The sequence below is a fragment of the Shewanella sp. DAU305 genome, from assembly GCF_026802235.1.
GTDB classification, from domain to species: domain Bacteria; phylum Pseudomonadota; class Gammaproteobacteria; order Enterobacterales; family Shewanellaceae; genus Shewanella; species Shewanella baltica.
In genome coordinates this window covers 4,380,752-4,496,094 of sequence record NZ_CP113808.1, presented here as the reverse complement: position 1 = coordinate 4,496,094, position 115,343 = coordinate 4,380,752, and the positions used below count along the sequence as shown (strand labels likewise).

Sequence of the window (115,343 nt, the reverse complement as noted above, 5' to 3'; positions counted from 1 at the left end):
GCGATTTATTTATTTTCACCAATAAACGTCTGATCTTAATTGATAAGCAGGGGCTTACTGGCAAGAAGGTTACTTACCATTCCATACCGTATAAATCCATTACCCATTTTGAAGTGGAAACCACAGGCCATTTTGATATGGATGCCGAGCTCAAAATCTGGATCTCAGGCCAGAGTGAGCCTTTAGTAAAAGAGCTTAAACGTGGCACGGATGTTGTCGGTATTCAAAAGACCATCGCCACTTTTGCACTTTAGTTTTTAGTCTTGCGACTAGATTTCCATTACTTCTATCGAGCTGGCGATTAAGGTAAGTAAGACAAATAAGGTAAGCCAAGTTAAATCAGGGCTTACCGGATTATCTATACTCACCCTTCATACCTATTGGTACTGAAATTATCCATATCAATTTGATTAATTTAATAATATCGCACTCGTGCTGGTGGTATGCTCTATCGGCTCTCCTGCCATAGTGTAGGTTTCGGAGAGTTTGAGCTTACCTTGCTCGTCGTATTGATTGTGGATACCGACCCAGAATTGTTCTTCTCCTTGGATCTGTAAATTACCTTCTTCGGCAATGTGGCTATTGGGATGATAGCGCTTCATTGAATAAAGCTTACTTTCGTCGTCAAATTTTAAGTGGTAAGACAATATCGGCTCTTTGGCGTCGACATCCGCTGCGGCTTGTGTTTGTGCTTGTTTCGCTGTGGTATCGCCATTGAGTCTGTGATACTTGTTGCGGGACAAATATGCGCTATTGCTGCTATGGCTAGCACTGTGTTCACTGTTGTCTGAACGCTGGTTTAGCCCGTCATTTTCCCAATCAGCACGATCATAATCAAAGTCATCGCTCTCGTCTTCGCTTTCATCATAGTCACTGATGTCGCAATTATCATAGCCATAATTACGGGGCTCTGCGTTATCCCATTCTGCTTCGTCATCTTCTTGAGTCGATAGAGGCTGATTAACATCAAAGTAGTGACGACTTTCTATAAGTTGGCCTTCTTCATCTAGCCAGACTTCACGATACACTTGTCCTTGGGGCGTAAAACGCTGCCAATGGCCGATATCGAGGTAACGGCCATCGATAATTTGGATTGTGCCAGTTTCTAAGATTAAACCTTGAGGTGATAAGGATTTAGAGCTAAATAAATCCCCTTGCGTACGGGTGAGTAACCAGCGAATGGCGCCATCTTCATAGTATTCTATGCGAGTGTCGGCAATACCGTCTTGATAGTATTCCCTTTGATTATTCTCAAGATGATAGCCGCAGCGGGTATTCGAGTGGCTCTGATAGGATTCGAGGATCCCCTTTTTGTTATAAAAGCTGGATTCTCTGAGGTAGCCTTGGCCGTCGCGCACTTCATACTCAGAGATAGTGCGAATGGTGCCATCTTGGTAAAACCAGCGGGCTGTACCGTCACGGTTGCCTTGGGTGTGCGGTAAATACATTTGAATTTGCTGGTTTTCGTAGTATTCGATAAAGGGCGCTACCGAGAGATTATTTTGGTATTGGCCTTCGCCCGAAAGCACGCCGCTTTTGTAATAGCTTTTAAACAGACCTTCTCTGAGTCCCTTTTCAAGGTAGATCTCAAGGGCGAGTTGGCCATTGTCATGGTACCAATAAGCTGTACCTTGTTCTTTGCCATTCTCGAAGGGAATTTTCTCTTCGAGCTGACCATTGGCATACCATTTTTCTCGGTCGCCGTGGGCAATACCGTTATTGAAGTTGAGTTGTTTGGCGAGCTTGCCATTTGGATGCCACTCTTTACGCTCCCCTTCAATCAAACCTTCAGGATTGAACTGCTCTCGCCATGCGATATGACCGCTTTCGTAGAAGGTTTCGACGCTTTTACCCATGTCATTAATGAAGATAGTTTGCTTGATCAAGCCATTGGTGTGAAACCAAAACTCTTGCACTATATGGCCATGCTCATGAGTAATTTCGGCTTGTAGGGCGCCACATTCGTAGTACATATACTCAATGCCGTGGATTTTATTCGCCACCATAGGGCGGTTAAGCCATAAATTCCCCGATTCGTAGAAACGCGCCAAGTTGTTGATATAGTTGCCACTGCGGTCGAGTTCGGCGGTTTCTCTTATTTTGCCATTCGTATGATAACGGGTGACATACATGCCATTCGCGTGGCGATCTTCACTTTGCGTTTTCTTGCCCTCATGGTCGTACCATGTTTGTTTGCCGAGTTGTAGGTCATTAACAAAGTGGCCTTCAAAAAGCAGTGTCCCTAGGGCGTCGAATTGGCGCGAAATCCCATTACGCTCGCCAAAGTAATTTGAATCGACGGCTTGGGTGAGTCCTGGGCTTTGGGTGATAATTCTCAGCATACCCGCGCCGTCTTCAGCAGTGAGTTGATGGTAAGTGCGATGCAGTTGGCCTGTTAAACTGGCGTAATCTTGAATGTCACCTTGTACTATATTGTCTGCATCGAGCGTAAAGTGGCTTATCAATAAAGCCTCTAGATTATTAAGTTCAACCTGCCACAACTCTTTTACTAAGTCGCTCTTTTTGGGGATGATACTGCAGACTTTGTCTTTGCCGAGCCAAAAGTGTTGCTCGGGAAAAGGGGATTGATTGCCGATTTCGAGGCGGTCGAATTCGGTTTGGTGAAAGTCACAGCATTCATTGGCATTTTCCCAGCCTAAGAGTTCTATGACTTGGGGCGTATCGTAGTGATAGAGAGTTAAGCTGTGGTTGGCATTTTCTTCACAAGCGGTCGCGTCTGCCTTTGTCGCATGGATTTTTAAGCTGAAGTGACGCTGGAATAGCGGCGCAGTGACAAACGGCTCCTGCGTTTGCTTTTGTTCTTGGCTGGGTGCTTGTGGTTCAGTTTGAAGATGAATGTCTTTTGGATCGCGGCTAGTTTGGCTTGAGGGAAATAATTTGGCTTTTAATGCGCGAAACAACGACATTGGGGGAGATCTCCATATCCATATGTAAAACAATAAGCTTATCTGATGGATACTCATGGCCCTTGAGTATTTCAGTGCGCATATCATAGCGGTTAATGGTTTCGTTTCTCAATGTTTGATTGTTAAAAATACAGTTTAATCAGCAGAGAGAGCGAATAAAAGCAGAGGAATAAACACAAAATGCTTGATAACTTTTTTGCAAAATTACCCACTGATTTATCGGCGGAAGTGTTTGAAAAACTGGCGGGTAATGACATTGTGACCATAGAGCGCATCGTTTCTAATGGGCAATATACCCAAGCTACCTGAAGATACGAGTTTCAGAGCGCTTAGGGTGCTTCAATTCAAGGCGCATCAATGACAGAATGTCGGCCACCTTCTGAATTGATGCAACACGGAAGTGGAGTGCCCTAAGCGCTCCGTCCCGGCGGGTTTTAACGCACTTTATGCCGTGTTGGCTATTTTTAACTTAGTCCACTAGGTCTGCAAATAGCCGCCTTGCCTAAAGTGCGTTAAATTCCCGCTGAATCCTGCATCTTCAGGTGGTTTGGGTATCTACCCGATGCTCAATGGTACGATCAAACTCAACATGAATGGGTGATGTTACTTAAAGGGGAGGCGACGCTTGAATTTGAACAAGATGAACCCGTTACGCTAACCCCTGGTGATTACTTAACGATTGTGCCCCATCAAAAACACCGCGTTGCTTCGACTTCTAACAGCTCAGAAACCCTATGGCTCGCGGTATTTTACGATTGATGAGGGCAGTCGCGTTAACACCGCCGACTAACGATTCTGCCATAGCCAACTGGGCGTATTGAGCAAGTCTTGGCCTTGGATCTGCGTTTGGCCTAAGGTTTTGTCTAAGGCCAAGGTATTGCAGTGTTCAAATTGGCTTAAGGCATTGATAAGCCGATTGGCGTGGGACACCACCCACAGCTGACACTCCTCTGATACCTTAGCAATTAAGCGTGCCAGCGCAGGCAATAAATCTGGATGCAGACTGGTTTCTGGCTCGTTTAACACCATAAGTTCTGGCGGTCTTGGGGTCAGTAGGGCGGCGATTAACAGCAAATAACGCAAGGTGCCGTCCGACAATTCACTGGCATTGAGTGGCCTTAATAAACCATGTTGATGAAATGCGAGCACTAAAATGCCGCCCGCTTGAGGCTCGATTCGAACCTTAGCACCGGGAAATGCATCGCTCACCGCATGATCGAAAGCCGATTTATCGCCTATCTCAAAAATGGTTTGAATTGCCGAGGCTAAATCACGGCCATCGTGGTGCAATACCGGCGTAGCCGTGCCTAATTGTGGTCGCCGTGCAGGGGCTTCGGCATCGGTTCTGAAGTGATCGTAAAAGCGCCACGCGCGGATACTGTCGCGAAGCTTGAGCACTTCTGGGCAGCGCTCGGGATCGGCAAGCTCGGTAAAAATACTGTCGCCAGTTTGCAGGTGGGCGCCTAAGATTATCCAGCCTTTTCCATCAGCACTGCGGCTTTTCACCATTGGACCACGGCGCTCGACTAACACTGTAGAGGGGCGATACTTAGGTCCGTTCCAAATGGCTTCGCGCTTGATTTGTGGATCTAAGCCAAACAGCGTAGTGGCGTCGGGTTCAGGTAAACCGAGTTCAATAAGATAGCTAAAGTCCTCGCCGCCAAAGCCGAGCTTTAAGCGTTTTGGCGCTTGCCTGACGGTGGCCTCAATGGCTGTGTCACCCGCTAACATGCTTTTGGTGAAATTTTCTGGCCCCGCCCAAAAGCTGGAGTCGAGTCCGCCTTCTTGGGCTAATGCGTTGACGACACCGCCTTGCGCCGTTTGTGCCAGTAAACGTAGCGCCTTGTATAGATTCGATTTACCACTGCCATTTGCCCCTGTGATCAAATTCAGTTGCCCTAGGGGCAAGACGATTTCACGCAGAGAGCGATAATTGAAAATGGCGAGTGTGGTCAGCATAGAATATCCAAGACTGAAACGAGCAGATAAGCCCGTAAATTTTTCGACAACGTAAATTAAATAGGGCGATAAAACAATGCTATTTACAGTAGTACTTTATTGAGCACGCGTTGCCAGTTGCCACCCATAAAGCGGTCGCGGTCGGTGGCTTTAAAGCGCGCCTTGGCTAAGGCATCGTCGATACGGCTCATGCGATCGATATGATTTAGCTCGGGGATCACGACATGCCTTGGCTCTGCATCAAAACCTAGCACGCCTTTTGCTCTCAGGCTGTACCACCATTCTTGATATTCTTTAATGCCTTTGGCGTTGTCATTACCGAGTGCCAGTAGGTTTTCTTGGCCACGCAGCGGGAAGTCGTTGGCAATTGCCACACTATCCACACCGCCGACACGCGACACATATTCCAGTTGGCGAATATAGTCATCGATCGTGGGCACTGCATTATTGGTGAGCCAGAAGCTCATCATAAATACGCCGAATACGCCGCCGCTATCGCCGATGGCGCGGATCACTTCATCGGGTGAACAACGGGCATGGTTAACTATGCCGCGCGCTGCACCGTGACTCTGCACTATGGGAGACTTCGTGATCTTAGCGACATCTAAAGCGGTTTGGGCGCTGGAGTGACTCACATCGACCAAGATATTGGCATGATTGAGTTTGGCTATAAGTTCGCGTCCATGGGTGGTGAGCGGCTTGTTGAGTCCGCCATTGGCATCACTGTCTAAGGCGCCGCCGGCGAAGGTGTTGCCATAGTGGTGGGTGAGCTGTAATACGCGCAGCCCTTGTTGATGGAATTCATCCACCTGTGCCCACTGATTAGCTTCACTGTCTTCTTCGACACAATCTGCGCCTTGGATTTGAAAGAACACCGCAGTGCGTTGGCTGTCGCGGGCACGTTGAATATCGCGTCCCCTCAGGCCTTGCAGTAAAATATCGGGATGTTCGTTCACCCTTTTAGCGGCCTGCTTAATGCTTTCCATGCAAGCTTTATAGGTGCGTTTGTAGTTTTGAGTGCCATCGGCTTGTTCTATGGTCTCAATCGCCGAAATATCGCATATATAAGCGTCGAGTTTAGAGGCTGTTACATCACTTAAGTCATCGGGAAGGAAGGATAAACCATCGACATATATCCGCCTTGGTTTGGCGGCAAAGCTTGGCATACTGGCGAGTGGACTTAATAGTGTTGCTGCGCCAAGACCTTTAAGAAGAGTACGACGGTGGTGATTGACTGCCTTGATGGGCATGCTCGGTTCCTATCAATAACTCAAATGTAACTTCTTTATACCTTTTTAGGGCGTAGAAGTCTTTGATTAAATCCCTTTTTTGGCCTTTTTCCCCGAGCTGGAGTTGTGATGATTTGTTATTGCCAAGCGGTTTCAATTATCGCTGGTCGCAGTAAATGAAAACCCTTGGCCTGTGGCTATCGTGAAGCTATAGAGTGGCTTCAAGCATGGCTTTTACGAGAGAGTTAAGGCCGTTGGTGCGTGATGGGCTGAGCTGACCTTCTAGGCCCAATTGTTTGAAGTAAGCTGTAGGATCAAATGCTTGGATCTCCGCGCGACTTTTGCCATGGCAGGCGCCAAGCAATAATCCGATCAATCCCTTAACAATGCGGGCATCGCTGTCGGCTAAATAATAGTGCTTGCCAGCCTGTTCGAGGTGATAAATCCACGCATCACTTTCACAACCTTTTACCTGAGCGGCTTCGACGCGAAGTTCTGGGCTTAAACTCGGTAAGTCTTTGCCTAGCAACATAATTTGGCGATATCTTTCCTGCCAGTTAGGTGCCTTGGTAAAACGCGCTAGCAAGGTCTCGGCATCTTGCACTGAATAGTGAAAATCGGCCTCGCTTGGCATAGGCATAGTCGAATCTGTCATAGGGCTAAATCCTGTCTCACTTATTGAGCGTAACTTATCTTGAGCGCATGAGTCGCGTGGTTCAGTCGTTAAATACTGGATCACAGCAGCAAGTCTTTTACCGAGGCCAACGCGGCAATAAAGCGGTCGATATCGTCTTTATTGGTGTAGATACCGATAGAGGCGCGGCAACAGCCCTTAAGATTCAGACTCTGCATTAATGGCATGGCGCAGTGATGGCCGCAGCGCACGGCAATCCCTTGTTGGTCCAGCAAAATGCCCACATCTTGATGATGTTCATCGGCAAGATTAAAGGCGACGACGCCAATATTGTCATCAAAAGCGCCGTATAAATGCACTTCACCGAGCGCGCGCAATTGGCTTTGTAAATAGTTAACTAATTCAGCTTCATAAGCTTGAACCTGCGGTGTGAGCTCGGTTTGTAAAAATGTAATGGCCGCGCCCAAACCTATGACTTCGGCAATTGGCGGCGTGCCCGCTTCTAAGCGATTCGGTAGGCTGCCAAATTCTGTCGCTTCAAAACTCACGCGTTTAATCATCTCACCGCCAGTTAATAGTGGCGCGAGATTATCTAACACGTCGAAATGGCCGTAAAGCACGCCAACGCCAGTGGGACCATACATTTTATGCCCCGAGAAAACGTAAAAATCACAATCAATTTCAGTCACATCCAGCGTTAAGTGCGCCACTGCCTGCGCACCATCAACTAAGGTTATTGCACCTTGGGCTTTTGCTAACTGAACTAACTGAGCCACGGGATTGACTGTGCCTAGGGCGTTGGAAACATGGCAAAGCGCGACGATTTTTGGCTTTAACTCGAGCAAGGTTTTATAGGCGCTGACATCTAAGCGGCAAGCTTGATCGAGAGGGATTGGCTTAATCACAGCGCCCGTGCGTTTTGCCAGCTCCTGCCAAGGTACGATATTGGCGTGGTGGGCGGCGGCGTCGATTAATATCACATCACCAGCGTTGACGTGTGCAGTGAGTCCAAAGGCGACTAAGTTGATTGATTCTGTGGTGCCGTGGGTAAAGATGATTTCTTCGCGGCGTTCGGCCTTTAAAAATAGCTGCAGTTGATCGCGCACTTTTTCATAACTTAAGGTCGATCGCGCCGATAACTGGTGCGCCGCGCGGTGTACATTAGCATTGTCGTTAGCGTAAAACTGCGCCATGGCATCTAACACCATTTGCGGTTTCTGGCTGGTGGCTGCGGTGTCGAGATAACACAAGGGATAGCCATCAAGCAGTTGATTTAACGCTGGGAATTGTGACCTAATTTTAGCATTGCGCTGCTCTGCTTCTAATGAACAAAGAACCGCTGTGGCATCAGGAGAGGCACTTGCCGAAGGATGTGAGGTAACAGTATTCGTCGCTGTGTGAGTCACAGTATTTGGCGTAGGCGATGCAGGTTGAGTCATAGATGAGGCTAAAGGCAATGAAAAAGGCCAAGGGATCTTCTGTGATCTGCCATGTTAATGCAAGTTTTAGCGGTTTGTTGAGGCGTTGACATTGGAAGGCGGTATTGAGCGTCTAATTTCACCAACGTTTGTTCAAACTTCTGCCCTCTGGTATTTCGCGCGCCTTAAACGGGTTTTGACTTTCTAACGTATCATCGAGCTTAGCTATAATGCGATTTTTCTAATGTTTAAGTTTTTCTTTTAAATTCAGCTAATACTTTACGCTCAATTCAACCACCCAAAGTGAAAACTGCGACTATTCTCAATGGGACGTCCTTTGATATCGGTGTTTGTTGGAGACCCGTTTTATGGTGCAGTTTTTAAAAGATTTACGGATTAAACATAAGATGATCGCCCTCGTTGGGGTGATGTTAGTACTGATCCTGATTTTGTCTGGTTTTAGTCTGCTGAAGATGCAGCGAGTTTCTGAGGAAATCCAAGGCATTGCAAAGGAAAATATTCCATTAGTGAGATTATCAACCGACGTCACTATTAAGCAGCTCGAAAGCTCAGTCATTTTAGAAAAAGCGTTTCGTGCGGCGGACATTGAAGCCGCATCGAGTCAGCCCATTTTAGCGGCGTTTATTGCGGATGTTATTCAGCATAAAGAAGACATTAATAAGGAGTTACTCTCGACTCAGTCTATGCTCAATGTGGCATTAAAAGAGGCTAAAAATCCGCTATTACATGAAAAAACGCAGCAGTTAAATCAAGATATTGGCACGATTATTCAACGTTTTGGTGACTATGAAGCTTTACTTGCTACTGTCATCACAGGTATCCAGCAAAAAGAAGAACCAGCCGCTTTAGCTAAGCGGGTTGAATCCTTAGAGGTTGCGCAAAACGAGTTTAATACTGAGCTAAGTCAGTTCGTTGAGCGGTTAGAGCAAATGACTCAAACCGCGGTTTCTGTGACTGAGGACGAAGAGCTTAGGGCGATTTATGGCTTAACGATTATTTCTATCGTGTCTTTAGTCATAGGCTTATTGATTGGCATCGCTTGCAGTCAATACATGGTCAAATCTATCAATCGGTTACGTAATTCTGCCGCTAAGATGGAACAGGGTAACTTTAACCAAGAGCTGCGCGTCGATTCTAAGGATGAACTGGGCGAACTTACCGTCAGTATGAATCAAATGGCGTGGACCTTAAGTAAAACCGTCGGCCAAGTGATTGCTCGAAGTGAAGAAATTGCCTCTATGGTGACTGAGCTTAATGCGGTTGCCGAAAATAATCGTGAGGCCATGTTGAGGCAGCAGGATAATACCGATCAAGTCGCCGCCTCTATGACCCAAATGGCGGCAACGATCACTGAAGTGGCGAGCAGTGCTGAAACCGCTTCGTACTCAGCGGGACAAGCCGAGCATAAAGTGAAAGAAAGTTGCGAGGTTGTCGATGCGAGCGAAAAAATTTCCAAACAGTTAGTCGCCAGCGCCCAGTATTCGAATCAACTTATTCAACAGGTTCAAGCGAGTACCGGAAAAATCCTCAACTTTGTCTCTGTAGTCGATGCGATAGCGGGGCAGACGAACTTGTTGGCCTTGAATGCATCGATTGAAGCGGCGCGGGCGGGAGATCAAGGACGTGGGTTTGCTGTGGTCGCCGAAGAAGTGCGGGCGCTGGCAACTCGTAGCCAAACCGCCACGCAGGAGATCAGCGATCTTATCCAAACACTCGTGAAAGATGCTAAGTCCTCAGTCGAATCCTTCGCCAATAATGATAAGCAAATCAGTGAATCGTCACTGCTCGTTAATCAAGCCAAGCAGCACCTATTTGAGATTTTAGATGCCTTAACTGAACTGACTCAGGCCAATGCTCAGGTCGCGACCGCAAGCGAGGAGCAAGCCGTCACCGCTGAGGATATCAGTGAGCGTATTAATGAGATTCGAGATTCAGGGGAATTGGTACTTGGCAGCGCCAATGAAACTGCAAAAGCCAGTGAGTCACTGTCTCAGCAGGCCAATTCACTAAGGGAAACCATGCAGCAGTTCAAGGTGCGCGCTGTTTAATTGAAAAATAAAAGCGAAGTCTAGGACTTCGCTTTGGGCTTAATTTATTGTCTTTTACAACTCCAGTTTTTTAGAAGTTATAGGTGACACCTAACATAAAGTTGCGTCCCATCAGTGGGGCGTAATCTTTGAGTAACGAGGTGTGTGGCCGCGCGTCTTGGTCGAGTAGATTTGTGCCTTTGACATAGAACAGCATGTCACCCGCAGAAGTATATAAACGGTAGGTGATGGCGGCATTCACTAGCGCATAGCCTGCTGTTTCGGTTTCATTTTCGGCGGTATCCGTTTGTTTAGCATAGCCAATTGCGCCGACTTCAGCGTGCCATTGTTGTTGGTCAAAGTTTAAGGTCGAACCGATACGCATGGGCGAAATAAGTGGTAAGTTACCACCATCGATCAACTTGCCGCGGGTGTAATCGCTGAACATATCCAATGACCAAGTATCGTTGAACGGGATACTGGCTTGGGCCTCGAGGGAATAAAGCTCTGCATCGCCTTGGGTGTATTGGTAAACCGGTAAATCACCTTCAGCATCGCCGTTGACTATATCAGAGGCGATTAAACCCGTATTTTTCTCGTAATAGAAATTATTGACTCGGTTGTAGGCCATGCTCAATGAGCCTGTCCACGCACCCTCTAATTTGCGCAGGGTTAAGTCGATATTATTGGCGACCTCTTTATCGTTATTGCCACTGTTAGTGATGATTTGACCATTTTCAACGCTGAACTGCGAACCAAGCTCAAAGCTTTGGGTGGCATCGTGGGGACCATAGCTGTAAAGCTCTTCGGCGGTGGCCGAACGTTGGGCGCGGGTGAGCGACAGTCCCAAGTTATAGGCGGGATCGAAGTCCCACACCATACCCGCCGATACGGTGAGATCATTATCGACTAAGTCTTCGGCTTGATAGGTTTGTTCGCCATTTAGCGTGTCTAGCGTCATGCTGTCTGGCGCTAAGCGGTAATGCTCTAAGCGGCCGCCAAGCTCGAAGCGAAAATCTCCGACCTTACGTTCTTGCACGATAAAGGCGGCTAAGGTATCGGTTTTGCTGTCTGGTGTCAGCGCTTCTTCGCCTTCAACGGCAAAATCACGGTGTACAGCATGCAGCCCCATAGTGCCTTGCCACTCACCCCAAGGACGATTGTTAAGGCTTAAGCGCGCTTCACTTTGCTTGTTAAAGAAAGTCGTGCCGGCAACCCCATCTTCTTCCTCAGCATGTTGATAATCGGTATAGCCAGCATCAAAACGCAGTTTACTGAAGCCAGCAAATGGATCTAACAAACCACTGTGCAGCTGCCATGCGGTTTTCTTTAAATCTATGGTGATATCGGGCGCATCGGCTTCGCCGCGGCCGGGAATACCGTAATTCGATTCAGTGCGCGCGCCGGATATGCTGACAAATCCCGTGTCACCCGTATAGCCAACACCTGCGGCATAGTCGTCGAGTTTTTGGTTACTGTTCGCCAGTTTTCCATGGGTTTCGGGCAGATTGGCAATGGCATTTCCCGGAATATCGACATCGTCGGTAATGCGATGGGTGCCATCTACATGCCAATTGAACTGACCATTGCCACCATCGATATCCCCGTTAAAGGTGCGGCCATTGCTGGCCGTGTCGTAGCGAGTGCCAAATTGTCCCGATAACTCATCGACTGGGCTCTCGTGGTAGCGTTTATCCACCACATTGACCACGCCGCCAATGGCGCCGTTCCCGTAAAGCAATGTGCCTGGGCCGCGCAGGATCTCAATTTGCTGCGCCGAGGCGGCTTCTGCTGTTACCGCGTGATCGGCCGATACCGTCGATGCATCACCAACAGACAGGCCATTTTCAAGCACTTGTACTCGAGGACCGCCCATGCCGCGAATGATGGGGCGACTCGCCCCCGCGCCAAAGTGGGAGGCTTGAACGCCGGGCAGTTTTTCTAAGGTGTCACCTAGCGTCGGCTCGATATTGAGCTTGAGTTGATCTTCGGTCAGTACACTAATTGGCGTCGTGCTTTCGAGCGCAGAGCGGGCGAGCGGCGATGCGGTCACGACAATGTTTTCCATCGCCGTTTTCGTCAGTGAAATATCCTGCGTCATGGCGCCAGTGGTTATCTGCAAATCCCTGTCAACATGCTTAAACTCGGCATCGCTAATGTGGAGATGGATATGGCTATTGTCGGCGACAGTTAACAGATACTGGCCCTGAGGATTTGTGCTTGTGCTCGTCCCACCGTCGATGCTGACAAGGGCGCCAGCGATAGGTGCGCCTTGCAGATCGGTCACTTGACCTTGTAATTGAGCGGCCATAACCGGTGAACACACGCCAGCCACTGCTAGCGCTATTGAAGATAGTGCAAGTTTCATTGTGCCTTTCCTTTAGATAAGCAAAAAATAGATTTTTAAATGATTGAATTTGCTTAAAACAGTAAGGGCGGTGCACGCACGTTGAAGTGACGTAACCAAGGTAAACTCGGTTGTTGGTAAGGTTTCTGCGGGATGCTTTCAGCTTGCTGCAATCCCATCGGCGGCATAAGCACAGACGATGGACCTGCATTTTGCTCATGACCAAAATCGCACAGGAAACAGTGGGCATGCTCATGTTCCAAACTGTGTTCAGCAGAATGCGACAGCGCAACCGATTGGATGACAATCAGCCACACGCCGAGCAGTAGCCAAAGCCACTTTCTGTGAGTTGGGGAACTTGAGTGAGTCATTATTCTTCTATGGGTCAGAGTTATCTTAGCGCCGCACCAGTCGTCGATCGCGAGATACAGTTGATCCTAATTTGTGACCCGACCCTACTTGAATTGTCCGTCTTGGGTCTAGTTAACTTTTGTTAACCAAGAATACTTAATCGGTTTCGATGATGGGATGATTTAAGCTATTAACTTGTTTTTATTATTTATTTTAATCATGTCAATTTATGTGGATTGACGAAGATGAAGGTTTTAAGACCCTAGTTACATCCTCAATCGATTCAGCTGATAAGCGTATTGGGCGCGAAGTTTCCCCTCGCTTAGGTTCACTTCCTTGCGCTTTGCTGACTGTACTTGCTATCTGACGATATTATCGTCGCAAAAATGTCACTGCTTGTGCAGTGGCGGATAAAAAGACTAGGGCGTGTTGACGTTTCGAGATTGAATTTTGTTCGCTCTGGCAAGCTCGTGATCGCGAAACGAGGAGTGAAGTGTAGTTATTCTACTCAAATGACGAGTGACAAAGAGCAAGAGCTTGCCAGACGAACCCTTCGGGCAGCGTTTGGCTGGCATTTCTGCCGCGTTATCGCCCGTTTATGTAGAATAACTACACCACACGGGCTTTGCCTTGCATAAAAGCCAGCCAAATCGCTGCAAAAACAACCCTGAAACGTCAACACACCCTAACAAACTGTTGTAATATGTAGCGCTAAATAACGACTAGAAATGTGGATTAAATGGGCATGCGTATTCTTTGGTTTTTTGTGTTAACGCTCAGCATTCTTCCCGGTACCGCTGCGGCATCGGATATTGCTAGCAGTGTCAATGGAGGTTCAAATCGCCTTGCCGACGGCGGTGATTTTGAACTGGGTATGAGTGTTTACGGGGTCAACCAAATTGATGTTCGGCAAACCGATTCCGGCGCTGCGCAATTGTCGCTGTTGGTCAGTGGCATGTATCAGTACAAAGGCATGTTTGTTGAGATGATCCACCAATCTCAGGATGGGGTTAATCTTGGGGTGAATCTTTGGAGTTCAGAGGATTGGTCCTTTGATCTGTTATTGGCGAATTTACAAGGTTCATGGTCACGTCCAGATGTGGACCCCAGCACACTCGATGAAGCTGGCCGCAATGCTTATCTACTATCGGAAGATTCGCTCTATATTGGCGCAGGTTTTCGTGCCACGCGTTACTGGGGCGATAACTACGTTTTCCAGTACAGATTAGTATCTGATTATTATGATGATCAGGGTATTCAGAGTTCCGCCAGATTGGGTAAGTCCTGGCAGGTACGTAATTGGAACTTTCACGTTTTGGGAAGCGTAGGCTACTCATCAGCCACCTTGAATCGTTATCTTTTTGGTGTCAGCAAAGAAGAAGCAACTGAACTCTTTCCCGAATATCACCCGAGCAGTTCTTTTAGCTACTGTAGTGGTCAAGTAAAATTGGCCACGGTTTTAGAGTCATTCCAATATAAACGTTCTGACTCATTTGGCGTTAACCCACCATTATATTGATGGGGTCTGGTCTCACTGTAATATCCAGTGATGTAATTTGTGATCTCTTTATCTGCTTCTGTAAAATTCCCATAACCACTGGCGGGTATCCACTCAGATTTCAAACTTCTAAAGAAACGCTCCATTGGGGCGTTATCCCAACAATTCCCGCGGCGACTCATACTTTGCTCAATTTGAAGACGCCATATTAATTGTCTGAATTTCAAGCTTGTGTAATGCGAACCTTGATCGCTGTGATATATCACATTCTCAGGCTTACCCCTTAACTCAAATGCCATTTTCAAAGCTTTACAGGTCAGCGCACTATCTGGTGATAATGACAAGGCCCATCCAACAGGTTTGCGGGAAAATAAGTCAAGAACAACGGCTAGATAGGCCCAGCGATTACCGACCCAAACATACGTCACGTCGCCACACCACACTTGATCTGGTTGAGTTACTGCAAACTGTCGATTAAGCGTATTGGGGATTGCAACATGCTCTTGTGTCGCTTTCCGATAAGAATGCTTAGGCTGCTGACAGCTTAATAACCTAAGCTTTTTCATTAGATTACGGGCTCGATAACGACTGAGACCAATCCCTTTGTTAGTCACTAATTGCGCTATCGTTCGCGCACCGGCAGAGCCATGACTAATACGATGTGCGGCCTTCACTTCACTGCATAAAATAGTAAAGTCTGCATCAATATGTTCTTTTCTTTTTAGCCAATACTTATAGCTACTTCGATGCACTTTGAATGCATTACAAATTGTGAGAATAGAGTGGCTCTGCTTGAGTGCGCTGATTAGCGTAAATTGTTCATCGAGTCTGACATCAAGAGAGCGGTAGCCTTTTTTAGGATGAGATTGTGCTCCTCAAGACGAGCTATTTGCTTCTTCAGCTCACGGATTTCAATTTGTTCAGGGGTAATCGGAGATGCTTTTGGTGTGCCACCCTGGCGTTCTAGTTTTAACTGTCTCACCCATTTATCCATAGTGGACTTACCTACGTTCATCGCCTTTGCAGCTTCGATGATGCTATGGTTTTTATCGAGGACTAATTGGGCTGCTTCAAGTTTGAATTCAGCACTAAATGTTTTTCTGGTTGTCGATCTCATGTGTTCACCTAAAGTCATCTACGAGGTAATAATATCACCTCTATTTAGGTGGCCAAAATTAGTGTGCCACTACATACGGCATGGAGCTCGGTGTTGCCTATCCGCTGAGTGAGAGTTTTGTGTTTCGGGCCATGTATCGCTTCAATGTATTATCCCAAGAAGTGACCGATAGTCCCTTTAATCAAGCCGGATATGCATCGTTTTTTAATGCCTCTATCAGCTATGTGTTTTAGGGGCGTGGGCATGAAGCGATTTTATTTATGGTTAGTGTTACTGAACGCGCCTTTTTTTGCTTGGGGTCAGGACGATTCGGTGATTTTTACTGCGACTCCAGAGCGCTGCATTGCGCTCCATAAAGGGCAAACTTGCTATCAAGATGTGTTGTTTCGATGGCAAACACCGACGAGCGGCGAGTATTGCCTCATACTGACTGACCGCCAGCACCAGCTAATCTGCTGGAGCGGCAAAGCCATGCAAGAATACCAATATAGTTTTGAAGGCGATAAAACGGCGACCTTTAGTCTGATCCGTAATGATGATGTGCAACCACTGGCGCAGGTCAAAGTGGTGGTGACTTGGGTTTATAAGGCCCCTAAACAGAGTCAGTCAGGTTGGAGGTTATTCTAATATGTCAGTTGAAAAGCACATCTTAGTGGTCGAAGACGATATCTCGCTGGCAGAGTGGATCAGTGACTATTTACTGGACCACGGTTACGAAGTCACGGTTGCCAGCCAAGGCGATTTTGCCTTAGAGATGATCGCCGAAGAGATACCTGACTTAGTGCTACTCGACGTGATGTTACCCGTTAAGAATGGTTTCGATGTCTGTAAGGAAGCGAGGGCATTTTATGCTGGGCCTATTCTATTTATGACGGCTTGTGTTGAGGATGGGGATGAGATCCGCGGATTAGATGTCGGGGCAGATGATTACCTGACTAAGCCGATCCGGCCACAGGTGTTGTTAGCGCGGATAAAAGCCCTGTTACGCCGCGTGGGTGATGAGGAGCAAAAACAGCAATTAGTATTTGATTCGCTGGTACTCAATGCGACGGCAAAATCGGTCACTATCGATAAACAGCCGCTGGATTTGAATGCCAATGAGTTCGATGTGTTGTGGCTGCTGGCATTGAAGGCGGGCACGATAGTGAGTCGTAATGAACTGGTGGCTCAGCTTCGAGGCATTGAATACGATGGCCTAGATCGTTCAGTTGATATTCGCATATCGCGTTTACGCAAGAAATTGCAGGAAGCGTTAAGCCAGCCCTATAAAGTGAAAACCATCCGTGGCAAGGGATACCTTTTTTGCCGCGACGAGGGTGAGCAAGCTTTATGAAGAAGTTGATGACTTCTCTGGTGTTGGTGGTGCTGGTGGCCATTGCGAGCCTAGGCTGGTCGATAAGCGAGTTTGCCAGTCTGCTAGATCATGATAATGACACGCAAACCCCAGCCACTCATCTCGCCGCATTAAAACTACTGGGCGGCACACTGGCGCAAACGCTCGATAACGATAGCGTTAACAATCAAAGTTTTATCGCAAACTGGAACCAGCTAAATTCAGAGCAATTGTCTTTAGCGAGTGAAGCCGATTTCGTCTTACCCTCAGCCCTAAAAACCGCGTTTTATGCCGGGGAATCACTCCTGCTGGAGTCCGATGACGGCATCTCCTTACATTATTTACTGCCAAAAACGGGGCAGGTATTGAACATTAACACCGATATCGTCACGCCCACCGATGTCAGCTTTGACTTGAATAAGCTGTATACCATGCTTTTTTATGGCGGCGTGGTGCTGATTTTGTTGGTGTGGGTGTCGCCCTTGATCCGTCAACTGGTTAATCTCAGTAAGGCGACCCAAGCGTTTGGTATGGGGGAGTTGCAGCAGAGAATTCCTGTTAGAAAAACGTCGTACATAGGCACTATTGAAAGCGAATTCAACCGCATGGCTGATCGTATTCAGCAATTGATCGATGACAACAAACTGCTCAGTCGGGCTGTTTCTCACGATTTAAAAACCCCGATCGCACGGCTAAGATTTGGCATTGAGGCGCTGGAAGAAACCCAAAGCGAACAGCTTAGAGTGAAGTATTTCCAGCGCTTGAACCGCGATCTAGACACGATGGAAGACTTGGTGATGACGCTGCTGAGTTATGCCCGCCTCGATGAAGCGAATATCCAGCCCGATTGGCAGTCGATTGAACTCAATGCTTGGCTACTCGAAAAGTATCAAGGTCAAGTGTACCCCGATTTTTCGGTTGAACTGGTTTCCTATCCCACAGCGCTCAAGATCAAGACAGACCCTAAGTACTTATCAATGCAGGTGAATAATTTGCTTAATAATGCGCTGCGTTTTGGTAAGGCAAAGATTCGGCTGACGTTGGCAGTCGAGGAGGGCGCGACCTGGTTACACGTTGACGATGACGGTCCAGGCATAGATGAACTGGAGTCTGCGCAGGTGATTAAGCCTTTTGTGCGTGGTCAGCACAGTCGTGGAAATTCCGGTCATGGCATGGGATTGGCGATTGTCGACAGAATCGGTTGTTGGATGAATGCCCCATTACGTATTGGACGCTCCCCTGAGCTCGGTGGCGCTCGCATGTCACTAAAATTCAAGGCTGAAATTTAACGCTGAGTTTAAGGCTGAAGTTTCGGACTGGAGATTTATACCGGAATTTAAGGCTGAATTTTAAAGCGGAGTTTAAGGCAAGAGTTTAAGACTGGGTTTTAACGTTGGAGGGCAGAGTTGTTTTCATCGGGTGCGTAACGCTGCATAAACATCAGAAAAGGCGAGCAATGTCACGATGTAGCGATAAAACAGCACCAGCCTAGGAGCTAGGCTGGTGCACGTTTGATTCGCAATTAACCTTTCACATCGACATTGTTAAGTATGTAATCCGTGTCGTAGATACGTGAGTTCGTATTTTCTGGTTTGCTATGTAAACCTGTGACTTCGACCATGACAGAAGTTTCTTGATTCATCGTCGAACTCCCCCACAAAATATCGTTACTGCTGTTCTTTCCTACCCCAAATTGGCCCACTGCGTCACGATCGGTTTGTTCGCGAGTGAAAGTGAAGTAGCTATAACCAGCCTGTTTGCATAACTCAGCCGATTTACGCATGACGTACTTTCGGGCCAATGCGCGGTCAGTGTTGGTATTGCCAACAAAGCTAATCTGCCAGCTATCGGGTGCAATCTGTGCGGTTTCAAAGCCTTTACCGAAAGACCAAAATTGTTTTTCGGTATCGTATGAAGTGGCGCAAGCTGAAAGCATCAGGGCTAATCCAGCACATAAAAACGTTTTTTTGATCGATGTCATGGTCTTGTCTCGTCAGGTTAGTTAGAAGCTATAGCTCACGCCAAGAGTAGTAACCCACTGGTTGCTACTGTCGATTAGCGGAGAGTCAGCCATGTTGGCAGCTATGTGCGAGTAACCAGTGGCTTGAGTAATGTCTAAATGCTTAGTGACTGGAATAACCAAAGCGTAACCTAGCTTATATGCGAAGGTGCCGTCGGCTTGATAAGCAGGGCGCTGCGCCGTTGCTTCAGATGACGTCACACCAGTGTAGTAGTTTGCGAAGTCTTTACTGAAATAGTGCACACCCGCATAAGGCACCAGATCCCCAAAGCCCAGATTTATTGGATGGTAGTAGGTGATATCTGCTTGAAAACCATCATAAACATTTGTCACATCGTGTTGGAATTTGGTTGATAACGTGCCTGTGCCTAAATGAATGTCGGCGTTTAAACCCAGATCGCCACTGAATTTGCGATCCTTCATGCCCGTTAAAATATCGGCGTCATTGGCATCAAAGCCTGGATTGGCAACCACAAAAATGCTGAAGTTAACGGCACTGTCGTTGGTGCCTAAAAAGCGGTAGTTGATACCGGACAGATCGGCGTTGAAGTCCTCTCCGTGGTAGCCGCCATTGAGGTAGATACCTGTCTGGTGATCTTGACCCTTATAAAACTGACTGCCAGTAGCAACACCTGCGCCAGCAAAGAACTGATCTTGATGACTATAGATATTACCGTTACGAATGTAGGTATTGCTTTCAGCAAGCGCGTGGCTCGACATCAAAACACTTGTGATTACAAAGCAAAGTTTTTTCATTTTTTGATCCTTAAGACATCTGTCTAGTGACTGTGGCGCCACTATATTTCAGTTCTTAACAGGACTCTGTATCCGAATGTAACCTGAAGCATTTTGCCGGAGGACCGTCGAAGGGTATCGGGCTGAGTATGCTGCTGCGAGTTTAACGAGGGTAATACGATAGCTTTGTGCTTGGTCAGTGTAAGAGAGTTTGGGGTAGAGGGTTTGCCGTTAACCTAAAGCGAGGTGCGACAAGGAGGCGGTATTTAGAATGGGAAAGTGGCGTTGAGCTGAATGAAATCAATAGCATCAGGTGTATTAGCCTGATGCTATTGGTAATTCAAACGATTCGCCGGCTAAGCCTAGGGGCTAAGATTCCTATGGTTAGGCTAAGGGCAAGGTAATCTGAATTTATCGGACAGTTCGTTTAATCGCACTAATAACTCAGGCGATAGTGTGACTTTCAGGCTGTCGATGTTTTCTTTCAGTTGATACAAGTCGGTGGCGCCTATGATATTGGAGCCGACAAACTGACGTGAGTTAACAAAGGCTAACGCCATTTGCGCTGGCGTGAGTTTGAACTCGTGGGCTAAATCGACGTAGGCTTGCGTGGCCTCCAGTGCCATTTGCGAACCTGTGTAACGGGCGAAACGCTTAAACAAGGTCAGGCGTGCACCTTCAGGCCATTGGTCGTTGCAGTATTTGCCGGTTAAGGCGCCAAAGGCCAGTGGTGAGTAAGCAAGCAGCGGCAGGTTTTCGCGGTGGCTGATTTCGCTCATGCCGACTTCGAAGCTGCGATTGAGCAAGTTATAAGGGTTTTGCACACTCACAATACGCGGCAGACCATGTTTTTCGGCGAGTTGCAGGTACTTCATCAAGCCCCAAGGTGTTTCGTTCGACACACCGATATAGCGCACTTTACCTTGGCGAATGACTTCGGCGAGGGCTTCAAGGGTTTCGAGGATCGGGGTTTGATGTTCTTGATCCTGTTGATCGTAAAACAGTTCACCAAAGAAGTTGGTATTTCGGTCGGGCCAATGGATTTGATAAAGATCGATAGTGTCGATTTGGAGGCGTGCTAAGGAGGCATCGACCGCTTGGTGGATATTGTTCCAGTCCAGCGCCATATTCTTGCGAATATAATCACTCTTACCACCCGGTGCGGCAATTTTAGTGGCAATCACTAGGTCATCACGGTTGCCGTGTGCCTTGATATATTGCCCCAGAATACGCTCGGTTTCCCCTTGGGTTTCGGGCTTAGGTGGGACGGGATACATTTCCGCCGTATCGATAAAGTTGATGCCATTTCCTATGGCGTAGTCCAGCTGCGCAAATGCTTCGGCTTGGGTATTTTGTTCGCCCCAAGTCATAGTGCCCAAACAGATTTTGCTGACCTCGAGATTAGAATGCGGTATGCGTCTGTATTCCATCTATTTCTCCTACGAAAACTCTCTTAGTTTGAGGCTACCAAGCTTTTGCTGTAAAGCAAAGGTTAAACCATAGGTTGAAATGTTAGTGCGCTAAAAATAGCCAGCCCGCTAAACGGTATTGCGCCCTGTTGAGGCATGCCATTGGTTGAAGTTTGTTCTCTGAGTCGCGCTTTTAACGGTTTTATCGCTTTGCTGCACTGTGATGGGGATTTTGGCTTATTTTTGTAAACCTTAGGTATGACTAAATCAGTAATAACGTATTTATGAATAAATTGTTATAAAACTACATTTATAGATCGCTGCGAGTTTGGAAGTGAACCTATGTCACAAAACGGCGTAAATTTACGTATCTAACTTACGAATTTGCGGCGGAATGTGACGCCAATATCGGAAACTGGGTTAACAAATCTCTACCCTGAATTTATCTAAAAATTTTTCATGGTTGATATTTGTGATGGCAGATTTTTCAAACCAAATTGTAACGATCAAAAAAGGCCTCGACTTGCCGATTGCTGGCGAGCCGCGACAGGTCATTGAACTCGGTGCTAAGCCATCCCAAGTGGCTGTTCTGGGTGAAGAATTCGTTGGGCTTAAGCCGACGATGTTGGTCGAAGAGGGTGATTGGGTTCAAAAGGGCCAAGCCCTGTTTGAAGACAAAAAAACACCGGGCGTGTTATTCACTGCACCCGCTAGTGGCCAAGTCGTGGCGATTAACCGCGGCGAGCGCCGAATTCTACAATCGGTTGTCATTCGTTGTGATGACGGCGAAAACCGCGATGGACAGATTTCCTTCGAAATCCATCAAGACATCGCCGCTTTAGCAAGGTCAACCGTTCAGGCGCAATTAGTGAAAAGCGGTCTATGGACTGCACTGCGTACGCGGCCTTTCTCGCGCGTGCCTGCGCTCGATAGCACGCCCGCAGGGATTTTTGTTACCGCAATTGATACTAATCCACTGGCCGCCGATCCGCGTTTAATCATCGCCGAGCAAACCGAAGCTTTTAAAGCTGGCTTGCTGGTGTTGAGCCGCTTAACCGAAGGTAAGGTTTACCTGTGTCAGGATAAGGGCGAAGCGATTGTGAAAGAAGCATTACCACAACTTGAGGTGCGCCGATTTGACGGTGTTCATCCAGCTGGTTTAGTCGGCACTCATATTCACTTTACTTTACCTGTGAGTTTAGAGCGTCAGGTATGGCATATCGGCTATCAAGACGTGATTGCCTACGGCAAGTTATTCCAAACCGGTGAGTTATATACCGACCGCATCGTCGCCTTAGGTGGCCCGAGCGTGCTAAATCCGCGTTTACTGCGCACTCAGTTGGGCGCCGAGTTAAGTCCCTTAGTCAGTGATGACATCAAACCCGGCCAAAACCGCGTGGTATCGGGCTCTGTGTTATCTGGCCATACGGCGGTTGGTGTGCATGACTTTTTAGGTAGATTCCACAACCAAGTGTCAGTGCTGAGCGAAGATGCGCAGCACCATGTACTTTCTTGGGTACGGGGTGGCTCGGATAAATTCTCTATTACCCGCGCAGTGACATCACGTTTGTTTGGTGCCACTAAGCTGTTCGAATTCACTACCCATCAGGGCGGTTCAGCCCGCGCCATGATGGCCTTTGGTCAGCTAGATCGCGTGATGCCACTGGATATTTTACCCACCTTGCTCGTTCGAGACTTAGTGGTGCGTGATACCGATGAGGCGCAGGCCTTAGGTGCATTGGAGTTAGATGAAGAAGATCTGGCACTGTGTACTTTTGTGTGTCCCGGCAAATATGACTTTGGTAAAGAATTACGTGCCTGTCTAGATGTTATCGAGAGGGAAGGTTAATGACTAAGCAAGTTAAAAAACCTGATTTACAGCAAGCTACTGATTTACAGGAAGAATACTACGCAACGGGTAAGTCGATGAAGGGCTTTTTGCGTTCACTCGTCATTGCCAGTGGCCACAGCACTAAGGGTAAAGTGCATGTGCGTGACGCGATTGACGTGAAACGTACCATGACGCTAGTCGGTTTGTGTTTACTGCCCGCCATTTTATTCGGTCTATATAACATTGGCCTACAGGCACAACTTGCGCTTGCGGGCGACTTATCGACCCCAGATATTTGGAAGTTAGAAATCTTTAATACCCTGTTTGGCGGCCTTAGCCAAGACACTGGGATATTAGGTTTATTCCTCTATGGCCTTAGTTTTTATCTGCCGATTTACCTGACAGCGCTGCTCACCAGTTTGTTCTGGGAAGTGGTATTTGCGAGGGTTCGCGGCCAAGAGTTGCACGAAGGTTTCTTCGTGACGGCGCTGCTGTTTACCTTAATCTTGCCAGTATCGACCCCGCTATGGCTGGTGGCCATGGGGATTTCCTTCGGTGTGGTTGTGGCTAAAGAGCTGTTTGGCGGCATGGGATATAACTTCCTTAACCCTGCGCTGGCGGGCTTGGCTTTTATCTACTTCGCCTATCCCTCTGAAGTTGCAACCATTAAACAGCTGGTTGCCGTTGATGGTTTCTCTGGTGCGACTGCACTGGCACAAACCGCAGCGGGCAAGCTGAGCTTTGCCGATTACTCTTGGTTTAGCGCCTTTAGCGACCCTAATTGGTGGAACAACTTTTTTGGCTTCACCGTGGGCGCAATTGGTGAAACCAGCACCTTAGCGATTTTAATCGGCGGTTCATTACTGCTGATCAGCCGCTTAGCCGACTGGCGCATTGTGCTCGGTGTGCTGCTGGGCATGATTGCGACTGCAACGCTGTGTAATTACATCGGTTCTAGCAGCAATGACATGATGGCAATGCCGTGGACTTGGCATCTAGTCACTGGCGGTTTTGCATTGGCGATGATGTTTATGGCCACCGATCCTGTGACCACTTCCTACACTCGCCAAGGCAAGTTTGCCTACGGTGCCTTGATTGGTTTTATGACAGTGCTTATCCGTGTCGCTAACCCCAAAATGCCTGAGGGCGTGATGTTAGCCATTCTGTTCGCTAACCTTTGGGCGCCGCTGTTCGATTATCTGGTGGCCCGCGCCAACATCAAACGGAGATTAAAACGTCATGGTCTTTAAGAAAGATACTGTGGTGGGGACCATGATCTTCACCATCACGCTCTGCCTCCTGTGCTCGTTTATGATCACAGGCACAGCAGGCATATTGAAAGAACGTAAAGTCGCCAAAAAACGTGACGAAGTGAAGCGTTATGTGTTGATGGCAGCCGATGTGAACTTAGGTCAGGAATCTGATTTTAGAGAGATTTTCGCTAAATCGGTTAAGCCATTATTGATCAACCTAGACACAGGTAAGGTGGACTCAGACGCTAACGTGCTCGATTTCGATGAGCGTATGGCGGCGATTAATCCTGAGACCTCTAGCGCCCCTAAAAAGGACATCGCCAAGATTAAAACCCGTGCTAACGATGCCCGCGTATTTAAAGTGCTCGATGCCAACGGCAAGTTAGACAGTGTGGTTGTGCCTTTCTACGGTAAAGGTCTGTGGTCGATGATCTACGGCTATGTGGCGGTTGAACCCGATTTCAACACCATTAAAGGGCTAGTGGTGTACGAGCACGGTGAAACCCCAGGTATCGGTGACTTTGTGACGGATCCCCATTGGTTATCGCTGTGGAAGGGTAAGCAATTATTTGATGAAAAAGGCAAATTTGCTATGCGCCTCGTTAAAGGCGGCGCTAAAGAAGGCGATGTCCACGGTGTCGATGCTGTGAGTGGCGCGACCATGACAGGCCGCGGCGTGCAGCGCGCAATGGAGTTTTGGTTTGGGGTTGAGGGTTTTCAAACCTTCTTCAACCAGCTGAAAGCGTCGGCCGCGCAGGGTGAATTGCAAGGTGAGTTGGGAGAGGCAAAATGAGCAACACTTTATCCATGCGTGACATGTTAACGGGGCCAGTGTTTGCCAATAACCCCGTCGCGATGCAAGTGCTGGGCGTATGTTCGGCGCTGGCGGTCAGTAACTCAATGCAAACCGCTGTGGTGATGACGCTCGCAGTGACCTTTGTGTTGGTGTTTTCCAACCTAATTATATCTGCCATCCGTAACTTTATCCCGACCAGTGTGCGCATTATCGCGCAGATGACGGTTATCGCCTCCTTGGTGATTATCGTCGACATGGTACTGCAGGATGTGGCTTATGAGTTATCTAAGCAACTTTCTGTATTCGTTGGGTTAATTATTACTAACTGTATCATCATGGGCCGCGCAGAAGCCTTCGCCATGAAGTATCCACCGCATTTAGCTGTGGTCGATGCGCTCGGTAATGCGACAGGTTATGGCTTGATTTTGATCAGCGTTGCCTTTGTACGCGAGCTGTTAGGGACAGGTAATTTATTCGGTCATAGCGTGTTCACCACCATTGAAAACGGCGGCTGGTACTTGCCAAACGAGATGTTCAAGTTACCACCTAGCGCCTTCTTCCTGATTGGTGTGTTGATCTGGACTATCAATGTGATCCAGCGGAAACGGGGTTAAGGAGCAGATATGGAACACTATATAAATCTATTTTTGCAGGCCACTTTTATCGACAACATGGCGCTGTCGTTCTTCTTGGGCATGTGTACTTTCTTGGCCGTGTCTAAAAAGGTGTCAACCGCCTTTGGTCTAGGTGTCGCTGTGATTGTGGTGATGACCTTAGCCGTGCCGTTAAACCAGATCATTTACGTCAAAGTGCTCGCACCTGGCGCACTGTCTTGGGCGGGATTACCCGGTATCGATTTAAGTTACCTGCAACTGATCACTTTCATTGGTGTGATTGCGGCGTTAGTGCAAATCCTTGAAATGTTTTTGGATAAGTACATTCCTAGCCTGTATGACTCCCTTGGGATCTTCTTACCTTTGCTCACAGTGAACTGCGCGATTTTTGCAGGGGTGATCTTTATGGCGAACCGTGATTACAACTTCGGTGAGTCAGTGGTGTTTGCGATGGGCTCGGGTCTTGGTTGGGCGGTGGCGATTGTACTGCTGGCGGGACTGCGCGAAAGAATGAAATTCAACGCGATTCCCGAAGGCTTACAAGGTATTGGTATCACCTTTATTACTACAGGCTTGATGGCGCTGGGCTTTATGTCTTTCTCAGGGATCTCGCTGTAACGCTACAGTAGGCGAGCCAAGAATTGAGAAAGTGAAACCAGATTCTTTTTAGAAAAGAGCTAGAAAAGGGTAATACGATGGAAATGGCAATTGGCATAGGCATGTTCACGCTAGTGGTCTGTCTATTGGTGATAGTGATTCTAATCGCCAAAAAGCAATTAGTGGCTACGGGTGAAGTGACAATCAGCATCAACGAAGATGCCGAAAAAAGCATTCAAGTTGCCGCGGGTGACAAGTTACTCGGCGCTTTGGCGAGTCAGAGTATTTTTATTCCGTCAGCCTGTGGTGGTGGCGGAACCTGCGGTCAGTGCCGAGTGAAAATCAAAGCGGGCGGCGGTGACATTCTGCCGACTGAAATGGGCCATATCACCAAGAAAGAGGCTAAAGAAGGGTGTCGTCTCGCCTGCCAAGTCTCAGTGAAAACCGATATGGAACTTGAGCTCGACGAAGAAATCTTTGGGGTGAAGAAGTGGCAATGTCTGGTGATCTCTAACGATAACAAGGCGACTTTTATCAAGGAGTTATTGCTTGAGTTACCCGCAGGTGAAGATGTTCGCTTTAAAGCGGGGGGTTATATTCAAATTGAAGCGCCAGCCCATGTGGTGAAATACGCTGACTTTGATATTCCTGAAAAATACCGTGGCGATTGGGACAAATACGGCCTGTTTGATATAGTCTCGACCGTCAACGAAGAAGTGTTGCGCGCTTACTCTATGGCCAACTATCCCGATGAAAAGGGTCGCATTATGCTGAACGTGCGGATTGCGACGCCGCCATCGGCCAATGTGCCAGCGGGTAAGATGTCATCTTACATCTTCAACCTGAAAGCGGGCGATACAGTGACGATTTCTGGGCCATTCGGTGAGTTCTTTGTGAAGGAAACCGATGCGGAAATGGTGTTTATCGGCGGCGGTGCGGGCATGGCACCTATGCGTTCACACATTTTCGATCAGCTTAAGAGTAAGAAAACCACACGTAAAATGAGCTTCTGGTACGGCGCACGTTCGACCCGTGAAGTGTTTTACCAAGCGGATTTCGATGCACTAGCGGCCGAGAATGACAACTTCGTTTGGCATGTGGCGTTATCTGAGCCATTGCCTGAGGATAATTGGACTGGCTACACTGGCTTTATTCATAATGTGATTTATGAGAATTATCTTAAAAATCATAAGGCACCAGAAGATTGCGAGTACTACATGTGTGGTCCTCCAATCATGAACTCTTCAGTGATTAAGATGCTCGAAAGCCTAGGCGTTGAGCCAGAAAACATCCTACTAGATGACTTTGGCGATTAGCCATTAAACTTAAGCTAGAGCTTAATCAGAGTTTCAATCAGCGGTTAAAGCTTGAAACTCATAACTCGCGTTAAGGCAACTTAACGCGAGTTTTGTTTTTGAGGGGCTTGGAGTATTAGAGGAGGAAAGCCTTAAATCGAACGCAAGTCGCTTTAGGATTAAAGTTAGCTAGGACTACTGAGCTATTTCGTACATTTCAGATTAATATTTGTATGGGGTAAAGTTTGTCATGAGCGCTGCCGAACGGGTTGAATGGTTAGGCATCTATGATCTCTACATGATGGTCCAATTGAGAAAACCTGCTCCACCATTTTTTACTCTTCCAGCAAATGTTTCTGCACAGGATTCCTGCGGTGATTCAAAACCAATCTCTTGCCCACTGCTATCCATTATTTGCATTCCGCATCCAAGTGCTCCGTCATCAACGGCAAATTGAACGCTATATTTCTCACCTGAGCGTGGGACGAACGAGGCTGTAAAGCTGCATTGACGATTCTGTGCCATCCGAGCTTCACCATACAAGATCGCAAATGTCATCTGCGATTCAGCCGCGACTCTTATCGGCCCTAGCTTCTCGATGGCATTCGTAAATTGCTTTGATTCAATTGATAATCCGAGTTGAGAAGGTGCGCAGTTTATGTCTTGGTACGCGAACACTTCGTATCCCTGTATCGTGGTGTTCTTCGATTCTGAACGAAGATCCAGCATCATCGTCGCAAATGGTGCTCCAATAGGAACGCTATATGTTGAAGCGCATCCGACGACAAATACTGAAGCAATGGCTAAAAAAAGAGACTTCAAATTAACTCCTTAAGAGATCTAATGCCCAAATGAATTTAAAATCGAGCCACTATAAAACAATAACATAAAGCTCTTTCGCTTGGACTTCAATCTACAGTGTCTAAGGTCGACTTAAAGGGAGTCATGATCAGTGGCTGAATGGTGCAGAAAATAGAGCTAATTTGTACAAAAATAGCGTATTTAGGACATGTTAATACTATCCATTATGTAAATGGGTATTGGTAGGGGTGATTACACAGGAGTTCTGGCTGTTGATGTAAAGTACTGACAGTTTGGAGCAAACCGTAAAACTGCGAATCTAGAACGGTCCGGCGCAGGCATCAATTCTGTGATGACTTGTGTGAATTAAGTATTTAGATTAGTGGTAAGAAAATCTTCGATACCTACAATCATTTGCTCCACGTCAGCTTTTGAGAATTCGCTTGGCTTGCCATGTGCTGCACTGTTTCTGATACCTGCAAATGATGTGATTTTTTTTTGTACGATTGAATTATACACTCCTGATTTAGTAAGATCGGCGTTCATTTTGTCCATTTTCCCATGTGCGATATTTTCTCTGCTACATAGTTCTCTGAGACTTGTTTCAAGAACTACGCCAGCAATGATGGCAGCCGGCGCTGAATAACCAGCGCTTAATAACTCTCGGGCTTGTTCTAGCTCTGTTTCAAAAACCTCCGCTTGAACGATTGACTTATATGAAGATAAATAGCCTCCTAAAAAATCTTCTTTTAATGCCAAGAAAACTGCTCTGGTATATTTAAAAGAAGAAAAATTCCCGGAAAAACTTGAGTTATTTTCTGCATTTTGAAATTCTTTATAGTGTTCTGATTTATCTCCACACACCTTAATAATTAGGTTTTTAACTTTTACTCGCCACTCTAAAAACTTTTCAGAGTCTACATCTTCACTAGGGCTCATCATTTCATAATGTGTTTTCTTGACAGTTTTAGCCAATTCAATCATTTGGTTATCTAACTCTTCAAATCGTTTTACTATTAATTTATTCACGATAATGCCCGTTTTTTGAAATTATAGCGCCTTGCTCATCGTAAAATGAGGGACGCAGCGAGTAAATTTACAAGTGCCGCAACTTGTTAAATTACTTCTAGATATCGACTTATTTCACCACAAAAATTATTGTATGTTAAATTAAATGATCTATTTTTATTATAGAGTAGTTTTTAGAGTTAAATTTATAATTACCTTCTGGATTTTTCTCAGTTAACTTTTAGCCTCTAATGATATAGAACATAACTTGCAAGGATAGACACTCATTTACTAAGTTTCTTTATACTAAGGTTTAAAAGTTGCGTTTTCGTTAGATTTTACTTTATTAACGCCTCTTAACTAAATGGTGCTAATTAGGCTGACAGAAGATTACCAAAAGTGCTTTATAAGTGCGGTTTCAATGTCGATATCGACTCTAAAGTACTGAAAAAAGCCCCGACGGCATCGACTAAAGCTTCGGTTAGTTCAGGATAATCATCTTCGAATATCTTGTTGATATCCTCGATAGCTGCATCGATTTATTCCTGAATGCCTTCCTCGATTTTAGCTTTGTATTCTATTTATTCAGCTCTAGCAGCATAGGCATTTCGCAGGCGTCGTGGCCTGTGTTACCTAGGGGGGCCGACAGATGTACAAAGCCTAATTTCTCATAGAGTTTTACGGCTTCATTTAACGCGGCTGTGGTTTCTAAATAGCAGCTTTGATAACCCGTTTCGCGGGCGAAATCGAGTGCCATTAGTGCTACGCGTGTTGCGAGTCCTTTGCCGCGGATTTCAGGCATAAAGTACATTTTCTGCAGTTCACAAACACCCTCATTGTTGGCTAACGGCGCAATGCCGGCGCCGCCTAGAATGCGCCCCTCTAATTCAATAATCCAATAGTTGGCGCCCGCTTGGGAGTAAATCTGGCTGAGGCAATCTAAGATCGGGTCGGCCACGCTATAACCTTTATCTGCGGTTAAGCCGTATTCGGCCGAGACATCGCGGATGACTTTGGCAATCGCGGCATCATCTTGGGCTGTGGCTTGGCGAATGTGACAGCCACTTTGGTGTTTGGCGTTATGTACGGCTTGGTTATATAACATGAGTGCCTCTTCAATTTGTGAGGTTTGTGCCGGAGTCAGTTGGGCTAAGATCTCTTGAAATAATTGATTTTGTTGAGTATCTAATTTCAGGAGTAACTTCTTCCCCGCGGGCGTGAGTTGTACTAATAAACAGCGACTGTCCCGTGGGTGTATTTGACTCTGGGCAAGATTTTTATCAATCAGATGCTTAATGGCTCGGCTCGCATTGGACTTATCTATGCTGAGTTTGCAGGCCAGCTCTTTGATGGTCAGCGGCAGCTTGCCTATCTCAAACAAGGCGTGGGCTTGCACTGGCGAGAGGGGCAAATCTCCAAAGGCGGCGTTGAGCATGCCTAAATTCCTCACTAGATAGCGAGATAAGTGCCTGAGTTGGGCGGATGAGCCTGACTCCGCCGTTTGCTTAGCGTGAATTACAGGCTTAACTGGATCTGGAGTCGATGGTGCGTCTGTTTGAGCCATAGTCGAATGGGTTTGGTTGCATATCACAACTAAGTTAGCGGGCTTCAACTGCGCTTGCAACATGTTACTAACAAGTTTGTGCGTAAATATTGGGATTTAATAGCGGCGCCATAGCGAGAATAATCGCTTGGGTGTAATTACTTTCACGGGTCGCGTGGCCGTGGGTGAGCAAACCTATGGCACCGCCTTTTTGTTTGATATTGACAGTATTGAACAATCTATCCATAACATGCCCGAGTTCTTCACCTGCTTCTAATGCCCGATAAACCTGCATTGGCAGAGGCAAAATTGCGCTGCGGCCAATGGCAAGTTGGTCTTTATGCCCAATGGCGATATAGGCGAATGTGGCAGGGCCAAAGTCGAAACAATCGACACCGCCTTCCATCGCAAAATAGTAGTCGGCTTGAGTATCTTGTTGATCCTGTTGTTGACAGTAGTGCACCCGATTAATCGCCCCTTGGCGAGTGTCTTTATCTGTCATTGGCTGCGCCGCAACACCTGAAGGTGCATCCATACCGCTGGCGTCTATAATGCTTTCGGGGAACAGTTGTGCCATCGCTTTGGTTGCCGCGTTGATTTTTACTGGGTTTTTAGAACCCACTTTTATCTTGATAATTTTTTGTTGCATATAAGTTGTTTATTTCAGCTTTTAATGTGGACGCTCGTTTGAATCATTGCTTAAATGGTCTGAGGTGTCTAAGCGTTTGGGTTTTCTATTCTGCCACAGTCGTCGGCGAAGCTCAGTAAAAAGCCAACAGTAGGGGAGGCAATAGCCAGCCTTAGGGACTAGGAAGCGACATATGACTATTGCTCCTTCAGTAATGTAGGCTGGGATAAGCAGTAAGGCTATGTCATTGAAGGAACCAAAACCAAGAGATAATAATAATGAAATTCAACAAACTCGTGATCGCTATGGGGATGGCCTGCGGTGTAATACTCGCCGGCTGTAACGATAGCGAAGATAGCACTACGCCCACCGAACCCGAAACTCAACTGCAAGCTTTTGCTCCCAACGGTTTACTCAAAGCCAATATTCGCCGCACCACCTACGGCGTGCCACATATCCAAGCCGATAACTTAGAAAGCTTAGGTTTTGGTAGTGGTTATGCGCAGGCACAGGACAATTTATGTGTGTTAGCCGATGGCTTTATTAAGGCTAACTCGCAGCGTTCCATGTACTTTGGCCCCCATGCGTCGATTGACTTCACTACGGGCCAACCCACAGCGGAAGATAACGGCAACTTGATCTCTGACTTTGCCTACAAAGCGTTAAAGATCAGAGCGCAAGCCGAAGAGAAATGGCCACAGTTTAGTGAAAACTCTCGGGCGCTGATCCAAGGTTTTACCTCTGGTTATAACCAATATCTTGCCGATGTCGAAGCGGGTAAACAAACGGCAGAACCTTTCTGTGGCGGTCAACCTTGGGTCAAACCTATAGTGCCAGAGGATGTGGTGACTTATCTGTTTTCAATCGCTTTGTTACCGGGCGCAGCTAACTTTCTCGATTTGATTTTTTACGCAAACCCGGGAGATGCGCAGGAATATATGCCGCGTATCGTAGGGCCTGCGCCCAGCCAAGACCAAACCGCATTTGTGGCCGATATGCAGTCTAAGTTGATTGCCCGCGCGGCCCGCATCACCACGCCAGAGACCAATCCCCGAGGATTAGGCTCTAATGGTTGGGGTTTAGGTAAAGATAAAACCGAAAACGGTAAAGGCATGGTGCTCGGCAATCCGCATTTCCCACACACGGGTAACCTGCGTTTTTGGCAATCCCATATTACGATCCCTGGGCATTTAGACATGATGGGCGGCTCGCTTGTGGGTATGCCAGGGCCGATTAATATCGGTTTTAACAAAGATTTAGCGTGGACTCATACCTTCTCAACCGCCGAACATTTTGTGATGTATAACTTAGAGTTAGTCTCGGGCGATCGGATGCAATATCTGTTCGATGGTAAACCTATGCCGATCACCAAAGAGACGGTATCGATTCTGGTGAATGCTGGTCCTGCCGGCATGTTAGTGGCCGAGAAGGATATTTACACCACGGCAAAAGGCCCTATGGTTGAAGCGCCACCTGCTTTAGCACCTTTTGGTTGGGATGATGGCAGCGCCTTTATGATCCAAGACGCCAACATGGGCAATATGGACCCCGTTGACCATTGGTTAGCGATGGACATGGCGACCAATAAAGAAGAGTTCCAACAGGCCTTCAAGGATTACGACGGCGTTATCTTCAATAACACTATGTACGCCGATAAAGAGGGCAATGCTTTCTACATCGACGACTCGACAGTCCCAGGATTGTCTGAATCGGCAGTGGTGTTGTTAAAAACCTCGCCAGACATTAAAGCGGCTAAGGCGCAGGCCGGATTTACGATTTTACCCGGCAACACATCGCTGTTTAGTTTCGATGGCCCAACACCCTATGCCCGCGCGCCAAAGCTTGAGCGTACTGACTTTGTGCAAAACTCCAATGACTCATTCTGGTCGACTAACTTGAATGAACCGCTGACTTATTTCTCGCCCATGTATGGACCAGAAGCAGGGCAATTGTCGCTGCGAACGCGTATGGGCTTGAGCTTAATGCAGGATGCGGCTGGGGCAGATGGCAAGTTTAGCTTGGAAGAACTCGAAGCGGCGGTGTTGTCTAATCGCAGTTATCTTGCTGAGTTAGTGCTGCCTGATTTGATTGCCCAGTGTGATGCCCAAGGCAGCACGCCTGTTGTGGTGTCGGCGAGTTTATCTAAGGATGTCACTTCGGCGTGCACGGCGTTAAAAGCGTGGAATGGTAAGCAAGATAACGACAGCAAAGGCGGTGCTTTACTGCGTGAGTTTGCCCACCAATTCAGCCAAACGACCATGTTGACCCAAGGATTCGATCCCGCCAATGCGGCAACGACACCTAAAACCTTGACCACAGATGGCAGCGCCTTAGTGGCTTTAGCCCACAGCGCACTGAATCTTGAGGCAGCAGGTTTTGCCTTAGATGCGCCATTGGGTGAGGTGCAATTCGTGGAGAAATCGCTGCCGGACGGTACGCCAAGCGGGTCGCGTTTACCTTGGCCGGGTAGCCACAATGCCGAGGGTGGATTCAACGTGTTCTCGACCAGTCTGTCGGGTGACGACACTTTAATCCCGCAGCACAAGTACGCACCTGTGATGGACGTGGTTACTGGTAAGGCGATGAGTTCTGGCTTAACGGCGAAGGGATACCAAGTGCGTTATGGGTCGAGTTGGATGATGGCAGTGAACTTTACTGACGAAGGGCCAGTGGCGCGGGGAATTTTAACTTACTCTGAGTCGAGTAATATCCTAACGCCAGCGTTTGCCGATCAAAGTATCTTGTACTCAAGCGAGAAAAGTTTCCGTCCGTTATTGTTCAAAGAGGCTGATATAGCGCCAGCCGTGGTGTCGACCACTGAGCTTATACTACAGAAACCTTAAGTCTGATTTTGCGCTAATCGTTAACGGCTCACTCCGGCGTTGGTTCCGCAGTGAGCCGTTTTTTATGGCGTTTGCGACTGATAGCGATTTGTAAAAATTTAACATTAGCGGATGTGATCTTGATCGACTTTAGCTGTCAATATGCAGCATTGGATCTCGTTTCATGGGTTTTTGTGATCTAGATCCAATTCGGTGTTTTTCTCGGCGCTTATGCTATGTCACTGGCTTTGGTTTGAGGTGAAAATATTGTGTCTTTAAGCGGTTTTTTATGTGTGTTTTTTGATGCTGCATTGAAAACTTATTACATTAAATCAGCGATCTAGATCTCAATATCAGTTTATTATGAAATTCCCTTACATAAAGCCGAGTCAGATCAACTTTTATGGGCTTTTTTTGGTTATCCTTACGACGAATTTATTATGCTAGTCACACCGTAAGGTAACTTTTATATGCAAAAAGATGCGACCAGTGTTCTTGGAACACCTCAAAGCACACAGAATCTAGATTCAACGAAACACTTACCTTGGACTCGCCAAGATACGACTTGGATGTTGAGTTTATTTGGCACAGCCGTTGGCGCTGGAATTTTATTTTTACCCATCAATGCGGGCATGGGCGGCTTTTGGCCTCTCGTACTCATGGCAGTGATCATCGGTCCTATGACCTATCTTGCCCACCGCGGTTTATCTCGTTTTGTTTGTTCATCAAGCATTCCCGGCAGCGACATCACCCAAGTAGTAGAAGAACATTTTGGTGTGGGTGCGGGTAAAGCCATTACCATACTGTATTTCTTCGCCATCTATCCGATTGTATTAATTTACGGTGTGGGTATTACCAACACAGTCGATAGCTTTATCGTCAATCAGTTGGGCATGGCATCGCCCCCACGCTTTATTTTATCGGGTGTATTGATCCTCGGTATGATGGCTGTGATGGTTGCGGGTGAGAAATTCATGCTGAAAGTGACACAATTGCTGGTATATCCGCTGGTGGGTATTTTGGCCTTTATGTCGTTCTACCTGATCCCAGAATGGAAAATGGATGCCTTACAAGTGGTGCCAGAAGCGGGCGCATTTTTAGGCACAGTGTGGTTGACGATCCCAGTATTGGTGTTCGCCTTTAACCATTCTCCTGCGATTTCACAGTTTTCAGTGTCACTGAAACGTGACCACGGCGCCAATGCTTCTCGTAAAGCTGACGTGATTTTACGTAACACTTCGATGATGTTAGTGGGCTTTGTGATGTTGTTTGTGTTCTCTTGTGTGCTGTCGTTATCGCCAGCCCAATTGGCAGAAGCGAAAGCGCAGAACTTACCGATCCTGTCTTACTTAGCTAACGTGCATTCAAGTGGTTTTGTGAGCTACTTTGGTCCGTTAATCGCCTTTATCGCGATTGTGTCCTCTTTCTTCGGCCATTACATGGGCGCGACAGAAGGCATGAAAGGCGTAATCGTTAAGCAGTTACGCTCAAGCGGCAAATCAGTCACGGATGCTAAGATCAACAAGTTCATCCTAGGCTTTATGTTTGTCACTATCTGGGCTGTAGCTGTGATCAACCCAAGTATCTTAGGCATGATTGAAGCCTTAGGTGGCCCAATTATCGCGGCTATCCTGTACTTGATGCCTATGTATGCCGTGTATAAAGTGCCAGCGTTAAAAGCCTATCGTGGCCGTATCAGCAATATCTTCGTGATCATTGCAGGTTTACTGGCGATGACGGCGATTCTGTTTGGTTTCTTCCGTTAAGTTTTGCGAGTGCAGTGAAGCTTAACGAGGAGTTAGCGTTAGGTTTTTAATCTGAATCGTGACTCGTAAAAAAAGGATCGTGCCATTGGCCCGATCCTTTTTTATTGCGAATAAGATATTGGATAGCTTATTTTTCTTCGTACATTAAGTAGTAACTCTGCTTCATCCCTAAGGCTTGATAGGTCTGCTGGGCGGCGAGGTTTTCTTGCTCAACATATAAACGGAAGCTGGCAGCGCCACCATTGGCTTCGGCCAGTTGTTTGACTTCACTGTAGAGCTTGCCATAAATGCCTTGGCGACGATTTTGCGGGCGAATATACACACTCTGGATCCAGTAATAATCCTTGGCGCGCCAATCGCTCCATTCAAATGTCACCATAAGCGAGCCGACTATTTCTCCTTCAATTTCGGCGACGAGGTAAAACCCTTTTTGTGGACTTTCAAGTAGCGTGCCCACGCCGCGGGTTAGTGTTGCTTCATCTAAGGCTAAGCCTTCGGTTTCTTGGGCCATCGCCTGATTAAATTGGACTAAGGCACTGAGGTCCTGAGCCTTAGCTTTACGGATCAACATACAACAACTCCTAGGCGGTTATTGAGTAATACCGCTCTTGTTTAGTGAACAACCATTTTGTGGCTCACTTTAGCATGGAACATTGTGGGATAACGAGTTCGACAGTCGCGGTTTTGGCGGAGTGAGCTTAATTGATACTGCGGATTTTTGTACGACTAAAGTCTTGTCTGCTAGGCTTATCTCTAGTGCCCTTTTTCTGAACTAAGTGAGTCTATGATGGGATTCGTTAAGTCGACACGCCGCTATAAACTTAAGGTGTTGCCCGTTGTTGATCTGATTGCTGATGAGCAAATAAACCATCGGCTGCATTTTATCTTAACTTTGTTGAGTTTTGGTTTGTGGGGACTCGTTTGGTGGTGGTTGATCCTAAAAGCCAAGGGTAAATCGGACTTTATTTTCAGTGGTTTTGATGACGATTACTGGAGTTATTTGATTGAACGTGAGCAACCGCCAGCAGCGCTTTATCGTCAGCAAATTGCGCCAAATAAAGTCACAGAATATTTTGATGCTTAAGCAGAAAAACTAACATTTCAGCGGCCAATTTAACAAAGTTAGTTTGGTTAATGTTACTGATTTTAAGACAGTTTAGCTCAACGTGACCCAGATCATCCCTCTATGAAAACCCCTCTGCTAGACTCGGCGATTGCCTCATGTAGACTGAGAAACTAGCGCGCTAGTTTTGGTCTTTGCCCCATCATAGTTTCGAATTCAAGGTTATGAATATGACAAAACCTAAGTCGTCGGCATTAGGCCGTGTTTGGTCTCGCTGGATGTCAGTGCCGCTGTGGCTGCAAATTGTTATTGGTATGGTGCTAGGCATTATTGTCGGCGTTATTTTTGGTGAGCAAGCCACTTGCTTAAAACCGCTTGGCACCTTGTTTGTTAATGCCATAAAGATGCTGATCGTGCCATTGGTGTTTTGCTCGCTGATCGTGGGCGTCACGTCGATGCAAGACACCGGCAAGATGGGGCGTATCGGCTTTAAATCCTTTGGGTTTTATCTGTTTACCACGGCTATCGCGATCAGTATCGGCCTGCTTGTTGGTTATGTATTGCAGCCCGGCGCAGGCTTAGGATTAACGCTGGCAGAAGGCGCGACTCAAACCGCCAAAGCTGTGCCTTCATTAGTCGATACCTTGGTTGATATAGTGCCGACAAATCCGATTGCGGCCATGGCAAGCGGACAAATTTTGCAAGTCATCGTATTTGCCATCGCCTTAGGTATCGCATTAGTGCTGATTGGCGATCACGGTAAACCTGCGATTAAAGTGTTCGAAAGCCTCGCCGAAGCCATGTATAAACTGGCCGATATGGTGATGAAACTCGCACCCTACGGCGTCTTTGGGCTAATGGCTTGGGTGGCGGGAGAGTATGGTATTGATATGCTTTGGCCCCTGATCAAAGTCATCATAGCCGTATACCTTGGCTGTATTATCCACGTGCTGGGTTTCTATAGTTTTTTGCTGCGCGGATTTGCGAAGTTAAGTCCGCTGCAGTTTTTTAAAGGCATTAGCAACGCCATGTTAGTGGCGTTTACCACGTCTAGCTCTGCGGGCACGCTCCCTGCAAGCATGAAGTGCGCGAGTGAAAACCTAGGCGTTCATAAGAAGATTTCTAGCTTCGTGTTACCGCTGGGCACTACCATCAATATGGACGGCACTGCGTTATACCAAGGCGTTACTGTACTGTTTGTGGCGCAGGCGTTTGGCATCGACCTGACTGTCGTCGATTATCTCACCATTATTTTAACCGCGACTTTGGCTTCTATCGGCACTGCGGGTGTTCCCGGTGCGGGTTTAGTGATGCTGACGTTAGTGCTGACAACTGTAGGGCTGCCTTTAGAAGGGGTGGCATTGATAGCGGGGATTGACCGTATTTTAGATATGGTGCGCACTGTGGTGAACGTCTCCGGTGACTTAGTGGCGACAACTGTGATTGCCAAGTCTGAAGATGAGCTGGATATGGCGCATTACAATGCCGACATGGAGCAAAGTGCCGTGCTAGCCGAGCAGAATATCGCCCTTGAAACGGCAGCGGAGAATAGCGCCAAAGTCTAGTTGGCTTCAGTTGCTGGCTGTGAAACTAAAAAACCGCCAATGGCGGTTTTTTTATGCGGACAAATTTTCTTTGTTGAAGCTTACTACACTGGGTTTATTGCACTGTGCTTACTTCAGTTCGCTTACTTCAGTTGGCTCAAGATCAGCACTGGCTTGTCGTCGCTGTTGAGTAGCGTCAGGCGACCTTGCACTAGCTTAGCTTTAGCCACTAATGGCATTGTTTGCATCACTTTGTGCTCTTGTTGCATTAGCGCATCGACACAGGCTTTCATTGTGCTACCGGCAGGAGATAGCTTAAGCTCTTGGCCTTGCTGAGTATATTGACCGAAAAAGTTATTACAGCTGTTGTTGCCGTGTAATTTGCCTTCGGCCTCAAAGGTGATTTGCGCTGGGCTGTAATCGATAGTCGGTTGGCCTTGAACCATCTCAATGTGCCAGCTGCCCTCTAATGGAATGGTCTCATTTTGGGCGACATCGGTACTTTGGCAGGCGGTGAGTCCCAACAGTAGCGCACCTAAGATGAATGTTTGTTTTAACATCGTTACGGTTCCTTTTTCCATGGTTATGGCCATAGTGTGACAAGTTTTGCTCAAGATCTAAAGAGGTTTATATGACGGACTCATTTAAAAGTACTATGAATTTGTTGAAGTTTTTACATTGGTTAGGTGTATTGATGCTAGTTTGTGGACTTGGGTTCTATATGTTGACGCAATGGAGTCTAGAGATAAGCGGCATGTTACTGATCTCAAGCCTGATTGGCTTAGGGTTGGTTCTAATGTCACCCTATCCCGTAGTGCTGTTTATCCAGTGGGCGAAGCGCCAAGATGAGCAATCTAAGTGATTTCTTGCTGCGTAATTAAACCCAAACCTCGTTAACTCGCCACTTCGTTAAATCTAAGCTCGGTTAACCTATCGCTTCGTTAAATCACTGCTTCATTAACTTAAAGCGCCGCCGAATCTGCGGCGGAATTATCGTATAAGCTTGAGTCTATGGCGGGCTTAACTGGTGTATCTTCAACCTCAGGCTTTGGTGGTTGCATTGAATCGAGTTTGCCCCGCGCGAGTTCCATCATGGGCGCGAGTTTTGCGCTGGATTCTGGAGTGAAGAAACTGTAACTCGCATCGAGTTTAAGCTGGTGGTTTTGTTGTTCTAACTGTTTTTCTACCCGCTTCATAATATGCTGAATATCCCGCTCACCATCGACAAAGGCCAGTACCACAAATTGAGTGGTGTTGTAGTGGGCGGCTACGTCGGCGGTCCTTATCGTATCTTGGATCAATTTGCCTAACAGCCTGTGGTGATTATCTTCGAGGGGGATGGGCGTGTTATCTGGGCTCAGTAATTCAAAGAAGATGATGCCTGCATGGGCACCAAAGCGGCGGCCTAAATTGAGCTGTCTTGGCGCCATCATCAAAAAACCATAATGATTGAGCATGCCGGTTTCTTGGTCGCGCATCGAAAGGGATTCAATGCGATGGTTCTGGCACAGCAGAGATAATTCCTGTTGCAGCAATATCTGAAACGGTTCGAGCATAGCGGCATTGGCTAGCGGCTCTGCCATATGTGGGTTGAGTACGCACAGGGCGCCAAATTGGCTGCCATCGGGCCAAGCGATTGGGCGCGAGAGAATGTGCTGAATGCCATCAAAATCCCGTGGTAAATCATCCAACATAAAGCTGCCGAGGTTTTGATATAAACCGTCGGGTTGGCTGTTTTGTATCTGTTGAAAAAGTTCGAGTTCTGCGGGGTACAAAGTACCCGCAGTAAATTGTGGTGTTTCAGTGATTGCACTGACAATGATCTCAAATCCGGCGCTGGTCTTTTGGAATATAAAAACCGTGTTAGCGTTGTAATAGCTGTTGATTAGCTCACATTGGTGCATCCAGCGAGTGAGATTCACTTGCTGATTGTCGCTATCAAGTAAACTCAGGTTGGGATTGATGGTCTCGGGCAACATACAAACGCCTAACTAGGGCTAGATATCCATTAAGTTTGGGAAATAAAAGGGGATTTAGCAAATCAAGGCACTAAATAGCACCTTGTTCTAGCTGTGCCTACTAAGCCAACCGAGTATACTGATGGCCTTAAATTGGGCCTAAAGCCAACATTATGCTGTGAGAACACTGTGAAGATTAGATTAGCCTTACCCCAAGATGTTGATTTATTAGCGATGCTAGAGCAAAAACATCTCAATGACGAACTAGCTTCCGCCAATATGGGACTGCAAGGGCAAGCTTTTTCCCACAGTGAACTGAGCGAATTAGTGCATCATCATTGGGTCGTGGTGGCGCAGGTTGAGCAGCAGATCGTCGGTTATGTGATTGCTGGCCGGTGGGGATTTTTCGAACATTGGCCTATTTATCGCACTTTGTTGAATCGTTTGCCGCAACTCGATTGGGATGGACCTAAATTAACTAAGACCAATTCATGCCAATACGGGCCGATTTGGGTGCAGCAAGCCTACCGTGGACAAGGGATTTTTGAGGCATTAGTCAGTGAAATTCGTCGCCAAGTTGCCCCGCATTTTAGCTATATGTTGACCTTTATCGCCGAAGATAATGAACGTTCCTTTGCCGCCCACTCGGGAAAAGCGCACATGCAGGTAGTGGATTTTTTTACTGTGTCGGCGCGGGATTACTATTTAATGGCGGCAACGACCCAAGCTTAGTTGTTCGATGATAGAAATTAAGGATTCAATCTCTACTGTGTAAATAACCCGAGTTCAGGTTAAATAACGGAGATAAATACATGAATGTACAATTTGTTGAGTCACTATTAACGGCCTATGCCGAAGTCAATTTATCGGCTTGGGACAACTTGAGATTGGTCCTATCTGAGTGCGCTCACCATGAATGTGAGGCGAGGGGATTTGAAGTCGAGTTTGTTTCCGATTCAGGACAAGCGCAGCATTATTGGGTACAAGTGGGGAATATTTGGCTCGATTGTGGCCGAACCAATGCCTATTCGGCGACGATAACGCAACTGAGCGATGCGCAAGTCAGCCGCGCGAATACAAAAAAGGCGCTGGAGTGCGCCATTTTATCTCAAGAGCAGATTGGTCTACTGTGCATGCAAAACGCCCATTTCGACCATTGCTAAGTGCGCTTATTCAGTCAGTTTCTCAATCGCTTTTTTGATCAATACTTCTTCATCAGAAAGATGCGCTGAGGGGTAGTGGTGACTGTGCCTATGATCTCAAACCCTTGTTTTTCATAAAACACAGGGGCTTGAATCGATAAGGTATCCACTTGAGCTACCAAGCAACCCCGTTGTTTCGCCTCTGCTTCAGCAAGCGCCATCAGTTTATGCCCAAGCCCTGTGCCTCTGGTTTGGTCATCAACCCAGACCACATTGATTAAGAAGTTTTTATAGATAGTCCGTCCACCCACACCACCAATCAACTTGCCATTTTCATCACGTGCTATGACAGTCAAAGGCACTGATTTCTCAGGCCCTAATAGCCCAGCATTAAATTGCCTAACGCCGTCTACCAGCGCATCCACAATCGCGTTATTTTCTTCATGAATAACTTCAAATTTCACTTAAATTTCTTCCTTAAAAATGGATTTTTTGCTTTTAAATCATATAGCAACTATCAGTAAACTCAATGTTGAACAGAAATGTGGTGGAAAGTAGTGTCGGGGGAACTGTCACTTTAGTTGTTAGCAGTTTAGCGTTTGCTGATATCCACTCACACAGGCTTGTCAGTCCTTGGATGCTCGACCGCCCCGTCCATGGGGCGGACGGTCGTCTCGCTATCACCATGGCTCACTTTTTTGGTATTAACGGAACCTGTGGATTGAAAAGATTACACAACATACTTTTGGACAGAAATGTGTTGGAAAGTAGTGTTTTGGGAGCAGTAATTTCAGTTGTTAGAAGTTTAGCGTTTACGAATATCCACTTGCACAGGCTTACCATGGCATTCGCTCGTCGACTCGCAGCCAGTCCATCCGTGGATGCTCGACCGCCCCGTCCATGGGGCGGACGGTCGTCTCGCCAATCACCATTGCTCACCTTTTGGGCACTAGTGTAACCAGTCTGTATGAAGGAGATACCCAGCAAGCTTTTGGACAAAACCTTGTTAGATAATTCACTCTTATGAGCCAGATTCGGATTAGCTATTCTATTAGCAATGCTTCGTTTGGCTACAAACTAATCAATAAACGATAAAACCAGTCGGAATAGGCATAACAGGGACATGAATCAGTTCTCTAGAGATTTGATTCATCTAAAGGGAAAAAACCGCCCCAGAATAGCCGCAAACAGGGCAATAGGACGAGGTTTAGCGGCTGACGTGAATCAGTCTGGTGTAGAGTGATTCACTGGCTCATTTTTGGACATTTTCGTGCTAGCCTAGATCGCGCTGAGGCGGCGATATGTAACACCTTACCTTTATTATAATTTAAAATTATCATTTTTATAAATATCGATAATTTTAATTGCTAATGATTAAGCCATATATTCCATTCCATCGAAACGATAGTTACAAAAAGAAATGTATTGGAGCACATTATGAAAATGAATCACGTAGGTATTATGGTTGGTGATATGGACAAAGCGGTTGAATTCTATACTAAAGCGCTAGGTCTTCGTATTGTAATGAACAAGACTAAAGTGATTGAAGAACGAGAATCTGCGATTGGCCGTATGTGCATTGCGGTATTCGGTGAAGGTTTTAAAGGCTTTAACATCGCTCACTTGGTAACAACAGATGGTATCGGCGTTGAACTGTTTGAGATGAAAGATCGTCAAGAACGTCATGAAGTAGACTTCGCTCGCCTAGGTATCTTCCACTTCTGCTTACAGCTACCTAAAGAGCAGTTTGATACAGCAATCAAACGTGTTGAAGAGTATGGCGGTAAAGTTCGGATGGACATCATGCGTTACCATCCAGAAAACGAGCTAAAACAAGCACAAATGGTTTATCTGGAAGACCCGTTTGGCAACCTGTTTGAGTTCTACTCACATTCTTACGAAGACACTTACGCTTCAGACTATGAATAAGTAAATACGTAAAACAAAAGGTTGGCTCTGATGCCAACCTTTTTGTATTCATTCCTAGGTCAGATATAAGATCAAAAAGCTAATAGCTTCTGAATAGTAGTTCTTAACTTACATCAACCAATATCAAAAGAGTTCTCGATAACTTTAATGATCTGTTCATAACGCCTAGCAAGTGGTGAATTAAGTTTGCTAACCAAGTACACAGGCTCCTGTATCTCTGCGGTAATATTGAATATTTTTAGCTGTTCTTTGGCTGCGAACAGGTTGACGCACCATCGAGGAACCACCGTAAAACCGATACCCTTAGCTATAGGAACCAATATTTGATGCACTTGGTTAATGTAGCTTTGTGTCGAAACATTCTCTAAATCGACCAAACTAAGTAAATCATTGTGGGCTTGATTAACATAAGTTTGGAAATAGTGAGCCAAATCTGGATGACGAACTACTCCCAACTCCATTAACAATTCATTTATAGATAAGTTTTCGTCTGCGGAAAGTGGCAGCACAAGAGCAAGACACTCCGCACCAATAATACGGCTCGCAAAATATTTAGGATTGGGTTCTTTTGTCACTAAACCTATATCCAATTTTCCCTGTAGTACTTGCTCAAATATACGTTGGTTTGGTGTTGCTTCTAACTCAATGGATAAGTCTGGATAACTCGTTTGCAAAGAAAGTAATTCTGAATAAATCAACCAGGCGAAAGTTCCCGAACAGCCAATAGTACAGCGACCTCGGAAAGGTTCGTCGTGTGCCAAATTCTGTAATAGTTCAGACTCTTCTTCAAAATGTTTGACAGCATAATCGTAAACTTTACGCCCATAGATTGTTAACTCAAACTTTTTGTTAAATCTCTTTATTAGAGGATAACCGCATGCAGCTTCTAGTTTATTTATGTGCTGGCTTACCCCAGGTTGCGTCATGTGGAGCAATTCGGCCGTTTTGGTGAAGTGTCCAACATCGACCAATGTTTTAAAAGTGTTAAGCCAAATAGGATTGAGCATAGTTAGAAACCAATAATTATTAATAAATACATTTTCAATAATCATTAATTATACTGAAAATCACCCTTTGTGTCCCTATCGCTCAGAGAGAACCACAAACTCATGACGAACTTCAACCAGAGAGAGTCAAATAGGTTAATGAAAAGATTTAGAGATTAGATTACAAAACGGCTAATAATTTTATAAAGGCTGACTTTTACGGATAACTTGAGGTAGGGCAAATACGCACTAGCAGTATGAGTTAGGGGTTCTACTCTAACCAAGAATAGGGCAAAGATTTGTTAGCCCAAAGCTCATGAAAAATGATCGCGTTCGCGCGTGAACCAGACTAGGTAAGTCTGATTCACTGTAACTATTTTTGCAATTCCTCATGGTCAGGTCTTTCTTTTGGGTACCCATTACTTTAAGTATCTCAAATGATCAGATAACAAAGGGCTGTTCTTCGAGCCGTGGCGCACTTAGGGGCAAATAGCTTTTTTAGCTGAACGAACAGCGATAGGGTTAGTAAGGATTGGCATTGTTGCAACAGTGACCGTTGGCGGCATGGATGCCGTCGTCGAGCCTATAGGGATGATGAGATGGACACCTCTTGTAAAGTAGGCGTCATTAACGCCATATTGAATCTGCAAGCTCAATATCAACAAAGGTGTCCACTATGAAAATTACTCTAATTGGTATCGATTTGGCAAAAAATGTTCTCCAGGTTTGTGGTGTTAATCAAGCAGGGAAAGCGGTATTTAATCGCACAATTAAACGCACCCAACTATTAAAAACGCTTGTGCAATATCCCGAGGCTGTCATTGCTATGGAAGCCTGTAGTGGCTCAAATTATTGGGGCAGAGAACTTATCTCTCAGGGTTTTGAGGTCAGATTAATTCCACCACAACATGTGAAACCATTCGTGAAAGGGAATAAAAATGACCGCAATGATGCTTTTGCTATATGTGAAGCGGCTCAACGTCCTAACATCATTTTTGTTAAACCAAGATCTTTAGAGCAGGTCGATGTGATCATTAGCCATCGGATCCGAGAGCGCCGTATTAGGGTCAGAACGGCATTAACTAATCAGATCCGTGGTTTATTAAGTGAATATGGCATCGTTATCCCTAAAGGTCGTGATCCACTTAACCTAGCACTTCCTGAGTTACTCGAAGATGCAAGTAACTCGCTTACCACTATCGCTCGTCGTTACATTAGGGAATTGCTCGATGAGCTTTATGCCATAAATGCTTCGATTAAGTCATTAGAAAAAGATATTCGGATACAAGCAAGAAATCATCCAGATACCAAACGGTTAACCGCAATACGAGGTGTCGCTGAGATTATTGCCACAGCAGCGGTATCCTTTGCTGGTGATGGCTCCAGTTATCAAAATGGTCGACATTTTTCTGCAAATTTAGGGCTCGTTCCAAAAGAGTTTTCAAGTGGTGGAAAACAGAAATTAGGTGGCATAACCAAGCGTGGTAACAGCTATCTAAGGCGTCAGTTAATTCAAGGTGCATGGTCTGTCATACGCTACGCAACAAACAACGATGATAGGCTGTCTGTATGGGCGAGAAATATCATTGAACGAAGAGGCAAGCAAAAAGCAGCTGTGGCAGTTGCAAATAAACTGGCGAGGATAATTTGGGCGATGCTCTACTATAAAACAGAGTACAGAGCCTGTTAACTAAATGAAGCAATAACATACCCTAAAAAACCGAACACAATTAATGAAGTAACAGGTAATACCGGCCTTTGCAAATGCTGAGAGAGTATAAGGAGTTATAACTCCGAAGGGACGATAAGCAGCAAAGGCGCGGTTCTCATTAAGGCCAGAGAACAAAGATTCTCACAAACAGGTCGGATATACGTACGCAGTATTACTTTCTGTTACTCATAAAGTGGTTGATCTGTTCGAGGTGTCCATATATATATTTACGGCGAGTCACTGGGGAAACAATGACAATTCATGCTGCATAACTGACGATAAAGTTATCTTGCTTTGGGGTAATAGCTTTTTAGCTGAACGAACAGCTAGAGGGTTGGGGAGGATTGGCATTGTTGCACCTGTGGCCTTCTAAAACAGGATGTTTTAGTTGAGCCCTCAGGGACGCTTTTTGTTAAACAAAGAGGTGGTGAGTCACAGGGAAAACGATAATGAATGATGCACAACTGGCGATACAATGATTTTGCTTTGGGGAACCCAAATTTCAGGCATAAAAAAACCGCTGGGTAGCGGTTTTTATATTTTGCAATATTAACGGGTTTTAATCGAAACCGATTATAGACCCGCGTCAGCGCGCAGTGCTTCAGCTTTGTCTGTTGCTTCCCAAGGGAATTCGTTACGACCAAAGTGGCCATAAGCGGCAGTCGCTTGATAAATCGGACGTGCTAAATCGAGCATGGCCGTTAAACCGTATGGACGCAGTTCGAAGTGTTGACGTACTAACTTGATCAGCAAATCTTCAGACACTTTACCCGTACCGAAGGTTTCGATGCTGATAGAAGTCGGCTCTGCTACACCAATAGCGTAAGACACTTGGATTTCACAGCGATCAGCAAGACCTGCTGCAACGATGTTTTTTGCCACATAACGGGCAGCGTATGCCGCGCTACGGTCAACTTTTGATGGATCTTTACCAGAGAATGCGCCACCACCATGACGGGCCATGCCGCCATAGGTATCAACGATGATCTTACGACCGGTTAAGCCGCAATCGCCTACTGGACCACCGATAACAAAACGGCCAGTTGGGTTGATAAAGAACTTAGTGTCTTTGTTTAGCCATTGAGCTGGTAATACTGGCTTGATGATGGTTTCCATCACGCCTTCAATTAAGTCGGCTTGTGATACGTCATCTCTGTGCTGAGTTGACAATACGACGGCATCAATACCCACAATTTTGCCATCATCATAGGCAAATGTGACTTGGCTTTTCGCATCTGGGCGTAACCAAGGCAGGGTGCCGTTTTTACGCACTTCAGACTGACGCTTCACTAATGCGTGGGCATAAGTGATAGGCGCTGGCATGAGGACGTCGGTTTCGTTGTTGGCATAGCCAAACATTAACCCTTGGTCGCCTGCACCTTGCTCAGCAGGGTCAGCACGGTCTACACCTTGGTTGATATCAGGTGATTGCTTACCAATGGCGTTTAATACCGCGCACGAGTCTGCATCAAAACCCATATCTGAGTGGGTATAACCAATTTCACGCACCGTTTTACGGGTGATTTCTTCGATATCAACCCAAGCAGAAGTCGTGACTTCGCCACCGACTAATACCATGCCAGTTTTGACATAAGTTTCACACGCCACGCGTGCTTTTGGATCTTGAGCCAGAATTGCATCTAGCACAGCATCAGAAATCTGATCTGCAATCTTATCGGGATGACCTTCTGAGACCGACTCAGAAGTAAACAAGTGCTTTGCCATAGTAGGAAAATCTCGTCGTTAGCATTCAAACGTGTAGAAGCATCTACATCTAGACGGCTATTTTAGTTTAAATCCGATTGCCGATCACCCCCAGTGAGAAAAAATCCTCTCAGATTGTGACCTGAAAACGACTATGCTCAGTCTTGAAATGGTTATTTTACTTATATTTCATAGTATTAAGTTTACTATGTTTTTGAGAAATTTATTTCTCTATTACAAGTGATCCTTGCGAGGCCCACTCAAGTAAACGCCAGTAAAGTGACTAGCTTGTTTCTACGAGTTTACGATTCGGCCATCTTTTGCTGAGTGAATGATAATTTTAGTTTGCGTCACACTGGCATGTAGGGGAAAATATGCATCCAAATTGCCCGCTAGACCCCACAAACAAGCAGGAGAGAGCATGTCTTCCCGTAAAGTACTCGCAAACGCAATCCGTGCGTTAAGTATGGATGCAGTTCAAAAAGCAAATTCAGGCCATCCCGGCGCCCCAATGGGTATGGCAGATATTGCTGAAGTGCTGTGGAATGATTTCCTTAAGCACAACCCGACCAATCCTAAATGGGTAGATAGAGACCGTTTCGTCCTTTCTAACGGTCACGGTTCAATGCTGATCTACTCTTTACTTCACCTGACAGGTTATGAATTACCCATCGAAGAACTGAAACAGTTCCGTCAATTGCATTCAAAAACCCCGGGTCACCCAGAATACGGTTACACCCCAGGTGTTGAAACCACAACGGGTCCACTCGGCGCGGGCATCAGCAATGCAGTCGGTATGGCGATTGCTGAAAAAACCTTAGCGGCACAGTTTAACCGTGATGGTCACGATATCGTTGATCACTACACTTACTGCTTCGTCGGCGACGGCTGTTTGATGGAAGGTATTTCCCACGAAGCCTGTTCATTAGCCGGTACTTTAGGTCTAGGCAAACTGGTCGCATTTTGGGATGACAACGGTATTTCTATCGATGGCCATGTTGAAGGCTGGTTCACCGATGATACGCCAAAGCGTTTTGAAGCTTACGGCTGGCATGTGATTGCCGGTGTTGACGGTCACGATAGCGCGGCAATCCGTGCTGCTATCGAAGCGGCGAAAGCGGTGACCGATAAACCAACCATGATTTGCTGCAAAACCATTATCGGTTTTGGCTCACCCAACAAATCTGGCAGCCACGATTGCCACGGCGCGCCATTAGGCGATGCGGAAATCGCAGCAGCCCGTGAATTCCTTGGCTGGCCATATGCACCATTTGAAATCCCTGCTGACGTTTATGCCGGTTGGGATGCCAAAGAAGCCGGTGCTGCCCGTGAAGCTGCATGGAACGAGAAGTTTGCGGCTTACAGCGCAGCTTACCCAGAACTGGCTGCTGAATACGATCGCCGTGTACTGAAAGGTGAATTACCTGCTGATTTCGAAGAGAAAGCGCAGGCATTCGTGCAAGCATCACAGGACAAAGCCGAAGGTATTGCGAGCCGTAAAGCCTCACAAAATGCCATCGGTGCTTTCGGTGCTATGTTACCTGAACTGTTAGGCGGCTCTGCTGACTTAGCGGGTTCTAACTTGACACTGTGGTCAGGTTCTAAAGGTATTCAAGACGATCCAGCTGGTAACTACATTTACTACGGCGTGCGTGAATTCGGCATGAGCGGCATTATGAACGGTGCTTCGTTACATGGTGGTTTCATCAACTACGGCGCAACTTTCATGATGTTCATGGAATACGCACGTAACGCAGTCCGCATGTCGGCGCTGATGGGCATTCAAAACATCTTCGTTTATACCCATGACTCTATCGGTCAAGGTGAAGATGGTCCAACGCATCAGCCAGTTGAGCAATTAGCTAACCTGCGTATGACGCCAAATATGGCTGTATGGCGCCCATGTGATGCGGCAGAAACGGCGGTTTCTTGGAAAGCTGCGATTCAACGTCGCAATGCGCCAACGTCACTGATTTTCAGCCGTCAAAACCTCAAAGCCCAAGCGCGTACCGCTGAGCAATTAGCCAACGTGGCTAAAGGTGCTTATGTACTGCAAGACTGTGCGGGTACACCAGAACTGATCCTGATCGCAACCGGTAGCGAAGTACAATTGGCGATGGATTCAGCAGCTGCATTAACTGAGCAAGGTAAACAAGTTCGCGTAGTCTCTATGCCATCGACAACTGAGTTCGATAAGCAAGATGCAGCGTATAAAGAATCGGTATTACCACGCGCTGTGACTAAACGTGTGGCTATCGAAGCGGCGCATACCGATTTCTGGTACAAGTACGTCGGTTTTGAAGGCACTGTTGTTGGCATGACCACTTTTGGTGAGTCAGCGCCGGGTAACGTGCTATTGAATCACTTCGGTTTCACCGTTGAAAATGTGCTGAATGCTGCAAAATCATTGGGCTAATCGCTCAAGGGATTAGATTCAATACAAAAGGTTAAACTTTTTAAGTGTTAATCTGTATAATGCGGCCTGCAATCTTTTGCAGGCCGTTTTTGTATTTAGAGGAAATTGAGACCTCAATGATCCGAGTCGCTATCAATGGTTATGGCCGTATCGGCCGCTCTATTCTTCGTGCTTTGTACGAGTCTGGAAAACGGCAGCAAATGCAGATTGTCGCGATTAATGAATTAGCTAAACCTGAAGCCATTATTCATCTGACCCAGTACGACACCACCCACGGTCGGTTTGCGCACAAAGTGAAACTCGTCGATGATCACATGCTGATTGGCGACGATGCGATAAAAATTCTCCACGAGCCCGATCCCACAAAACTCCCTTGGCACGAGATGGACATAGACATTGTCTATGAGGCCACAGGTGTATTACTCGATCGTCAAAGCTGCGAAGCCCATATTCATGCTGGCGCTAAACAAGTGCTGATAAGCCATCCATCCTCAGCCGATGTCGATGGCACGATTGTCTATGGGGTGAACCACGATTTACTCCGCGCCGAACACACAGTCGTTTCCAACGCTTCTTGTACGACTAACTGTATCGTACCTGTGATCGACGTGCTCGACCGCCACTTCGGCGTTAAAAGCGGTGCCATTACCACTATCCATTCGGCAATGAACGATCAGCAAGTGATTGATGCTTATCATGATGACTTACGTCGTACCCGCGCCGCCGGCCAATCGATTATCCCTGTAGACACTAAGCTTGCCCGCGGTATTGAGCGGATTTTGCCGCACATGAAAGATAAGTTTGAGGCGATTTCGGTGCGCGTGCCCACCATCAACGTGACCGCGATCGATTTGTCTGTGACGCTTGAGAAAACCGTCGATATTGCCACTGTAAACCAGGTGCTGGAATCGGCCGCCAATGGGCGATTTAACGGCATTTTGGGTTATACTGATGAGCCCTTGGTTTCATGTGATTTCAACCATGATCCGCGCTCCAGTATTGTTGACGGTACTCAGACCCGTGTCAGCGCCGGTCAGTTGGTGAAGCTGTTGTTGTGGTGCGATAACGAGTGGGGTTTTGCCAATCGTATGTTAGATACGAGTTTGGCGATGATCGCAGCCAAGCGAGGCTGATAAAAAGTAGATTATTCACCGGTGGGTCACTCAGTTATATGCCAATTCGACGGGATGTCGAGCGCCTAGCGGCAGTAAACTGATACCGGCCATGTGTGAAACCAGTTTGTTTTTTGATTATAAAAGGAAGCGTTACTATGGCAATTATCAATATGTCAGATTTGGATCTACAAGGTAAGCGCGTGCTTATCCGTGAAGATCTCAATGTGCCTGTCAGCAACGGCGTCGTCACCAGTGATGCACGTCTGCGCGCCTCTCTACCGACTATCGAGTTGGCCCTTACTAAAGGCGCCGCTGTGATGGTGATGTCGCACTTAGGTCGTCCGACCGAAGGTGAATACAATCCCGAATATTCTATGCAACCTGTGGTTGACTACTTGGCTAAAGCCTTGTCGTGCCCTGTACGTTTAGCGACGGATTATTTAGACGGCGTCGACGTTGCCGTCGGTGAAGTAGTGGTATTCGAAAACGTGCGTTTCAACGTAGGCGAAGGCAAGAACAACGAAGCGCTGTCGCAAAAAATGGCGGCATTGTGTGATGTCTATGTTATGGACGCCTTTGGTACTGCACATCGCGCCCAAGCATCGACCCACGGCGTTGGCATGTTTGCCCCCATCGCCTGTGCCGGTCCATTACTGGCGCAAGAATTAGATGCCTTAGGCAAGGCATTAGATAATCCTGCGCGTCCTATGGTGGCGATTGTCGGTGGCTCTAAAGTGTCAACTAAGCTGACCGTGCTAGAAAGCCTTTCAGGTATCGTTGATCAGTTAGTGGTTGGCGGCGGTATTGCCAATACTTTCATCGCGGCGGCGGGTTACAATGTCGGTAAATCACTGTATGAAGCGGATTTGATCGACGAAGCTAAACGTTTAGTGGCCAATGCTAAGAGTCGTGGCGCCGATATTCCAGTGCCGACTGATGTGGTCGTGGCAGGCGAGTTTAGCCCAACGGCTGCGGCAACTTTAAAATCAGTTAGCGAAGTCGCTGATGGCGAAATGATTTTTGATATTGGTCCTGATAGCGCTGAAGCTCTAGCTAAAATCATCGAATCTGCTGGCACTATCGTGTGGAACGGCCCTGTGGGCGTGTTCGAATTCGACCAATTTGGTGAAGGTACTAAGCGTATCGCCCAAGCGATTGCCGATTCAAAAGCCTTCTCTATCGCAGGCGGTGGTGACACTTTGGCTGCGGTTGATAAGTACGGTATTGCCGATAAAGTGTCTTACATTTCGACTGGCGGCGGCGCTTTCCTCGAGTTCCTCGAAGGTAAAGAGTTACCGGCTGTGGCTATGTTAGAAAAGCGCGGCGCTTAATTATTAAGTTTTAAAATACGCGGCGCATAAGACGCCGCGATAAGCTCTGATAACATCAAAGCTTGATAATAAATAAAAGAATTATAAAAAAACCGCCCGTGTTTATTTTAGATATTTATTTCAGGTACTTGTTTAAGGTATCTATCTGAATACGGGTATAAAAATCCATCCAAACGATAGTGACCTCGGTGACCAAGCGTTGCAGAATGTGACAGTCACCCTATTATTGGAGTTAAAAAATGGCGTTAATTTCCCTACGACAACTACTCGACCACGCGGCAGAACATGGATACGGTGTGCCTGCGTTCAACGTTAACAACTTAGAGCAGATGCGTGCCATCATGCAGGCCGCTGAAGCAACAGACAGCCCTGTTATTGTGCAAGCTTCTGCTGGCGCGCGTAAATATGCTCGCCCACAGTTCTTAAAATATTTGATGGCAGCGGCTCTTGAGCAGTACCCAGATATTCCTGTGTGTATTCACCAAGACCACGGTACCGATCCTGATATCTGTCAGCGTTCTATCCAATTAGGCATGTCATCAGTGATGATGGATGGCTCTTTGATGGCTGACGGTAAAACCCCTGCATCTTATGACTACAACGTCGATGTCACTCGTCGCACAGTGGCATTTGCCCATGCGTGTGGCGTGTCAGTTGAAGGCGAAATCGGCTGTTTAGGCAGTTTAGAAACTGGCCAAGCAGGCGAAGAAGACGGTATTGGTGCAGTGGGTACATTAAGCATGGATCAAATGCTGACAACCCCTGATGAAGCGGCGCGTTTCGTTGCTGATACCCATGTTGATGCACTTGCCATCGCTATCGGTACTAGCCACGGTGCTTACAAGTTCAGCCGTAAACCTACGGGCGATGTACTGCGTATCGACCGCATCAAAGAAATTCATGCGCGTATTCCTAATACTCACTTAGTGATGCACGGTTCATCTTCAGTGCCACAAGAATGGTTACAGATCATCAACCAATACGGTGGTCAGATCCCAGAAACCTACGGCGTGCCATTAGAAGAAATCGTTGAAGGTATCAAGCACGGTGTGCGTAAGGTGAATATCGATACTGACTTACGTTTAGCATCAACAGGTGCGGTACGTAAGTTCTTAGCGGAACACCCAAGTGAATTTGACCCACGTAAATTCTTGAAAGCGTCAATGGAAGCCATGGCAGACATCTGTACTGTTCGCTACGAAGCTTTCGGTTGTGCTGGTCAAGCATCTAAGATTAAACCATTGTCTTTACAAGCAATGTATAAAGCGTATCAGTCTGGCGCCTTAGATCCTAAGATCAACATGTAAGCGTTATCGTTAAGACAAAAACCCGCTGATGCGGGTTTTTTTATGGATGAAATAGCGGTCGTTTTCATTTTTTAAGCGCAAATGTTAATATTGCGCGGATTTTCAGGGGAAAAAACTAACCCATATTAATATGTGCTTATTCAGCTTCGCTGGGACGAACAGATATTTATAGGGATTGGATTTAACGGAACAGGAACGATTAAATATGAAAAAAGTACTGACCGCAGCACTATTAATGACTGCACCTTTTATGGCGACAGCAGGGGCCGATTTTGTAAAAGGCGACAAGACATTCGCTGGTGAAGCTGAGTTAGGTGCCACCTTAACCACAGGTAACACTGAAACCTCATCATTTAAGGGACGTTTAAATCTTAAGCATGAGCTTGGCGATTGGGAAAATCAGTACTTACTAGAAGGTTTATACAAAGAAGATACCGGTTCTGTCACCGCGAAACGTTATTTAGCAGGCGCACAGGGTAACTACAAGATGACAGACCGTAGCTACCTATTTGCGAATGCCAGTTATGAAGTCGACCCGTTTACCGGTTATGACTACACCCTATCTGGCGCAGCGGGTTATGGTCATAGACTGTATGACACCAGCAAGACCTTTTTAGATGTTGAAGTGGGTCCCGGTTATATCTATCAACGTCTCGATACTGAGCAAGCGCTTATCGAAGGTTATGACACCAACGACAGCGTTGTTGCCCACGGCGTGATCAACTTCGAAACTGAAATCACTGAGACCTCTAAATTCCAACAGCGTTTCGTTGCCGATTACGGTGACAAGTTAGATGCCCGTTCTGAAACCTCATTAACGGCAAATATTATCGGCGCATTGGCGATGAAGTTTGCCATTATTGTGCGTTACAACAGCGAGCCGCTGGATGATAAGAAAAGCACAGATACCGAAACCAATATGACCTTGTTATATGCTTTCTAATGCTGTGACACTGATTTAAAACAAAAAAGCACCTTCGAGGTGCTTTTTTATTGGCTGTTTTTGGACTAAGTTGAATATACGTTAAGTTTTTCTTTATTAGTAACATCTGTAGTTATACAAAAATTAATGTTTTAAATGCCTTTGGTTATAGGGTAATGCATAGAAAGTTGCGTTTTATCAACATTTGCTATGCCGAAGCTATGGTAATTTTCGACTAATTTCCTACGTAGAGATGAACTTTAATGAAATTACAGCGGTTGTTTAAAGGCAGTGGAATGGCGTTGTGGAGTCTATTCTGCGTTGCAATATTGAGCGGATTCTCACCTGCAGCATGGGCTATGACAGAAGGGGCAGAACGGCTTAATTTAACCGCCGCGAGCGTGGGTTATGTTGCTGTCTGTGTGTTTGTGCTGGCTTATGTACTTGTGATGGCCGAGGAGACATTACATTTACGCAAGTCGAAACCTGTGCTCGTTGCGGCAGGGATCATCTGGGGCATGATAGGTTTTGTCTATATGCAAAACGGCATGTCCGAAGTGTCGGAAGCGGCATTCAAGCAAAACTTGCTCGAATACGCCGAGCTACTGCTCTTCTTGCTGGTGGCGATGACCTATATCAATGCCATGGAAGAACGTAATCTGTTCGATGCGATCCGCGGCTGGCTAGTGGGCCGTGGTTTTAGCCTGCGAACCGTATTTTGGTTAACGGGCTTTATGGCGTTTTTCATCTCGCCAGTAGCCGATAACTTAACCACTGCTTTACTGATGTGCGCTGTGGTGATGAAGGTTGGGGCAGGGCAACGCAAGTTTATTACCCTTGCCTGTATCAACATTGTCGTTGCCGCCAACGCGGGTGGCGCGTTCAGCCCCTTTGGTGACATCACGACCTTAATGGTATGGCAAAAGGGCCTAGTGCACTTTGGCGATTTCTTTAATCTGTTCATTCCCGCCCTCGTTAACTTTGCCTTACCCGCCGCCATTATGAGTGTGTTCATCCCGCATTTTGTGCCTGAGCCTGAAAAAGAGCATGTGTACACTAAGCCCGGTGCTAAGCGTATTGTAGGGCTGTTTTTACTTACCATTGCTACGGCAGTGTGTGCCCATTCCTTCTTAGGTATGCCGCCTGTATTGGGCATGATGACGGGATTAGGCTTCCTGCAATTCTTTGGTTTTTACCTGCGTAAAACCTTCAATCGTTCTGTTGCCCGCGAACGTGAAAAGGCGGAATTAAGACAAGACAAATTACGCCTGCAGCAACTTGGCAGTGTGGTGCCATTTGATGTGTTCAGCCGCATTTCCCGCGCTGAGTGGGATACTTTGCTGTTCTTTTATGGCGTAGTGTTATGCGTCGGCGGCCTAGGTTTTATGGGATATTTGAGCTTAGTGTCTGAGGCCATGTACTCGCACTGGGATGTCACCTATGCCAACGTTGCCGTGGGTTTACTCTCGTCTGTGATTGATAATATTCCTGTGATGTTTGCGGTATTGACCATGAATCCCGATATGGCATTGGGACAGTGGTTATTAGTTACCCTGACAGCGGGTGTGGGCGGCAGTTTGCTCTCGATTGGGAGTGCGGCAGGAGTTGCCCTAATGGGGCAAGCGCGCGGTATTTACACCTTTGGGGCACATCTGCGGTGGACGCCTGTGATAGCTTTAGGTTATGTGGCGAGCATTTTAGTGCACATGTGGTTAAACGCCGCGATGTTCTAACACTGCGTTAGCTTGATTATCGTTTATCGAGACAGGCTTGCGGCTTGTCTCACGAAAATTAACTATTTGCTGGCTTGGGTTAGCAAGATCACATTAATCATTGGTTGGCTTGCATAGACTTAACTCCGTGTTTTTATGGAGTTGAGTTAATGTGTATGCAATTGGGAGACTGCAGGTTTGATCGAGAACGAGGCATGCTAATTGACTTGTCTCGCGATGAATCTTGGCATCTTTCTCAGGCCGAGTTACAAGTGCTCACGTTATTGCTTGAACACCAAGGTCAGTTAGTTTCAAAGCACATGCTAAAAACGGGAGATGGACAAGGTCCGCCATTAACCGATGCCTCTGTGTCCCGCGCCATATCCACGCTCCGCTCCTTTCTTGGCCCTCAGCACGAGGGCTTGATCGAAACCGTTAAAGGCCAAGGTTATTTGTTGCGGCCATCAAACGGCAGCGAATATCGAGGCGTCAATTACCTCAGACTACACACTGTGCCTTTGTGGAGTGCCTTAGTGTTATTTGGGGTGATGTTAGCGTTTTCGGTGTTTTATCTGAAACACACAGATCACAGCAAGCCGACCCAAGCCTTGATGACGTCGATACTGTCGTTAGCCTCGGGTCAGCAAGTACGCTTGAACTTATATGCCGACTCCAGTGCGAGTAACACCTTACTGTTCGAAATGGGCGAGCGCTTAAGTGCGGGCCTCATTGCCTGTGGCAAGAGCGATTGGGCGGATGTTTATGCGTCTTTATCCCATGACAAACAAGTGCTTAATATGACGTTTCGCGGTGAAAAACTCGACCAGTCAGTGCTCCGCAATATTAGTATCAGCGATTTTTCTCGCCCCAAAGCATTCATCGACTCTGCCTGGCTACGCGAGGTGGATATCTGTGGCTAAATGGCTTAAGTGGACCATCAATATTGTTATTTTGTCGGCCTTGATTGCGGCTTGCGGGGTGATTTATAAACAGTCGGCAACGAGCCGGACCATGATGTTGAGTTGCAGTTCAGAACTGTTTGATCGCCATTCGAGTGTGAATCCAAGTGTCAGCGCCAGTGTTGGTATTGCCAGCAGCGACAATAAATTTTACCTGCTTGTGGATGTATTGATTGCCGCCGACAAAGCGCAAATTAACTACCGTTACTTTAATTTTGATGGCACCAGTGCGGGCCATATTTCGATGCGTGGCAAGGTCGACAGTATTGAGGCTAATAGCATGACCTATAAGGTGGCGGTGGAGGCGAAAACTGAATCGGAAATGGAAAAGCAAAAAAATTGGCCAGAACACATGAAATATCTATCTAACATCAGCAGTTTACCGTTTCGCGATTCTGGGGTGAATAATTTCAGTATTGAAGTGTTAGATATGGATGACACTAAGGATTATGCCGTAGTGTTATTCCAACCCAGCAATACGATTTGTGGATGCCGAATCGTAAATAGTCGAATTTAATCAGTGAATTTGAGTTTATTTCAGTTAAGATTAGTGCTCATTGATTTATGTCTACTGCGATGAGTCTCTGTGAGGGCTCATGAAAAGGGTGTTGTGTCTAAGATACGTGTAAAGCAAGAAGAATCCCTGTCGATTAAGTTCAGCCACCAGATGGAAAAGGGCGATAATCGTCAGCTTGATCTCTATTTCTTTTTACCAAAGGAAATGGGCATAGGCTCGCACACGCTCAATGAAGAAGAGTACTACTACAGCGCGATTGTTGGCCGTCGTTCTTACTATTCAGAAGGCTTGCACTTACCTTTGGTACAGGGCCGCTTTGCCAGTTTAAATCGCCGCACCGTTGAAGAATTCAGATTGTACTTGAATCTGTTCGCCTATCAGTTTGCCGTTGCAGTCGAAAACGACGTTAAAGAACTCAATCAAATCACAGATGTAACCCATTTCTATTTTGCCCTCGACGAATTACGCGAACAAGTTGGCCAGTTGCTGAAAAAGTTTCGCCGTAACGAACCGGGCGATCCTAAATGGAAATCCTACTTCGAAAATGCCGACAACTACCTGTCTTGGTTCTGCGAGCAGCAGTTACTAAAAGTGCTCGCCCATGCTACAAGAACCAGTGATTTCAACGATATCCAAGAACGGGTACTAACACTGTGTCGCAATGAGTGCGCCTATCGGGATGAGCATAACTACAACTCGGCGCAAACTAAGCAAGATCCTAACCGCATCTCAAACAAGATGTTGTTGTTACGACGTTTAATCCAACAAGGTGTGGTACTCAAAGAAGAGTTAAAACCCTTAGGGATTGGCCTTAAAAAGTTCACGACGGGACTGGCGACGGCGTTAGTGATGTTGGTGGTGTCGGCGTTGATTATTCAAGCGCAGGGCGCCTTTAGCGGCTTTACCATTGCCTTAGTGCTAACCTTGGCGGTGATTTACGGCTTCAGGGAAATCTTTAAGGATGATGTGCGTAATGCCATGTGGCGTTTTATTCAGCGGGGCAGGCCACGCTGGAGCCGGATTTTGCGCGATACCACTAGTCAGGCGGTGATTGCTAAGCAGTTAGTATGGCTTGAGTTTATGCGCCAGCAAGATCTGCCCGATAAAGTCAGCGAAATTCTAAAGCACAGGCATAGCCAAAATAAGGTCGATGCGGAAATCCTGCACTATAAAATTGCCACTAAGGTGAATCAGAGCGAGTTCCAAGCGGGATACTCCACCATTCAAGAGCAAGTTAACTTTAGTTTAGTGCCCTTTGCCCGCTACTTAGAGCGGGGTAAGGCGAAGATTTATAAGGAAGTTGAAGGTAAAATCAGCCACGAATCGGTTGAGCGGCGCTATCAAGTTAACTTGATTTTAGTGCTACGCGATGGCCGCGAAGCCCCGCAGTATATTCGCTACAAAATCACCATGAACCGCTCGACGATTATTGAGATTACCCAGAGCCAATTGCCCGATTCGGTCAACATGCCCGAATCTACGATTGATGACGAGTAAAGGCCTGACCGATATTTTGATCGTTATTCTGTTTCGCCCGTTTTAGGGCGACTTCGGCATTATTCAGATACTGCTCAAGTGTCTGGCCTTCTTGATAACCCGCAATCCCGATACTGATCCCTTCACCTAAGCCATTGCCATTGAGCTTTTCCATCATATTGAGGGCAAAGTTGTGTGCATGGGTCGCATCTGTGTCAGGTAACATCACAATCAGTTTCCCGAGTTGCCAATGCAAAATCTGATAATTGGCAGGGATTTCAAGCAATAATTGAACTTCGACTTCCTGCTGGCGGTTTGCCAGCTGGTCGATGTCACTCATGTGGCTCAGCAAACCTTCGGGGTTGATATCCATTAGCAGTAAGCTTGAACTCAGGCGGCTTGGCGGTGGTAGCGAGTTAAAGTAACGCTCTAAATCAACTAAGCTCAGCAGAATCGTGCTGCGATGGGGCACAAGGCTGCGTTTCTCTGTGCCTCGGCCGCGTTCGGCGGCTTGTTCTAAGGTACAGACGATATAATCAATCTCACCATCGGCGGCCACATGGCCCTTCAAGGTGGCCTGTAAACAATTGGAGTGCGCCTGTTTAGGTGAGCACAGAATTTGCCCCTGCCACTGACCTTGCATGGCAATTTGAGCGCTAATTCTTTGCCATTGATTACCTAAATCGTTGGCGAGCAGCGAGGCTAAATCTTGATTTAAATCGCCATTGAGTTGCATTAGCGCATCAAATACGGGGTTGATTTTAATCAGTTTACCATTGGCATCTGTCAGCGCTGTTGCCACTGTGCTATCGCATAAAAGCTCACTGAGAAATGCTTGTTCTTTACTGCTGACTAATTCACTGATGTCTTCAAGGGTGATTAATAGATGTGGTGAACCTCGGCTCGCCCTTGGCGCTTGGCGGATATGTACCCGCAGCGTTGGGCCATTGATACTTTCTAGGCTGATTTCACCAGACCATTGACCGGTTTTATGCACTTGCTCCATCAGCTCGGCATAGGTTCTGTCATCGAGGCATAAGGTGCGTTGTAGGCTGCGGTCCGTGAGTTCATCGAGTGGCACTAAGGTCGCTTCTGCCGCCTTGGTGTTGGCGCTGATCACTCTGGCGTTTTCGTTGACCATCATAAAGCCTATATCACTGTTAAATAAGCCATTGGCGACATCGATACTGTATTGGCGTGAACGCTGTTGTAAGCGATACATGTGGCTGAGTAGCACAACCCAAGCGGCGAGTACGGTTAAGATTAGCGATGCCACTATGACAATGTTTTGCCACTGGGAAAAACGTGCGGCTATGTCGGAGTTACGCACATAGGAGAGTAAAAAGTATTCTCTGCGGGTTTCTGGCTGGGCGGTAAGCTCGATCTTAAGGTAAACAAAGGTGGCTTCTTCACCGTGGAATTGACCAAAATTACTCATGGACATATCACGCCACAGAGCGGGATAACTTTGTCTTAAACTTGCCCCTAAGGTTTCTGGCATATTGCTTAACGGGGCGAGATCGCTCGCGCCAGCATAGAGTAATCCCTGCGTGTCGAGCACTAACATAGGCGATTTGTTACTCGAAAAAGCCGGCTTGATGGCTTCGAGCATTTGCACCATAGAGTTGTATGTCACCAGATAACCCATAGAACTCTGATCGGGCTTTTCGAGCCAAGCCATTTGATACATATAGGGTTCTAGCATGCCTTCAATCGGAACAAACTCCAGTGGTGAGGTGTAAACCTCTTTACCGCCCATATTACGACTCGCGCCAAGCAAGGTCTGCGGTAAGGCATCTTTACTGAAATTAGAAGGGGTAGAGAACTTATAATTGCCTTGGGGATCGTACAGCGCAATGCCGAGCAGTTCAGGAATATGCTTCACCAGATCTAGCCAAGCTTCCTGTAATTTGAGTTGCTGCTTGGCGGTCGGATTGCTCAAGTACTGCTTTAGCAGCTCACCATTGGCAAAAATTTGGGTGCGAAATTGCTGGAAAGACACTTTATCTGTGATCAGTGTGCCTATAGTTTGCAGTTCACTGTATCTCTGCGTCGCCCATTCTTCCTGTAGACGTCGCTCACCTAAAGTAATGATTAAGTTGGTTAAAATGATCATGCCAATCACCAGCATAGAGAGCTGGCTTGCAACGGCTAATAAGCGTTGATGCGACCAATGGATCCCTTGAGTTAAAGAGAGCAGCGGCGCTAGGGGATACGTGCTTGGGTTATTCTTCAGCATGAACCGATTATGAGTGGGTGATCTGTTAATTTCGCTATGTTAACACGAAAGAATTGTTACGACAGTGCCAAGTTACTAAGCAAGATTTCCTTAGTAAAGTTAAGACAGGTTTACATCTCTACTCATTCGCTCAATGGCGAGTTATTGCGGCTCAGTGCTTCAGTCTATTTTGGCCGTATTGGAATGGTGTTTAGCCTAAAGCGCCTAATACACGATGCTTAAATTCACAGCCGTAGGACTCCACTTGTTCACGGCAAATATCAATATCGACGCCCGCTAATCCTTCGATGGCGGAGACTTGCACCGTTTCAATATAGTGTGGCGCCAAGGCGATAAAGGCATGCACGGCGGCGTAGGAACCGGCGAGTTTTGGGCGGCAATGTTCAATATAGGCGGCTTCATTATCCGCATTGAGTGAAATCGATAAGCTATCAACGCAGTCGGCAAGCTCTGGTAGAATATTGCGTCTATGGACCAGATTGCCTAAACCATCGGTATTAATCCGGACTCGTCCGCCCCTGCGTTTGATCTCTTTTGCCACAGTGAGTAGCGTTGGAAGATTTAAAGTTGGCTCGCCATAACCGCAAAACACGTATTCTTCGAAGTCTTTAACATCGCCAAGCAGAGGGATAATTTCCTCTGGCTTAGGTTGGTGGCACAGGGCGAGTTGGTATTCGTGGATTTGTTTACTGCCATTATGTTTTGGGCAGAAAGCGCAGCGCAGGGTGCAGCGACCTGTGATATTGAGGTAGCGACTGCGGCGAATATCATAGACTAGCGTTTCGGTTGCACAGGTCTCATTCGTGCAAACTTCATCTGTGATGTGACCGTTCGCTAGGGTTTCAGTGGTGACAACGTGCGGGTTATCAATGTGTTGCTTATGCAGATGCTCAGACATAATGATAGGTTCATTCTAACGATAACTGACGACTTGAGCACAGTGTAGCGAAAGCTCAATGGCATAACTGTCAGCTAGATCGCAACTTGAAAGCTCAAACTCACTCGCACCTTAGTGAACATGACTGCGGTGCTGGGTTGGAGTTGAATGAACACAGGCAATAAAAAAGAGAGCCTAAGCTCTCTTTTTAAGGTCCAACACATTGATTAACTGCCTATCGCTAACAGCCTATAAATAGTCTTTCTTATAGTCAGTCGTGACAGCTTGCTCAAAGTCTGGGGACTTAACGTCCTCATCATTGGTTTTTTTAGGCTGCCACCACCAGTTGAAGAAGCGGCTGCTAGAGCGGCTAACATCGTCGAGTATGATGTACAGCAGCGGCACTAAGATCAGCGTCACTACAGTCGAGAACAGGATACCAAAGGCGAGGGACGTCGCCATAGGGATCACAATTTGCGCCTGCAAACTGCGCTCGAGAATAATAGGCACTAAGCCGACAAAGGTGGTGAGTGACGTGAGGATGATCGCCCTAAAGCGATAACAGCCCGAATCCACTGCCGCTTGTCTGACCGATAGGCCTTGCTCCCGCGCACGGTTAACAAAGTCGACCAAAATCAAAGAGTCGTTCACCACCACACCCGCGAGTGCCACTATGCCGCAGAGACTTAACACGCTCATCGCGAGTCCCTGAATCAAGTGACCGAACAGTGCGCCGATAATCCCGAAAGGGATCACCGACATGATGATCAACGGCTGACTGTAGGATTTTAGTGGGATTGCCATCAGTGCATAAATGGTAAACAGCGCAAAGAAGAAACCTTGCATCAAACCGACCATAGCATTCTGTTCATCCAAACTGCCGCCATCTAACGCGGTTTGGATTTTAGGATACTTGGCCTGTAATTGTGGCAGGTAATCTTTTTGGATTTCCTGTACCACTTTTGAAGGTTCAACTATGTTTTTGTTGGCATTTGCCGTGATGGTGATCGCCCGCTTACCGTCAACACGGGTAATTGAGGCATAGGATTCGCCTTTCTCAATTTGTGCCACGGTCGAGAAGGGAACCGAGGTGCCCGTTGGCGTGCGGATCAGCATGTTTTCCAGATAGCCCACAGTGCGGCGCTGCTCTAATGGATAGCGCACCATTACCTTGATTTCTTCTTTATTACGTAAAATACGTTGGGCTTCATAACCATAGAAACCGTAACGCACTTGGCGGGCTAAATCGGAAAGGGTCAGGCCAAGGGCTTCAGCCTCTGGACGTATCTTTAGGCGAATTTCATGGCTACCCGAGGAGAAGTTGTCGGCAATATCGTACACGCCTTCGTAGCTGGCGAGTTTTTGCTTCAACTCTTTAGAGGCTGCGGATAGTTCATCGAGATCGCTTGAGGTCAACCTGAAGGAAATATCGCCACCGGCATCATTGGTGCTCGCGTTAAAGCTGAGTTTTTTGACCGATAAAAGCTCGGGCAATTGTTCACGCCACGCGGCAGCAATCGTCACACCGTCGACTTCGCGGTCTTCGCCTTTCGTCAGTTCGGCAAAAATAAAGGCAGAGGTGCGGGAGCTCATATTGATAAAGCTGTGCTTAACCACTTGATAGCCGTTATCTTTCTCCATTTTGTCGTTCATCTTGTACAGGGCTTCTTCTATGCTCTGCACCACTTTCAAAGTGTTCTCTTCCGAGCTGCCTTCGTCCATCTCCAGCTGAACTTGAATGAAGTCCGATGGAATGTCTGGGAAGAATACCCAACGCACTTTGCCACTGGCGACTAAGGCAATGGAGAGGATCAACACACCGATAAAGGCCGCGACCACGTTGTATCTTTGCTTGATACAGCGCTCGAGGAAGTTGCGATAACTGTGGTGAATAAAGTGCTGCACTCTGTCGTTAAAGTTGGCTTTGAGGCGACCAAAGAATCCCCTTGGCGCACCGGGCTTTTTAAACTTCATGTGCGCTAAATGCGCCGGCAGGATGAACTTAGATTCGACCAGCGAGAAGGCCAAACAGAGGATGACTACCATGCCGATGGATTTCCAGATAATCCCCATAGGGCCAGAAACCATCAACATGGGAATAAAGGCCGCAATCGTGGTTAATACCCCGAAGGTCGCGGGCATTGCCACTTTTTGCGCGCCGCGGATCACATTGTCAACCGAATGACCGTGGCGTTCGACTTCTGTGTAGGCGCTCTCGCCGATGACAATCGCATCGTCCACCACTATCCCGAGCACTAAGATAAAGGCGAACAGGGTTAACATGTTGATCGTCATCGAGAAAGGTTCGAGCGGCATGATCAGCATAGTGCCGAGGAAGCACACCGGCAGACCCATCATGACCCAAAACGCCAACTTAAGATCGAGGAACATAGCTAGGATGATAAACACCAGCAAGGCACCGTAAAACATGTTCGACATCATCATGTTTAAGCGGCCCTTGAGGTAGTGAGTCATATCACCCCAAGTATCGAGTTGCGCGTTGGCAGGAAGCGTCGCGCGGCGATCCTCGACGTATTGTTTTACTTGAGCGGCAATGTCTAAGGCATTTTGATCATCAACACTGGTGACTTCGATAATCGCGGCCGGTTTACCGTTAAAGCGGGTGTATTCTAAACGTTCTTCAAAATCATCTTTGATGGTCGCCACTTGCGGTAACATCACCCGGCTACCGTCGGGGCGAGTGGTGACGACGATATTCGCAAAGTCATCACCCGTGTAGGCTTGGCCTTTGGTGCGCAGCAGGATGTCGCCATCTTGGGCGCGAATCGAACCGCCGGGTAAGTCAAAGGAAGAGTTTTGCACCGCTAACGCGACCTGTGTAAATGTTAGGCCGTATTCGCGTAGTTTATCTTCTGATACTTCGATGGCGATTTCATAATCGCGCACCCCAGTCACCTTGGCACGGGTCACGGCTGGCAGTTGGGTTAAATCGTCACGCACCGACTTAGCCAACTCCTTCATATCGTGCAGTGTCATATCGCCATAGACAGACACCCAAATGACGTTATTTTCAGGTTTAATCTGATAGATATTGGGTTTTTCGATGTTCACTGGGAAGGTCGAAATCGCATCTAATCTTAGTTTGGCTTCATCGAGCACGGTTTGCACTTCGTAACCGTCTTCAACTTCAACCGTAATCGAGCCTACACCTTCGCTCGCCACTGACGTGACCTTCTTGATACCGTTGATATCTTGGATGGCTTCCTCAATCTTGATGTTGATGCCTTCTTCGATTTCCTGTGGCGCCGCGCCCGGATAGGCGACGGAAATATTCAGTAAATTGAGTTCGAAAGAAGGAAAAACCTCCTTATTGATCAAGACAGTGCTGAACAAACCGCCGACCAGCAATGCCCACATTAACAGGTTCGCGGCCACACTGTTGCGGGCGAACCAGGCTAAGATCCCTTTTTGAGTGTCCATTATTTCACCCCAGTGGCCGCAAGACTCGACTCAGGCGTGTCTTCTTTTGGCGTCTCAGTCGGCAATGCCGCTTCACCTAAGACCTTGACCAGTTGACCGTTTGCCATGCTGTTGAAGTGAGTGGTGGCGACGCGCTCGCCCGTTTTTAGACTGTCCTTGATATACACATTGTCGAGATCGCTACGAACGATATTCACATGGCGCATTTCAACAATATTTTTGTCGTTAACTAAGGCGACGTGATCGTTACGAACCACATGGCGGGGTAGTTTAACTATGCCATCGACGGTGCGACCTTTGATGACCGCATTGACGAAGCTGCCATATTTAAGCGGTAAGCTGCCAGCAACTTTATTGGCGCGCAGGTAAGGGTCTTTGATTTCAGCGACTAAATACACCATGCGATTTTCAGCATCGATCACGCCTTCGCTGCGGATAATATTGCCATCCCAAGTATTTTCTTTACCCGCCAAAGAGGCGCTCAGCGTCACTTGAGTATCGGGATTATCAACCGATTCTAAATAGGCTAGATCGTCATTGGAAATCGGTAAGCGGATTTCAGCAACACTAGTGTCGTAGAGTTCTCCTAGATTTGTACCTAAGCTAACATACTGACCTAAATCGACATTGCGCGCTTTGATTATGCCATCGAACGGCGCGCGGATAACCGTGCGCTCAAGGTTACGTTGGGCACGCGCCAGTGCTGCTTGCGCATATTTAACGTTGGCTTGCTCTTTTTTAAGCTGTGGAATACGCAGACCTAACTCTGGGGGTAAGCCCTTGTCGTAGCCTTTGAATTCGATTTTAGCGACTTCACCGCGGGCAATTTCTTCGTTCAGTGCAGCGGTGGCTTGGGCCAGTGTTGCTTCGGCTTGCATTAAATCAGCCTCGTAATCTGAGGGCTCGATTTGTGCGAGTTGGTCGCCTTTTTTGACTATGCCACCCGCCACAAAATCAGCGGAAATACTCAGCATTCTGCCTTGAACTTCAGTCACAAGCTGGGTTTTATATTTTGGCGTAACCACACCGTAGGACGGCAAGTTTAGCGATACCGTCTGCTGAGTCACTTGCGTGACGTCAACGATAGGAATGGGCATCTCTTCCGGTTTTTGTTCTGGCGCCTCCTTAGTTTTCATTAATAAGGCTGCGCCAAAGACAAACAGCAGCAGAATAAGAAAAGGAGAAAGTCTCCTCAGTAGGGTCTTCATCATATTATTGTTACATCCATGCTAATCGCGTAATGGGGTTAAAGTAGCAGAGTCGGCCGCGCCAATAAATTTATTTTTGTAAATTAAATGTGTCTAAAAGTGATGTTTTGACACATGTGCTCACTAGGTACCGATGCTTTGGCGAAAATTAGAGCAGGTAAATGATGAAAGGTTCACTTAGGTGATTGGAATATATTGAAATAAGAATGAATACGTTTGTGAGCTTGTAGATCTAAATGGGCCGTATTTCATGCTCTATATTTTAAGGTTAGCTTTTACTCGCCAGTTGATTTATTGCATTGAGTTAAATTTAGGTAATAAAAAAGCCGCATATAGCGGCTTTAGTTGGATTACTTCAAGCTGGCGTTACTTCTTCTTGCGGGCGATTTTACTCGCTTTCTTTGCCGCTTCTTTCTTGCTGGTTTTCTTCGCTGCTTCTTTCGCTTTCACTTTGGCTTTTTTCTTACCCGGTGTCCGCGCTTCTTTGTTCTTTGGACGCAGCTCTTCGATCACGCGGCGTTTCAACGGTTGCTCGATATAACGCTCAATTTTACCGACGATACGCATGTCGTGGGCTTCGGCCAACGAAATCGCAGTACCTTTTGCGCCAGCGCGGCCAGTACGACCGATACGGTGAATGTAGGTATCGGCAGAGCGTGGCATGTCGAAGTTGATCACATGGGTGATATCGTCGATATCGATACCGCGTGCAGCCACATCGGTTGCCAGCAAGACGTTCACTTCACCTTTGGTAAAGCGGCTCAAAGCTTGGAAACGTTTTTTCTGTTCCATATCGCCACGCATGAAGGCGCAGGCAATACCGACTTTAAGTAACTGGCCTTCTAAGCTAGAAACGATGTCGCGGGTTTTTACGAACACGATAGTCCGTTTCACATCTTCTTGGCGCAGCAGATGACATAACAGGGCAAATTTATGCTCTTTATCATCGGCTAAGTGGATCCATTGGTGGATCTTGGCTTTTTCGCTGCGAGGTGCTTCAACATCGATTTCAATCGGGTCGTTTAACACTTCACGGGCAAAACGTTGCACACCGCCGCCTTCTAAGGTGGCAGAGAACAACATGTTCTGTTTGCGGCCTTGGGCTTCGATAGCAATCGCTTGCACCACAGAAGAGAAGCCCATGTCTAGCATGCGGTCGGCTTCGTCGATAATTAAGATATCGACTTCTTGGGCGTTGAAATTGCCTTTGTCTAAATATTCCATCAGGCGGCCAGGGGTCGCGACCAGAATATCGACGTTGCCCGCTAAGGCTTCTTCTTGTGGTCCGTAAGGCACACCACCAGTCACGATCGCTATGTCTAAACCTTGGCCTGTGGCTAAGTGACACGCATAACGGTGGATTTGGCTGGCTAACTCACGGGTAGGCGTGAGGATCAGGATACGTGCTTGCCCAGCGAAACGGCGGGGGAAGTCGATTAAATGTTGCAGCGATGGCAGTAAAAAGCTCGCTGTTTTACCTGTTCCTGTCGGGGCGCGCGCGAGAATATCTCTTTGCTCTAGGGCATAAGGGATAGTTTCTTGCTGAATAGTGGTGGGTGAATGATGCCCCATGGCATTAAGCGACTCTAATAAGCTAGGGTCAAGCTGGAAATCTTCAAATTGCATGCGCAGCGTCTCGACGGATAATAGCGAAGCATTATAAAGGTTATGGCGGTTAACTTAAATAACTTATCTAGATCTCCGGTGTTTATCTTCTCAGCCGGTAAAGTTTTATGGTGATAGGCATAAGTTAATTACTTTAAGGTCAATGTATTAGCATTTAATTTTGGGGGAATTGGCCCCTTCGTTACCTTTGCCAAACTTAGCGGCCTTTACTTAACGTGTCAGGGCTGGGCTCGATATCAGTATTTAAGGTAAAAATCTCGGATCAATTGCACCATGGTTTGGGTGTATTGGCCTGAAAGTTCTCGAATAGTGATATCACTGATCTTCGTGGCAATTTGAGGGTGAGTCTTGTGCGCGAGTACGCAGAGTACTCTATTAGCGCTTTTCCCTACGATGCTAATAAGGTTAGTTATTTCAATCAGACTGAGCGGTGAGTGCGCCAAAATCTCATTGAAACGCGCCATGCTTTGCATTGGTAATATGAGGCTTGCGTTTCCTTGCGGTGCTAGGCACACATGAATGGCATCGAGTAGCGCGGTAAAACTTAAGCTATCTGTGTGACGGGCCATAGCGCGCTGAGATTGTATCGCTTGTGTGCCTTGCTCAAAATAGGGCGGATTACAAATGATGTGATCAAAATACTCTTGATACTCAATCTGTTGGCAAAATTCTTGGATGCTGCTGTTGACTAAGGTGAGTCGATTCGTCCACGGACTATTGTGGAAGTTATGCTGGCAAGCCTCGGCTGCACTTGTGTCTAACTCGACACTGGTAATGTGTGCCTGGCTGCGCTGAGCTGCCATTAAACTGAGTAAGCCACTGCCAGCACCAATATCTAAAACTGTTTTTGCTGCGGTCAGTTGAGCCCACGCGCCTAGGACGACACTGTCTGTGCCTACGGCCATGCCGCAATTCATGTCATCGATATGAAATTGTTTAAAAGTGAATGCCATGGAGAGTTAATTTTTGCCGTTCTAAGGTGGTTAGGCCCAATATTGGGCGGGCAGTATTCTAATTCTAGCCCTCGTTTTTAGCCAATGCTTTTAAACAGAAGATGTTGCCCTAGATGTATGAATTTGTGTCGGCATAAGATTTTATTTTTTATGGCGCAATACAGATTTTACTTAATTAACGCTTTATTTTATTGCCTTATAAACCTTTTCTTAGCAGTTAATTAGCATTATTTCGCTTTTTTTATCCTAATGGTCTTGTTGTCTTGTATTAGCACTTTAAGTCTGGTATTAGTTTCGCCCCCATTTTTAATCACTTATATGATTAACGGATAGGTAAACGAGTTTGGTGGTGAATTAGTAGTCAGTGTGGCTGCGCTAAAGTTCGTCATAGATTATAAACTCGACAGATATCGAACATATTTACCACGGAATTGTGTAAACAAAGATTTGCACTCCGGATGGGCTTTGTTTTAGCTATGGCTAATCGACACATAATCACTTAAGTTTGTAAAAAAACAATAAGACAAGATGGGGCTTCCAGTGCAAGACAATCAGATGAGTATCGCAGATACATTGGGCTTAGGTTTTATGACCTTCGCATTCTTTTTAGGGGCAGGTAACCTAATTTTTCCACCGTTCGCGGGAATGTTAGCGGGTGGTAATATGCCCCTCGCCATGTTGGGTTTTTTGATTACCGCCGTAGGTTTACCTTTAGTTGGACTGATTGCTGTCGCTAAGGCTCAAGGTAAGGTTATGGCTATGCTGCCAGTATTTGCAGCAACGACATTGGCTATCGCGATTTATATCATTATCGGCCCTGCGTTTGCTGCGCCGCGTACCGGTTTAGTGGCTTACGAGATTGGCGCTAAGCCCTTTATCGATGACACCACGGCCACATTTTTACTGGGCAGTTTAGAACTTAATCTGTCGCAACTGCTATTCACCATGTGTTTCTTCACCGTCACTATGTTATTGGCGCTTTTCCCTGGCAAGCTGCTCGATAGCGTAGGTAAAGTATTAACGCCTATTTTATTGATCTTGTTAGTTGGATTGGCTGCATCTGTGATGTTTTTACCCGCATCCGAAGTGGGCCAAGCCGTAGGCGATTATCAAAACCATCCGCTGACCAAAGGTATTTTGGAAGGCTACAACACTATGGATACGTTAGCGTCCTTGATGTTTGGTATGCTGATTATCGATATCCTGCGCAAAAAGGGGATTGATCAACCGAGTGCTCAAACTAAATATCTGATCCGCGCCGCCTTTATTGCTGCCGCTGGTTTAGCCTTTGTGTATGTGTCGCTGTTCTTTTTAGGTGCGACCGCAGGCGATATCGCCATCGGTGCTAAAAATGGCGGCGAGATCTTAACAAACTATGTGACCCGTGAATTTGGTGATTTAGGCTCAGTCTTGTTGTCATCGGTCGTGACTTTAGCTTGTTTAACCACAGCGGTGGGCCTTGTGAGTGCGTGTTCTGAGTTCTTTAATGAGCTAATGCCTAAACTGTCTTACCGTTTCCTGGTGATCTTTTTAAGCTTGATATGCGCTGTGATTGCGAACGTGGGCCTAAGTCAGTTGATTGCTATTAGTATTCCCGTATTAATGACGATTTATCCTGTGGCTATTGCTCTTGTGGTTGTGACTTTCCTGACCGCTTATTTTGCGAATCCACAGTTTGCACATCGTGCAGTACTGAGCGTGGCACTGTTTTTCGGCATCTTCGATGGTCTTAAAGTGGCAGCGAAAGGTTTGACTGACGCTGATGGTCAAGCGGTGAATGGCTTAGCGCAGGGCTTTATCCATGTCGTAGATGTGATGTCGCCCGTGTTATCTAAGCTGCCACTCTATGAAGAAGGCATGGCTTGGTTACTGCCAACGATTGCAGCCATAGTACTGTGTTTAGTGTTTGGTCGTGGTCGTGATCAAACGGCTGCTGCTTAAGCCTTGTACTCGCGTTTTTACGCGGGACTCAGTTAAGCTGATGTAGGCTTAAATGTAGTTAAGTTAATATCAACGGCGTATCATTTGATGACGCCGTTTTTTTATGGAGTTTTTGTGCCTAAGACATATCAGCCCGATCCGCTCATTGATGTTTTTCTTGATGATCTCTGGTCGAGCAAGGGACTGAGTGACAACACCTTATCGGCCTATCGCACCGATTTGCGCCATTTTGATCGTTATCAAGCTCAGCAAGGGGTAACGCTGCTCGCGGTTTCTCAGGCGGATGTCAGAGCGTATTTAGCCTTTAGAGTCGAGCAGGATTTTGCGCGCACCAGTAGCGCTCGATTACTCAGCAGTTTACGGCGTTTCTATACCTATTTAGTGCAGACCAAGCAGATTTCAGCCGATCCTATGGCCCTAGTCGAGTCGCCTAAATTAACCCGCCATTTACCCGATTCATTGAGTGAATCACAGGTCGATCGCTTGTTGTCTGAGCCCAATGTGGAAGATGCGGTCGAATGTCGCGACAAAGCCATGCTAGAGCTTTTGTATGCGACAGGCTTGAGGGTGAGCGAGCTCGTTGGCTTGACTATGGAACAGCTGAGCCTACGGCAGGGTTTAGTGCGCATTGTGGGTAAGGGCGGTAAAGAGCGCCTCGTGCCGCTGGGTGAATTAGCGATTACCGAGGTCGAGAGCTACATGAAGTTTGCGCGCCAAGAGTTGCTTGGCAATAAACAATCCGATGTGGTGTTTCCGTCAAAACGCGGGCAGATGATGACGCGGCAAACCTTTTGGCATCGGATTAAGTTGTATGCACTGCGGGCCGGGATTGAAACCGCATTATCACCGCACACATTGCGCCATGCTTTTGCTACCCATTTGCTCAATCATGGTGCCGATCTGCGGGTGGTGCAATTGCTGTTAGGCCATAGCGACCTGTCGACCACGCAGATTTATACCCATGTGGCGCGGGCAAGGTTGCAGGAATTGCATCAACAGCATCATCCAAGAGGCTGAAAAAGGATTTAGTTACAGCATAAATTTGCTTTCCGCGCGGCTTGTCTGTAACTTTTTGCCACCATACGGGGTCTATTAAGTATATCGCGTTTGAACGACCTCAAAATCTCCTCGTCGAGACCCAATTTATAGGATGTCCCATGAAGTTAACCCGAGCATTATCTTTAATTTTTGCCCTTGTTGTAGCTCCTCTTGCTCACGCCGCAACAGCGACCTCGCCAGATACAGCTGCTATTAAGCAAAAACTGACTGAGATGTTGGATGTTGAAGTCATTTCTATGCAGGATTCGCCGATTGAGGGGTTGTATCAAGCCATGACCAACCGCGGCGTGCTCTATATTAGTCGTGATGGTTCAAAACTGTTCCACGGCAGTTTGTATGACCTAGATAAAGGCATGAAAAACTTAACGGAAGCGGCATTAGCTGGCCCACGTTTAGAAATGATGAAGCCGCTTGAAGACCATATGTTGGTTTACAAAGCTAAAAATGAAAAACACGTGGTCACTGTATTTACCGACGTCAGTTGTGGTTATTGCCGTAAATTGCATAGCCAAATGGCCGATTACAACAAGCTTGGCATTACCGTGCGTTACTTAGCCTTTCCGCGTGCGGGCGTGCCGTCAGCCAACGCCGACGAAATGCAAGCCATCTGGTGTGCTAAAGATCCATTAAAAGCTATGACAGACGCTAAAGCGGGCAGCAAAGTTGCCGCAGCAACATGCGATGCTAAAATTGCCGAGCAATATGCTTTAGGCACCACCTTTGGTGTGAATGGTACGCCTGCAATCGTGTTAGAAGATGGCAATATGATCCCAGGTTATCAACCCCCTGCGGACTTATTACGCACCTTAGAAGCGCGTCAGTAACAGTCAAAATAGTGAAATTTATCCCACTAAAGGTGAGCTTAAGGCTCACCTTTTTGTTATCTTATCGCCACGATTTCATGAGAGTTTGAGTCCCTTGATCCATAAGATAGTCCGTCGCCCAACCGTTGATGATAGCCATTTACCTGCTTATCTTTCGCCGCTATTGAAGCAGCTTTACGCTCGCCGCGGTGCGCTCAGCCACGAATGCGAACTTGTCCTTAAGGGTCTATTAAGACCTGAAACCATGAAAGGCTTACCCGAAGCTGCGGCGCTTATTGCCGATGCCATGCAGGCGAATAAGTCGATTTTGATCGTCGGTGATTTTGATGCCGATGGCGCGACCTCAACCAGCGTATGTATGCTGGCGCTACGGATGATGGGCGCAGTTAAAGTGGACTATTTGATCCCCAATCGCTTCGATTACGGTTACGGCTTAAGCCCTGAAATTGTTGCGGTTGCGGCGTCTAAACAGGCTGAAATGCTGATCACTGTCGATAACGGTATTTCATCGATTGATGGCGTTGCTGCGGCCAAAGCCTTTGGTATGCAAGTGGTGATTACTGACCATCATTTACCTGGACACGAGTTGCCTGCTGCCGATGCGATAGTGAATCCGAATCAACCCGATTGCCCATTCGCGAGTAAATCGATTGCCGGTGTCGGTGTCGCCTTTTATTTGATGACAGCATTAAGGGCTGAACTGCGAACGCGAAACTGGTATCAAACGCGCGGTATTGCTGAGCCCAATTTAGGGACGCTGCTCGATATCGTTGCCCTCGGCACAGTCGCCGATGTGGTATCGCTGGATGCCAATAATCGCATTTTAGTCGAAGCCGGTTTGCAGCGCGTGCGAGCGGGCCGCTGCCGTGTGGGGATTACCGCACTGCTTGAAGTGGCGAAGCGAAATCCGGCGCGTATTGTTGCATCTGATTTTGGTTTTGCCGTGGGCCCAAGGCTTAATGCCGCAGGCCGGCTCGATGAAATGGCGCTTGGGGTCGAAACCTTACTCTGTGATGACATGATGTACGCGCGGCGTATGGCGGCCGAGCTCGATGGGTTAAACCAAGAGCGTCGTGAGCTGGAAGTCGGCATGCAGCAGGAAGCCTTAAAAAGCCTTGAGCACTTAAAGCTCAACGAAGACGAGTTACCTTGGGGTATCGCGCTATTTCAAGAAGATTGGCACCAAGGCGTCATTGGTATTCTGGCCTCGCGCATTAAAGACAAATACCACAGACCCGTGATCGCCTTTGCCGATGCCGGCAATGGTCAAATTAAAGGCTCGGCGCGTTCAATCAAAGGCTTGCATATGCGCGACCTACTCGAGCTGGTCAACACGCGCCACCCAGGACTGATTATCAAATTTGGCGGCCATGCGATGGCGGCGGGCTTATCACTCAAAGCTGGCAGTTTTGCTACGTTTGCCAAAGCCTATGATGATGCGGTGCGTGAACTGCTCAAACCTGAACTATTAACTGGCGAGCTTTGGTCTGATGGTGAACTCACTCCAACGGAACTGAATCTTGAGATGGCCCAGTTATTGCGAAATGCCGGGCCTTGGGGGCAAGCCTTTGAAGAGCCATTGTTTGATGGCAATTTTACGATAGTGCAGCAACGCCTCGTCGGCGAGCGCCATCTTAAACTTGTACTCGAAACCCAGTGCGGCACTGTGATGCTCGATGCGATTGCTTTTAATGTGGATTTGCACACTTGGCCCGATGCGACCATTCGCCATGCCCGTATTGTTTATAAGCTTGATGTGAATGAGTATCGCGGTAATTTCTCGCTGCAACTCATGGTTGAGCAAATCGAAGCCATGTAGTTGCTGTAATGGATAACGTGGTTATAGCCTAGATATTGAATGCCAAATGCTGCACTTAATTGGGGATAAAAAGGGAGTTGAGTCATGCCGACATATAGTGTGAGTTGTGATCAAGCGGAAATGGATTTTGAGGTTATTCATGGTTTTATCAGTAATAGTTATTGGGCTCAGGGCATGCCAAAGGCATTGTTGCGTAAAGCGTTAGCCAATAGCCTGTGTTTTGCTGTGCTTGATAGTGAAGCTAAGCAAGTGGCCTTTGGCCGCTTAATCACAGATAAAGCCACCTTTGCTTACCTTGCCGATGTGTTTGTACTTGAGTCGCACCGTGGTTAAGGCTTAAGTAAGTTGATGATGACATCAATTATGGAACATCCTGATTTACAGGGATTAAGGCGCATAATGCTCGCCACCCGCGATGCCCATGGACTCTACGCCCAGTTTGGCTTTAACGCAGTCGATACGCCTGAAACCTTAATGCAAATTCGGCTTGAGAACCCCTACCTTTAGGCTAGATTTTATTGAAGTAAACTCTAAAAATATCAAGATAAGGACATCTGTTATGACATGAAAAACTCACCCAACGACAGTAGCCGATAGCGTAAAAGTGAAAGGCCCCGCATCTTATTTCCCTTCTATCGAGAAAACCTATGGTCAGCCGATCGCCCACTGGCTAACGCTTTTGCAAGGTCTCGAAGGCAAAAAGCATATGGAAATGGTGGCTTGGCTTAAGAGTGAGCATCAACTCGGTCATGGGCATGCCAATGCGCTGGTGGCGTATTTTATTAACGAAAAAAGTCGATAGCGGTACCTAACATGACACCATTACAATATGCCTATCTTGCCAGTTTTATGGTTTCCTCCGCTTTTTTGAATTGGTTACTTGAGGGGCAAGTGCTTTGGGTGAGACTACTTTGCTTAATCTTGTTGTTTTCAACCTTCGTATTTGCCAGTTTATTCCATAGTTTAAAGCGTTCGATAAACTCACAAGACTCGAAATAAATTCTCTTAAAAACAAGAAGCCAGCTTGCGCTGGCTTCTTAGCTTATGCGGTTAATGTTTAAAGATTAAGCCGCTTTTATATCTGTGGTTTTCGTCTCGGCGATTTCTTCATCGCTGTGGCGAATGAGGTAATCAAATGCGCCCAGTGATGCACTCGCGCCGCTGCCCATGGCGATGATAATTTGCTTAAACGGCGTGTCAGTCACATCTCCTGCCGCAAATACTCCTGGGATGGATGTTTGACCGCGGGCATCGACAACGATTTCCCCACGTGGCGTCAGTTCAACCACACCTTTTAGCCACTCGGTATTCGGTACTAGCCCAATCTGTACGAAGATACCTGCAAGTGCGACATGGTGACTCTCGCCTGTTGCTCTGTCTGTGTAGTTCAGGCCATTAACCCGAGTACCATCGCCAGTCACTTCTGTGGTCATCGCTTGGGTAATAATTTTGATGTTACCCATAGACGCTGCTTTACGTTGTAGCACATCGTCGGCGCGTAGGGTTTTATCAAACTCCAGCACAGTCACATGTTCTACTATGTTGGCAAGATCAATCGCCGCTTCGATACCTGAGTTACCGCCGCCAATCACCGCCACACGCTTGCCTTTAAATAACGGGCCATCGCAATGCGGGCAGTATGCGACACCTTTGCCACGGTATTCTTTCTCGCCGGGGACGTTCATTTCACGCCAGCGTGCACCTGTGGCTAACAATACGGTACGGCTACGTAATTTAGCGCCGCTTGCCAGTTCAAGCTCGAACAAGCCATCTGTTGATAACGACACTGCCTTTTGGTTGTCCATGATGTCGACTTCGTAGTCTCGTACATGGGCTTCAAGGTTTGCCACTAGCTTTGGACCTTCGGTTGCTTTGACTGAAATAAAGTTCTCGATACCAACGGTTTCAGCAACCTGTCCGCCAAACTTATCGGCAACAATACCGGTGCGAAGGCCTTTACGTGCTGCATAAATGGCTGCTGCTGCGCCCGCTGGGCCGCCGCCCACCACTAAGACTTCGAAGGGGGCTTTTTCATTAATTTCATCGGCCTTGCGGCTTGCGGCATTGGTATCCAGTTTATTGAGGATCTCGCCAATGCTGATACGACCGGCTGCAAACACTTCGCCATTTAAGTAGACAGAAGGCACGGCCATAATGTTACGGCTCGCCACTTCGTCTTGGAATAGGGCGCCGTCGATCATCACGTTGGTGATATTCGGGTTAATCGCCGCCATCATGTTCAGTGCCTGCACTACGTCTGGGCAGTTTTGGCAGGTCAGTGAGACGTAAGTTTCAAAGGCATATTTGCCCGGCAGATTGCGGATCTGCTCGATAATGTCATCGCTGAGTTTGATTGGGTGTCCACCCGTGTGCAGTAAGGCCAACACAAGTGAGGTAAATTCGTGACCCATAGGCAGACCAGCAAAGCTGATTTGCGTATTAAGTTGTGGGTTTATCACTGTCATCGCCGGGGTGCGTTCGCCCTGAGTTTCTTTCAGGCTTACCAGAGAAGATAGGCTGACAATGTCTTGCGCTAAGCTTTTTAATTCTTGAGACTTTTTGCTCTCATCTGCAGACACGACAAGTTCAACTGGTCTCTTGAGGTTTTGCAGATAGGTTTGCAGTTGATTTTTTAAATTCGCATCTAACATGTGATGACTCCAAAATCGCTTAAAAGGGAGAGATAAGGGGGCCAGTCTAGGCCCTTGCAGGGGCGGGCTTAATCCTTTGCTGCGTGGCGCTACAACTGTGTTGGCTGTAACGCCAATCAGCTTGGGACGCTAGACTGGCGGGGTTGACGCTTTGGGCTAAATTAGATTTTGCCAACTAGGTCTAGAGACGGTGCTAATGTGTCGTCACCTGGTTGCCATTTAGCTGGGCAAACTTCGCCATCGTGAGTCGCAACATATTGAGCTGCTTGAATTTTACGAACTAGCTCTTGAGCACTACGGCCGATGCCTAAATCGTGAACTTCGCTGACCTTGATTTGGCCTTCTGGGTTAATCACGAAAGTCCCACGCAGTGCTAAACCGTCTTCTTCAATCATCACGCCGAAGTTACGGCTGATGGTGCCTGTTGGGTCAGCCAGCATTGGGAAGTTGATCTTCTTGATGGTGTCTGACGTGTCATGCCACGCTTTGTGAGTGAAGTGAGTGTCAGTTGATACTGAGTAAACTTCAACGCCCATGCCTTTCAGCTGCTCGTAGTAATCAGCCATGTCGCCTAATTCAGTTGGGCAAACAAAGGTAAAATCTGCTGGGTAGAAGAATACAACTGACCATTTACCTAACAGGTCTTGTTCCGTTACTGGAACGAACTCACCATTGTGATACGCAGTGGCTTTGAATGGTTTGATTGTGCTGTTGATAATTGATTGAGTCATTTTATGCTTCCATTTAGTTGATGATTGCTTAAGTTCATAACAGGACATTTGCTTGCGTCCTGTCGATGTGAAGCATATTACCGACTCGCTTAAAATTAAGATAACGGATAAAAACTATTATCCTAATCGATTTAATCGAATGATAATGCGATTCGGTCGGACTCAATCGGTTTTCCACAGCTGCTGCGGACTTGGTGTGCTTGGGGTTGGATCTGGATTGTATGCGATGACTTTTCAGTGGATCGGTTGAGCTAAATCTCAGGCATAAAAAAGGGATATCAATGATATCCCTTAAATATAAATTCAATTAAAACAAGGCCGCGTTGCGAATGCGGAGGTGTTCGGCAAGTGAGCTGTGATTACTTAACCTGAACTCGGGATAACGAGTGTCGAAAAATCTAAATTTAACAAAACTAAATCAATGCTATAAATGATTAGTTTGAAAAGAAAAATCTATTTCCTGACTGAATGCGCAGATTTTTGCGCATATCAAGGCGCTCTATCGTACGCCATAGCGAGCTATGGTTAGACAGAGCAACGCAGAGAGGCCCGAAAAGATGCCTATTCAGCGGCTCTGCTTATCCCGAGCTCAGGTTACTTAGCTTTAGGTTGAGTTAACCAAGTGCTGAGCAAACGCACGCCGTAACCTGTGGCGCCCGCAGGCACAACGGCGGTATCGGTGGCGGTTAAGGCATTACCCGCGATATCGAGATGTGCCCAAGGCTGTTCGCCCGCAAAGCGTTTTAAGAACATGGCCGCAGAGGAAGCGCCTGCGCTGCCTTCTTTTCCGGTGTTTTTCAGATCCGCGATAGTGGATTTAAGCTCATCATCGTAGGCTTGATCTAAGGGTAGACGCCACACTTTCTCGCCAACCTGTTGTCCCGCATAGGTTAACTGCTGAACCAAGGTTTCTGAGTCGGTAAACAATCCCGCATACACGCTACCAAGTGCGCCGACTTTGGAGCCCGTTAAGGTCGCGACATCGACTATGATGGAAGGCTTATAGTTTTCTCTGGCATACCAGAGGCCATCGGCCAGCACTAAGCGACCTTCTGCATCGGTATTGAGCACTTCAACGGTGAGCCCTTGGGCAGTTTTAATCACGTCCCCTGGGATCATCGCGTGGCCAGAGATCATGTTCTCCGCCATCGGCATAATCGCGACTACGTTGACTGGCGCCTTTTGGAGTGCCATGGCTTTGATGGTGCCAAGCACAGTGGCTGCGCCCGCCATGTCTGACTTCATCCGTGCGATAGAAGTGCCCGTCGCCTTAATGTTGTAACCGCCAGAGTCGAAGGTGATACCTTTACCGACCAGTGCGATTGGCGCATCTTTGCTGCCCGGCCAATGGGCGACCACTAACTTAGGTGGGCGTTCGCTGCCTTTACCTACTGCCGCCAAGGCGCCCAGTTGTAGGCGTTCGATATCTTTGGCTTCTAATACTGTGACTTTAACGCCGAGGGATTTGAGTTTTCTCGCCTCATTGGCAAAGCTGTCTGGATACATAATGCCTGCGGGCGCATTTGTGAGATCGCGCGCTAAAAACACGCCAGCTTCAACCGCTTGCAGATTTTTATGGTGTTTCTGGTTGCCACTTAAATCATCGACGGCGATTTGGTAGTTCTTCTCGGCATGGGTACTCGCCTTGAACTGAGTGTAACGATAGCTGCGCAGTTCAATACCGTGGGCCAACTCTGAGGCAAATAACGGCGCGGCCGTTAAACCTTGAGTGAGTACGCGTATTGTAGCTTGGGGAACCGTATCGAGTTTGGCTGCAACATTACCACCGATAGTATTGATATCACCGGGCGTTAAGGTTTTTGCATCGCCAATGCCGACCAGTAAAACCCGCTTAGCATCGATTTCACTCGGCACTAAAATCTCGAGGATTTCACCTTGCTTACCGGAAAAGCTGTTATCAGCCGTCGCTAGGTTTAATTGGTCTTGGGTCGACTGAGGTAAAAAATCGATCCCATAGGTAGTGGAATCAGCGCTTTGGAATAGCACTAATGTATCTGAATTCAGTGAGCTACGAGTGTCAAAACTAAAAATCTCGGCGTTAGCATTGAGAGAGTTAAGGCACGCCAGAGCCATAACGCTTAACATAAATTTGTGCTTATTTTTCATGGTGACAGCTCATATCATAGGAGTGTGAGAAGAATATCAAAGCTCAGCCTTAGGGTTAACTAATTTAAGCTATTTTGCTGATATTAATATTAAATCCAAGGCCCAAAGCGTGTCAGTGATCGCTCAAGGGCAAAACCCAATTGTTGCGACAAAGATTGAGCCTGACTTTTCAGGGCCGAGGTGCCTAAAAGCTGTGGCGATTGGCTCGCAAATATCACCCAATTACCGCCGCCAGTGAGACAAGCATTCACATGGGCAAAGTGCTGTTGTAAGTCGGCTAATAACTCGCGATTTTGGCTATGTTCTTTCCAGCAGTTCAGCACTAAATAACCGTTGGGTTTAATGAGGTTAGTGCATTGCTTAAGGAATACTGGCGAAAGCTGTCCTGTTTCAACGCCTTTGGCTGTGTAAATATCGGCAAAAATCACATCGACTTTTTTATGATCGCCTGCGGCCAAAAAGGCGATGGCATCATCATTGATTAGATTCAGCTTTTTACCTATCGGCAGTTGAAAATAGCGCTTAGCTAACTCAATCACCGCGGGGCGTAATTCTACCGCCGTTAACTTTATTGCCGCGTCGAAATTGCGTAGAGAGTGGATAATCGAGCCGCCGCCTAAACCTAAAACGATGGCGCTCTTGGGCTTACAAAACAGCAAAACCAACAACATGGCTTGCACATAAGTGTGCTGGGGAATATGGGGCGCAGCCTTGAGGATTTTACTCTGCTCGTCGTTATCTCCAAAGGACAGGATCCGTGAGTCGTCGTAATCGATTACGCGGATTGGGCCTAGTGCGTCTTGGGTTTCATGTAAGAGGGTAGAGTCGGCCATATTGGGTTTATTACTCGGTTTAGCTGTTTGGCTCGCTTGCACAGGCTATAACTGCTCGCGCAAAAAAGTTAGAATTCAGACAGTTTTAGTTAATTGAGCCGCTATTATGACAAATCAAATCCTGCTTGCCTGTATTTATCTTGCAGTGTTTCTCTTTTTACAGCGCGCCTTAACCCATTGGGTGAGAAAACTGGCGCAAATGAAGCAAGTGAGTGTGGCGCGGACCAGTTTAGTCACCCGTTTTATTTCCTATGTGATGTTTTTTATTACCTTGTCACTGATGGCGGTCTCGCTCGGACTGGGCTATCAAGATGTGTCGCTATTTGTGTCATCTGCCTTTGCTGTGATGGGCGTGGCATTAGTCGCCCAGTGGTCAATATTGAGTAACTTAACTGCAGGCGTGCTGATTTTTTTCGTGTTTCCTTATCGTATCGGTGAGCGTATTCGAGTGGTTGATAAGGATGAAGATATTAGCGGCGTGATCATCGAAATCGCGTTATTCCATGTGCTGATCCATCGCGATAATGGCGATACTATTACTTATCCCAATAACTTGATGCTGCAAAAGGCAGTGTTAAAGCTCGCCGATCAGACTCCCTTGGCCGAACGTCAGGCGTTACTCGAAGGCAAGAAGAAGTTTGATCCTGAGTAGTGAATATAACGACGCCGCTGTGTATCGATTATCGAGCTGTGTTGAGTGCTCGCAGGCGCTTAGTCCAATTATCGTGTCATTAGGTGTGTTTGCTTACGTACTATTGATGAACAAATAGCGGCTGACTAACCAATAGCGGTGCACTATGAGATGAAATCGCTTTTGCCGTTCTAGCCACTTAGCTAACACTTAAATAGCACTTAACCAACACCTAGCTAACACCTAACCAAGACTCAACTCAGGCTTAATCGATAGCGCTTGAGTGCAAGATTCTCAACAACCCAATACAGGCCTGATAGGGATAGCAACAAGGTCAGTATGCCAAACAGCCAGCTAAAGGGGTTGTTGAAGCTGCCTTGATTGAGGTAATCCATAAAGTGCAATTTAAACATCAAGTCGGCGATGTCTGTGTGGTCATTTTTATGGCCAACTAGTTCGCCATTAACCGCATTGATATAAATCCGCGTCGACAGGTCATCATCCATACCTATTTGCCACAGTGAATTGCACTGGGTTGGCCACTCGCTAATGGGGGCTGAGATTTGCTTAACTTGGTTAATCTTGCCCGGCCCTGTGTAACTTTCAAGCGCCAGTTGTTGCGCGTTTTGTTTATCAATATGTAAGACATTGCCTGTATAAGCATCAATCAAGGTTTGCTGTTGGCATTGATGTGCATAGCGCTGCACCTTTGCATCGAGTACATAAACGGGCTTACCTGCGATCGCCACTAATGTCAGGCTTTCTACTTGAGTATGCTTAGCTAGCAAGGGAGTTATATCCACAAGCTTTTGTGGCTCAAACGCTTGCCTTTGCGGCTCAGGATGATGGCTCTGTTGGTACTCCATTCCCTTGAGTTCATCATGGGGCGTCAAATTGAAATAGACCCCAGTAACAAGCCAAAGTAGCAGTTGAATGCTAACTATGGCACCGAGCCAATAGTGAGCGATTTTGACCCAACGTTTGAAGCGTTTACTTTGAGGCTTAGGCTTAAGTTTAAGATTCGGTATCATCTCAGATACCTCCTTCTGCGCTGCCAAAGTAAAACGAAGCCAGCTAATACAGCCACAATAGAGACTAGAGCCGTGCTCAGTAGTAGAAGATTGTCGATGGCTTCACCTTCGTCGTAATCCATAATGTGCCATTTCCAAAAGAGATCGAATAAACGCCAATAGTCATGTCTACGCGTGACTAACTCACCCGTTGTCGCTGATAGGTAAAGGCTTGTAGCAGCGCTATCGTTAAAATCCATTCTCCAAACTGGCAAGTATCGCGGCGCTAATTCTGCAGGGGCGATATCGGTGAGCAGGGTTGCACTAACAAGCTTAGCCTCGACGACTAAAGACCCGTGATGCTGATAGTTTGAAGCGATTATTCGAGCTTGTTTCTCCGTTATTGAAGGCAATAACTCACCCGAATCTGCGTTCACGAGAATGGACTTATCGCTCAGTTTAATCCGGTAGTAGAGGCTATCAGTAACTGAGGTTAACGTGATTGCTTGAGCCTTGGGGAAACGTTCATAAACCGCTGCCATTGGGTAATGGATCTGGCTGGGATCGATATGCTGGGAGTATTGTTCTTTAATATGATCGCCACGGATAAACCCAAGATCCATCAAGACGAAATAGCTGCCGGTGACTGACCAGATCCCTATCGGCAGTACCAGCAATAGCATCAACCATCTGTGTAGAAAGTGCGCCGATGAGACTCGTTTAAGTGTGTGAACCCGCTTCAAGTTGATGACTCACCTTTTATTTTGTGAACTAATTTAGCCCGCTTGCTTAAGGGGATTACCCCTTAAGCTCAAAGCATTACAGAGCCCATTTCATCCCGACATAGTAACGACGTCCCATTAGGTCATACGTCATAGTGTTGGTATTACCGTCGGTATAGCTTTGATGATATGGCGCTTGCTTGTCGAACAGATTATCGATACCTGCTGTGAACGCAATATTGTTGTCCATTTGATAATGAACCTGTGCGTTATGGTAAGTGATCGCATCAACTGAGTCCCCTATATCACCAGCATTGGCATATTGATCATCCGCCGCGCCAATATACTGAATGTTGTAGCTAAAGCGCCAATTGTCATTAGTGACATCAAAATAGAGGTTTGAGCGCCATTTGGTATAGCTACCATCATAACCAATGGTGCCAGCTCGAGACTCAACGGGGGCACTGGCGTAGGTTTGCAGATCGTATTGATCTAAATAGCTCAGCTCCCAAGTTGTATTAGTCACAACGCTGCCCATCTCTTTCTGGTAAAACATCGCCATATCAACACCTGAAACCACTTCGTTGGCGGCGTTGCCCAGTTGTGTTTGTAAATAGGTGATGTTGCCTGTCATTGCGTCTCGCACAAAGTGTTCGTCGCTACAGAAAGGATGTGTCATCCCTTTGCTGTCGTAACAGGCGGCTAATTTGCTCGAACCATTGACTGAATTAATGGCGTTATTAATCTCTATCTTGTAGTAATCGAGCGTGATATTGAGCCCTTCAATAAACCCCAGATCCCAAACAATACCCGCAGTAAAGGTATTAGCTTCTTCTGGTTCAAGTTCAGCATTGCCACCACGGTCGGTTAATATTGTGCCTTCTTGCTTATAATTCGTTGGCACGTTTGATGCCATACAATTAGCGTATCGATTCGAGCTAGGGTCGAGCTTAGCCCACTCGCTACAAGGATCTGTGGTATTCATGGACCCTTGATCTATGCCGCCAAACAACTCAGGAATATTCGGTACTCTGAATGCCGTAGATTGCGTGGCCCGCAGCGTCACTGCGTCATTGACGACCCACAGTAGCCCCATTTTATAATTGGTATCACCACCGAAGGTATCAAAATAGGAATATCGCAACGCCGTAGTTAATTCGACCGACTTGGCAAAGGGCAGGCCGCTTAAAATAGGTAACAAGGTTTCAAGATAGATTTCGTCGGCAGTGTAACGACCATCAATCGGATCTTGCTGGGCAGTGTTTGCTTCACCACTGATTTTAAGTGGGTCGGGATCATTCCATCCTTTCTCGTTTCTGTGCTCTAGTCCTGCAGCAAAACTCATCATGCCCGCGGGTAACTGCCATAGATCGCCTGTGACATTCGTTGTTAGGCTAAACTGCTCATTACCGCCGCTATCTCGCATGTTAAACAGGAAATAGTCCAGCATTTCAGGTGTGAGTGAGCCAGCTCCCCAAAAGTCTGCGCAGGGGACATTAGGATCAAGATGACAACTGCTATAGTCTGTCGCCTCGGCAAGACGAGCCTTATTAATGACATTGGTCACTTCATAGGAACCACGGTTACTGCCGAAGTTAACTGCGGCATCCCATTGCCAACCGTTGTCTAAATCCCCTCTAAAACCTGTCACTAAGCGCCAAGTATCCGCTTGAATATTAAATTGTCGGGGCGCTTCAGCCAGTCTGCGACTCTGGAGCAGAAAGTCTGCATCGGTCGGATTTGACTCATGCCAAGCAGGAATGACTATTCCTGACACCGATTGCGGGGTTGCGGGTAATTGTGAGCTACGGTGAGTGTACATGGCCTCAGCAAACACTTGGCTGCTCGCCGTTAAGTCATATTCACCGTAGGCAAACAGATTGACTCGCTCGTTAGGTTGAACCGCATTAAAATACTGATAAGTATTATCTTTATGGCTACTTGTGTATGGGGCGCTTCCCGTTGGCAACAGCATTAACGGATCGCCGATTGGATTACCATTGGTATCAATGAAATGGCCTCTGCCTCCCGGCAGCGCCGAGCTACCGCCACACACTAGCTCACCATTAACCTCCTCAAGCGGACAAGGTGCGCGACTCAGCATATCGACGGCTTGGGTTTTATCGTAACTCATCGCCACATATGCACTGCCGCGCTCACCTATATGACCTAGGGCAAGATCGAGCTTGTACTGGTCACCATCATTTTGCTCGGTTATGCCCGTTCGCGCTTGAAACTCAACCCCATCGATTTGTTGCCGAGTGATAATATTGACCACGCCAGCAACCGCGTCGGCACCATAAATGGCGGATGCACCATCTTTTAATACCTCGATTCGTTCAACCACGCTAATGGGAATAGTATTAAGATCTACTGAGGAGTTTGCCCCAGTGCCACTGTTCAGCATACGTCGACCATTGAGCAGTACGAGTGTGCGATTCACCCCTAATCCACGCAGGTTGACTTGGGTTGAACCATAGCCACCTTCAGTCCAATAGGCATTCGTTTGATTACCCGCAAACCCCGCAGATGCTGTCATTCTTTGCAGTAATATCTCAACTGAGGTGGCACCGGTTTTCTCGATATCTTGCGCGGTAAAAACGGTCATAGGCGCGGTGGAAGCCATCTCTTCCCTTTGAATTCGACTCCCTGTAATGGCAATTCTTTCGATGGTAGTGGGAGTTGATACTTGAGGTTTTGCAGATGCTGGCAACATTGCTTCAGTTTCGGCTTCGGCTGCTAACCCTGAAAAAGTGGCCATGCTGGCTAGGGATATTGCCATTGAAGTCATTACTGCGGAGCGGGTCATAATAAGCCTATGAAAGGTCTGTTTAAATAATGGTATGTTTTATATAGGATTAAGTGGGTATCTCAATAAAAACTCAACGACCTGCGACACTGTGTCACACCCCTAATGCGCGGTTTATAATAAAGTGCTGATATAATCGCCGCTCACTAAAGGTTTGGAAGTTCAACCATGTGGGCCCGCAGCGTGTATTTTGTTTTAAGAGGTAATGATTCGGCATGGCGTAAATGGGAGGATAAGAGCATGCAAGCGCAAGTACAGAACAAGTTTGAACGCTATCCTGAGCATATAACACCCTTGCTATTACGGATCCGAACCTTGATTTTTACAATTGCCGCAGCGCAGGATTTAGGTGCGGTGGAAGAAAGCTTAAAATGGGGCGAGCCGAGTTATTCAGTTAAAAATGGCAGTACAGTAAGATTTGATTGGAAGCCTAAATATCCCGAACAATACTGCCTATTCTTTAATTGTAAAACCAAGCTGGTTGATACATTTCGAGAGCTGCATTCCGATGTGCTGCAGTTTGAAGGGAATCGAGCCATAGTGTTAAGTATCCATGATCCTCTGCCAATAACCGCAATTTCTCAATGTATTGAATTATCGTTGAAATACAAAAGTATCAAACATCTACCTTTACTAGGTGCTTAGTTTCATTAAATAAAAAGATGATGAATCACTAAAACCATAATGTTTGTTAAGGTTTTAGTGATTCATTTGATTTGTACAATTCTAAACTTATGTTGTTAGCTGCATTCTAGACAACCACTAAATGCTATTTTAATGATGCGATAAAGGCTTCTGACTTTTGGCGGTAGGATTCTTCAAATGCAATGATAGCCGCTATGATACCTGAGCCAAAAAGTACTTGCAGAGAGGGGATAAGAGTCGCTATGCCCACAGTCGACCAAAAGTTAAGACCAAATCCACGTGTCATCCAAAACTGACTCGCGAGGCCAATTAATGAAAGCGCGACGGCTAACAACGAAACAACGGTTGTTACTCGGATAATCATTAATAGTAACGCTAAGTTTTTTGAGGATAAATTTTTATAGGGTTTCATTTTTCTACTCTTTCCTTAAGTATGTAATATCTTATATGTTTGATTTATGAACTAGTGCAGCACCCTGTGGAAAAATGCCACAGCTTGCAGATACATTTGCAGCGCTAAAGCCGGATCGTATCTATCGCCTTCATCACGCATAAAGGCGTGTTGGGCGTTAACTTCAAGCCAAGTGAAATTACGGTTCAGCGCCATTAATTGCTGGTGGATTAACACTCGACCTTCCGCTGATACATGGGGATCTTGCTTGCCGAACACTAACACTAATTCCCCTTGAATATCACCGCTGCGGCTCAGTGAGTCATTGCCGTAGGCGCAGGGCAGGGTGTTGGAGTGAATGTCGGTAGGATAGAGGCAAAATGCACCTAAAATAGCGGGGTTGAGTGCGGCGCGGTAGGCTAAGTGGCCGCCGATACACACGCCCATGCTGCCCACTTTGCCATTGCAGTAAGCTTGTTGATGGGCAAAGTCGACTAATGCTTGGGTGTCGCTGTCGTGGTGTTCTAAAGGTTTCGCAAATTTATCGGCGTTGCCTTTGTCTTTACCCGGTTCATCGTAGGCGAGCACTGTGCCTAAAGGATTGAGTTCATGGAACACTTCCGGCACAAACACCACAAAACCGTGGCCAGCAAGAATTGTCGCAGTGCGCGCAATAGGCGCAGTTTGCTGAAATATCTCGGAATAAAAGATGATGCTTGGAAATTGCCCCTGTGCTTCTGGGCGGTAGATATAGGTGCGCATTAGCCCTGAAGGCGTGGAGATATCCTGAGTTTCCTGAGTGACTAACATATTTAGTTCTCTCTGTGAGGCTTCAAACGTTGAAGCCTCACTTTAGCAGTCAGGATTTTATCTGTCAGTTAAAACAATTCGTTACCTGAGCGTTCCCCTGCACATAGCGCTTTTACATTGCTCAAGGTTGTTTGGGCGATGGCACCTAAGGCTTCTTCGGTGAGGAAGGCTTGGTGACCGGTAAAAATCACGTTATGGCAGGCAGATAATCGACGGAATACATCGTCTTGAATGATTTCATTCGATTTGTCTTCGAAGAATAAGCCTTTTTCATTTTCGTACACATCGAGTCCGAGTGAACCTATTTGGCCGAGTTTTAAGGCTTCCATCGCATCGAAGGCATTGAGTAAACCACCGCGACTGGTGTTGATCACCATGACACCGGGTTTCATCTTGGCGAAGCTGGCTTGGTTGAGTAAATGGCGGTTATCGGCCGTGAGCGGGCAATGCAAGCTGATGATATCGCTGTTGGCATAAATCGCGTCGAGATCTTGATATTCCACATTCAGCGCGACAACCGCTGGATTGATAAAGGGATCGTAGGCGATGACTTTACAGCCAAAACCGAGCAAGACTTTAATGGTGGCCACGCCGATTTTACCCGTACCAATTACGCCGACGGTTTTGCCGAACATATTAAAACCGACTAAACCTTCGAGGGAGAAGTTGGCATCGCGGGTGCGTTGGTAGGCTTTGTGGATTTTGCGATTCAGCGTCAACATCAGCGCGACTGTGTGTTCGGCAACGGATTCTGGGGAATAAGCGGGCACGTTGACGACTTGCATGCCTAAGCGTTTAGCGGCGACTAAATCGACATTGTTAAAGCCTGCGCAGCGCATGGCGATAATTTTTGTGCCGCCCTTGGCGAGTTCGACAAGGACTTCTTCACAGAGTGAATCGTTAACGAAGGCACAAACGATTTCAAACCCTTCAGCAAGTTTCACTGTTTGCATGCAGAGGCGATAATCGAAATACTCAATTTGTGCACCAAACGCGGCATTTGTGCGGTTAAAATGCTGCATGTCGTAATGTTTTGCGCTAAAGAATCCAATTCTCATTTCAGTCACCTAACGGATTTTGATGTAGTTATCAGCCAAAGAGTGTAAGTGAGTTAGGGCTTTTTGTCCTCAGCCTTAGAAAATTGGCTATTAAAAGAGTGAGCTTTGTCATCAATTGGCTAAAACTGTTGATAAAAAAAGCGAGCCCTGATGGCTCGCTTATGGATTGACTGCCTGTGCTTGAGATATTCAAGCTAGGGCTCTCATTTTTAAAGACGTGCTTTGAGAGCTAAGGGTTAGTCCGTTAACCCTGATACAGTTTGTGACTAGTGATCTTTAGCGAATTTAGCCGCTTCTGCACCGGCGATACGGCCGTAGGTCACAATGTCAGATACTGCGTTACCGCCTAGACGGTTAGCACCGTGAACACCGCCAGTCACTTCACCTGCGGCATATAAGCCTTGGATTGGTTTACCGGTTTTTTCGCTCTTCACTTCGGCTTTAGTATCAATCACAACGCCACCCATAGTGTGGTGAACAGCAGGTGCGATTTCTAATGCGTAGAAAGGTGCTACGGCTAATTCGCGTGGTAGGTTTGGACGTTCAAATTGCGCATCTTTACCTGATTTCACGAAACCGTTGTATGCCGTGATGGTTTTAGCCAGTTCAGCGGCGGGCACATCGATTTGTTTTGCTAACTCTTCGACGGTTTTGCCTTCTTTAACAATGTTCAGATGCACATAACCTTCAATCGCTTTTAAGCTCTTACGGATTGAGTCATCGAACACCAGATAAGCACTTTCGCCTTTTTGTTGCAGAATCGCGGCAGACGCTTTATCACGGGTAGTGATTTCGTTCATAAAGCGGTTACCTTCACGGTTAACCACGATAGCACCGTTACCACGTACCGCTTCGGTGATCATCACGCCACCTGCTGGTGAGTAAGTTGGGTGAGCTTGAATGAACTCTAAATCGCGAGTTGCTGCGCCAGCTTGTTGTGCTACGTCTAAGCCATCACCGGTTGCACCTGGGTGGTTAGTGGCTTTAAAGCCTTTTAACTTAGGATCGTATTTAGCTACGCGGTCGTTGTTTTTCGCAAAACCACCGGCAGCAATAACCACTGCATCGGCTTTGATTATGTAGTAGCCAGTGTATTCGCCTTTAACGAGTACGCCAGTCACATTGCCTTTCGCATCTTCAATAATACGGACAACACGGCTGTTTAAGCGGATGTCAGTACCACGTTTGATTGCGTTGTCCCACAGCACTTGCGCAACGTGTGCACCTACGCCAGCGCCACCGGTTGGACGGTGACTACGGTTAACGCTTGCGCCACCCATACGGCCTACGTCAGTCATATCGGCACCCATAGAGGTTAACCAATCGATAGAGTCAGAAGAGTTATTCGCAAGCACTTTCACTAATTGAGGATCGTTAATGTTACGGCCACCTTTCATGGTGTCGTCGATCATGATTTGTTTCTTATCTTCAATACCTAACTTAGCTTGCGCCTTCGTTTCGGCAGCGTTCATACCGCCAGCGGCCAGCTTAGTGTTACCACCTGGGACAGGTTCTTTTTCGAGCAGGATTACTTTTGCGCCAGCATCACGGGCTGATACTGCAGCAGCAAGGCCCGCACCACCTGAACCGATAATAACCACATCAGTGGTTTCTTTTACGCCAGCAGCAATGGCTTTGTCTTGTGCCGCTTTGTCAGCATCAACAGGAACAAACTTACGTTCCCACTTGCCGCCGTAAGGCATATCGAAGCCGAAGCTGTGGCAAGCATCGCAATAGGCGACTGATTTTTCATGACCTTTATGGCAGCTCGTACAAGCAATTTCGCCAATCAAGTGAGATTTATGGGGTGAGACTTTGTCTTTAGGTGCGGCGGCGGCCAGTTCTTTTAAATCGCCGTGGCAGCTAACGCATTGGGCATTTTCATGGCTAAGGTTGTCATCGCTGACGCCACCTTTGTCTGAGACGTGGCAGCTGTCGCAACTGCCCATTTCACCGTGAAAATCGGCTAGCACTTCTGGTGCAGCATAGGCAGTTCCTGCCATTGCGCCAGAGATCAGCATGGCTAGTGCTGTTTTTTGAATCTTTCTTGTGAACATGGTAGTTCCTCCGCCGTACATTCATCTACTTAATAAGGGTTATTCATCGTGGCGTGATATTTATTTTTTACGTCATTCACGCACTGTTAGAGCATTCTCCATTTGCAAATTTATCACTATCTAAAGAGGTATATATGTGTTCAGGTCACATAACCTTTGTTACAACGGAAATAACATATTTAAAATGTGCAATAGGGCGGGAAATATGAATCAAGTTGAAGCTAATCACTGATTGAATACGGTATAACTTGCGCGAGTTAACATATTGAATGGATTGGATTTAACTTTATGAAATAAAAATGGTATTGATTGTGGGTTTTGCGAGGTATTTTATCTATTTGTATTTTATAGATATTATAATGTGACTTTGCATATTAATAATTTCAATTATTTATTTTTGAGTATTCTATAAATAATGTTATTTATCCAGCCTTTATTGTATGGAATTATGTTGTTAGTTTAACTAAATGTTACGTAGTTGATTCTTAAGGGGATGTAATGCAGAAACAAGGCATATCAGAAAAACGTTTTTGGATTCAACGTTTGAGTAAAACCAGTTTAAGGGCATTGCATATTTTAGGAATAGTCGGTGTTGGCGGTGGCATTTTATTAAGTGTAGATAAAACGCAATGGCTGAATTATTGGTATCTCGCCATGACGACGGGCAGCATATTAATGTTGTGGGAAATTGTGCGTGATTGGCGTTGGTTAATTCAGCTTAAGGGTGTGTTAACCTTAGTAAAAGTAGGCTTACTTGGTCTGTTTGTACCCTTGGCTAATTTCAAGCCTGAGCTGTTAATCGTGATACTCTTTTTGTCCGTGATTGTGTCCCATGGTCCTGCTGGACTGAGGCATTATTCTATTGTGCATCGTCGGCAAATCGACTCGAAAAAAGAAATTAAGGGCTAATGCTAATGTCTGTAATCCATGCGCCAATCGTGACACCCGCAGCCTTAATCACTGAGTTTGCTTGGCCTGCTTCTCGCTTGGATGGACTTAAAGTACTCGATCTTGCCTGCGGCTCTGGGCGTAATGGCTTGTGGTTTCTAGCGCAAGGGGCTGAGGTGACGTTTATCGACAGGGACTTGTCTGCCATGTCGCACATTGAGCATGTGAACGCCCGCAAATATCAATGGGATTTAGAAGCCGAGGCTGCGCCATCGCTACCGATTGAAGAGTACGACATAGTGTTAGTATTCAATTATCTGCATCGGCCATTATTGCCGCAAATTGCCAAGGCGGTTAAGACTACAGGCCTTATCGTCTATGAAACCTTTACCACACAACAGGCTGAGAGTGGGCGGCCACGTAACCCCGATTTCTTACTCACTGAAAATGAACTCAAATCAGTGTTTGCTAACTGGCAACCTTTACATTACTTTGAAGGTCGATTATGTGATCCGCAGTCCACTCACAGCAGTTATAAAGCACAGTTGATTGCGCGAAAACCTAAAACGTAAGTTTACCGATTGAGACTCAAGAGGTCGTAGGATGTTTCCCTATCCAGAGCAATATCGCATTGCAACACCACCGCTAACGACCGCTGTCATGGTGGCTTGGGCTTTATTAAGTCATAGCCTTTTTTCCGATGCCAGCCCTGTCGCTCTGTATCCGCTATTAGCCCTGTTCCCGCTGGTAATTGGATTACACTTGTATTTGATTTGGTTAGCAAAAGGAATGGGACGACTCGATCAGTTTTTCTATGCCTTAGTGCATATCCCACTGGCGTTCGTGGTGTGGACATTTACAATTATGCATGTGAATGGCAACGCTTTTTCTTAAATTCGCCTGACGTTTTATAGAAAAATAACAAAAAAAAAGCGCCCTGATAATCAGAGGCGCTTTTTTAAATGCTGTATTGCTAACAATTAGGCCGTAGTGTTGATGTTGTGGCCTGCATTACCTACCGGTTTTGGCGCCGCAGCTGCAATTAAATCTACCGCGATTTTACCTTCGGCTTTTTGCTGCTCTTTGGCTAATTGAGCAACCTTAACGCCAACTGCACCATTTTCTAGATTAGGTGCGATAGCTTGGGTGTTCAGTGAAATAGACATAACTAACCTCGATTGTAAGCTGGATCCCTTTATCGGCAAACCCAAGGTTAACTTTAGTCGTTAGCCATAAATTTGCCAATCATCCATTATTTCACCAATTATTTAGCCAATTGTTTCGCCAATTACTTAGCCTTGGCCGAGAACAGTTTGCGGCCGATGACAATAATGGCTGTAATCCCCAATGAGCCTAAGATCAACCCCAGTGCCAGCGCCACATTTTGCAGTGCGGTAGGGTCGATAACCAGCGCGATACCCATACCCAACATCATCACACCTGACATGAGTTTTAGGGCTTGGCCTTCTTTTTCAGTCAGTTTACGTTTACCTAAGGTCGCGCTGAAGACGATAACGATAATCGCCAGCGGGATCACGTAAACAATGTTATATAAAACCAAATACATATAGCGTTCAATGTCTGGCAGATTGTGCATAGAGAGCACGCTGGTGTAGATCATCGGGAAGCCCGCGGTGCAGAGCAGTTCATAGGCGTTGGCGAGGACTGCTAGTACGGTCGATCCAATAAGTAAGGCGCCTAAGCTACTAGAATTTGACAGTTTACCCATGCGCTTTATCAAGCTCGTCCGGTTTTCCGCCGACATCGACAGCGTCACTTCCCCCTTAGTAAAGAAGTAATCTTTAATGTTGATGACCCCAGCGATTAAGGCCAAACAACCCGCCGCTAAGATGATCATGCCGCCATCACTGCCTGCGCCCAACAGCTGGAAGATGTTCAGCCATGCGGTCATAAACAGGAAATAGATAAAGCCTGAGAAGAACACGAAAATCCCGCCGACGAGTAACATGCGGCTGCGACTCTTGGCATTAACCATGATTGACAATAAAAACAGTAAAACGAAGAAGGCGCAGGGGTTAAAGGCATCCACGCCTGCGAGCACTAAGGTGAGCAGCGGCAAAGACATAGTCTCAGGTGTCACTACGCCCACTAAAGGTAACTCAACGGGCTGCACTTCAGATTGCACTGGTGATGCTTTTGTAGCGTCACCCAAGCTGGTGGCATCGCAGGTGCCTTCGCCAGTATCTGTGCCGCAGGTGCCAAATAGCGGCGCATCGGTTTCTGTACTCGCGCTCGTACTGACAACGCCTTTGGTGGGCAAGTCCGCTTCGCTGAGTTTACCGCCAAGGGATAAATAGCAATTTTTCAGTCGATTGACGAGAAACTCGCCGGTGACTGCTTCGCTCGAATAGCCCACCACGGCTTTTTCGCAGCTGGCCATATAGGGCACAGAACGCGCCTCTGTCGTGGTTTTTGCGGCGATAGTTTGCCAAATATCCTGCACGCCTGGAGCGGACACCATATGGGATTCGAGTTCTATCCAAGGATACTTTTGCGGTAATGAATCAATAAAAGGATGGGCCTCTGCACAATGTGGGCAGGTTTTGGACCAGAAGAAATACAGCTTAATTTTGAGCTCACCTTGAGCATTCACATAATGCCAAGTTTGATCCGCTGAGCTTGCTGGCGCTGTTTCGGCCCAGCTCGGGATGGAAAAGGCAAAGAGGAATAATAAAGAGCAAAACAGCGAGATTTTAGATAGATATTTTGTCATAGCGCCTCCCACTGAGAGTGGGTTTAAGTATCGTCAAACGGTTCAATTAACTCTTACTCTACTTAAATCAATCATTTTGATTAAATTAGATATTAAGAAGTGTTAGTTAACTCGCGAATAACAATTTTTTGGGAACTGAAACAAGTTTATCTTTGGTAAACGTTTAGCTAGGGCAGAAATTCTAGGGCAGAAAGAAATTTAGGGCAGAATTAGGGTAGAAATAGTGCGGTGCACACTTTGGCTCATCATGCTTTTGCGGGTCACATTCTGGGCCTCGAACTTGGGTTTACTATTATCAGGTTTGAAACTCTCAGGCTGATCTGCGGTTAGCCGCCTTTACACCGACTTTCACTCCGACTTTCATATAGGCTTTTACAATCTGAGTTGTATTGACTCAGCCAGAATCGTTATTGATTAATAAAGATAAAGCACCCTATAAAATATAAGGTGCTTTATTGCTGGCTCGAAGATGGGGTTAACCTAAGGCTACGCCATTTACGCTCAGTTTCACGTCGATATTATTACGTGTAGCGTTCGAGTATGGACAAACTTGATGCGCGTGACGCACTAATGCTTCAGCGGCTTCTTGCGGTAAATCTAAGCTAACTTCTAAAGCAACCGCTAATGCAAAACCGCCGGCATCATTGGCACCTATGCCGACAACCGCACTGACTGGCGCTTCGGTAATATCCACTTTGCCGATTTTAGCGACATGCAAAACGGCGTTTGAGAAACAGGCGGCATAACCTGCGGCAAATAGTTGTTCTGGGTTAGTGGCAAGTCCGCTACCGCCCATGGCTTTTGGATAGGCTAACGCCACATCCAGTAAACCATCATCAGTGCTGACTTGACCCTGACGACCCGCTTTTGCTGTGGCACGTGTTTCATAAAGTGTTTTCATAGTATTAGACCTTCTAAGGTTAAGGATTAAGTAAATTGATTTGAATTGTGCGCAATTCAATTGTGATAAACTATAATTCGATCTTTGGTGTGAATGCAAGTATATTGTGCGCAATATATTTAATTTGTCGGATCTTCCTATGGCAACAACTCAACCCAACACCCGTGTTAATCCTGTCGATATGGCCGAAAATACCAGCGTAGATAATGCCTTATGCCTTGAAAACCAAGTGTGCTTCTCACTTTACAGCGCCGCGAATGCTATGGTGCGAGCCTATCGCCCTTTGTTAGATAAATTGGATCTAACCTATCCGCAATACTTGGTCATGCTAGTGTTATGGGAAGAGCAGGGCATTAGTGTCAAAACCTTAGGGGATAAACTTTTTCTTGATTCAGGCACGTTAACGCCATTGCTAAAGCGGTTAGAATCCAAGGGATTAGTGACTCGCGGTCGCAGCGAACAAGATGAGCGTGTGAGAGTGCTCGCCTTAACATCGACAGGAATTGCCCTCAAAACACAGGCAAGTGAAATCCCCCATTTAATGCGTTGCAAAGTCGGCGGCGAGGCGAGCGAGTTAAAAGCCTTAAAGGCCATGTGCGATCAAGCACTTAAACAATTACATGCCAGTATTGATTAAACTCTTATCGTCGAGATTTGATCTAAGACTAACTTATTGACATATTAACGCTTATTAGCTGTTCGACTGAGCTTGATTGAATGCATGAGGCTCAGTAGGTCGGTCGTCTATGAAACGTTAGCGAGAGTGAGTTATGGCCAGTTTCGATATAGCCATTATTGGCGGTGGGATCAGCGGTGTCGGCATTGCCCAATATGCGGCAGCAGCGGGCTATTCCACCTTGCTGATTGAAAAGGGCGAAATTGGCGGCCAAACCTCGGCTAATTCCAGCAAGCTTATCCATGGCGGCTTGCGCTATTTAGAAACGGGGCAAATCAATTTAGTCCGTAAGTCCTTGCTTGAACGGCGCCATTTACTCAATCTTGCGCCCACTCTGGTTAAAGCTGTGCCTTTTTATATTCCAGTGTATGACAACAGTCAGCGCAGTCCCTGGACTATTCGCGCGGGCTTAAGCATGTATGCGCTGCTGAGTGAGTTTGATCCCTTGGGCCAATTTGTGTCTGTGCCTGCCGTGCATTGGCATCGTTTTAAAGGATTGAAACTCAATGGATTAAAGGCGGTGTTTCAGTATTGGGATGCGCAGACCGACGATAAGTTGTTAACTCAAGCGGTGGCGCGCAGCGCGCAGGCTCTGGGCGCCGAAGTCTATGCCGAGGCTGAATTTCTTGAGCTGGAACATAGGCGCGAAACTTGTGAGCTGAGTTTTAGCCACAGGGGCGAAATCCATAAAGCCGAAGCGAGTCTAGTGATCAATGCTGCCGGCCCTTGGGTGAATGCGGTTTTAAGCAAAGTCTTGCCTCCACTTGCGGGTGTTGAACTCGATTGGGTGCAAGGCGCCCATGTGCTACTGGATATTCCTGCGCCCGATGGCATCTTGTATTTAGAGTCTTGCTTCGATAAGCGTGTCATATTTGTGATGCCTTGGTATGGGCAAACTTTGGTTGGCACCACAGAAACGGAACTGGCGTCTTTAGATAAACCACCCCAAGCGACCGAATCTGAAATTAATTATCTGCTTGGAATTTATAAGCATTACTTCCCGCTAACGCCGGAGATTGATGAGCTTAAGACAAAGATAACTCAGACCTTCTGCGGCATTCGGGTTTTACCTAAGCAAAATAGCCAAGCCTTTGAGCGGCCGCGGGATACCTTGATGAAAACATCGATTTCCCATCCGCGCATCCTCAGTTTATACGGCGGTAAGTTAACGACGTTTCGCAGCACCTCGGCAGAAGTACTTGAATGGATTGAAAAGGCCCTTGGTAAGCGCGAGGCGATTGCCGATGTTGATAAACTCAGCTTGTCTTGAATAAACCTAAAATTGCGCCCTTGGTACTGGTTGAGTGTGTTTCGAGATGATTTTTACCCGTAAAACCGCTACAGTGTGGCGCTTTTTTACTGAATCTAGGATCTGTCGTGAGTGCTGCTATTGTGAATGCCGTTAAGCAATGTGGTTATTTTAATCAAGGTCAGTGCCTTTCTTGCCGGCATATTCAGCAGCCTCTAGCGCAGCAAGTAGCGGTTAAAACCCAAACGTTACTGCAATTACTCGCGCCTTTTATTCCCGCAAATTCGGCAGAACTTTTTCTGCCTCCCATTACTGGCGATGACAGCGGCTTTCGTAATAAAGCAAAAATGGTAGTACTCGGCGCCGCCCATGAACCCGTGTTGGGGATTGTGAGCCCAAGTGGCGAGGCGGTGGATCTTTGCGACTGCCTGTTATATCCAGCTGATATGCAAGCCTTGTTGCACCGTTTAACCCGCTTTGTGCAGCAGGCGGGCCTTCCTCCCTATCGGGTTGATAAAGCCAAGGGCGAGCTTAAGTTTATTCTGCTGACCCGCAGCCAAGTACGCGGCGAATATCTGCTGCGTTTTGTGCTGCGATCACACAATGGCATTGAACGTATCGAACGCGAATTACCTGCATTACTGGCCGAATATCCGCAAATTAAAGTGGTGTCAGTCAATATCCAACCAGTTCATATGGCAATCCTTGAGGGCGATGAAGAGATTTTTTTAACTGAGAATACTAGGCTTGAAGAACGTTTTAATCATGTGCCTTTGTTCATTCGGCCCAAGAGCTTTTTCCAGACCAATCCGCAGGTTGCGGCTCAGTTATATCAAACCGCCCGTGAGTGGGTTGCCGAGTTTTCTCCTCGCTCGTTATGGGATCTGTTTTGTGGCGTCGGCGGTTTCGGACTACACTGCGCATCCAAAGACATAACACTCACAGGGATTGAAATTGAAGCCGAGGCGATTGCCTGCGCGCAAATGTCAGCGCAAATGATGGGGCTCGAAAACGTGCAATTTATGGCGCTCGATTCCACCGACTTTGCCAAGGGCAAAAGCGCTGCCGATAAGCCGGATTTGATCATTGTTAATCCACCAAGGCGCGGCATTGGCGAGGCTTTATGCCAGTCATTAAGCGAGTTTGCACCTAAGGCAATTCTTTATTCCAGCTGTAATCCCAAAACCTTAGCGAAAGATCTCGAGCATATTCAAGGTTATCACTTAACCAAGGTGCAGCTATTTGATTTATTCCCCCACACGGATCATTTTGAAGTCTTAGCTATGTTGGTGAAGGATTAATCTTTTAGCTCATCAATTTATCACTAAGCATTTGTGTTCACTCGTTTTACGACTCTTGAAGTCCGCTCAAAAAATCTTAAGGGCTCTGCAGTGTGGAGCCCTTGTTATGCTTTTATCTGCGTTGCTCGCGTGAAACTTCATCAAAATGTCTTTTTAGTGGCATAATCTTCAGCACTTTATGCATTGAATGGCGGCGATTTATGCTACAGATTTTCCTACGCTTTTTTACCTTAGGCTTGATGAGTTTTGGCGGGCCTGCGGCGCACATTGGTTATTTTCGCCAGACCTTTGTTAATGAACTCGGTTGGCTCGATGATAAGCGTTACGCCAGTCTTGTCGCCTTAAGCCAATTTATGCCGGGGCCAGGGTCGAGCCAAGTGGGCTTTGCTATTGGTTATCAAAGAGGTGGGCTGGTGGGGGCGCTTGCTGCCTTTGCTGGTTTTACGCTACCTTCCTTTATTTTGATGTACTTACTGGCGGTAACAACGTCGGCGTGGCTCGCTAATCATTATGTTCAAGGAATGATTTATGGGCTTAAATTGATGGCCGTCGTTGTGGTTGCCGATGCCGTTCTTGCCATGTTTAAGCAGTTCTGCCAACGCAAATCCGCCCGCTTGTTAATGCTCATCAGTGCTGCGGCAATTTTAATTGCGCCATTTATGTGGACGCAAATCCTGCTGTTACTCGGCGCTGCGACTATCGGTATTTATAAATTGAGTGCGACGCAAGATGACACTGCACCGCTTGCACCGATTCGCTTGAATTATCTCTATTTACTGCTCTTTTTCGTGCTGCTCATTGGCAGTTTTTTTATGGTGGATTTCGGACCTGAGGCTTGGATCTTCAGCGAGTTTTACCGCGTAGGGAGTTTAGTGTTCGGTGGCGGTCATGTTGTGCTACCTCTGCTAGAAACAGCAGTGGGCGATACCATAGGCGGCGATCGTTTTCTGACGGGTTATGCCTTTGCCCAAGCTGTGCCTGGGCCTATGTTCACATTCGCGACCTTTTTAGGCGCCGAAGTTATGCTAGATAAGCCCTTCATGGGGGCTTGCATCGCGACTGCGGCCATTTTTTTACCCGGATTTCTCCTTATGCTGGTGGGGCTGAAGAGTTGGCATGCGATTGCGGCAAGACCGAAAATTGCTGGTGCGATAGCTGGCGTCAATGCCTGCGTTGTTGGCTTACTCGCGGCAGCGCTTTACCAACCGGTTTTTTCTCAGGCGGTATTCTCGGGCAAAGATATGGCCTTGGTATTGCTCGGTTTTGGTGCATTGAAGTTATTTAAACCACCCATGCTGGTGCTAGTTTTAGGCTTTAGCTTGTGTGGGATCTTGCTAAATGTATTTTGAACTGAGGGCGATTAATTGCAGGTTTCTTGAGCAAGATTAAGATTTTGTTACTTTAAGCCCATAGAGAAATAACAATGTTAGCTATACTCCAAAGATACAAGTTGTATTTCTTTGGAGCATTCAAGCATGTCTAAGTTGAGTTTACGCAATAAATTACTATTGCTATCGCTGTTCCCTTTGATCCTCGCATTACTCATATTGATGTCGGTTTCCTATTATGTCGAACAAGATGCACTTGCCGCTGAAGTGGTCACTTTTAAAACTAAGCTCGTCGGTGAGCGTAAACAACAAATTAAAGAAGCCACCGAAATTGCTGCAGGCATAGTGAATTATCAATTATCGCTAAAAGAGCAAGGCAATGTGAATCAAGCACTCAGAGACATACGTTTCGGTAGTGCAGGTTACTTTTTTATGTATGACTCTCAAGGTAAAAATATCTTTCATGCCCTAATCCCAAGTTTAGAAGGGCAAAACAAGATGGATATGACAGATCCCCGCGGCACTAAAATTATCGTCGGCCTGCTCGACGCCGCTAAACGTGGCGATGGTAATTTCTCCTACTACTACCAAAAACCCAATACTAATGAGCAGATTGAGAAGATCAGCTACGCCATGATGATCCCGGGTACAGACTGGATGTTAGGTACGGGCGCCTATATTGATGATATCGATGCCGTTGTTGAGGAATACCGCGCCACAGTGACAGAACAAATGGCAGATAAATCCTTCGCCATTTTACTGATAGCACTGTTCCTTACGGGTATTACTGGCTTTATCATCATGATCGCTGCCCACCGTATGGTCGTGCCAATCAAGAATATGGCCGATAACTTGAATGATATCGCTAAGGGCGAAGGGGATTTAACCAAACGACTCGCCGTAAAAGGGGAGGACGAAATCGCTCAACTTGGACGTTCCTTTAACCTCTTTGTCAATAAGCTGCAAAATATCATCGGCGATGTGGCGACGGCGACCGCTAAAGTGAAAACCGCGGCCAATGCGATTCATGCGCAAACTAAAGTTATGTCGAGTCAGTTAGTCAGTCACAACAATGAAACCGATCAGGTGGTGACGGCGATTACTGAGATGTCATCCACCGCTAGCGAAGTGGCTAAAAATACCACTCAAGTGGCAGAGGCCACCCACGCAGCAACGGGCGATGTGGCTAATGCCCAGCGCTGTGTTGATGCTTCGCTTGAAGAAATTGCCTCTTTAATGTCGCAAATCAATAATGCGGCGGGCAGTATCAAATCACTCAGCGAGCAATCCCAGAAAATCAACAGTGTACTGTCAGTGATTGGTGGTATTGCCGAGCAGACCAACCTATTGGCATTAAACGCCGCCATCGAAGCGGCCCGTGCTGGTGAACAGGGCCGAGGTTTTGCTGTGGTCGCCGATGAGGTGCGTAACTTAGCCAGCCGCACTCAAGCGAGTACGTTAGAAATCAATGAGATGTTATCGGCATTACATAAGCTAGTGACCCAAGCCGTGAAAGCGATGGAAGAGAGTCAACAAAGCTGCGTGCGTTCGGTGGATTCTTCTCGCACGATTTCCGACAGTCTGGGGTCAGTGACTTCGGCTGTGACTGCGATTAACGATATGAGTACCCAAATCGCGGCAGCGGCGACAGAGCAAAGCTCAGTAACCGAAGAAATTAACCGCAACGTGTATGCCATCCAAGAGATTGTGAATGAGCTACTGCACTCCAGTGAAGATGCGGCCAGAGTGAGTCTGACGGTATCAGAGGAAGGTATTAACTTAGGTAAATTAGTGGGGCAGTTTAGGATTTAATCGCCTCAATCTTGAATAAAAACGGGAGACTTAAGGTCTCCCGTTTTTATTTGGCTCGTTTATTTTTTAAAGCGTTAACCGTTAATTCAGCTGAGTGAATTCATCCAAGCTAATTCGCGTTAGCCAATTCACTCTAGTCAATCCACGTTAGCCAATGTACGTTAACCCATTCACTTTAGCTCACTTCCTTTAGTCAATCTTCTCGGCAACCCGTTCTACCCTCACAGAGCAGACCTTATACTCTGGGATAAAAGCAACAGGATCGAGCGCATTGATGGTGAGTTTATTCGCCGCCGCTTCGACAAAATGAAAGGGCAGGAATAGCACGCCAGCTTGGGCTCTTTTCGTCACAAAGGCGTCGATTTCAATTTCGCCGCGACGGGTCGTGAGTTTGATTTTATCGCCATTGCCTATGCCGAGTTGCTCAGCGTCATAGACTGAAATCATTACTTTAGGCGAGCCGAGTAAGTCGAGCCCCGCTGTTTTACGGGTTAAGGTGCCTGTGTGGAACTGTTCCAGTAAACGTCCGGTTGAGAGGGTGAGCGGGTACTCACTGCAGGGCATTTCCGCAGGTAAGCGATAACTCACAGGCGTAAACTTGCCTAAGCCGCGGGTGAATTGACCTTGGTGCATGATGGGCGTTCCCGGATGGGTTGCATCTGGACAAGGCCATTGAATGCCTTGGGGAATTTTGCCGTCATCTCCAGTGCTTAATCGCTGCCAAGTAATACCACGATATTGTGGTGTTAGCTCATTGATTTCCTGCCAAATCGCTTCTTCATTGGGGTAATCCCAAGCGGCGCCCATCGCATTGGCAATGGCTTGGACAATTTGCCAATCGGGCAGGGCTTCGCCTGGCGGTAACAGGGCTCGTTCGAGTCGCTGTACTCGCCGTTCTGTGTTAGTGAAATGACCGCGTTTTTCGACAAACGCGGCGGCGGGCAGAACCACATCGGCAAGCTTGGCGGTTTCGGTGAGGAAGATATCCTGCACCACTAAAAAGTCGATAGCGTTAAGGGCCCTAAGCACATGGGCTTGGTCAGGATCGCTCAATACGGGGTTTTCGCCCATTACATACAAAGCTTTGATTTTCCCTTTGGAAATATCATGCATCATATGGGTTGCAGTTACGCCAATTTCTCCCGATAACGGCGTTTGCCAATGTGCCTCGAAACGCATTCTGGCATGAATGTCAGTGACTTTTTGGTAACCACTAAAGAAGTTAGGCAGTGCGCCCATGTCGCAGGCACCTTGCACATTACTTTGCCCCCGCAGTGGATTAATCCCCGCTCCTTCAACTCCAATATTGCCGCACAGAAGTTGTAGATTAGATATGGCGGTGACATTGTCGTGTCCCGTCGTGTGCTGAGTGATCCCCATTGCATAGTAAACTGCGGTTTTCTCAGCCGTGCCTATGGTGCGGGCAATGCTGGCGATATCTTCGGCTTTAACGCCGGTTATCAAGGCCGCGTTTTCTAGGCTGTAATCTGCTTTTGCGAGTTCAGCGTAGAGGGCATCCACGCCTTCGGTGCGTGCGGCAATGTAGCTTTTATCCTGCCAGTCGTTGCGGATGATTTCCGCCATAATCGCATTGAGTAACATGACGTCAGTGCCGGGTCTGTGGGCGACATAAAGCTGTGCACTGTCGGCAATGGCGACACGTTTAGGATCGGCCACCATTAATTTTGCACCATGCAAAGCCACGGCTTGTTTGATTTTCGAGGCGATGATCGGGTGAGCACTGCTGGTGTCTGAGCCTATGATAAAAATCACATCCGATGCTTGAATGCTCGGAATGTCATTGGTCATAGCGCCACTACCAATACTCTGCTGCAGGCCTGTTACCGTAGATGAATGACACAGACGGGCGCAGTGGTCGATGTTATTGGTGCCGAGTATGCTTCTGACAAATTTTTGCAGCAGGAAGTTTTCTTCATTGGTGGCTTTTGCCGAGGCCAAGCTTGCCAGTGCATTACTGCCATGTTGCTGTTTTATTTGCTGTAAATGTTCGGTCACATAGGCGATGGCTTCAGGCCAACTACTTGGCGTGAGCTGACCATCTTTACGAATGAGTGGCGTGGTGAGGCGTTTTTCACTGTGAAGAAAATCGAAGCCAAATCGCCCTTTGACACAGAGCATGCCTTGGTTAACCACAGACTCTTTGTTGCCCTCGATATGACGGATCTGATTAGTGCTGGCATCAATTTTAAGGTCAAGCCGACAGCCTACGCCGCAATAGGTACAAATCGTTGAGGCGGTTTTGAGTGGCGTTTCATCGCCTTGGCGTTTATCCCGCGCATCGACGAGCGCGCCCGTTGGGCAAACCTGCACACAGTTACCGCATTGCACACATTTGCTGTCGGCCATGCTGGCGCTAAAGCCGACTCTAGGTGCGCGGCGTTCGATGGTTTCGCTTAGTTCTTGCGGCAGTGCTTGATAGGAATCATGGGCAAATTGAATCGCACAATGGCCACTCTGCAACTGGCACACATCAACGCACTTACCGCAGCTAATACAGCGATTCGCATCAAATTGAATGAACGGACTCGATTTATCGACCGAAAACTTGCGCGCGCTTTGAGTGCTGAGTGACTTAGGTTCGACATGGTAGTCGGTCGCATAGTCCCTTAATTTACAATCCGTATTAGCTTGGCAGGCGCATTCAAGGCAGCGCGCTGCTTCTTGCATGGCGGCATCGGGAGCAAAGCCTAGCTCGACTTCGCCGTAATTGAGTAAACGCTGCACCGCACTCAGCTCGGGCATGGTTAAACGGGCTTTACGCGGTACGGCGGGATAAAGATCGGTTGCGGGCAAGTTTTGTGTCACCGCTTTGCTGATGGCTTTAGCGGAATTAAATGCATCGGCATGCAGATCGCAACTTAAGCTTTGTTTGAGTAATTTATCTATGGCGATGGCGGCTTTATGGCCATCACCTATGGCGGCAACTGCGGTGGCAGGACCACGGCGCGCATCCCCCACCACAAAGAGTTTTTCAACCCCGGATGACATAGTGTGCTCGCAGCCAATGAAGGTATTCCAGCGGCTAAGGGCAAGTGTGCCTTGGCTTAAAGGACTCGCGGGATCTTGCATAAAACTCATGTCGGGAGTTTGCGATACTGCGGCTATCACAGTATCAAAATCCTGAGTAAAGGTTTCACCGGTATCAACGGGAGCGCGTCTGCCAGAGGTATCGGCTTCGCCGAGCGCCATTTTGGCAAAGGTGACGGCGTGGACTCTGCCTTGCTCATCGCTATGGTTTTCAAGCGGATTGGTTAAAAAATGAAACTTCACCCCTTCAACTTCGGCCTCGTGTACTTCGTAAGCTTCTGCGGGCATTTCTGCGCGGGTGCGACGGTAAATTAAGGTGACATCGCAGCCTTCACGCACCGCAGTGCGGGCGCAATCAATAGCCGTATTGCCGCCACCAATGACGGCGACTTTTTCGCCCAGTACGAGTGTCTTGTCGAGGCAATGATCTTTTAAATAATCAACGCCTAAGTAACAACCTTTGAGCGTGCTGCCGGGATAATCCATGGGCACGGCTTTTTGGGCGCCAATAGCAAGACAGACGGCATCGAAATCTTCAACTAATTGATTTAAATGCACCTCATGGCCGAGGCGCATTTCTGTGTGTATGGTTAAGCCGTTATGGCACAAGAGTGCGATTTCTTTATCGAGTATCGCCTTAGGTAAACGATACTCAGGAATACCATAGCGCAGCCAGCCACCTGCTTGTGGCATAGATTCGAATATCTCAACGCTATGGCCTTGGTTTGATAAGTAATATCCGGCACTTAATCCTGCTGGGCCCGCCCCGATAATGGCGACTTTTTTGCCGGTGTCGGCTTGGCGCGGCGGCACATAACTCGTGCCGCCTTTTTCGCCATCGGCGAGATCGAGATCGGCGGCGTGGCGTTTTAATTGACGAATAGCGATGGGCTCATCGACTAGCCCACGGCGACATTGCGCCTCACAAAAAGCGGGGCAAACTCGGCCAATAGATAGCGGCAGTGGCAAGGTTTGTTTAATGACTTTAACGGCTTCGGTATGGTTGCCTTGGGCGATGTGATACAGGTAACTCTGCACATCGACGCCCGCAGGGCATGCCTGTTGGCAGGGGGCTTCACAATCGGCGAAGTGATCGCTCAAGATCGCTGTCAGTGCTTGTTTGCGCTGTTGACTTAACCATTCGGACTGAGTTATCACCCGCATGCCCGCTGCGATAGGCGTTTCGCAGGCGCGTACGCAGCGCAAACTGGCATCGGCATTTTCAATTTGGACGACACACAAATTGCAGGCTTGCTTATCTGAGTCTGCGTGAGTGTGTGCATGAGTGCCTAATTGCTGCGAGGCCGCGCTGGGATCACATAAGCTGGGTATGGCTATGCCCGCGGCATGTGCCGCTTGCAGTAGGTTATCGGTCGGGTTAACCGATAATACTTGGTCATCAATTCGAAGTTCTATCATCCCATGGCCTTTTTATATGTAGGGTGCTTAGCTGCTATAGCGCGGGGCTGCAGGCTTAGGTTGTCTCGAGTATACCTAGACAGCTTTAGAAGACGCTTATGGGCGAGGGAAGTTTGCAACAGAATTGCAGCTTGAATCACAAACCTAGTGCAGACTGTGCGCTGATGAATGTTTGTTCGAATTTAGCCGTGATTAGGTTGGTGGTATTTGGGCTTTTTAGTGGTAATTTCATTGATATTACGAATGTTTTCTTGGCAGGTAAGTGGTACTTTGGGCCGTGTTTGGCCTACTGAATCACTTGGCTTGGCTAAATTTAAGTAAGATCACAGTCTTAACTCTGCGCTTTTTGTTAGTCTCGGCTGTGGCAATGTGGTCTTTTAGGCCGGAAAATAATCCTTGTTATCCCATTTAATGAACAGTGCCCCCCTAGGTTTACCAGCCTGGTTAGGTTAAAATGCGCGGTTGCAAATACTGTTAATCATCGCCTCTTTTAGTGGAAGATCAATTAAAGCGGCCAAATAAAGAAAGTTGAAAATTCATGTTTGAAGTTAATCCAGTAAAATTCAAAATTAAGGAGCTTGCCGAGCGCACGCAGCTTCTTAGGGGGTATCTTTGACTACGATGCCAAAAATGAGCGTCTAGAAGAAGTTACCCGTGAGCTTGAAAGTTCAGAAGTGTGGAATGACCCAGAGCGCGCCCAAGCCTTAGGCAAAGAGCGCGCCAGCCTAGAAGCTGTGGTCAAAACCATAGACGATATGGACTCAGGTCTTGAAGATGTTGAAGGCTTACTCGAGCTGGCTATTGAAGAGGAAGACGAAGACACGTTCAACGAAACCAGTAAAGAGCTGGATTATCTCGAAAGCCGCCTTGCCGATCTCGAATTCCGCCGTATGTTCTCCGGCCCGCAAGATGCGTCAAACTGTTATTTAGACATTCAGTCTGGCAGTGGTGGTACCGAAGCCCAAGATTGGGCCAACATGGTGCTGCGTATGTACCTGCGTTGGGGTGAAGCCCATGGTTTTAGCCCAGAGTTGATGGAAGTGACCGATGGTGACGTGGCCGGTATTAAAGGCGCGACCATTAAGTTCACTGGCGAATATGCGTTCGGTTGGTTACGTACCGAAACGGGCGTGCACCGCTTAGTGCGTAAGTCGCCATTCGACTCATCGGGTCGTCGCCATACGTCATTCTGCTCTGTGTTCGTTTATCCAGAAATCGACGACGATATCACTATCGATATCAACCCATCGGATCTGCGTATCGACACTTACCGCGCATCGGGCGCGGGTGGTCAGCACGTTAACAAAACAGAATCGGCGATTCGTATTACCCACTTACCGACTAACACAGTCGTGCAGTGTCAGAACGACCGTTCACAACACAAGAACAAAGACGCTGCGATGAAGCAGCTGAAAGCAAAACTGTTTGAGTTAGAAATGCTCAAGCAAAATGCCGACAAACAGGCCGCAGAAGACGCTAAGTCTGATATCGGCTGGGGCAGTCAAATTCGCTCTTATGTATTAGACGATGCCCGCATTAAAGACTTACGCACAGGCGTTGAAAACCGTAGCACTCAAGCGGTACTCGATGGCGATCTGGATAAGTTTATCGAAGCCAGTTTGAAATCTGGGCTGTAATTAATTCAAGGTATAGACGAGAAATAAGATGACTGAACAAGTAATTGATGAGAACAAACTGATCGCCGAGCGCCGTGCCAAGCTAGAAAGCATCCGCCCAAACTGTAGTGCTAATGCGCATCCAAATACCTTCCGTCGCACCCATAAAGCGGCTGAACTGCAAGCACAGTATGGTCAAAACACTAAAGAAGAACTCGAAGCCTTAGGTTTTAAGACCAGCATTGCTGGCCGCATCATGGCAAAACGTGGTCCTTTCTTAGTGATCCAAGACGTGTCTGGCCGTATTCAAGCCTATGCTGAAAAAAGCGTACAAGCTGATTTGAAAGAGCGTTTTCAAGGTCTGGATATCGGTGACATTATCGGTGTAACCGGTCAGTTGCACTTGTCTGGCAAAGGCGACTTATACGTCAACATGGAACAGTACGAGCTACTGACCAAGGCGCTGCGTCCATTGCCTGCGGACTATTATGGTCTTGCCGATCAAGAAATGCGCTACCGTCAACGTTACGTGGATCTGATCGTTAACGAAGATTCGCGCAATGCCTTTATCATGCGTTCTAAAGTGGTTTCTGCAATCCGTAACTTCATGATCAAAAAAGAGTTCATGGAAGTTGAAACCCCTATGATGCACGTGATCCCAGGTGGTGCTTCGGCCCGTCCTTTCATCACTCATCACAACGCCTTAGACATGCCAATGTACCTGCGTATCGCGCCAGAATTATATCTGAAGCGTTTAGTGGTTGGTGGTTTTGAGCGTGTGTTCGAAATCAACCGTAACTTCCGTAACGAAGGTCTGTCGCCACGTCATAACCCAGAATTCACTATGATGGAATTCTATATGGCTTATGCAGACTACAAAGATCTGATGGACTTAACCGAAGAAATGCTCAGCTCGATTGCTATCGAACTGCTTGGCAGTGCGCAAATGCCCTACGGCGAGCACACAGTCGATTTCGGCGGCCCATACGCACGTTTAAGCATGTTAGAAGCGATTCAGAAGTACAATCCTGATAACGCCACTATCCAAGCTATGACCTATGAGCAAGTGAAAGATGTTGAATTCATGCGTGATTTAGCGAAAAGCTTAGGTATGAAGATTGAGAAGTTCTGGACTTGTGGTCAGCTACTTGAAGAAATCTTCGGTGAAACAGCTGAATGGCAATTGATGCAACCGACGTTCATCACAGGTTATCCAGCGGACATTTCACCATTGGCACGTCGTAACGATGACAACCATTTCATCACTGACCGTTTCGAATTCTTCATCGGTGGCCGCGAAGTGGCTAACGGCTTTAGCGAGCTGAACGATGCTGAAGATCAAGACAACCGCTTTAAAGCGCAGGTTGACGCGAAAGATGCTGGCGACGATGAAGCTATGTTCTACGATGCAGACTATATCACTGCACTGGAACACGGTTTGCCACCAACGGCAGGTCAAGGTATTGGTATCGACCGTTTAGTGATGTTGTTCACTAACACTCATACTATCCGTGACGTGATCCTGTTCCCTGCGATGCGCCCACAGGCGTAATGCTGTCGAACAAGGCATTTCGTCGTTGTACATTTTGTTGCATTAGCTCTTAGCCACGCGACTTTTAGTAAGTCGTAACAGGTTAAGTTTGCAGTGATTGATTTAGGTATAACCAAACCATCACAGTGATGAATGCCCCCTAAAAACCAGCCATTTGGCTGGTTTTTTGTTTTCTAAAATAGCTAAAAATGATGCGTGCTAGAGTCGAGCTATTAGTGACCTAAAAATAGGTTAGATGAACATCATCAAGTGGCATGTGAGTTTCAGGTGTGGCTATCGATTGTAGTGTAGATAGCGGGTTTAGTTTGTGAGTGTCGATTGTGGTTTTAACTTGGGGTTTCATATTGGGATGTCAGGAAACACTCGCCACGCTGCAGGCATCCAATCGCCAGTTACACACGATATTGGCTGTGTTCATTTCATTATTGGTAGAGAAGATTTACGGGAAGACCTAGGGTGAAGGGGTTAAGAGGCGGCAATCAGTGAACGCCAAAATAGCAGGCTACATCACTGACGTTATAAACAGTACGATGAACTATTTTTAAACGCATTTATTCACCTATACCCACTCCTGTGGCTGTTTCAGATAATCAACCCGACATTAGTCTAATAGTGTGTTGCTTGACCTCAGTAGCTAACTCAATGAAACTCTCCATTAAATCACCTCCTACTAAAGTATGGATAATTAAATAATGTTAATTTTCTTTATTTGTATCGCACTCTTAGTGCTTGCGTACAAGTTCTATAGTCCCTTTGTGGAACGTCAAGCGGGTATAGATCCTAAAGCCAAGACGCCGCAGGCGAGATTCGAAGATGGCGTCGATTATGTTCCGGTTCATCCGGCTAAAGCGTTTCTGATCCAATTCCTCAATGTTGCGGGTGTGGGACCGATATTTGGCCCGATCCTCGGTGCCTTGTACGGTCCCATTGCCTTAGTGTGGATTGTGCTGGGAAACATTATTGGCGGCGCGGTGCACGATTATTTTTCTGGCGTGCTCAGCATTAAAGAAGACGGTAAGAGTTTGCCTGAGATCGCTGGCCACTACTTTAATATCTACTTTAAAGGCGTGATGTTGCTGTTTACCGCCATGCTACTGTTTTTTGTGGGCGTGGTCTTCATCATGAGCCCAGCAGGTTTGCTGAGTAATCTCGATTATTTCAAAGATACCATCTTTGGCAATAACACCTTCTGGGTGTTAGTGATTTTAGCCTATTACTTTTTGGCGACTATGCTGCCGATTGATAAAATCATCACTAAACTGTATCCCGCATTTGGTTTGTTGATGATAGTGATGACGGTTTCTATCGCAGTTGCCCTGATGCTCAATGCGCCGCAGTTACCTGAAATGGGTGATGTGTTTGCTTATTTTGATCACAGCCACTACAACAACGAGTTACTTGAGCCAAATCCAGACGGATTACCAGTATGGCCACTGTTGTTTGTGACTATTACTTGTGGTGCGATCAGTGGTTTCCACTCGACCCAAGCGCCTATCATGGCCCGTTGTTTGACCAACGAGAAGTATGTGCGTCCCGTGTACTATGGCGCTATGGTTGCTGAAGGTATTGTTGCTTGTGTATGGGCAACGGCCGGTATTGCGGCTTTCCCTGGTGGTTATGTTGAGCTTAAGAGTCTGCTCGACCAAGGTGGCCCAGGTTTAGTGGTTAACCAAGTGGCGACGACTTATCTCGGTGTGGTGGGCGGCATTATGGCGATTGTGGCTGTGGCTATCTTCCCGATCACCTCTGGTGATACCGCGTTCCGTTCGTTGCGACTGACGATTATCGACGCCTTCCATATTCCGCAAAGCATGCGTAATCGTTTACTTGTCGCGGTACCTATTCTCACGATTGCGTACTTTATGACGAAGATCGATTTCTCCTTGATTTGGCGCTACTTTGCCTTCTCAAATATGCTGCTATCAACCAGTGTATTGTGGTTAGCGACTAAGTATTTGTTCGATCGCGGGACCTTCCATTGGATTGTTAGCCTGCCAGCCATTGGCGGCACCAGTGTCACGGTTTCTTACATTATGACTGCGGGTATTGGTCTGGGTTTACCACAACCTTTGAGCCAACCTGTGGGTATCGCAGTCGGGGTTATCTGTTTAGTTGCGCTGATCATTGCGCACAATCGCCGTAAACCAGTGGCAGACGTGAAATAGTCCGTTACGCTTAGTTGGACCCGATAGACACAAGGGCTGCATTTTGCAGCCCTTGTTTTTTTATGATCCGCAGTAACTTGACTATCCTTTAATATCTTAATTTATAAAGGGGAATGTTTGCTGAACATTATTTAATGGGATGATTCATCGCGTTTCATCTAGAGGTAAGGTAAGGTCGTTAGACTGGTTTTTGTTTCTCTATTGAAACGATTAGTCGGTGATAGAGAACGTTATGCAGTACAAACATGCAGCAAAAGTCATTTAGTTTTTATTTACTTGAATATTTTTTGCGAACAGAAGGAGAGCACGTTATGTCTGAGAACAAATGTCCTATGCATCATTCTGCTGGTGGCACCACGAATCGAGATTGGTGGCCTAAACAGCTGCGGCTCGATATTCTGCACCAGCACTCTTCCTTGTCGAATCCTATGGGTGATGACTTCAATTATGCTGAAGCCTTTAAATCCCTCGATTTGGCCGCGGTAAAGCAAGACCTCCTCGCATTAATGACTGATTCACAGGACTGGTGGCCAGCGGACTTTGGCCACTATGGACCACTATTTATTCGTATGGCTTGGCACAGCGCTGGCACCTATCGCACTGGTGATGGACGCGGCGGAGCGGGCAGCGGTAATCAACGTTTCGCGCCGTTAAATAGCTGGCCTGACAACGTCAGCCTCGATAAAGCCCGCAGGCTTATCTGGCCAATAAAGCAAAAATATGGCAATAAAATCTCCTGGGCCGATTTGATAATCCTCACGGGCAATGTCGCGCTGGAATCTATGGGATTCAAAACCTTAGGTTTTGCCGGTGGGCGGGTGGATATTTGGGAACCCGAAGCCGATATCTACTGGGGAGCCGAAGATAAGTGGTTAGACGATAAGCGTTATTCTGGTGAACGGGATCTTGAAGATCCCCTCGCTGCAGTGCAAATGGGGCTGATTTACGTCAACCCAGAAGGACCCAATGGCGATCCCGATCCCTTCGCTGCCGCCGTTGATATTCGCGAAACCTTTGCCCGTATGGCGATGAATGATGAAGAAACCGTGGCGCTGATTGCCGGTGGCCATACTTTCGGTAAAACCCATGGGGCTGGTGATGCTGCGTTAGTAGGGCCAGAGCCTGAAGCCGCCAGTATTGAGCAGCAAGGGCTAGGCTGGAAGAGTAGCTACAAAAGCGGTAAAGGTGGCGATGCTATTTCCAGCGGTCTTGAAGTGACTTGGACCTCAACTCCCACCCAGTGGAGTAATAATTTCTTTGAAAATCTATTCGGTTATGAATGGGAACTGACTAAGAGCCCAGCGGGCGCCCATCAGTGGATACCTAAAAATGGCGCGGGTAAAGGGGTGATTCCCGATGCGCACGACGCCTCAAAACGCCATGTGCCGGCCATGTTAACCACTGACCTTGCACTGATCTTCGACCCTGATTACGAGAAAATATCGCGTCGACTCTTTGAAAATCCCGATGAGTTTGCTGAGATCTTTGCAAAGGCTTGGTACAAGCTGACGCACAGGGATATGGGGCCATGCACACGCTATTTGGGTCCTGAAGTGCCAGCAGAAGCGTTTCTTTGGCAAGATCCCATCCCAGCGGTTGATCATCCCTTGGTTGATGAGCAGGATGTAACGGATCTTAAACTTAAGATTATTGGCTCTGGATTAACAATTTCAGAAGTAGTATCAACCGCTTGGGCCTCTGCTTCGACCTATCGCGGGTCTGATATGCGCGGTGGTGCGAACGGGGCCCGAATTCGCCTCGCGCCGCAAAAAGATTGGCCAGTGAACCAGCCTGAGCAACTTGCTAAGGTGCTGAAAGTACTTGAGAGTATTCAGTCTGAGTTCAACAAAGGCGGTAAAAAAATCTCCCTTGCTGATTTGATTGTGCTGGCAGGTTGTGTCGGTATTGACCAAGCGGCCAGAAATGCGGGGGTTGAAGTGACTATTCCATTTACGCCGGGTCGTATGGATGCCACACAAGCGCAAACGGATGTGGAATCTTTTGCGGTACTGGAACCGGTCGCCGATGGCTTTAGAAATTATCATCCCACTCAATTTTCGGTATCTGCGGAGGAGTTATTGGTCGATAGGGCACAATTACTGACTTTAACTGCACCGGAAATGACGGTACTCATCGGTGGGTTGCGGGTGTTAGATACTAACGCTGATCAATCTAAGACGGGTGTATTTACTGCGCGTCCTGAGTTTTTGACCAACGACTTTTTCGTTAACTTGCTGGATATGGGCACGACGTGGAAACCCACCTCAAAAGAGGAAGATAGGTTTGAGGGCGTGGATCGCGTTAGCGGCCAGCCAAAATGGACGGCGTCGCGGGTGGATTTGATCTTTGGTTCTAACTCTCAGCTGCGTGCGCTTGCTGAAGTGTACGCGAGCAGCGATGCGCAGCTGCGATTTATCGATG

92 protein-coding genes and 3 pseudogenes (2 of these 95 running past the window's edge) are annotated in these 115,343 nt (G+C 47.0%); 53 read left to right on the top strand and 42 right to left on the bottom strand.

Translation table 11 applies throughout. The features are described from left to right. Positions 1–254, top strand: partial view of a PH domain-containing protein gene (locus OX890_RS19080; protein WP_006084057.1) — the 3' portion only. It extends 121 nt beyond the left edge of the window; the window shows 254 of its 375 coding nt (coding positions 122–375); its start codon lies beyond the left edge, outside the window; its stop codon occupies positions 252–254. A gap of 156 nt (positions 255–410) precedes the next feature. Here the strand turns inward: OX890_RS19080 and OX890_RS19075 are convergent, their stop codons facing one another. Beyond that, complete coding sequence (locus OX890_RS19075; RefSeq protein WP_268649745.1) at positions 411–2,927, bottom strand: toxin-antitoxin system YwqK family antitoxin; 2,517 nt, start codon at positions 2,925–2,927, stop codon at positions 411–413. A gap of 180 nt (positions 2,928–3,107) precedes the next feature. On the opposite strand from OX890_RS19075, the gene OX890_RS19070 reads away from it, so the two are divergent. Next, positions 3,108–3,236 carry a cupin gene (locus OX890_RS19070; RefSeq protein WP_259522521.1) on the top strand — a complete coding sequence of 43 codons (129 nt, stop codon included), beginning with the start codon at positions 3,108–3,110 and terminating at the stop codon, positions 3,234–3,236. Positions 3,237–3,443: 207 nt separating this feature from the next. Next, on the top strand, positions 3,444–3,686 hold the full coding sequence (locus OX890_RS19065) for a cupin domain-containing protein (protein WP_268650627.1): 243 nt from the start codon (positions 3,444–3,446) through the stop codon (positions 3,684–3,686). A 27-nt stretch (positions 3,687–3,713) separates the two neighbouring features. Here the strand turns inward: OX890_RS19065 and OX890_RS19060 are convergent, their stop codons facing one another. The 4 genes from OX890_RS19060 to OX890_RS19045 form a co-directional block, all read right to left on the bottom strand. Continuing rightward, a complete protein-coding gene (locus tag OX890_RS19060; protein ID WP_115333937.1) occupies positions 3,714–4,886 on the bottom strand; it encodes an AAA family ATPase in 1,173 nt (390 codons plus the stop codon). Between the two features lie 83 nt (positions 4,887–4,969). Continuing rightward, positions 4,970–6,136 carry a membrane dipeptidase gene (locus OX890_RS19055; RefSeq protein WP_268649744.1) on the bottom strand — a complete coding sequence of 389 codons (1,167 nt, stop codon included), beginning with the start codon at positions 6,134–6,136 and terminating at the stop codon, positions 4,970–4,972. 187 nt (positions 6,137–6,323) lie between these two features. Continuing rightward, positions 6,324–6,770, bottom strand: coding sequence for a SufE family protein (locus tag OX890_RS19050; protein WP_268649743.1), 447 nt, complete (start codon positions 6,768–6,770; stop codon positions 6,324–6,326). Between the two features lie 80 nt (positions 6,771–6,850). Further along, positions 6,851–8,188 (bottom strand): aminotransferase class V-fold PLP-dependent enzyme, encoded by a 1,338-nt coding sequence (locus tag OX890_RS19045; protein WP_268649742.1) that lies wholly within the window; start codon positions 8,186–8,188, stop codon positions 6,851–6,853. Between the two features lie 347 nt (positions 8,189–8,535). On the opposite strand from OX890_RS19045, the gene OX890_RS19040 reads away from it, so the two are divergent. Further along, the gene (locus OX890_RS19040) at positions 8,536–10,236 is read left to right on the top strand and encodes a methyl-accepting chemotaxis protein (protein WP_071938538.1); all 1,701 of its coding nucleotides are present in this window, start codon (positions 8,536–8,538) and stop codon (positions 10,234–10,236) included. Between the two features lie 70 nt (positions 10,237–10,306). Here OX890_RS19040 and OX890_RS19035 read toward each other — a convergent pair whose 3' ends face one another. Then, positions 10,307–12,583, bottom strand: coding sequence for a TonB-dependent receptor (locus OX890_RS19035; protein ID WP_268649741.1), 2,277 nt, complete (start codon positions 12,581–12,583; stop codon positions 10,307–10,309). Between the two features lie 53 nt (positions 12,584–12,636). Beyond that, on the bottom strand, positions 12,637–12,933 hold the full coding sequence (locus tag OX890_RS19030; protein ID WP_012197631.1) for a hypothetical protein: 297 nt from the start codon (positions 12,931–12,933) through the stop codon (positions 12,637–12,639). 725 nt (positions 12,934–13,658) lie between these two features. Here OX890_RS19030 and OX890_RS19025 point away from each other — a divergent pair. Further along, positions 13,659–14,346 (top strand): annotated as a pseudogene (locus OX890_RS19025) (MipA/OmpV family protein); the annotation flags it as partial. A gap of 4 nt (positions 14,347–14,350) precedes the next feature. On the opposite strand, the gene OX890_RS19020 reads toward OX890_RS19025, so the two are convergent. Then, positions 14,351–15,528, bottom strand: a protein-coding gene (locus OX890_RS19020) for an IS3-like element ISSba5 family transposase (protein WP_268649739.1) whose coding sequence is annotated in 2 segments (ribosomal slippage) — positions 14,351–15,270 and positions 15,270–15,528 — 1,179 coding nt in all. Because the reading frame shifts where the segments join, the coding sequence is not laid out codon by codon here. Positions 15,529–15,599: 71 nt separating this feature from the next. On the opposite strand from OX890_RS19020, the pseudogene OX890_RS19015 reads away from it, so the two are divergent. The 4 genes and pseudogenes from OX890_RS19015 to OX890_RS19000 all read left to right on the top strand — a co-directional run. Continuing rightward, positions 15,600–15,761 (top strand): annotated as a pseudogene (locus tag OX890_RS19015) (MipA/OmpV family protein); the annotation flags it as partial. Between the two features lie 10 nt (positions 15,762–15,771). Then, positions 15,772–16,155, top strand: a complete 384-nt coding sequence (locus OX890_RS19010; RefSeq protein ID WP_006080305.1) for a DUF3019 domain-containing protein — start codon at positions 15,772–15,774, stop codon at positions 16,153–16,155. A gap of 1 nt (position 16,156) precedes the next feature. Next, positions 16,157–16,861: a response regulator transcription factor gene (locus OX890_RS19005; RefSeq protein ID WP_006080306.1), complete on the top strand. Its 705-nt coding sequence runs from the start codon at positions 16,157–16,159 to the stop codon at positions 16,859–16,861. Then, on the top strand, positions 16,858–18,150 hold the full coding sequence (locus OX890_RS19000; protein WP_268649738.1) for an ATP-binding protein: 1,293 nt from the start codon (positions 16,858–16,860) through the stop codon (positions 18,148–18,150). Before OX890_RS19005 ends, OX890_RS19000 begins: the two co-directional genes overlap by 4 nt. A gap of 233 nt (positions 18,151–18,383) precedes the next feature. Here OX890_RS19000 and OX890_RS18995 read toward each other — a convergent pair whose 3' ends face one another. From OX890_RS18995 to OX890_RS18985, 3 genes are all read right to left on the bottom strand, one after another. Then, positions 18,384–18,842 carry a CC0125/CC1285 family lipoprotein gene (locus OX890_RS18995; protein WP_006080308.1) on the bottom strand — a complete coding sequence of 153 codons (459 nt, stop codon included), beginning with the start codon at positions 18,840–18,842 and terminating at the stop codon, positions 18,384–18,386. Positions 18,843–18,863: 21 nt separating this feature from the next. Next, on the bottom strand, positions 18,864–19,637 hold the full coding sequence (ompV, locus tag OX890_RS18990; protein ID WP_012090121.1) for an outer membrane protein OmpV: 774 nt from the start codon (positions 19,635–19,637) through the stop codon (positions 18,864–18,866). 368 nt (positions 19,638–20,005) lie between these two features. Next, entirely contained in the window at positions 20,006–21,046 is a 1,041-nt protein-coding gene (locus tag OX890_RS18985; protein WP_259522530.1) for an NADP(H)-dependent aldo-keto reductase, read from the bottom strand. Positions 21,047–21,500: 454 nt separating this feature from the next. Here OX890_RS18985 and OX890_RS18980 point away from each other — a divergent pair, with 454 nt between their 5' ends. The 6 genes from OX890_RS18980 to nqrF all read left to right on the top strand — a co-directional run bounded on the left by OX890_RS18980 (position 21,501) and on the right by nqrF (position 27,432). Further along, the gene (locus OX890_RS18980) at positions 21,501–22,874 is read left to right on the top strand and encodes a Na(+)-translocating NADH-quinone reductase subunit A (protein WP_011845864.1); all 1,374 of its coding nucleotides are present in this window, start codon (positions 21,501–21,503) and stop codon (positions 22,872–22,874) included. Beyond that, positions 22,874–24,106 (top strand): NADH:ubiquinone reductase (Na(+)-transporting) subunit B, encoded by a 1,233-nt coding sequence (locus OX890_RS18975; protein ID WP_268649737.1) that lies wholly within the window; start codon positions 22,874–22,876, stop codon positions 24,104–24,106. The genes OX890_RS18980 and OX890_RS18975 overlap by 1 nt, the downstream gene beginning before the upstream one ends. Continuing rightward, positions 24,096–24,902 carry a Na(+)-translocating NADH-quinone reductase subunit C gene (locus tag OX890_RS18970; protein ID WP_268649736.1) on the top strand — a complete coding sequence of 269 codons (807 nt, stop codon included), beginning with the start codon at positions 24,096–24,098 and terminating at the stop codon, positions 24,900–24,902. The genes OX890_RS18975 and OX890_RS18970 overlap by 11 nt, the downstream gene beginning before the upstream one ends. Continuing rightward, on the top strand, positions 24,899–25,519 hold the full coding sequence (locus OX890_RS18965; protein WP_006080314.1) for an NADH:ubiquinone reductase (Na(+)-transporting) subunit D: 621 nt from the start codon (positions 24,899–24,901) through the stop codon (positions 25,517–25,519). Before OX890_RS18970 ends, OX890_RS18965 begins: the two co-directional genes overlap by 4 nt. Positions 25,520–25,528: 9 nt before the next feature. Next, positions 25,529–26,137 carry an NADH:ubiquinone reductase (Na(+)-transporting) subunit E gene (gene nqrE, locus OX890_RS18960; protein ID WP_006080315.1) on the top strand — a complete coding sequence of 203 codons (609 nt, stop codon included), beginning with the start codon at positions 25,529–25,531 and terminating at the stop codon, positions 26,135–26,137. Between the two features lie 77 nt (positions 26,138–26,214). Next, positions 26,215–27,432 (top strand): NADH:ubiquinone reductase (Na(+)-transporting) subunit F, encoded by a 1,218-nt coding sequence (nqrF, locus tag OX890_RS18955; RefSeq protein WP_126492686.1) that lies wholly within the window; start codon positions 26,215–26,217, stop codon positions 27,430–27,432. Between the two features lie 273 nt (positions 27,433–27,705). Here nqrF and OX890_RS18950 read toward each other — a convergent pair whose 3' ends face one another. From OX890_RS18950 to yjjX, 4 genes are all read right to left on the bottom strand, one after another. Continuing rightward, positions 27,706–28,233 (bottom strand): hypothetical protein, encoded by a 528-nt coding sequence (locus OX890_RS18950; RefSeq protein ID WP_126492685.1) that lies wholly within the window; start codon positions 28,231–28,233, stop codon positions 27,706–27,708. Between the two features lie 345 nt (positions 28,234–28,578). After that, positions 28,579–29,241, bottom strand: coding sequence for a DUF4145 domain-containing protein (locus tag OX890_RS18945; protein ID WP_126492684.1), 663 nt, complete (start codon positions 29,239–29,241; stop codon positions 28,579–28,581). Positions 29,242–29,797: 556 nt separating this feature from the next. Continuing rightward, positions 29,798–30,847 carry a bifunctional helix-turn-helix transcriptional regulator/GNAT family N-acetyltransferase gene (locus OX890_RS18940; protein ID WP_172599614.1) on the bottom strand — a complete coding sequence of 350 codons (1,050 nt, stop codon included), beginning with the start codon at positions 30,845–30,847 and terminating at the stop codon, positions 29,798–29,800. Between the two features lie 4 nt (positions 30,848–30,851). Further along, a complete protein-coding gene (yjjX, locus tag OX890_RS18935; RefSeq protein WP_126492683.1) occupies positions 30,852–31,412 on the bottom strand; it encodes an inosine/xanthosine triphosphatase in 561 nt (186 codons plus the stop codon). Positions 31,413–31,669: 257 nt separating this feature from the next. Here yjjX and OX890_RS18930 point away from each other — a divergent pair, with 257 nt between their 5' ends. Further along, a complete protein-coding gene (locus OX890_RS18930) occupies positions 31,670–34,234 on the top strand; it encodes an acylase (RefSeq protein ID WP_126492682.1) in 2,565 nt (854 codons plus the stop codon). A 449-nt stretch (positions 34,235–34,683) separates the two neighbouring features. Further along, positions 34,684–35,979: an aromatic amino acid transport family protein gene (locus OX890_RS18925; RefSeq protein ID WP_006080322.1), complete on the top strand. Its 1,296-nt coding sequence runs from the start codon at positions 34,684–34,686 to the stop codon at positions 35,977–35,979. Positions 35,980–36,106: 127 nt separating this feature from the next. On the opposite strand, the gene OX890_RS18920 is transcribed toward OX890_RS18925, so the two are convergent. After that, complete coding sequence (locus tag OX890_RS18920; protein ID WP_006084032.1) at positions 36,107–36,550, bottom strand: GNAT family N-acetyltransferase; 444 nt, start codon at positions 36,548–36,550, stop codon at positions 36,107–36,109. Positions 36,551–36,766: 216 nt separating this feature from the next. Between OX890_RS18920 and OX890_RS18915 the strand changes: the two genes are divergently transcribed. Further along, a complete protein-coding gene (locus OX890_RS18915; RefSeq protein ID WP_126493531.1) occupies positions 36,767–37,063 on the top strand; it encodes a hypothetical protein in 297 nt (98 codons plus the stop codon). A gap of 209 nt (positions 37,064–37,272) precedes the next feature. Beyond that, positions 37,273–38,607, top strand: a complete 1,335-nt coding sequence (locus OX890_RS18910) for a dicarboxylate/amino acid:cation symporter (protein ID WP_126492681.1) — start codon at positions 37,273–37,275, stop codon at positions 38,605–38,607. A gap of 122 nt (positions 38,608–38,729) precedes the next feature. On the opposite strand, the gene OX890_RS18905 is transcribed toward OX890_RS18910, so the two are convergent. Beyond that, entirely contained in the window at positions 38,730–39,146 is a 417-nt protein-coding gene (locus OX890_RS18905) for an META domain-containing protein (RefSeq protein WP_126492680.1), read from the bottom strand. A 71-nt stretch (positions 39,147–39,217) separates the two neighbouring features. On the opposite strand from OX890_RS18905, the gene OX890_RS18900 reads away from it, so the two are divergent. After that, positions 39,218–39,448, top strand: a complete 231-nt coding sequence (locus OX890_RS18900) for a hypothetical protein (protein WP_006080327.1) — start codon at positions 39,218–39,220, stop codon at positions 39,446–39,448. A 100-nt stretch (positions 39,449–39,548) separates the two neighbouring features. Here the strand turns inward: OX890_RS18900 and OX890_RS18895 are convergent, their stop codons facing one another. Continuing rightward, the gene (locus tag OX890_RS18895) at positions 39,549–40,565 is read right to left on the bottom strand and encodes a GGDEF domain-containing protein (RefSeq protein WP_126492679.1); all 1,017 of its coding nucleotides are present in this window, start codon (positions 40,563–40,565) and stop codon (positions 39,549–39,551) included. Positions 40,566–40,733: 168 nt separating this feature from the next. Here OX890_RS18895 and OX890_RS18890 point away from each other — a divergent pair, with 168 nt between their 5' ends. Together OX890_RS18890 and OX890_RS18885 are read left to right on the top strand one after the other, a co-directional pair. After that, positions 40,734–41,276, top strand: a complete 543-nt coding sequence (locus OX890_RS18890) for a GNAT family N-acetyltransferase (protein WP_126492678.1) — start codon at positions 40,734–40,736, stop codon at positions 41,274–41,276. An 80-nt stretch (positions 41,277–41,356) separates the two neighbouring features. After that, on the top strand, positions 41,357–41,707 hold the full coding sequence (locus OX890_RS18885) for a hypothetical protein (protein WP_012588480.1): 351 nt from the start codon (positions 41,357–41,359) through the stop codon (positions 41,705–41,707). A gap of 38 nt (positions 41,708–41,745) precedes the next feature. On the opposite strand, the gene OX890_RS18880 is transcribed toward OX890_RS18885, so the two are convergent. Next, positions 41,746–42,150, bottom strand: coding sequence for a GNAT family N-acetyltransferase (locus tag OX890_RS18880; RefSeq protein WP_011845882.1), 405 nt, complete (start codon positions 42,148–42,150; stop codon positions 41,746–41,748). Positions 42,151–43,123: 973 nt separating this feature from the next. Between OX890_RS18880 and OX890_RS18875 the strand changes: the two genes are divergently transcribed. Beyond that, positions 43,124–43,615: a VOC family protein gene (locus OX890_RS18875; RefSeq protein WP_006087343.1), complete on the top strand. Its 492-nt coding sequence runs from the start codon at positions 43,124–43,126 to the stop codon at positions 43,613–43,615. A 113-nt stretch (positions 43,616–43,728) separates the two neighbouring features. Here OX890_RS18875 and OX890_RS18870 read toward each other — a convergent pair whose 3' ends face one another. After that, the gene (locus OX890_RS18870; RefSeq protein ID WP_006087342.1) at positions 43,729–44,667 is read right to left on the bottom strand and encodes a LysR family transcriptional regulator; all 939 of its coding nucleotides are present in this window, start codon (positions 44,665–44,667) and stop codon (positions 43,729–43,731) included. Between the two features lie 610 nt (positions 44,668–45,277). On the opposite strand from OX890_RS18870, the gene OX890_RS18865 reads away from it, so the two are divergent. Beyond that, on the top strand, positions 45,278–46,291 hold the full coding sequence (locus tag OX890_RS18865; protein ID WP_107946627.1) for an IS110 family transposase: 1,014 nt from the start codon (positions 45,278–45,280) through the stop codon (positions 46,289–46,291). Between the two features lie 594 nt (positions 46,292–46,885). Here OX890_RS18865 and metK read toward each other — a convergent pair. Then, positions 46,886–48,037 carry a methionine adenosyltransferase gene (gene metK / locus OX890_RS18860; protein ID WP_006080333.1) on the bottom strand — a complete coding sequence of 384 codons (1,152 nt, stop codon included), beginning with the start codon at positions 48,035–48,037 and terminating at the stop codon, positions 46,886–46,888. A gap of 400 nt (positions 48,038–48,437) precedes the next feature. On the opposite strand from metK, the gene tkt reads away from it, so the two are divergent. From tkt to OX890_RS18815, 9 genes are all read left to right on the top strand, one after another. After that, positions 48,438–50,432, top strand: coding sequence for a transketolase (gene tkt, locus OX890_RS18855; RefSeq protein WP_268649735.1), 1,995 nt, complete (start codon positions 48,438–48,440; stop codon positions 50,430–50,432). Between the two features lie 116 nt (positions 50,433–50,548). Then, the gene (gene epd, locus OX890_RS18850; RefSeq protein ID WP_006084022.1) at positions 50,549–51,565 is read left to right on the top strand and encodes an erythrose-4-phosphate dehydrogenase; all 1,017 of its coding nucleotides are present in this window, start codon (positions 50,549–50,551) and stop codon (positions 51,563–51,565) included. 137 nt (positions 51,566–51,702) lie between these two features. Next, positions 51,703–52,878 (top strand): phosphoglycerate kinase, encoded by a 1,176-nt coding sequence (locus OX890_RS18845; RefSeq protein WP_107403873.1) that lies wholly within the window; start codon positions 51,703–51,705, stop codon positions 52,876–52,878. 239 nt (positions 52,879–53,117) lie between these two features. After that, positions 53,118–54,185: a class II fructose-bisphosphate aldolase gene (gene fba, locus OX890_RS18840; protein WP_006084020.1), complete on the top strand. Its 1,068-nt coding sequence runs from the start codon at positions 53,118–53,120 to the stop codon at positions 54,183–54,185. Positions 54,186–54,390: 205 nt separating this feature from the next. Further along, entirely contained in the window at positions 54,391–55,128 is a 738-nt protein-coding gene (locus tag OX890_RS18835; RefSeq protein WP_012090103.1) for a DUF481 domain-containing protein, read from the top strand. Between the two features lie 242 nt (positions 55,129–55,370). After that, positions 55,371–56,840, top strand: a complete 1,470-nt coding sequence (nhaD, locus tag OX890_RS18830) for a sodium:proton antiporter NhaD (protein ID WP_126492674.1) — start codon at positions 55,371–55,373, stop codon at positions 56,838–56,840. Between the two features lie 149 nt (positions 56,841–56,989). Next, entirely contained in the window at positions 56,990–57,739 is a 750-nt protein-coding gene (locus OX890_RS18825) for a winged helix-turn-helix domain-containing protein (RefSeq protein WP_126492673.1), read from the top strand. Next, a complete protein-coding gene (locus OX890_RS18820; protein WP_126492672.1) occupies positions 57,732–58,295 on the top strand; it encodes a hypothetical protein in 564 nt (187 codons plus the stop codon). Before OX890_RS18825 ends, OX890_RS18820 begins: the two co-directional genes overlap by 8 nt. A 93-nt stretch (positions 58,296–58,388) precedes the next feature. Beyond that, positions 58,389–59,792, top strand: coding sequence for a hypothetical protein (locus tag OX890_RS18815; RefSeq protein WP_012090100.1), 1,404 nt, complete (start codon positions 58,389–58,391; stop codon positions 59,790–59,792). On the opposite strand, the gene OX890_RS18810 is transcribed toward OX890_RS18815, so the two are convergent. The 6 genes from OX890_RS18810 to OX890_RS18785 form a co-directional block, all read right to left on the bottom strand. After that, positions 59,773–62,010 (bottom strand): PAS domain-containing protein, encoded by a 2,238-nt coding sequence (locus OX890_RS18810; protein ID WP_126492671.1) that lies wholly within the window; start codon positions 62,008–62,010, stop codon positions 59,773–59,775. The two genes, OX890_RS18815 and OX890_RS18810, sit on opposite strands and share 20 nt — an antisense overlap. 190 nt (positions 62,011–62,200) lie before the next feature. Then, on the bottom strand, positions 62,201–62,908 hold the full coding sequence (locus tag OX890_RS18805; RefSeq protein ID WP_012588470.1) for a TatD family nuclease-associated radical SAM protein: 708 nt from the start codon (positions 62,906–62,908) through the stop codon (positions 62,201–62,203). Between the two features lie 228 nt (positions 62,909–63,136). After that, the gene (locus tag OX890_RS18800) at positions 63,137–66,328 is read right to left on the bottom strand and encodes an efflux RND transporter permease subunit (protein ID WP_126492670.1); all 3,192 of its coding nucleotides are present in this window, start codon (positions 66,326–66,328) and stop codon (positions 63,137–63,139) included. Continuing rightward, positions 66,328–67,539 carry an efflux RND transporter periplasmic adaptor subunit gene (locus OX890_RS18795; RefSeq protein ID WP_268649734.1) on the bottom strand — a complete coding sequence of 404 codons (1,212 nt, stop codon included), beginning with the start codon at positions 67,537–67,539 and terminating at the stop codon, positions 66,328–66,330. Before OX890_RS18795 ends, OX890_RS18800 begins: the two co-directional genes overlap by 1 nt. Before the next feature lie 363 nt (positions 67,540–67,902). Further along, positions 67,903–69,162 carry an ATP-dependent RNA helicase SrmB gene (gene srmB / locus OX890_RS18790; protein ID WP_006080348.1) on the bottom strand — a complete coding sequence of 420 codons (1,260 nt, stop codon included), beginning with the start codon at positions 69,160–69,162 and terminating at the stop codon, positions 67,903–67,905. 236 nt (positions 69,163–69,398) lie between these two features. Continuing rightward, positions 69,399–70,115: a tRNA1(Val) (adenine(37)-N6)-methyltransferase gene (locus tag OX890_RS18785; protein ID WP_268649733.1), complete on the bottom strand. Its 717-nt coding sequence runs from the start codon at positions 70,113–70,115 to the stop codon at positions 69,399–69,401. A 528-nt stretch (positions 70,116–70,643) separates the two neighbouring features. Here OX890_RS18785 and brnQ point away from each other — a divergent pair. The 6 genes and pseudogenes from brnQ (at position 70,644) to OX890_RS18755 (ending at position 76,560) form a co-directional block, all read left to right on the top strand. Continuing rightward, positions 70,644–72,056, top strand: a complete 1,413-nt coding sequence (gene brnQ / locus OX890_RS18780) for a branched-chain amino acid transport system II carrier protein (protein ID WP_268649732.1) — start codon at positions 70,644–70,646, stop codon at positions 72,054–72,056. 114 nt (positions 72,057–72,170) lie between these two features. Beyond that, entirely contained in the window at positions 72,171–73,073 is a 903-nt protein-coding gene (gene xerD, locus OX890_RS18775) for a site-specific tyrosine recombinase XerD (protein ID WP_268649731.1), read from the top strand. Positions 73,074–73,213: 140 nt separating this feature from the next. Beyond that, entirely contained in the window at positions 73,214–73,939 is a 726-nt protein-coding gene (dsbC, locus tag OX890_RS18770) for a bifunctional protein-disulfide isomerase/oxidoreductase DsbC (protein ID WP_006080352.1), read from the top strand. 94 nt (positions 73,940–74,033) lie between these two features. Next, positions 74,034–75,758, top strand: a complete 1,725-nt coding sequence (gene recJ, locus OX890_RS18765) for a single-stranded-DNA-specific exonuclease RecJ (protein ID WP_268649730.1) — start codon at positions 74,034–74,036, stop codon at positions 75,756–75,758. An 84-nt stretch (positions 75,759–75,842) separates the two neighbouring features. Beyond that, positions 75,843–76,265 (top strand): annotated as a pseudogene (locus tag OX890_RS18760) (GNAT family N-acetyltransferase). Between the two features lie 97 nt (positions 76,266–76,362). After that, entirely contained in the window at positions 76,363–76,560 is a 198-nt protein-coding gene (locus OX890_RS18755; protein ID WP_268649729.1) for a DUF4287 domain-containing protein, read from the top strand. 262 nt (positions 76,561–76,822) lie between these two features. Here the strand turns inward: OX890_RS18755 and ahpF are convergent, their stop codons facing one another. The 4 genes from ahpF to OX890_RS18735 form a co-directional block, all read right to left on the bottom strand. After that, the gene (gene ahpF / locus OX890_RS18750) at positions 76,823–78,409 is read right to left on the bottom strand and encodes an alkyl hydroperoxide reductase subunit F (RefSeq protein WP_268649728.1); all 1,587 of its coding nucleotides are present in this window, start codon (positions 78,407–78,409) and stop codon (positions 76,823–76,825) included. A gap of 161 nt (positions 78,410–78,570) precedes the next feature. Then, positions 78,571–79,140: an alkyl hydroperoxide reductase subunit C gene (gene ahpC / locus OX890_RS18745; protein ID WP_006080359.1), complete on the bottom strand. Its 570-nt coding sequence runs from the start codon at positions 79,138–79,140 to the stop codon at positions 78,571–78,573. Positions 79,141–79,734: 594 nt separating this feature from the next. After that, on the bottom strand, positions 79,735–81,267 hold the full coding sequence (locus OX890_RS18740; protein ID WP_268649727.1) for a leucyl aminopeptidase: 1,533 nt from the start codon (positions 81,265–81,267) through the stop codon (positions 79,735–79,737). 89 nt (positions 81,268–81,356) lie between these two features. Next, positions 81,357–82,100: a spermidine synthase gene (locus tag OX890_RS18735; protein ID WP_226059598.1), complete on the bottom strand. Its 744-nt coding sequence runs from the start codon at positions 82,098–82,100 to the stop codon at positions 81,357–81,359. 106 nt (positions 82,101–82,206) lie between these two features. On the opposite strand from OX890_RS18735, the gene OX890_RS18730 reads away from it, so the two are divergent. Then, entirely contained in the window at positions 82,207–82,752 is a 546-nt protein-coding gene (locus tag OX890_RS18730; RefSeq protein WP_006080363.1) for a mechanosensitive ion channel family protein, read from the top strand. Positions 82,753–82,985: 233 nt separating this feature from the next. Here OX890_RS18730 and OX890_RS18725 read toward each other — a convergent pair whose 3' ends face one another. The 3 genes from OX890_RS18725 to OX890_RS18715 form a co-directional block, all read right to left on the bottom strand. Continuing rightward, positions 82,986–83,762 carry a PepSY domain-containing protein gene (locus OX890_RS18725; protein ID WP_268649726.1) on the bottom strand — a complete coding sequence of 259 codons (777 nt, stop codon included), beginning with the start codon at positions 83,760–83,762 and terminating at the stop codon, positions 82,986–82,988. After that, positions 83,759–84,424 carry a peptidase gene (locus tag OX890_RS18720; RefSeq protein ID WP_310473104.1) on the bottom strand — a complete coding sequence of 222 codons (666 nt, stop codon included), beginning with the start codon at positions 84,422–84,424 and terminating at the stop codon, positions 83,759–83,761. Before OX890_RS18720 ends, OX890_RS18725 begins: the two co-directional genes overlap by 4 nt. Positions 84,425–84,560: 136 nt before the next feature. Next, complete coding sequence (locus OX890_RS18715) at positions 84,561–87,272, bottom strand: TonB-dependent receptor (RefSeq protein ID WP_310473097.1); 2,712 nt, start codon at positions 87,270–87,272, stop codon at positions 84,561–84,563. A 240-nt stretch (positions 87,273–87,512) separates the two neighbouring features. Between OX890_RS18715 and OX890_RS18710 the strand changes: the two genes are divergently transcribed. Beyond that, positions 87,513–87,917 (top strand): DUF1801 domain-containing protein, encoded by a 405-nt coding sequence (locus tag OX890_RS18710; protein ID WP_268649724.1) that lies wholly within the window; start codon positions 87,513–87,515, stop codon positions 87,915–87,917. 124 nt (positions 87,918–88,041) lie between these two features. Here OX890_RS18710 and OX890_RS18705 read toward each other — a convergent pair whose 3' ends face one another. The 4 genes from OX890_RS18705 to fccA form a co-directional block, all read right to left on the bottom strand. Beyond that, positions 88,042–88,329, bottom strand: a complete 288-nt coding sequence (locus tag OX890_RS18705; RefSeq protein WP_106651488.1) for a hypothetical protein — start codon at positions 88,327–88,329, stop codon at positions 88,042–88,044. 51 nt (positions 88,330–88,380) lie between these two features. Continuing rightward, a complete protein-coding gene (locus OX890_RS18700) occupies positions 88,381–89,118 on the bottom strand; it encodes a dienelactone hydrolase family protein (protein ID WP_012588456.1) in 738 nt (245 codons plus the stop codon). A gap of 68 nt (positions 89,119–89,186) precedes the next feature. Next, the gene (locus OX890_RS18695) at positions 89,187–90,176 is read right to left on the bottom strand and encodes a 2-hydroxyacid dehydrogenase (protein ID WP_006083996.1); all 990 of its coding nucleotides are present in this window, start codon (positions 90,174–90,176) and stop codon (positions 89,187–89,189) included. 266 nt (positions 90,177–90,442) lie between these two features. Then, complete coding sequence (fccA, locus tag OX890_RS18690) at positions 90,443–92,233, bottom strand: fumarate reductase flavoprotein subunit FccA (RefSeq protein WP_268649723.1); 1,791 nt, start codon at positions 92,231–92,233, stop codon at positions 90,443–90,445. A 498-nt stretch (positions 92,234–92,731) separates the two neighbouring features. Between fccA and OX890_RS18685 the strand changes: the two genes are divergently transcribed. The 3 genes from OX890_RS18685 to OX890_RS18675 are packed head-to-tail and all read left to right on the top strand — an operon-like array spanning position 92,732 to position 94,015. Then, positions 92,732–93,142: a hypothetical protein gene (locus OX890_RS18685; protein ID WP_006080374.1), complete on the top strand. Its 411-nt coding sequence runs from the start codon at positions 92,732–92,734 to the stop codon at positions 93,140–93,142. Positions 93,143–93,147: 5 nt separating this feature from the next. Then, positions 93,148–93,693, top strand: a complete 546-nt coding sequence (locus OX890_RS18680) for a class I SAM-dependent methyltransferase (RefSeq protein WP_268649722.1) — start codon at positions 93,148–93,150, stop codon at positions 93,691–93,693. A 31-nt stretch (positions 93,694–93,724) separates the two neighbouring features. Next, positions 93,725–94,015 (top strand): hypothetical protein, encoded by a 291-nt coding sequence (locus OX890_RS18675; protein ID WP_012090084.1) that lies wholly within the window; start codon positions 93,725–93,727, stop codon positions 94,013–94,015. Positions 94,016–94,101: 86 nt separating this feature from the next. Here the strand turns inward: OX890_RS18675 and OX890_RS18670 are convergent, their stop codons facing one another. From OX890_RS18670 to OX890_RS18660, 3 genes are all read right to left on the bottom strand, one after another. Continuing rightward, the gene (locus OX890_RS18670) at positions 94,102–94,287 is read right to left on the bottom strand and encodes a hypothetical protein (protein ID WP_006080378.1); all 186 of its coding nucleotides are present in this window, start codon (positions 94,285–94,287) and stop codon (positions 94,102–94,104) included. Between the two features lie 122 nt (positions 94,288–94,409). Beyond that, positions 94,410–95,855 (bottom strand): cytochrome c biosynthesis protein, encoded by a 1,446-nt coding sequence (locus tag OX890_RS18665; RefSeq protein ID WP_012090083.1) that lies wholly within the window; start codon positions 95,853–95,855, stop codon positions 94,410–94,412. Positions 95,856–96,330: 475 nt separating this feature from the next. Further along, positions 96,331–96,756, bottom strand: a complete 426-nt coding sequence (locus OX890_RS18660) for an organic hydroperoxide resistance protein (protein ID WP_006080380.1) — start codon at positions 96,754–96,756, stop codon at positions 96,331–96,333. 139 nt (positions 96,757–96,895) lie between these two features. On the opposite strand from OX890_RS18660, the gene ohrR reads away from it, so the two are divergent. The 5 genes from ohrR (at position 96,896) to OX890_RS18635 (ending at position 103,122) form a co-directional block, all read left to right on the top strand. Continuing rightward, positions 96,896–97,393 (top strand): hydroperoxide resistance transcriptional regulator OhrR, encoded by a 498-nt coding sequence (gene ohrR, locus OX890_RS18655; RefSeq protein WP_268649721.1) that lies wholly within the window; start codon positions 96,896–96,898, stop codon positions 97,391–97,393. Positions 97,394–97,526: 133 nt separating this feature from the next. Further along, positions 97,527–98,702: a glycerol-3-phosphate dehydrogenase/oxidase gene (locus tag OX890_RS18650; protein ID WP_268649720.1), complete on the top strand. Its 1,176-nt coding sequence runs from the start codon at positions 97,527–97,529 to the stop codon at positions 98,700–98,702. Positions 98,703–98,809: 107 nt separating this feature from the next. Beyond that, positions 98,810–99,982, top strand: a complete 1,173-nt coding sequence (gene rlmC / locus OX890_RS18645) for a 23S rRNA (uracil(747)-C(5))-methyltransferase RlmC (RefSeq protein ID WP_006083989.1) — start codon at positions 98,810–98,812, stop codon at positions 99,980–99,982. 200 nt (positions 99,983–100,182) lie between these two features. Next, a complete protein-coding gene (gene chrA / locus OX890_RS18640; RefSeq protein ID WP_006083988.1) occupies positions 100,183–101,331 on the top strand; it encodes a chromate efflux transporter in 1,149 nt (382 codons plus the stop codon). A gap of 126 nt (positions 101,332–101,457) precedes the next feature. Continuing rightward, positions 101,458–103,122 carry a methyl-accepting chemotaxis protein gene (locus OX890_RS18635; protein ID WP_268649719.1) on the top strand — a complete coding sequence of 555 codons (1,665 nt, stop codon included), beginning with the start codon at positions 101,458–101,460 and terminating at the stop codon, positions 103,120–103,122. Between the two features lie 189 nt (positions 103,123–103,311). On the opposite strand, the gene fdhF is transcribed toward OX890_RS18635, so the two are convergent. Beyond that, complete coding sequence (fdhF, locus tag OX890_RS18630; protein ID WP_268649718.1) at positions 103,312–107,589, bottom strand: formate dehydrogenase subunit alpha; 4,278 nt, start codon at positions 107,587–107,589, stop codon at positions 103,312–103,314. A gap of 538 nt (positions 107,590–108,127) precedes the next feature. Between fdhF and prfB the strand changes: the two genes are divergently transcribed. The 4 genes from prfB to katG all read left to right on the top strand — a co-directional run. Then, positions 108,128–109,226, top strand: a protein-coding gene (gene prfB / locus OX890_RS18625) for a peptide chain release factor 2 (RefSeq protein WP_006080387.1) whose coding sequence is annotated in 2 segments (ribosomal slippage) — positions 108,128–108,202 and positions 108,204–109,226 — 1,098 coding nt in all. Because the reading frame shifts where the segments join, the coding sequence is not laid out codon by codon here. Positions 109,227–109,254: 28 nt separating this feature from the next. Continuing rightward, on the top strand, positions 109,255–110,757 hold the full coding sequence (lysS, locus tag OX890_RS18620; protein WP_006080389.1) for a lysine--tRNA ligase: 1,503 nt from the start codon (positions 109,255–109,257) through the stop codon (positions 110,755–110,757). Between the two features lie 692 nt (positions 110,758–111,449). Then, the gene (locus OX890_RS18615) at positions 111,450–112,922 is read left to right on the top strand and encodes a carbon starvation CstA family protein (RefSeq protein ID WP_006080390.1); all 1,473 of its coding nucleotides are present in this window, start codon (positions 111,450–111,452) and stop codon (positions 112,920–112,922) included. A gap of 311 nt (positions 112,923–113,233) precedes the next feature. Then, positions 113,234–115,343, top strand: partial view of a catalase/peroxidase HPI gene (gene katG, locus OX890_RS18610; RefSeq protein ID WP_268649717.1) — the 5' portion only. It continues 56 nt past the right edge of the window; 2,110 of the gene's 2,166 nt are visible here — the first part of the coding sequence; it begins with the start codon at positions 113,234–113,236; its stop codon lies off the right edge, out of view.

Coding starts and splice junctions, on each gene's coding strand:
- OX890_RS19075 (WP_268649745.1), bottom strand. CDS start 2,927: ATGTCGTTGTTTCGCGCATTAAAAGCCAAATTATTTCCCTCAAGCCAA.
- OX890_RS19070 (WP_259522521.1), top strand. CDS start 3,108: ATGCTTGATAACTTTTTTGCAAAATTACCCACTGATTTATCGGCGGAA.
- OX890_RS19060 (WP_115333937.1), bottom strand. CDS start 4,886: ATGCTGACCACACTCGCCATTTTCAATTATCGCTCTCTGCGTGAAATC.
- OX890_RS19055 (WP_268649744.1), bottom strand. CDS start 6,136: ATGCCCATCAAGGCAGTCAATCACCACCGTCGTACTCTTCTTAAAGGT.
- OX890_RS19050 (WP_268649743.1), bottom strand. CDS start 6,770: ATGACAGATTCGACTATGCCTATGCCAAGCGAGGCCGATTTTCACTAT.
- OX890_RS19045 (WP_268649742.1), bottom strand. CDS start 8,188: ATGACTCAACCTGCATCGCCTACGCCAAATACTGTGACTCACACAGCG.
- OX890_RS19040 (WP_071938538.1), top strand. CDS start 8,536: ATGGTGCAGTTTTTAAAAGATTTACGGATTAAACATAAGATGATCGCC.
- OX890_RS19035 (WP_268649741.1), bottom strand. CDS start 12,583: ATGAAACTTGCACTATCTTCAATAGCGCTAGCAGTGGCTGGCGTGTGT.
- OX890_RS19030 (WP_012197631.1), bottom strand. CDS start 12,933: ATGACTCACTCAAGTTCCCCAACTCACAGAAAGTGGCTTTGGCTACTG.
- OX890_RS19010 (WP_006080305.1), top strand. CDS start 15,772: ATGAAGCGATTTTATTTATGGTTAGTGTTACTGAACGCGCCTTTTTTT.
- OX890_RS19005 (WP_006080306.1), top strand. CDS start 16,157: ATGTCAGTTGAAAAGCACATCTTAGTGGTCGAAGACGATATCTCGCTG.
- OX890_RS19000 (WP_268649738.1), top strand. CDS start 16,858: ATGAAGAAGTTGATGACTTCTCTGGTGTTGGTGGTGCTGGTGGCCATT.
- OX890_RS18995 (WP_006080308.1), bottom strand. CDS start 18,842: ATGACATCGATCAAAAAAACGTTTTTATGTGCTGGATTAGCCCTGATG.
- ompV (WP_012090121.1), bottom strand. CDS start 19,637: ATGAAAAAACTTTGCTTTGTAATCACAAGTGTTTTGATGTCGAGCCAC.
- OX890_RS18985 (WP_259522530.1), bottom strand. CDS start 21,046: ATGGAATACAGACGCATACCGCATTCTAATCTCGAGGTCAGCAAAATC.
- OX890_RS18980 (WP_011845864.1), top strand. CDS start 21,501: ATGGCAGATTTTTCAAACCAAATTGTAACGATCAAAAAAGGCCTCGAC.
- OX890_RS18975 (WP_268649737.1), top strand. CDS start 22,874: ATGACTAAGCAAGTTAAAAAACCTGATTTACAGCAAGCTACTGATTTA.
- OX890_RS18970 (WP_268649736.1), top strand. CDS start 24,096: ATGGTCTTTAAGAAAGATACTGTGGTGGGGACCATGATCTTCACCATC.
- OX890_RS18965 (WP_006080314.1), top strand. CDS start 24,899: ATGAGCAACACTTTATCCATGCGTGACATGTTAACGGGGCCAGTGTTT.
- nqrE (WP_006080315.1), top strand. CDS start 25,529: ATGGAACACTATATAAATCTATTTTTGCAGGCCACTTTTATCGACAAC.
- nqrF (WP_126492686.1), top strand. CDS start 26,215: ATGGAAATGGCAATTGGCATAGGCATGTTCACGCTAGTGGTCTGTCTA.
- OX890_RS18940 (WP_172599614.1), bottom strand. CDS start 30,847: ATGTTGCAAGCGCAGTTGAAGCCCGCTAACTTAGTTGTGATATGCAAC.
- yjjX (WP_126492683.1), bottom strand. CDS start 31,412: ATGCAACAAAAAATTATCAAGATAAAAGTGGGTTCTAAAAACCCAGTA.
- OX890_RS18930 (WP_126492682.1), top strand. CDS start 31,670: ATGAAATTCAACAAACTCGTGATCGCTATGGGGATGGCCTGCGGTGTA.
- OX890_RS18925 (WP_006080322.1), top strand. CDS start 34,684: ATGCAAAAAGATGCGACCAGTGTTCTTGGAACACCTCAAAGCACACAG.
- OX890_RS18920 (WP_006084032.1), bottom strand. CDS start 36,550: ATGTTGATCCGTAAAGCTAAGGCTCAGGACCTCAGTGCCTTAGTCCAA.
- OX890_RS18915 (WP_126493531.1), top strand. CDS start 36,767: ATGGGATTCGTTAAGTCGACACGCCGCTATAAACTTAAGGTGTTGCCC.
- OX890_RS18910 (WP_126492681.1), top strand. CDS start 37,273: ATGACAAAACCTAAGTCGTCGGCATTAGGCCGTGTTTGGTCTCGCTGG.
- OX890_RS18905 (WP_126492680.1), bottom strand. CDS start 39,146: ATGTTAAAACAAACATTCATCTTAGGTGCGCTACTGTTGGGACTCACC.
- OX890_RS18900 (WP_006080327.1), top strand. CDS start 39,218: ATGACGGACTCATTTAAAAGTACTATGAATTTGTTGAAGTTTTTACAT.
- OX890_RS18895 (WP_126492679.1), bottom strand. CDS start 40,565: ATGTTGCCCGAGACCATCAATCCCAACCTGAGTTTACTTGATAGCGAC.
- OX890_RS18885 (WP_012588480.1), top strand. CDS start 41,357: ATGAATGTACAATTTGTTGAGTCACTATTAACGGCCTATGCCGAAGTC.
- OX890_RS18875 (WP_006087343.1), top strand. CDS start 43,124: ATGAAAATGAATCACGTAGGTATTATGGTTGGTGATATGGACAAAGCG.
- OX890_RS18870 (WP_006087342.1), bottom strand. CDS start 44,667: ATGATTATTGAAAATGTATTTATTAATAATTATTGGTTTCTAACTATG.
- OX890_RS18865 (WP_107946627.1), top strand. CDS start 45,278: ATGAAAATTACTCTAATTGGTATCGATTTGGCAAAAAATGTTCTCCAG.
- metK (WP_006080333.1), bottom strand. CDS start 48,037: ATGGCAAAGCACTTGTTTACTTCTGAGTCGGTCTCAGAAGGTCATCCC.
- tkt (WP_268649735.1), top strand. CDS start 48,438: ATGTCTTCCCGTAAAGTACTCGCAAACGCAATCCGTGCGTTAAGTATG.
- epd (WP_006084022.1), top strand. CDS start 50,549: ATGATCCGAGTCGCTATCAATGGTTATGGCCGTATCGGCCGCTCTATT.
- OX890_RS18845 (WP_107403873.1), top strand. CDS start 51,703: ATGGCAATTATCAATATGTCAGATTTGGATCTACAAGGTAAGCGCGTG.
- fba (WP_006084020.1), top strand. CDS start 53,118: ATGGCGTTAATTTCCCTACGACAACTACTCGACCACGCGGCAGAACAT.
- OX890_RS18835 (WP_012090103.1), top strand. CDS start 54,391: ATGAAAAAAGTACTGACCGCAGCACTATTAATGACTGCACCTTTTATG.
- nhaD (WP_126492674.1), top strand. CDS start 55,371: ATGAAATTACAGCGGTTGTTTAAAGGCAGTGGAATGGCGTTGTGGAGT.
- OX890_RS18825 (WP_126492673.1), top strand. CDS start 56,990: ATGTGTATGCAATTGGGAGACTGCAGGTTTGATCGAGAACGAGGCATG.
- OX890_RS18810 (WP_126492671.1), bottom strand. CDS start 62,010: ATGCTGAAGAATAACCCAAGCACGTATCCCCTAGCGCCGCTGCTCTCT.
- OX890_RS18805 (WP_012588470.1), bottom strand. CDS start 62,908: ATGTCTGAGCATCTGCATAAGCAACACATTGATAACCCGCACGTTGTC.
- OX890_RS18800 (WP_126492670.1), bottom strand. CDS start 66,328: ATGGACACTCAAAAAGGGATCTTAGCCTGGTTCGCCCGCAACAGTGTG.
- OX890_RS18795 (WP_268649734.1), bottom strand. CDS start 67,539: ATGATGAAGACCCTACTGAGGAGACTTTCTCCTTTTCTTATTCTGCTG.
- srmB (WP_006080348.1), bottom strand. CDS start 69,162: ATGCAATTTGAAGATTTCCAGCTTGACCCTAGCTTATTAGAGTCGCTT.
- OX890_RS18785 (WP_268649733.1), bottom strand. CDS start 70,115: ATGGCATTCACTTTTAAACAATTTCATATCGATGACATGAATTGCGGC.
- brnQ (WP_268649732.1), top strand. CDS start 70,644: ATGGGGCTTCCAGTGCAAGACAATCAGATGAGTATCGCAGATACATTG.
- dsbC (WP_006080352.1), top strand. CDS start 73,214: ATGAAGTTAACCCGAGCATTATCTTTAATTTTTGCCCTTGTTGTAGCT.
- ahpF (WP_268649728.1), bottom strand. CDS start 78,409: ATGTTAGATGCGAATTTAAAAAATCAACTGCAAACCTATCTGCAAAAC.
- ahpC (WP_006080359.1), bottom strand. CDS start 79,140: ATGACTCAATCAATTATCAACAGCACAATCAAACCATTCAAAGCCACT.
- OX890_RS18740 (WP_268649727.1), bottom strand. CDS start 81,267: ATGAAAAATAAGCACAAATTTATGTTAAGCGTTATGGCTCTGGCGTGC.
- OX890_RS18735 (WP_226059598.1), bottom strand. CDS start 82,100: ATGGCCGACTCTACCCTCTTACATGAAACCCAAGACGCACTAGGCCCA.
- OX890_RS18730 (WP_006080363.1), top strand. CDS start 82,207: ATGACAAATCAAATCCTGCTTGCCTGTATTTATCTTGCAGTGTTTCTC.
- OX890_RS18725 (WP_268649726.1), bottom strand. CDS start 83,762: ATGATACCGAATCTTAAACTTAAGCCTAAGCCTCAAAGTAAACGCTTC.
- OX890_RS18720 (WP_310473104.1), bottom strand. CDS start 84,424: ATGCTATTGCTGGTACTGCCGATAGGGATCTGGTCAGTCACCGGCAGC.
- OX890_RS18715 (WP_310473097.1), bottom strand. CDS start 87,272: ATGACCCGCTCCGCAGTAATGACTTCAATGGCAATATCCCTAGCCAGC.
- OX890_RS18710 (WP_268649724.1), top strand. CDS start 87,513: ATGCAAGCGCAAGTACAGAACAAGTTTGAACGCTATCCTGAGCATATA.
- OX890_RS18705 (WP_106651488.1), bottom strand. CDS start 88,329: ATGAAACCCTATAAAAATTTATCCTCAAAAAACTTAGCGTTACTATTA.
- OX890_RS18700 (WP_012588456.1), bottom strand. CDS start 89,118: ATGTTAGTCACTCAGGAAACTCAGGATATCTCCACGCCTTCAGGGCTA.
- OX890_RS18695 (WP_006083996.1), bottom strand. CDS start 90,176: ATGAGAATTGGATTCTTTAGCGCAAAACATTACGACATGCAGCATTTT.
- fccA (WP_268649723.1), bottom strand. CDS start 92,233: ATGTTCACAAGAAAGATTCAAAAAACAGCACTAGCCATGCTGATCTCT.
- OX890_RS18685 (WP_006080374.1), top strand. CDS start 92,732: ATGCAGAAACAAGGCATATCAGAAAAACGTTTTTGGATTCAACGTTTG.
- OX890_RS18680 (WP_268649722.1), top strand. CDS start 93,148: ATGTCTGTAATCCATGCGCCAATCGTGACACCCGCAGCCTTAATCACT.
- OX890_RS18675 (WP_012090084.1), top strand. CDS start 93,725: ATGTTTCCCTATCCAGAGCAATATCGCATTGCAACACCACCGCTAACG.
- OX890_RS18670 (WP_006080378.1), bottom strand. CDS start 94,287: ATGTCTATTTCACTGAACACCCAAGCTATCGCACCTAATCTAGAAAAT.
- OX890_RS18665 (WP_012090083.1), bottom strand. CDS start 95,855: ATGACAAAATATCTATCTAAAATCTCGCTGTTTTGCTCTTTATTATTC.
- OX890_RS18660 (WP_006080380.1), bottom strand. CDS start 96,756: ATGAAAACACTTTATGAAACACGTGCCACAGCAAAAGCGGGTCGTCAG.
- ohrR (WP_268649721.1), top strand. CDS start 96,896: ATGGCAACAACTCAACCCAACACCCGTGTTAATCCTGTCGATATGGCC.
- OX890_RS18650 (WP_268649720.1), top strand. CDS start 97,527: ATGGCCAGTTTCGATATAGCCATTATTGGCGGTGGGATCAGCGGTGTC.
- chrA (WP_006083988.1), top strand. CDS start 100,183: ATGCTACAGATTTTCCTACGCTTTTTTACCTTAGGCTTGATGAGTTTT.
- OX890_RS18635 (WP_268649719.1), top strand. CDS start 101,458: ATGTCTAAGTTGAGTTTACGCAATAAATTACTATTGCTATCGCTGTTC.
- fdhF (WP_268649718.1), bottom strand. CDS start 107,589: ATGATAGAACTTCGAATTGATGACCAAGTATTATCGGTTAACCCGACC.
- lysS (WP_006080389.1), top strand. CDS start 109,255: ATGACTGAACAAGTAATTGATGAGAACAAACTGATCGCCGAGCGCCGT.
- OX890_RS18615 (WP_006080390.1), top strand. CDS start 111,450: ATGTTAATTTTCTTTATTTGTATCGCACTCTTAGTGCTTGCGTACAAG.